Raw genomic sequence first — 115,343 nt, forward strand, 5'->3', positions numbered from 1 at the left:
CTTGCCCACAGAGTTATCCACAAAAATCATCGATAAATATCAGAAGTGGTAAGGAAGCCACGCGCTGAACGCACTTCGCCCTCCTACTTTGATGCTAAAAATGGCTTACTGGCATCAACGAGCCATTTCTTCTCTTCTATATAGATAGAAGAAGGAACAGATGTAAAACCGAAACAGACGAACATCGCCCCCTTCCTCACCGACGTCGTGTCGCAGACTTCAGATCACAACGGCGCGTAAAAGGGGAAGCCTGTTCTCATAGTGCTTCTTAGAGAGTCAATATTCGTAAGAAAAATAGCATTCCGGGATGAATCGTGAGAGATTAATGTCTTCCTGGATGGAAAATCAGTAAACAATGATATGAGGGAGATTATCATGCCGCACGCGGAGTCAGCCGACTTTACTCAAGACACAATTAAAAGAGAAACGACGCAGCAACCTGTCATTTCGATTATCATTCCTGTTTATAATCGAGAAAAGGCTATTCATCATTGTTTAAATAAACTGAAGCATTGCCACTACGACAAACGTAATATAGAACTCATCCTGATTGATGACTGCTCAACAGATAATAGTTATCATGTTCTTCAACGCTTCATCTCTGATTTCCCTAATATTATTATTCTAAGAAGAAGGGTAAATTCAGGGGGGGCGTCGCGGCCACGAAACAATGGGCTGCAGGTTGCAAGCGGGAAATGGGTACTATTTATTGACTCTGATGATTATATCACCCCACATGCACTTACCGATGCACTGGCCCTCGCCCAGTCAGATCCCCATATCGATATGGTATGCATGCCCTATTTTAGAGCAGAAGGAAGCAGCAGAGCGATTAGCCGTTCAGCCTTCCACTATCAGGACAATGTGAGCGGCCTCACCTTCACACAAACGAAACTCTACCGCTCGTTAACCGTTTTTGGCAAACTCCTCAGAACCGATTTAATCAGAAAACATAGCATTAACTTTCCTGATAATATCCCTGTTCGGGAAGATAACTGGTTTATGATGAAGATGTATTGCATCGTCAGCAACATCGCCATCCTCGGAAACCGAAAGCAATATTATTTTATTAACGAAGCGGATAATATCTCTCTGGCGGCAAAAGGTACCAGTCCTGCTAATGCAGTAGAAATCTATCTTTCTGCCTATGATTTCATACATTCACAACATCACCTGAGCCAAACAGAACAGCATGATATTCTGGCCCTCTATTTAAATCGTTTTACCAATATGATTCAGCGCGGTAAACATGCCCCTCGTCTTTTTTATAGTAAAACGAAAGACACGCTTCTGGATTTAATTGATAACCCATTTCTTTCCCAGGCCGCCAGAGACTTCATCTTTACCCTCTTTGCCGGGCAATATGATGCTGAAACACCTCATCACACGGCACTGGCGCATTTAATTACCCTGGCCCGCCCCGAGCTAAATCGACTTCATCTCTCTCCTCAGCCGACACCATTTCCGGAATACGTTTTGTTTTTCAGTATCTGTAATGGACTGGAGCGAGCCTCCACCCTTTGCGTTCAGGGTCAGACTCTGGATAAGGCCTGGCTTAAAGGCATTCTGGCGCTGCGGGAGTGGCAGGAAACACAAACTCGTGAGCCAATTTGGTTACGTGTGGATGCTGTCGACAAAATCGAAACGCTGAACTGGGAAACACTGCAAGAGAAGCTCAGTAGAACAAAGCGTAATTATTTCCGTTTTGGTTTAAGTTTCGATTATCGCTTCCAGTACGCAATTCTTGAACACGAACTCCTTGCAAACGCGATGTTGTACCAGCAGACAGAAGGTGTTGCGGCTCCCAATCCTATCAATCTTGCGAACTACTCACGTAAAAAATTCGCTCGGGAACTCGGGTGGCCCACGCGGCCAGAACAACTATTGTGGCGATTCACCACTCGTAGCCTGTTTACGGATGGAAAGCAGGTTTACCCTATCGAAGCCTCCGGTAAGCGTGCAGGCTACCGCCAGCTCTCCCGCTGGCAGGATGAGCTCGATCCCATGATTTTTTCAGCCGCGGATTATCTACGACGCCAGGCGCAAGAATCGGGCCGTTATCACTATGGCTGGTTTCCCTGCTTTGATAAGCCGATTAAAGGCTACAACACCGTTCGGCACGCGGGTTCAACCTATGCGCTACTCGAGGGATGGGAAGTAACGCAGGATCCGGGGCAATTCACCGTTATCGAACGTGCGCTGGCCTACTTATCAACAGCGTTGATTCAGACCCGGCGCCTCCCTGACGGCAGCGAAGCCGATTTCCTGATCGATACCGGAGAAGAAATTAAACTTGGCGGTAACGCTGTCAGTATCCTCGCTTTTGCTAAATACACCGAAATTTCAGGCGACCAACGTTATTTGCCGCAAATGCAACGGCTGGCGAATGGCATCAGTTTTATGCAAATCGAGGAGACGGGTGGATTTAATCATGTCTATCACGCAGGAGATCTTTCGCTAAAAGCGCAACACCGCACAATTTACTACGATGGAGAAGCAACTTTTGCGCTGATGCGTCTTTATGGGCTAACAAAAGAAGCACGCTGGTTAGATATTGTCGAGCGGGCAATAGAGCACTTTATTGCACATAAGCACTGGCGGGCACACGATCACTGGATGGGCTACGGCGTAAACGAGCTGACCCTTTATCGCCCACAAGAACGCTACTATAAATTTGGCCTGGACAACGTTCGCGATCATCTTGATTTCGTTATTAATCGGGTAACGACATACCCTACCCTGCTCGAACTCATGATGGCGGCTTCACGTATGATAACCAGGCTTGCCGACTCAGAGTTTCGGTATTTACTGGATGACTTCGACACAGCGAAATTTGAGGTTGCGCTGGAGGCTCGTGCGCGTTATCTGACAAATGGTTTTTTCTGGCCAGAACTGGCTATGTTTTTCAAAAAACCAGATCGCATTGAGGGCAGCTTTTTTATTCGTCACCATCGGGTACATGTCAGAATTGACGATATCGGCCACTATCTTTCAGGCTATGTTGCTTATCGCAAATACTGGCGGGAACAGCATGACTTCACGGCATAAACCTTTACGGTAAACCACGCAAAGATGAATGGGCTTGTAGCAAAAGTCGCGCAAATTACTTTCCGGTCACGGTGGTTATGCTGTGTTCTGGTGTTACTGCTCATCACCACACCAGGGTTAATAGCCGGTTGGGATTTCGACACCATTAACCTTCGAACCCAGCGCCTTTATGGGCCGGCTACGCCAGCGACACAACGAAATATTAATGACTGGGCAGGGTTGATAAAAAACCCTCCTCAGGGCGATATCAAAGATAAGTTGAATCGCGTAAATCAGTTTTTTAACAACCGGGTACGTTTTCGCGATGACATTGTCGTCTGGAAGCAACAGGATTACTGGGCAACGCCAATAGAACTTTTACGTAAAGGGGCGGGGGATTGTGAAGACTACGCGCTGGCGAAATATTTCACATTGCGTGAGATGGGCGTACCCGCCAGCCAGTTACGAATCACTTACGTCAAGGCATTACAGTTGAATCAAGCACATATGGTTGTAGCCTGGTATGCCACCCCCAATGCTGTTCCATTAATTCTGGATAATTTAAAGACCGCTATTCTTCCGGCAACTCAGCGTAACGACCTGCTTCCGGTTTACTCCTTTAACGGGCAAGGTCTATGGGTTCCACAAGCCGGAAAAAATAAGCGCGTTGGCGATAGTAAAAAACTTTCTCGTTGGCAGGATCTTCTCACCAAAATGCGTGCAGAAGGATTTGTAATTAATGAATAGGAAGTAGCCATGTCTCTTTATAAACAGCTACTCATTGGTATTTGTCTGTTCACGCTGATCATCTTCTGCGGCAGCTTTTATGTGACGCTTGAAAGCTCTCGTGAACAGTATCACAACCAGTTGAGTGCCCACGCGCAGGACAGCGCAACAGCACTGGGCCTGTCGCTGACGGCAAACATTGATGATCCGGTCATGACGGAGTTGATGGTTAACTCCATCTTCGACAGCGGTTATTTCTATCGTATCCGGGTTATTGACATTAATACTGGCAAGCCGCTGATAGAGCGACAAAATATGCCACAAGGCGCCAGTGTTCCCGCCTGGTTTGTGCGACTGGTCAGGCTCAATCCCGGTCAGGGCGAGGCCACAGTAATGAGAGGATGGACGCAAGCGGCGCGCGTTGAAGTCATAAGCCATCCCATGTTCGCGTTGAACCGTCTCTGGGATAGTCTGATCGCCAGCTTTATGCTACTCAGCGCCTGTAGCGTAATCTGCGTTTTTGGCGCGATGTTAATGCTGCGCCGAAGCCTGCGCCCACTAAACTATATCGTTGAGCAGGCCATGGCCATTAGCCGTCGGGAATTTCTTAACCTCCCTGCCCGCCCCAGAACACCGGAACTGCGTCGCGTGGTCGAAGCGACGAATATGATGGTAACCCAGCTTAAGGCTCTGTTTAGCGAACAAGCCTCGCGCACTGAAAAGCTTCGTCAGGAAGCTTACAACGATAGCCTGACAGGGCTACACAACCGTCGCGCCTTTGATATTCAACTGCAATCTCGCCTTAGCGATGAAGAACATCCCGCAGGTCATCTGATTCTGCTGCGTGTGCAGGATCTCATCGGGCTAAATCAGCGGCTTGGCGGAGCGAAAACCGATCGGCTATTAATCGCTGTCGCTGACATTCTTAACCAGCTTCAACGACGCTTTTTCCATAATGAAGGTTTTCTTGCGCGCGTTCGCGGCGGTGAATTTGCCATTATCGCCCCGACGATCCTTCCTCAGGAAATGGAAAACCTGGTTGCCACCCTCAGTACCCAACTGAAAGCCTTACACGAGACCGGCATGAGCGATGTAACGCCTGTCGCACACTTTTCTCAGTTAGCATTTAGCGTTGGGGATACCGCGTCAGCAGTACTGTTGCAGGCAGATCAGGCTTTAGCCATGGCGGAAACGGAAATGAGTTTCTTTGCCGATATACAGGCAACACAAGAGACAGAAAACGACGATGACCACCATCGCTGGCACACCCGACTTGAAACGGTGCTGCACAACAACGCGTTTGAACTCTTCTCTCAGCCCGTTTATCAATGCAACAATAAGAATATTATTCTCCATCAGAAGATCCTCGCTCGCATTAAAACAGAAGAGGGAGAGCTCATTCCGGCAGGTCGGTTTATGCCATGGATCCATCGCCTGGCATTAAGCCGTCGTATGGATATCGTCATGTTAAAACAGACGCTGAAAGCCATGGAAAATAGTACTCAGCCATTTGCGCTCAGCATCAGCGGAGAAAGTGTCGCTGATGAAACCAGTATGAATAACCTGCTTCAGCCGCTAAAAAATGCCCGCCATCTCTCTGGCCGACTCACGCTCGAGCTGGACGAAAATGAACTTCCCGACCCGGAACAGGTTAACCTGCTGGTACAGAAACTCAATGCGCTGGGATGTCGCCTGGGTATTCAGCACTTTGGCGGACGTTTTCATCTGATTGGCAACCTGCCTCAATGGGGGCTGGCGTGGATCAAAGTCGACGGCGGATATATTCGTCATATTGATCAAGAAGAAGATAAAAAGCTGTTTATCGAAGCCATTTACTGGGCGACCCGCCAGATCAATCTCCCTCTGATTGCAGAGCGTGTTGAAACAGAAGGAGAACTGGCCGTACTGGAACAAATTGGTTTGTATGGTGCGATGGGGCGTTATTTTAGCGACGCCAGCACACTCACTAAATAACTGTCAGGAGAGTTACCATGCATTTTATCGAGCGGGATAACGACGGACGAATTATTCGTGTTGAGTCCTCTTCATTCCCGGCGTCAACCGAGCAATATGAACACACAACCCCCGAAATTGCGGAATGGTTAAAGGTTAACACACTGCGGGCGGCTACCTTACAGCAGCTTCAGCAAAGCGATCTCGATATGGTTCGCGTACTGGAAGATCTTATTGAGGTTCTCATGAGCAAGGGGATTATCAGTATTACAGACCTCCCTCCAGCAGCACAAAGCAAACTGCTTAACCGCGCTCAGGCTCGCCAGAGATTAAGCGGGCTGGAAGGATTAATTCAGGACGAAGATGAAGGTCTGATTTGATGTAAACAAAAGAGGGCAGCCGCTCTCATGACGGAACCATATCAGGATTCATAATCCCTCATATCGGTATTTCATCCGATAATACCGATATGACGATTCACTATTAGCATTATTTATTATATAAAAAATCAATTTATTAAAGAAGATTGATATATTAAGCATGATGCATGGCACGACAGGAAAAAGAGTGAGGCATACGACATGGAAGTATAATGACTTAGCTACCTGCTATAACAATCATAATAAAAACTAATCATTATCATTAAATGATATATACTATCAATGAATACCCCCTTCCCTTTCTATATCAATCTTACGAGATATAAAACCCATACATTCAATCACATGCACATCTAACCCTGGACACCACCACTAATCCAATATTTAATTTCAAACCATCACGACCAGGCAATACATAACTCTTTATGCCAGATAAAACACAATAGATTTCTTTACAAATCAATTTTAAAAAAACAACATTTAAATCAAAGAAACGACATATTCAGCGTATTATTTTATTACTCTATACAGCATTCATTCACCAGATGTCTTCGTCATAGCATCTGGCACTATTAGAACTAATACATTCGAGTGAATGCACCATCTTTTCCGCTTATTTAACAGAATTTAATTATGTTGATATAGCGATTCAGGAAACTCACCGCCATGAACAAATGGAAACGTTCACGTAATATTAAGAGGAATGTATTATGAGCGATGTAGTCGGAACAATAAAGGCCATAATTGGACAAGCTTTCGCTATTTCACCTGACGGAAGCAGACGTTTACTGGTGGAAGGGGATAAGATCTTTGCCGGTGAACAAATCGAAACCAGCGCCACCGGAGCGGTATCCGTCACTCTGGCTGATGGCAAAACGCTCGATCTCGGTCGCGATAGCCACTGGAACAGTGCAGGCATAACGCCGACTACCTCCTCTGAAACAACCGCAACAGACATCGCCGCTATCCAGCAGGCGATTGCCGATGGTCAGGATCCGACTCAAATACTCGAAGCTACGGCTGCAGGCCCACAACCGGTCACCGAGACCGGAGCTCCAGGAACTGGGGGAGCCCATACGCATGTCGTTCTTGATCTTACCGGTGAAATGCTTGATCCCACTGCCGGCTACCCTACCGACGGACTGGTCTTTCCTGATACAGAAATTGAAGAAGAACTGACAATCCTGGATACGGACACCGATACCGACACGGATACAGATACCGACACCGATACAGATACAGATACCGATACGGATACCGACACGGATACAGATACCGACACGGATACTGATACCGATACCGATACAGATACAGATACAGATACAGATACAGATACAGATACAGATACAGATACAGATACCGATACCGATACCGACACGGATACTGATACGGATACGGATACGGATACGGATACGGATACGGATACGGATACCGACACCGACACCGACACCGACACCGACACCGACACCGACACCGACACCGACACCGACACAGACACAGACACAGACACAGATACAGATACAGATACCGATACCGATACAGATACAGATACAGATACAGATACAGATACAGATACCGACACGGATACTGATACGGATACCGACACCGATACAGATACCGACACGGATACCGACACGGATACCGACACGGATACTGATACGGATACCGATACGGACACCGATACGGATACGGATACGGATACTGATACTGATACTGATACGGATACCGACACCGATACGGATACCGACACCGATACGGATACCGACACCGATACCGATACCGATACCGACACCGATACCGACACGGACACCGATACGGACACAGACACGGACACCGATACGGATACCGACACCGACACCGATACCGATACGGATACCGACACCGATACCGATACCGATACGGACACCGATACCGATACCGATACCGATACCGATACCGACACGGACACGGACACGGACACGGATACCGACACCGATACGGACACCGATACCGATACGGATACCGACACCGATACGGACACAGACACGGACACCGATACCGATACGGACACGGACACGGACACCGATACGGATACCGACACCGACACCGATACGGATACGGATACGGATACCGATACTGATACTGATACCGATACGGACACAGACACGGACACCGATACGGACACGGACACCGATACCGATACCGATACCGATACCGATACCGATACCGATACCGATACTGACACCGATACGGATACCGATACGGACACGGATACCGATACGGACACGGATACCGACACGGATACTGATACTGACACCGACACGGATACCGACACCGACACCGACACCGATACGGATACGGATACGGATACGGATACCGATACTGATACTGATACGGATACGGATACCGATACGGACACAGACACGGACACCGATACGGATACCGACACAGACACGGACACCGATACCGATACGGATACCGATACGGATACCGACACAGATACGGACACGGATACCGATACGGATACCGACACGGACACCGATACCGATACGGACACGGATACGGACACCGACACGGATACCGACACGGATACCGACACGGATACCGACACGGATACGGATACGGATACGGATACCGACACAGATACGGATACGGATACCGACACAGATACGGACACGGATACCGATACGGATACCGACACGGATACCGATACCGACACAGACACAGACACAGACACAGACACAGACACCGATGAAGACGACTATCGCTTAACCGTAAACGTTAAACCAGGCACCCCGCAGGAGAATCCGGGCGAACCGACTGACGAGAAAGTGCTTGAAGTGAATGGCGGCAGTAAAGATCCGAGTGGATTGGGCTTCGACGTTGTTGATGGAAAAATCGTCGCCATTGGCGACAACGTGCGCGTCTGGATAGCCGAAGGCGATACTCCCCCCGCGTGCAAAGATCCCGGCAAACAAATCGTTATTTACGATAAAAGCAACGCCAGCTCTGATAAAGCAGGAGAAAACTACAGCGATATCTTTGTTCTGGACGTCAATAACAGCGGTAATGTGGCAAAAGTCCAGGGCAATAAGACTACCAGTGGAGAGGGCTATAAGGACTACATCTTCCTGGTCGGCGCCGGTGAAGATTACCGCATTGATGCGACCGACCCAAATAACGGGTACATAAACGAGCTCACGGCGATTTCCGTTTATGGCAAAGAGTCCGACAAGTTAATTCTGGGGAGCCCGGCATCGAACCATATTGAAGGCATCATTTATGGCGATGGCCTCTCTGAACATCCAGGCGAAACGACAGCCACATGGACGCTAAAATTCACGCTTGATATTCAGCTTGAGAGCACCGATGACGCTGAAACTCTCACGCAAGTGACCCTGGCCGGGCTTCCTGAAAATGCAACCTTCGATGGAGCAGGGCTGGCAAATGTAACCTATCAGGATGGTGTCTATACGCTGACTTTCGTCGAAGGCACAACAGGTTACACCGGAAAAATGACCGTCACCGTACCTGATGGGCAGCAGGATCTGGGCGACGTCACCATGAATGTTGAAACGACCGCCGATGGCGATCACCAAAGCGAATTTGTCTTCGACGGTGATGAGGGTATGGCTTACGACAGCGATGCTGATAGCGATACCCCCATGACGCAACTCGCTGATATCACCGATTCGCTGGATGTGGAAACAGAGTGGCAGGCAGAGGAAAACGACGATGACACGCTGGCAAATCAGCCAGATGCAGACTCGCAGCTTGATAACGAGGAAAACCTGCTCGTCGACACAGAACAACTGCCCCTTGAGTCAGTGGTTTACGAAACCGCGAAGGCTGTCGCTCAGGAAGACGATTCACTGAAAACGCTACTGGGTGACCAGGGCGAACCAGAAACGAGTGACACAGAATCTAATCCGATAGAGGCAAACCAGCAGTCATCTCCTGCTGAGCACACCGTGCTGAACCAGGAGGAACCTCTGGACTTTAACGACCTGATAAACAGCGACGGGAACAATAATCTCAGCGACCTCATCCAGACACCAGAACAGATGAACGTTGCAGAGAACAGTCAGGTTCAACATGTGCCGGCTGAAGGGGGAGGCTCAGAAGATAGCGATGTTTGGGCTGCCGCTGATGAATCACAAGTCGAGCATCTGATTGCGAAGCCTGAAGCTGAATCCTGATAATCATCTTAACCGCGCGCCCGTCAGGGCGCGCATTAAACGTCATTTGATTATCGACAGAGCAAATATAAAAAAAAGGTTATCCATCGACCAAACCGCGTTTGACAACGATTGATATCGAATTTGTTACACAGCACTACCTCTGGTGGCCGGTTTCACCAGCAAGGGAACAGAATTTAAGGAAAGGATCTCATCATGAATAAATCAATTCGCGTTTTAACAAGCCTCTCACTGCCGCTGCTGTTCGCGCAAAACATTAGCGCAGCGACACTGGAACAAGCGGTAAAAGACAGCTTATTGTGGCACCCACAAGTGAGCGCCTCGGTAAACAGCCGTTACTCCGCAGACCAGGATTTACGCGCGGCAAAAGGCGGCTATCTTCCTACCCTGGACGTCACTGCCGGGACGGGCTGGGAACAAACGGATAATGCGACGACTCGTGCAGCCAACGACCATCGCCGTAATCTGCATCGCAGTGAGTCCAGCATTAATTTGAGTCAAAACCTGTTTAACGGCTTCGCGACAACCAGTGAAGTCGCCAGGCAACAAGCAACAGTAAACTCACGCGCGCATGCGGTGATGAACACCAGCGAAGTCACCGCCCTGAATGCTATCCAGACCTACCTGGATGTTTTGATGCGCCAGAGAATGGTGCAGTTGGCAGAAGATAATCTCAGAAACCATGAACGCGTTTTTGATCAAATTCGCCTGCGAACAGAACAGGGTGTTGGCCGGACAGCGGACTTCGAACAGGCGCAGGCTCGTCTCGCTCAGGCGCAAAATAATCTGCTGACTGAACAGACTAACCTGCAGGATGCACAAGCGAATTACTACAGCGTCGTGGGGAAAGAGGCAACGGATCTTTCGCTACCCGTCGCAACGACAGTGCCGGCGACCCAGGCGGAAGCGCGCAAACAAATGCTGGAAAACAGCCCGCTGCTGAAACAAGCCGATGCAGATGTAGAAGCCACCCGTCAACAGTATGAAGCCGCAAAATCCCGTTTCTATCCGAGCGTGGACGTCGATGTGGGTCGTCGCATGGATAACAATGTCGACGGAACGCGCGGCCATGACCAGGAGTGGCAGGCCATGGTCAGAATGCGTTACAACTTATTCAATGGCGGCAGCGACAAAGCCCAACTCTCTTCCTATGCATACAAAATGCAGGAAGCACAGGATGTAAAACGTAATGCTCTTCGCCAACTGGATGAAGAACTGCGCCTTTCCTGGAATGCCAGAGAAAATGCCAAACAGCAGGTGCCTATCGCCAAAGATTACGCTGAACGCAGTGCCACCGTTCGCACCGCGTACCAGGAGCAGTTCAGCATCGGCGAACGTAGCTTGCTCGACATGCTGGATAGTGAAAATGAAGTCTTCACCGCCCAGCGCCGCTATGTCGAGATGCAGTTTGTGGAAATGTTCACGGCCTACCGTATCAATGCGCGAATTGGCGATTTGCTAAAACAACTCAAAATCCAGGCGCCCTCAGCGGCACAGCCGGAAGAAGAACAGCAAACCGCGCATGTTAATCTGCCTGAATTGAAATAATTAATACTGGGCTCACGGGCTATTTCATCGCTTCTGATGGATTAGCCCTTCGTTTCTTTGTGCCTGAGCGAATTTTCGCTGGAATTTGAGGGGTCTTATTATGGCCACATCTACATATTCGATTGATCCTGTGCTCCCCGCCGATGCTGAAAACGCACTCAGACAGGACCCACGTCAAAGCCATGACGATCCCCTTCTCGATTCGCTGATGATTGTATGTAAACTGCATAATGTCATCACCAGTCGTAATGTATTAACTGCGGGGCTTCCTCTACGGGCAAGCCAACTCACTCTGAGTGTATTCCCCCGTGCCGCGAAGCGTGCAGGGCTAAAAGCCCGCGTAATGCATCGCGATCTGGACAAAATTTCCACCCTTTCACTGCCCGCCATCCTGTTATTAAAAAATGAACAGGCTGCCGTATTGATTGGCTGGGATGAGAAGCAACGCGCCCGTCTGCTGCCTACGGAAACGGAAGGCGGTGAAATCGTACTGGAAGCCGATAAACTGGCAGAAAACTATAGCGGGAAGGTCATTTTCCTGCAGCCAGAACATGAGTTTGATAGTCAGCCAACCGCCGCAATACCCAAAACCCAAAACTGGTTTAAAGACACGCTTAAACTGTCGAAATATCTCTATCTCGACTCCATCGTTGCCAGTTTTATTATCAACATCATCGCGATCGCCACCCCGTTATTCGTCATGAACGTCTACGATCGCGTGGTGCCAAACCACGCCACCGCCACGCTGTGGGTGCTGGCCATCGGCATCTCAGTCGCTTTCATTTTTGATTTAATACTGAAGATATTACGAGGAATTTGTCTCGATCTTGCGGGGAAAAAAACGGATCTTATCGTATCCGCGGCTCTGTTTGAGCGTCTACTGGGAATGAAAATGAAGCAACGCCCCGCACGCGTGGGCGGCTTTACGCAGAACTTCCAGGAGTATCAATCGGTTCGCGATTTCCTTTCCTCACTGACGCTAACAGCCCTCATCGACCTTCCGTTCACCCTGCTCATTTTACTGGTTATTGCCATTATTGGCGGGCCGCTGGCGTTTGTTCCCTTACTTTGTTACCCCATCGCCTTACTGGTTAACATTCTGATTCAGAAACCTTTATTGTCTGAGGTACAAAAAACATACCGCCTGTCAACCGAGCGGCAGGCAATGCTGGTGGAGACCGTTACCGGGCTTGATGCCATCAAGGTGAACAATGCCCAAAGCGAACGCCAGTACCAGTGGGAGCAAGTTATCAGCCAGCTCAGCAAGCTGGAGCTCAGAGTCAAATCGCTCTCCTACATCGCCGTTAATTTTACCGTCTGGATACAGCAGTTCGGCGGCGTTGTGCTGATTGTCGCTGGCGTTTACAGCATTATCGCCGGCAATCTCAGTATGGGCGGGTTAATTGCCTGCTACCTGCTTAACCGCCGTGCGATGATGCCGATTGGCCAACTTTGTGGCCTGATCACGCGCTACCAGCGCGCACGGATGACCAAAGCCACCATCGACCGAATGATGGATCTTGAACAGGAAGTGGAAGACGGCGAAGTGCCGTTAAAACGCGAAACCCTCACTGGCTCTATTGAGTTCCGCGATGTGGTTTTTCGTTATCCTCAAAATCAGTATGTGTCTCTTAACGGCATCTCGCTAAAAATCGAGCCCGGTGAAAAAGTAGGCATCATTGGGCGGAGCGGCTCGGGGAAAAGTTCACTCGCAAAACTGCTTGTCGGCTTTTATCAACCAGAAGGCGGCACTATCCTGGTGGATGGTATCGACTCTCGCCAGCTCGATATCAACGATGTTCGTCATAACGTCGGCTATGCGCCTCAGGATATCCATCTGTTTAGCGGAACGCTGCGTGACAACCTGCTCAGCGGAGCTGGCTACGTTGATGAAGACACCATGATCCGTGCAGCCACCATTGCTGGCGTTCATGAGTTCGCCCGTCGCCACCCCTCTGGCTACAACATGCAGGTTGGTGAGCGAGGAATGAACCTGTCCGGAGGGCAGCGTCAGGCTGTCGCCCTGGCCCGATCGTTGTTGCTCGATCCCCCGATCCTGCTGATGGATGAGCCCACCAGCTCAATGGACAACACCAGCGAAGATTTGATTAAAAAAGCGCTCGCCCCGATCGTGAGCAACAAAACGCTGTTGCTGGTCACGCACCGGGCATCGCTGTTATCGCTGGTTGATCGCTTAATTATCCTCGATAACGGCAAAATCATTGCCGACGGGCCGAAAGAGAGCGTCATGAATGCACTAAGGAAGGGGCAAATCCATGCAAACCGCTAACCTGCTCAATCGCCTGACAAAATGGCTCTTTGGTGACAAAAACCACGCGACGCTCACCGCAAACGAAGTCAACAAAGCGCTGCTTGATGACTCACCGCGCGTGGTACGTATAACCCTGTGGGCAATTCTCGCCTTCTTTATTGTGATGATTGTCTGGGCATCCCTTGCCAATATTGACGAAGTCACGCGCGGCGACGGCCGGGCAATTCCGTCATCCCGCCTGCAAAAAGTACAGAACCTCGAAGGCGGCATCGTCTCCGAAGTGTTTGTGCATGAAGGTGAAGTCGTTAAGGCCGGTGCACCTCTGCTGCGACTGGATGACACCCGTTTCCGCTCTAATGCCGGTGAATCTGAAGCGGATCGCCTGGCGCTGGAGGCTCGCGTCCAGCGCCTCACCGCTCAGCTTGCCGACCAGGAAACGCTCTCGCTCTCTTCAGAAATCATCGAGAAATCGCCGGATATCGCCAGCGGCGAGATGGCGCTTTTTACCAGCGTCAAACAGCGTATTCAGAGTGAAATCGGTGGGATGAACGAACAACTGGTGCAGAAAAAGCAGGAGTTACTGGACTACCAGGCGAAAGCGGGACAGTACCGCCGAAGCCTGGGGCTGCTGCAACAGGAGATCAGCATGTCTGAACCGCTGGTGGCCAAAGGGGCAATTTCGCGCGTAGAAGTATTACGTTTGCGCCGCTCTGAAGTTGACACCCGTGGTCAACTGGAATCCGTCACGCTGGGCATCCCGCGGGCAGAGGCAGCCATTAAAGAGATAGAAAACAAGATCGGCGAAACACGAGACCGCTACCGAGGCGAAGCACTTTCTCAACTCAATGAAGCCCGCACCGAGCTCAGCAAAATCGCGGCCTCCGGCAAAGCCATTGAAGACCGGGTGAACCGCACGCTGGTGACTTCCCCGGTGCGCGGTATTGTGCAACAGTTGATGGTCAATACCATCGGCGGCGTCATTCAGCCGGGTAGCGATCTGGTGGAGATCGTCCCGCTGGATGACACCCTGCTGATTGAAACCAAAATTCGCCCGCAGGATATCGCCTTTCTTCATCCCGGCCAGGAAGCAATGGTGAAATTCACGGCTTATGATTACACCATCTACGGAGGGTTGAAGGCGAAACTGGAACAGATAAGTCCGGATACGGTGACGGATAAAGAGGGTAAAAGTTTCTATATCGTGCGCCTGCGTACCGACAAGAATCACCTGGGTAGTGACGAAAAACCGTTATTAATCATACCAGGCATGGTCGCATCGGTAGATATTATTACCGGCAGAAAAACAATTCTCGCCTACCTGCTAAAACCTATTCTGCGCGCCAAAGCGGAAGCCTTCCGCGAGCGTTAACGCGCCCAAACGCCGCCTGCAACCGCAGGTGGCGTTTTATCAGAGCGCTTTTTCATACAACCGATAACGTTTATAGGGCTTCGCGCCAATTTTTTCCAGAATCGTTCGCATCCCCGTATTTGATTCGAGGATCCAGGACATCTCCAGCGCATCGATGTGGCGTCTGGCAAATGGCTCGCGCAACGCCTCAATCAGCAGCAGGGCAATCACCGGGCCGATCCGACTGAACTGATGCTCTTTGCAAATCCCCATCAGCGGAACGCGCGCCGTGCGTACTCCACTAACTTTCAGGCGCCAGAGCAATTTCGCCCAGCCAAAGGGAACCAGACTTCCGTTTAAATCCGCAATCGCTTCGTTAATGTTTGGCATACCAACGATAAAACCGCAGGGCGCGGAATCAATCTCCGCAATGTAAATCAGGTCGTCCGGAACCAAATACTTCAGTTGCTCGCCCATAACGGCAAATTCACGCTCGGTGAAAGGCACGAATCCCCAGTTATGCTGCCAACCAGAGTTAAAAACTTCACGCAGAACCTGCATCTCTTCAGCGAAGCGTTTTCGATTAATACAACGAATGGTTACTTTCTTACGCGTCTGCTCCATCAGACGAGTCAGCGCCGGTGAGAAAGACAAGTCAGTGCGTTGCATCCAGTAAGCCAGCAGATCGATACCTTTCCCATAGCCCTGCTGTTCTACCTGTGCGGCATACCAGGGCTTCCCATGGGGCATCAGCGCGCAAGGCGGAGTTTCAAACCCCTCAATCAGCAACCCGCTCTCCTGGTTGATATTCAGGCTGAAGGGGCCAGTAATTTTTCGCGTCCCGCCAGCCGCCAGCCAGGACTCTGCTGCGGCAAACAGCGCGCTGAAAACCTCCTCATCATCAATGGCATCGAGCATGCCAATATGTCCGGTATCATCGCCATATCGTTCGCGATGAAGGCTGTCGATTTGCGCGGTTATCCGCCCGACGATCCGGCCATTTTTCTTCGCAACCCATGCCTGCCATTGAATGTGTTCGGTACCGGGGTTCTTCCCGGAAAGATGCTCTAAACGCTCCATCATCAAAGGGGGGATCCAGTTAGGATCGCCACGATATAATGACGAAGGAAAAGAAATGAAAGCTTTGCGTTCAGGCTTGCTCACCACTTTCTCAATGCTAACCATATACATCCTGTATTTTATATTTAAAAAAATAACTAACCGAAATATTTCCACCCGAACATTTCAGAAATACCGAATAACCTGAAAGATATATTCAAAACAAATACATCAGCAAGCATTTAAAAGAAACAAATATAATTACCAACTATATATACACACACAACAAAAAGCCCAACAAATATATCAATGATTAGTAAAAATAAACGCAAACCTGAACTTTACCTTTCATGACAATATAATTTATATTAGCCCCGCCGTATTGTCCTGTAACTTTTTAATTAAAATATTATCATGGTATATATGTCCAACAAAAACTTACCCCATGCACTGCCAATGCGCTATGCGGACTTCCCCACTCTGGCGGAAGCGTTGGACTATGCAGCCCAGGGTTGCAACGGTATGCACTTCTATGATCGGCGGCTCCAGCTTGAGCACACGCTGGAATATCGCCAGCTACAACAGCATGCAAAAGCAGGAGCACGGCGACTGCTGTCCCTCAATATTCGCAAAGGCGAGCGCGTCGCTCTTATTGCAGAAACCAGCATTGGCTTTGTCGAAGCCTTTTTTGCCTGCCAGTATGCCGGGCTGGTTGCCGTTCCGCTCGCCATTCCTATGGGGGTCGGGCAACGTGCCTCATACACCACCAAACTTCAGGGTTTATTAACCAGTTGTAAGCCAGCAGCAATTATCAGTAGTGATGAATGGCTATCACTTATTGATGTTGAGAATATCGACATCCCTCCGGTTCATATTCTCAGCCACAACGATTTTAACGCTCTTCCGGAAAAAGAGACGAACCTTCCGCTCCCATCGCCGGATGATATTGCTTACCTGCAATATACCTCTGGCAGCACGCGATTCCCGCGAGGAGTCATTATTACTCACCGGGAAGTGATGTCTAATTTGCGGGTCATTAGCCACGACGGCATAAAATTACGTGAAAATGATCGCTGCGTCTCCTGGCTGCCGTTCTATCACGATATGGGATTAGTGGGTTTCCTGCTCACACCGGTAGCAACCCAGCTTTCCGTCGATTACCTGCGCACACAAGATTTCGCTATGCGCCCGTTGCAGTGGCTAAAGCTCATTACTCAAAACCGCTGTACCGTCTCCGTGGCACCGCCGTTTGGCTACGATTTATGCCTGCGTCGCGTCAATGATAAAGATCTTGCTGAACTCGATCTCGCCTGCTGGCGCGTGGCAGGAATTGGCGCGGAGCCTATTCCTGCGCAGCAGTTAAAAGAGTTTGGCGAGCGATTCAGCCATGCGCAGTTTAACCCTCGCGCATTTATGCCCTGCTACGGTCTGGCCGAAAACGCTCTGGCGGTAAGTTTTTCTGCCGAAGATGCTGGCCTTCAGGTTAATGAAATTGACCGTGATATTCTCGAACGTCAGGGGAAAGCCCTACCGCCTACCCCGGAAACACGTGCGGTCTCTACCTTTGCTAACTGCGGCAAGGCGCTTCCTGGCCATTACATTGAAATTCGTAATGAACAAGGGAAATGCCTGCCAGAAAGAGAGATCGGCCATATCTGTATCTCAGGCCCAAGCCTGATGAGCGGTTATTTTCAGGATCCCGTCTCCCAAAAGGAAATTCAGTCTACCGGCTGGATGGACACGGGAGACCTGGGCTATCTGCTGGACGGCGATCTCTACGTCACAGGGCGAATCAAAGATCTGATTATTATTCATGGTCGAAATATCTGGCCGCAAGACATTGAATATGCAGTAGAAAAAGAACTGGGTATTCATTCCGGTAATGCAATCGCGTTTGTCACTGCTCAGGAGCGGATCGTCTTACAAATCCAGTGCCGAATCAGCTCTGAAGAGCACCGCCAGCAAATGCTGCATGCGCTGACGGCGCACATTCAAAGTGAATTTGGCGTCACGGTAGACATAGAATTTGTGCCGCCGCACAGCATTCCGCGTACCTCTTCCGGTAAGCCTGCGCGTGCAGAGGCAAAACGTCGATACCTTACGCCGTTTACCGACACTATCGCTCCCCAACAGACGCCGATAGTGGGTTACGTACAATGAACAATACGGTCGCGGTGACGGGCGGCACAGGTTTTATTGGCAAACATATTCTCGCCAACCTGCTTTCCCGCGGCTTTACGGTTCGGGCCTTAACTCGCACCCCACGTTCTGATTCGGATCAGCACATCACCTGGGTTCACGGTTCGCTGGAAGACAGGAACTCGCTGGCTGAACTGGTGAAAGGCGCGCGCTACATCGTTCATGGCGCAGGGCAGGTTCGCGGGCATACCGAAGAGGTGTTCACCCGTTGCAATGTGATGGGCAGCCTGCGTTTATTGCAGGCGGCAAAGGAAGGCGGCTGCTGCGAGCGTTTTCTGTTTATCTCTTCCCTGGCGGCTCGCCATCCAGAGCTCTCCTGGTATGCCAACTCAAAATATATTGCCGAACAGAAACTCGCAGCGATGTCCTCGGGAATTTCTCTGGGCATTTTCCGCCCCACTGCCGTGTATGGCCCAGGCGACCAGGAGCTAAAGCCCCTGTTTGACTGGATGCTAAGGGGCATCCTTCCCCAGCTTAGTACCGCAGAAACGAAACTCTCATTTATCCATGTGATCGATTTAGCACTGGCCGTCACGCAATGGTTATCCTGCGAAGCCCCCCAGGCGCGCATCTACGAATTATGTGACGGCACAGAGAGCTATAGCTGGAAACAGCTACAGGAAATAGCAACAGAGGCCCGTAATGGCCCAGTCCGCTTAGTCAGCGTACCGCTTTATTTGCTGCAATTGATTGCCGATATCAGCACCCGACTTAGCCAGTTAGCAGGAAAAGAACCGATGCTCACCCGTGAAAAAATCGGTGAACTCACGCATGCGGACTGGTCGGTAAACATTAACAACGCAGTCGACGATTTCAACTGGTCTCCAGGGATTAGCCTGACTCATGCATTTCACCACAGGCTATTTTGATTATTCACATTAAAGGCGTAGCAGCATTTCTATGGTAAATCGTGAAAGAGTGATGGAATACATTCTCTCCTGCTTACGGGAGATGATCGCAAAAGGACTGAACATCAAACCAGACAGTGACCTGGTCAACGATCTGGGGCTCGAGTCGATAAAAGTAATGGATCTGCTGATGGAACTGGAAGACGAATATGATATTTCCATTCCTATCAATATCTTACTTGATGTCAGAACCCCCGCGCAATTAGTGGAAGCCTTAATCCCCTATCTGGAGAACAACAATGGGCATTTATGAAAAATTTGCGCGTCTTGTTGGCGATCGCGAACAGTTCTGCACGTCAGGCATTACCCCCTTTGGCACGTGCATTGATGAGGTATATTCCGCAACGGAGGGGCGTATTGGCGCGCAGAAAGTCATTCTGGCGGGAACCAATAACTACCTCGGGCTGACCTTCAATGCCGACGCAATCGCTCAGGGCCAGTCCGCGCTGGCGGCCCAGGGAACCGGGACAACCGGCTCACGCATGGCGAATGGCAGTTATGGCCCGCACCTCGCGCTGGAACAAGAGCTGGCCCACTTCTTCGGTCGCCCGACGGCTATCGTATTTTCAACGGGCTATACCGCTAATCTTGGGGTTATCAGCACACTGGCAGACCACAACGCCGTCGTCCTGCTGGATGCCGACAGTCACGCCAGTATCTACGACGCCTGTGCTCTGGGCGGGGCGGAGATTATCCGTTTTCGTCACAACGACGCGCAGGATCTGGAGCGCCGCATGCTTCGCCTGGGCGATCGCGCCCGCGAAGCGATCATCATCGTCGAAGGCATCTACAGCATGCTCGGCGATGTCGCGCCGCTGGCTGAAATTGTCGATATCAAACGTCGTCTGGGTGGTTTTCTGATTGTTGATGAAGCCCACTCGTTCGGGGTGATGGGGGCTACGGGGCGCGGGTTGGCTGAAGCTGTCGGTGTGGAACAGGACGTTGATATCATTGTCGGCACCTTCAGCAAAAGTCTGGCCTCGATTGGCGGCTTCGCCATCGGCGGAAAAGAGATGGAGGTGTTGCGCTACAGCAGTCGCCCGTATATTTTCACCGCGTCGCCCTCCCCCTCAAGCATAGCTTCCGTGCGCTCATCACTAAAAACAATTGCCACCCACCCCGAACTACGTCAGAAACTATGGGATAACGCCCACCGTCTGTACGACGGGCTGGAGAAACTGGGCTATCAGTTAGGTTCACACATTAGCCCGGTCGTGCCGGTTATCATGGATTCTAAAGATGAGGGGCTGAGATTCTGGCGTGAGCTGATTACGCTGGGTGTTTATGTGAACCTCATCCTGCCGCCCGCCGCGCCGTCGGGTATCACCCTGCTGCGCTGTAGCGTGAATGCCGCGCACAGCGATGCGCAAATCGATGCCATTATTCAGGCATTCGCCGCGCTGAAAGCGTAAGCACCACAGCCATACGTCCTCAAAGCGTATGGCTGATTCACTCACCGCACCTTATCGTATCGCCAGATCAACATGAGTGCGACGATGACGCAGAGTGTCGGTAACGTGAGTGCGATAAACGGTGCGCTCAAAGCAAACAATAACCCCAGGTTGACGACAATTTGGTAGCTGATGTAAAGCAACAGCCCCACGATGCCACCGACTGCCAGACGACTACCCAGAGCTGACGAACGTGGCGCAACAAAGGCAAAAGGGACGGCCAGCAAAATCATCGCCAGCGTTAAAATGGGCCTTCCCAGTTTTTGCCAGAGCGCCAGGTGGTACTCAAGGCTGGGCTGGCGAGTCTGTTGCAAATACGCAATATAATGATTGAGTTGGCCGACGGAGAAAGTATTAGCAGGCAGCGAGAGCACATCCAGACTCATACGGGTAAAAAATGCATCCCAGGGTAAAACATCTTTAATTTCAGTGGATTCCTTGCCATTTAACCACTGTTTTTTATTCACTTCCTGAAGCAGCCACTTATCGCCTTCCACAATCGTCGCCTTACGGGCATAAATGTAGAACTCAAGAGAAAGGTCGTCGCGATAGTGAAAGATCTCCACACCTGTGGGCTGCCCCTGTTCATTCAGTGATTTCACCGTCATAAAAGTATTATCGCGCCGGGCCCACAATATATTCCCGCTGATATCAACGCCATTCTCTGTCGCCATTGCCACATTCCTGATTTGCAACGCGCGCTGTTGTAGAGGTGACGCCAGCCACTCGTCGATCGCCCCTAACGAGGCCGCCCAGACAATACCCGCCGTCAACGCCACCATTGCAATTCTGAATACGGAGAAACCGGTACTGCGAATGGCGGTAAGCTCGCTGTTTTTCGACAGCAGCCCCAACCCGACAATCCCACCAAGCAGGGCAATAAAGGGCCCGAGATCGATAAAGCAACGCGGCAACGTCATCAATACGACCAGCAGGGCCTGTGTCCAGTGATAGCCACCAGGGCTCACATCATCCAGTTCATTGATCAGGTTGAAGGTCGTGAAAAGCGGCAGCAACAAGCCCGCCGCCGCGGCAAACCCGGTGAAGAGATAACGAATCAAATAACGGCTGAATATATTCATCGGGAGAATTTTTGTCGCCAGGAAAAGTCACGCGCGGCCAACAACAGCAAACCGGCGAGCATAAGGACAGGAACCGACCATACGCCAGGAATAAGGGGTATGGCGCCATTCGCCACCAGTGTGCGACAGACATTACCACCATAAAAAATCGCGACAAACATCAGCGTTAGCGGAAGTAACGTCGCAAATCGCCCCTGACGGGGCTTCACCCGGCTTAATGGAATTGCCAGCAGCGCCATCAAAAGCGCCGTGATGCCACGGCTTTCTCGCCATTGAAGTTCGGCATGATCGGCCGGATCGCTGGATTGAGTCAGCATTTCGGCTGATTTGGCCTTGCGTCTGATTTCAATACGCGGTGTCAGCGGATTCAGATGTAACTGCAGGTTGCGATATATCTGTTCGTTATCATCTGTACCTTCATGACTCAGGGTGTATGACGTTCCGGTGTGTAACGCGACCGTTGGCGTAAGCGGAGAAGGGTCAATGATGTCGATGGAATGCGCCCGGAAAATACTGCTTTTTCCCCCGGCGGAGGTATAAATCAGCGCTTCAGTAAGATGGTTCGTGGTGGGGTTAATCCGCTCGGCCATAATCATGCGACCATTGTCATTCACATTGAATTTTTTCGCCTGCAGATGACGAACGTCCAGCTCAGATTGCGACTGCTGTTCCAGTGCATAAATTTGCGCATATGCCCAGGGCCTGCCATATACAGAGAGTAACATCACCAGAATACTCAACGGCACCGCCTGATACATGACGGCTTTATACAGACACAACGGACTGGCGCCGGCCGCAGATATTGCCGTTATCTCTGAGTCAGTGTAAAGCTGGCCCAGCGTAACGCCGACCGCGACATACAGCCCCACTGGCAGTAGCATTTCAAGCGCAATCAATACTTTATAAAAGACAACATCCAGTACAACGTCCAGCGCCAGCGTACCGTTGGCGGCTTCTGTCAGATAACGTTGCGCGCAATAGCAGGTAAAAATGAAGATGAGGAAGCCAACCATGGCGAACATCAGGCGGCATGCGCCTCCCACAACATAGCGTTCAATGACGTTCATTTTCAGTCGACTGTAGAACTTAATCACTGAACACCACGCTGTTTTCAATGCGATCCGGCTTGTCATACCCGGCAAGGAGTTTCCACACCAGCGCGATAACCGTATCCACCTCTTTTTCTGTCAGAGCGCCATCTTTGGCCCAGACAATTTGGCCATTCTGATTCAGTACAAAAATAGTGGAGCTCTCCTCCGGAAGCCGCCAGGTTTTTCGCCCCAATCCCTCGGCATCGATAATGAATTGCGCCCATGGGTAGCGCCGCTTATTTTTTTCAATTTTTCCACGCACGAAATAGCCGCTGCCAAAGATGGCATCATCCGTATTCACAATGGTGGTCGGCTGGAAACCGCTGACGGGGAAATCCGCCTTTTCTACCGCTTTAATCAGCAACGAATTTTTCTTTTTCGCCGATTTTCTTCCGGCGATGTACTGCACGATGCGCACCTTTCCCGCGAACTGAGCGCTATTCCAGCGATGATAAACAATGCTGCCATCCTCACTCAGCAACAATTCGCCACCGTCACTAACAGCAATGGGCGAAACGGCTTTGCCAACGACAAAGTTATGCGCAGTGGCCGAGCCAGAGAAAAACAGCAGCGTGGCCACTAGCGCCAGAATATGCGCATAACGCCATCGGTACCCCGTCATCATACCTCCCGTCCGCCTTACAAAGGAAAACGCTCAATAAGCAGCGCCAGGCGCTGACGGATATCATCATCCAGCGCAACGGGTGTGTCGTAGGACAGGCGATTGTGCATATCATCTGCGACCATCACATCATGCCTGTCCCCCATTAACCCATTGATTGCCGCCAGAAAACGCGAAATTTGCCGCGCCTCTTTATGTTCAGGAGCAATAGACCTCAGGGTATCGTAGTAAGAAACCTGCTGACTGATGATTTTTCGTACATCGTGGAACTCTCTGCCCGTTAGCGCCGGTTTGGTGACATAGGCTTTCAGGGTGCGTATTTGCCCCTGACGATAAGCAACAAAATCCTCTACGCTCGCCAGACGGCTATGGCTCAGGCTGTACCGCATCAGCCTCCATGCTGGCGCGCTCAAACATATACGCAACAACCGGGCATAAAACGTGATGATGTCCTTCTTTTGATTTCGGAACCCATCCTGGAAACGGCCGAGATAAACGGTGGTTTTGCCAAAAAGGAAACCAGCCCGATGCTGTCGCAGGTAAAGCCGCTGGGCAAAACGCAAATGCTTAAACCGTGCGCGCATATATTTGTATTGCATGCGTTCTACCGGAGAAAGTTCATCGCCGACGGCCTGCTTCAGTGTGAGACGCAACAACGCCTCCCGGTCTACACCGTCCTCCCAAAATTGCAGGCACAGCGCATAGTTGCTGTGGACGATTTCCGCCGAGCAGGACAAATCAATCACCGACGGCAGGCTTACCTGCGAGTCGACATAGTCATCTTCTTCCACCGCCATAAACAGGTGCTGAAGTACATCAGGTGCAAAACGTTTCTCTGTCATTGGTTACGCTCCGTCGATTCCTTAAACACCAATAAATGGCGCTGAAAATAAGCCCTAAGCGTGGGGCCCAGCGAAAACAACACATCGAGGCACTGGCCGAAAAAATAGGCAAAGGCAGCGCCCATAACGCCAAAAATATGCGAGAGCGCAATCAACAGGATGAGATAACCGGCAGAGGCGAACGTTTGGGCAACGAGGAAAGCGCGCTGTTTACCCGCCATTAAGAGCAGCGACTCTTGTGGAAACCCCAACATAGAAATGATGATGGCGGCTAACATCACCTGAATTAAGTCATACGCTTCAAGATATTTAGCCCCAAACACCAGTGAAATCAGCGGTTTTCCTACCACCACCACCAGCAGGGCAATCGCAATTCCGATGCCTCCGGCAAGCAATGCAGACCTCACACCCAGCAGCCACGGTCTTTTACTGCGGGGATCAAGTCGCATAATTTCCGGATAAAAACTTTTCCCTAACAAGCCTGCAGGCGTGCCAGCAGCATCGAAGAAGGTCATCGCAATTTTAAAGAGCCCGGCGGCGGCGGGGCCAAGGACAATACCGACTAACACCGTGCTACAGGAATTTCGAGCCGACCAGATAGAGTGGGCAATGTTCGTCGACCAGACAAAACCCCAGGCTCCAGGTATGCGACGCGCAGACGCAAACAGGCGAGGACGCAAAGCGCCCTGGATATTCCGGCGTCTCAACTCACGCGCGGCAAACCACCAGTACATGGTGCCGCCGACCAGGTTTGAGATATACCAGGCAATCACAAATCCGGCAAAACCATATTCGCCCCACCAGGCAATCACACTGCCTGCCGCGCGTAAAAATGGCCGGGTCGCCTGCTGAATCGCAATCAAATCAAAACGATCCACCGCCCGTAAAATACCGGTCGGCGTCGACGACGCCATCGAAGGGATCAGCGTGCAATAGAGCATGGCTAACCAAAAACTCTGCGCATCCAACCCCATAGAGTCAGAAAGAAACGGCAGCAGCGCCATGCCACCGACAATGGCGACAGCCCCGCTGGCAATATCAAGACCGAAGGAAAACGACACCACATCCCGAAACTGCTGCGGATTATTATTCGCCAGTGCGGGGGTGCCGTACTGCACAACTAATTGCCAGGTCTGGAATTTAATAAAGTCGCTGATTGATTTGGCGTATGACTGAATGACGACCAATACACCAAACAGTGCGGGAGTCATTCCCTGACCCGCACAGGATAGCGCCAGCAGCCCAAGTAGAGCACTCACCACATTACTGGAACCTAAATAGGCGCTATTGCGGATAATGGTGCGAAATGCCCCATCTGAAAACCAATTTTTCATCGTTATAAAATCAGCCAACTTAGCCAGACGAGGCTATTAATAATTCAGCAAAGAGTTAATTTTCTCTGCATATATAAATACAAAAAATAATAAGTTCACCCTTATGGCGTCTTTATTATGATGCGACGCGCTGGCGCTGCGAGGCTAATGCCACCATCGATGCCGCCGACAGGGCTTTCTCCAGCACGTCGCTATAGGGTGCTCTGGCATCCAGCTCAATAATATGGGAACCGTTATAGTGAATTTTCGACATCACGCCGATTTTATCCCGTAATTCTTCATAGTCATGATCGGGCTTACGGGAGAATGCGGTATCAACATCGATAACCAGACGAATAATTAGTTCAGGTCGATAGCGCGCCATCTGCTGATATAGCCGCTGCTCGCGTCTGGCCAGTCGCGTTTTGATTTTTCCGGTTGCGCGCTCAACGCCAATGCCGGGGCCATCATAATAAAACCCGGAAATCTCCGCCTGCGGAAAACGGTCGCTCACCACCAGTACGCCGCTTCGCGCCAATCGTCGCACCTTGCGTAAATTCACCCGCCGCCGAAGCGAAAAACCAAACATAATCAGCGCCGCCCACAGCGCAGGCGAGCGGCTCTTCATACTTTGTGTCTTCGATGATTTGGCGGCCAGACGCCGCTCAAGCCAGACGCCAATAATCGGTAATCGCTTGATTTTATCGCCATCTTCACCGGAGAGCAGCCCCAGGTAGCGGCGTTCAGTGACCCACTGCGCCTGTAGCCGTTTAACCAAATCGTTAGTCAGCGTTGATTTCCCCGTACCATCACAGCCCACGACGGCAATAAGCCCGGGAATACATTCGGTGAAGTTAGTTGTTTGCATGGCATTCACTCTTGAAAGTCATCACAGCCTGGCCGCCGCAATCAGGAAAGTTCGGCCTGAATCGATCGTAACGATTCAGAAAAAATAAAATCAGCGGGCTGCCGCCCATCCAGCTCAAGGATTGTCGCGCCATTAAAATTAAGAAGAGGGATCACGGTGGTTTTCTCATGCAGCGCCACCAGTGAGTGATCGGGTTTGCGGCTGAATGCAGTTTGTTCATCAATCCCCAGCCGAATCAATAACAAAGGGATATAAGAGGCCATCCAGCGATACAGACTGAGCTCCCACTTTCGCAGCAGGCATACCCAGCGGTTCCCGCCAACGGTTTTAGCTAACTGTGGGCCATCGAAGCGGAAACCGGGGACTTCAACCTGTGGATAGCGGTCAGTGACCAGCAAATAACCCTGCCGGCTCTTTTGCAACATTTTACGGAATTTCCAGGCTCGCCAGCAGGAGAGTAAAAAGATAACAAAGGCGCTAACGTTGCCTGGCGGTAAAGAGGGGGAGTCATGCACTTTAGCCGCTTTTCCACGCAGATAGCGCCCGAAAGGCGCGCCGATTATCGGCAATTTCGTTATCCATTCGCCAATACGCCCGGAAGATTGCCCGAGGTAAAGTAATTGCGTGGGGATTTTCTCCGCCAGATGATTAACCAGAGCCGTTGCCAGCGTTGATTTCCCTGAACCATCACACCCCACGATTGCAATCACTCTCACGAAAGGTGGATTAATCTTTCGCGTGTTATATTGACCCATGAAAAACCTGCTATTAAAGAAATTATTGTATACTCCGTGAATTGTGCCAAGAATATCTTTTCGGCCTGAATGTGACAATAATTAAATATCAATTCAGACTAAACACCCCATGGCCAGAAAATAAATTCATTAAAATAATATTTAACGCGAATATATTAAACAAGGGATATATCAATGCAGCCAATAATACCACCAATCATTGCCGTCATTGGCAGTGATGGCTCAGGGAAATCGACTATTTGCGAACATCTTATGGCGACCATAAAAAAATATGGCCCAGCCGAACAGGTACATTTAGGAAAACAGGCGGGAAACGTTGGGCGGGCGGTAGCCAAACTCCCTTTAATGGGGCGTTCTTTGCATAAAACGATTGAACGCAACCAGGTCAAGACGGCAAAAAAACTGCCTGGCCCAGTACCGGCATTAGTCGTTACCGCCTTCGTCATTCGTCGGTTGCTCCGTTTTCGGCATATGCTGGCCTGCCATCGTCGTGGGCTAATTGTCTTAACCGATCGCTATCCGCAGGAACAAATTCCCGGCGCTTATGATGGCGCCGTTTTTCCGCCCAATGTGACCGGAAGCCGTTTTGTCTGCTGGCTGGCGAAGCTTGAACGTTCTGCGTTTCACTGGATGGCGAGCCATAAGCCTGATTTAGTTATCAAGCTGAATGTTGATCTTGACGTGGCCTGCGCACGTAAACCTGACCACACGCGTGAATCCCTTGCACAAAAAATTGCCATTACGCCGCAATTGACGTTTGGCGGGGCGCCACTGGTCGATATAGATGCAAATAAACCGCTGGATGAAGTTCTGATAGATGCTGAAACGGCTGTGGTGCGTTTTATGGAGAGCCGGGGATACGCTTGCGTTAACGCGGCGTTGCCGCTCTCCGGGAGGTAATATTCTACACTGCCCGACCAGAGATCGGGCAGTGTCACAAACTCGCGGCTCAGATAAGCTGAAGTGAAATCCAGTAAAGCAGACCGGACAAACAGATAGCCGCAGGCAGCGTGAAGATCCAGGCCATCAGAATGCTGGTCACTGTTTTGCGCTGCAAACCTCCGCCATCGACGAGCATCGTTCCCGCAACAGCAGAAGAGAGCACATGCGTGGTCGAGACGGGCATCCCGACGTAGCTGGCAAGACCTATCGAAATCGCAGCGGTAATTTGTGCAGACATTCCCTGCGCGTAGGTCATACCCTTCTTACCAATCTTCTCACCGATAGTCATCGCTACGCGTTTCCAGCCAATCATGGTGCCGATCCCCAGCGCCAGCGCAACGGCCATAATGATCCAGACCGGGGCGTACTCAATGGTGCTGAGCATATCTGTTCTCAGCTTCTTCAGTAATTGCTGGTCATTACGGCTGATCCCCTCGCTCTTCGCCACTGCCGCGGCCGTATCGGAGATACAAAGCATAATGCGGCGAAGCTGGCTGCGTTGCGCAGTTTCTAACATGCCATAGCTTGTCACATTGTCGGAGAGCATCGATTTCACCCGCTCGAATGCGTCTATTGTATTCGCAGGGTGGCAGTGAAATGCGCCGGGTTGCACAGCGCCGGTCTGCGCCGTGGCGAGCGGTTGTTCCGATGTGGTGATTGATTTAAGCAGTGCCGGCCGCTGCTCCAGGAAGGTCTCAAAATTGCTGACCGCGTCGCGCGAGCGGGCGATGTCATAGCCGGAGGCATTCATGTTAACCACAAACCCAGCCGGCGCAATTCCCACCAGCACCAGCATAACCAGACCAATACCTTTTTGACCATCGTTAGCCCCGTGAGAGAAGGCCACCCCAGCCGCTGAAACAATCAGGGAAGTACGAGTCCAGAATGGCGGCTTCCTCACTCCCCCTTTCTTTTTACGCTCCTCTGGCGAGCGGTGGATGCGCGCGCGTTTTTTGGTTCCGCTCCAGAAGCGGCGCAGCAGAAAAATAAGCCCTCCCGCCAGCACCAGCCCAACAACAGGCGACACGATTAAAGAGGTGAAAATTTTCGTCACCTCCCGCAAATTCAGCGCATCGACCACCGACCCACCATTCATCATGGCATTGGTGAGCCCAATACCAATAATTGCACCGATAAGCGTATGTGAGCTGGATGCCGGGAGCCCGAAAAACCATGTTCCCAGATTCCAGATAATTGCCGCCAGCAGCATGGAAAAGACCATTGCCAGGCCGTGGGTGGAGCCCATATTCAGTAGCAGATCGGTTGGCAACATGTGCACGATGGCATATGCCACGCTGAGTCCGCCCAGCAACACACCAAAAAAGTTGAACAACGCCGCCATAACAACAGCCAATTGTGGACGCATTGCACGGGTGTATATCACCGTCGCCACCGCATTGGCCGTATCGTGAAAACCATTGATTGCTTCATAAAACAGCACAAAGGCCAGAGCGAGCAATAACAAAAGCCCGGTGTATATATCCAAGCCAATAAATAAATTTAACATATATAAGATGCGCCATATTAAAATAATGAACAGGCGCATTATCAGTGAGTTTTCTTATCCGGGCAAAGCGAAATGTTTAATTTTACAACCCGAAAGGGGGAATATTTACCTTCATCGTGAACATATAAATTAAACAAATAATTAATGGTAACTCACACATATAAATAATTATATTATGTAAGAAATAATAAAAATGTAATTATATAAATTATGCAAATAAAAAAGCCGGGTAAGACTGACGTCTACCCGGCTCGGTGAACCGCTAACGGTTAATCGTTAATTTTCGGATGCTGCTGCACCAAACGAGAACGTTGCTCCTGAAGCGTCGCGATTTCCGCGTCGATATCTTCGATCTTATGCTCGATGTTATCGTGATGCTCCTGCAGAATTTCACGCGCCTCTTCAATATCCGATGCCGCAGGCGTCGCACCTTTCAGCGGACGGTTGGCTGTCTCTTTCATAGTGAGACCGGTAATCAGACCAATAACCGCAATCACCATCAGATAGTAAGCCGGCATCATCAGGTCTTGAGATGTTTCCACCAACCAGGCGGCGATTGTCGGCGTCAGGCCGGCAATCAGTACGGAAATATTAAACGCCGCAGCCAGCGCGCTATAACGGATATGTGTCGGGAACATCGCCGGAAGCGACGAGGCCATCACGCCAGTGAAGCAGTTCAGGATCACCGCCAGCAATAGCAGGCCAGCGAAAATCAGGCCAATCACGTTACTGTTAATCAGGATAAAGGCCGGGATAGCAAACACCAACAGCGCCACACTGCCGATAACCACAAATGGACGACGACCAAAACGGTCACTCAGCAATCCCATGACCGGCTGCACAAACAGCATCCCAATCATGATGGCAATGATAATCAGCACACCGTGATCTTCAGAATAATGAAGGTTATGCGACAGATAGCTCGGCATATAGGTAAGAAGCATGTAGTAAGTCACGTTGGTGGCAATCACCAGACCGATACACGCCAGCAGACTACGCCAGTGCTTCGTGGCGATTTCCTTAAAGGAGACTTTTGGCCCGTCCTGTAACCCTTCACGATCGCCCTGCTCCAGCTTCTCTACGTGCTGCTGGAACGCTGGCGTCTCTTCCAGCGCATGGCGCAGGTAGAGGCCGATAATCCCTAACGGCAAGGCAATAAAGAACGGAATACGCCAGCCCCACTCAAGGAAGTTTTCCTCACCGACGACGGTCGAAATCAGAACCACGACGCCCGCGCCCAGCACGAAGCCCGCAATGGAGCCGAAATCAAGCCAGCTTCCCATAAAGCCACGCTTACGGTCTGGTGAATACTCCGCGACGAAGATAGAAGCACCGGTGTACTCACCGCCTACCGAGAAGCCCTGCGCCATTTTACATAACAGCAGAAGCACTGGCGCCCAGATACCTATAGAAGCATATGACGGAATCAGACCGATACAGAAGGTACTGATCGACATAATCACAATGGTGATCGCCAGAATCTTCTGACGGCCATATTTATCGCCAAGCCTGCCGAAGAACAATCCCCCCAGCGGACGAATCAAAAAGGGTACGGAGAACGTTGCCAGTGCGGCAATCATCTGTACGCTCGGGTCTGCTCCCGGGAAGAAGACTTTACCTAAGGCGTAGGCCACAAAGCCATAGACACCAAAGTCGAACCATTCCATAGCATTACCGAGCGAGGCCGCGGTGATGGCTTTACGGAGCTTGGCATCATCGATAATCGTGACATCACGGAGCGTGATCGGCTTTACTTTTTTCCTTCGAAGCATGTGTATTCCTCATTTACTGTCGCCTTAAACGCACACCCTGTGGGGTCGAACAGCGTGCTGTTCGGATGGTGTACGGAGGAGTCGGGAAAATGCAGACTCCTGTTATTCAAGCGTAGCAGGTTTGCTTGTACCGCCTCACACTTCGGCATGACTCTCGCATTCGCGATAGCCTCCGGTGCAATCAAACCTGTTGACGCCTGTATCGGCAAAATACAGGTGGTTAAAAAATCCCCGAATTGTCAGTTCCGGTTTGGACTCAGCTCTTTTACCCTACCAGCGTTTAAATTTGTGATCAACTTCGCAAATAAATACCCACTGTTGTTAAGTTGAGTAGAAATTCGTAAATAAGTTCAATCTTATTCGTTTTTTACGTCAAATCATCTCCCCGCATTGTTACCGAAAACACTCTAAAAAATGTCAAATAACCAGGGTAATAATTACCGATATTATTATTTACATAAGATAATTCTCACCAAACTAATTCACAAAAATTTCACAGCCAATTTGGCCTCGCCCTCGAAATCTACGATTTCATCAAAATATGTGATCTGTATAACTAAAACACTGTTTTATTTTCATTGAATCATAATTCCAGTAAATGCATCATAGTTTCAGGAGCAGCACTGTTGGGCTTTTCAGGGAGACATTCTCCCTCGTTGTACCCACCGCGCTCCGGCCGCATGGACAGAGACGCCCGCAGAAAACAAGCGGGTAACTGCTTGAAATTATTATTCTTAACCTCTTCCATCTTTCTGGAGATGAGAAGCGAGGATGCAATATGAAAATTAAAGCCACAATGGAAAGAATCCCAGGCGGGATGATGCTAATCCCCTTACTGCTGGGGGCAGTTTTAAATACCTTCGCGCCAAATACCGGGGAATATTTTGGTTCTTTCACTAAGGGAATGATTGGCGGCACGGTGCCCATTCTTGCCGTCTGGTTCTTCTGTATTGGTGCCTCTATTGATTTACGCGCAACCGGAACCGTATTACGTAAATCCGGTACGCTGGTGCTGACCAAAATTGGCGTAGCCTGGATTGTGGCGCTGATTGCAGCGATGTTTATTCCAGAAAACGGTATTCAAACCGGTTTCTTTGCAGGTCTCTCGGTGCTGGCGATTGTTTCCGCCATGGATATGACAAACGGCGGTCTGTATGCCAGCCTGATGAACCAATATGGTACAAAAGAAGAGTCCGGCGCATTCGTACTGATGTCTTTAGAATCAGGCCCGCTGATGACCATGGTAATCCTCGGCTCTGCCGGTCTGGCCTCTTTCGAACCACACCACTTTATCGGTGCCGTCCTGCCGTTCCTGATTGGTTTCACTCTCGGCAACCTTGACCACGACCTGCGTAGCTTCTTTAGCAAAGCCACACCGGTGCTGATTCCGTTCTTCGGTTTTGCTCTGGGCAACACCATCAATCTGAACGTAATTATGGATACCGGCCTGTTGGGTATCGCCCTGGGTGTTGCGGTTATCATCATCACCGGTATCCCACTGATTATTGCCGACCGCGTTATCGGCGGCGGTAACGGTACGGCGGGTGTGGCGGCCTCCTCAGCGGCAGGCGCAGCGGTCGCTAACCCGGTCATCATTGCCCAGATTAACCCATCGTTTGCCCCGGTTGCCGCTTCGGCAACGGCGCTGGTCGCCGCGAGCGTCATCGTCACCGCGATTCTGGTGCCTATCATCACCGCACTGTACGCCAGACGATTCGGAAAAGTGCCCGCCGTTGAGAACAACGCCAAAGCAAGCCTCTCTCAGGCTGCACACCACTAACGTCCCACCCCCTCTTCGGAGGGGGTTTCTGTTTCCTCTCCTGAATAACGCCGACAAAAGTGTGGTTTTGCGCTATCATTAGCGACTGTTTGCGGCATTATGCCGGTTTTTAGGGGCTTATTGCCCTTTCGCACTTTTGAGGAAATCCCCATGTCATTACCCCACTGCCCGAAATGCAATTCCGAATACACCTATGAAGATAACGGCATGTATATCTGCCCGGAATGCGCACACGAATGGAACGACGCCGAACCCGCACAAGATAACGACGAGCTGATTGTGAAAGATGCCAACGGCAACCTGCTGGCCGACGGCGACAGCGTCACCGTCGTGAAAGACCTGAAAGTAAAAGGCAGCTCTTCGATGCTGAAGATCGGCACCAAAGTGAAAAACATTCGCCTGGTTGAAGGTGACCACAACATCGATTGCAAAATCGACGGCTTCGGCCCGATGAAGCTGAAATCTGAGTTTGTGAAAAAGAACTGATTCAGATTGCCGGATGACGACGCTATGCGTCTTGTCCGGCAACCTTCCCCCACACCCGCCCCGCTTAGCCCCCTTCACAGACACGCACTACACTTAACAAGCTCTTCTTACCTGAGGTAACGATTATGCCGTTAAGTCCCTACATTGCTTTCGCCGGAAACTGCGCCGATGCCATCGCCTACTATCAACAGACGCTGGGTGCGGAGCTGCTCTACAAAATCACCTTTGGCGAAATGCCGAAAGATGCGCAGGAAAGCAGCGATGGCTGCCCCTCCGGCCAGACCTACCCTGAAAACGCTATTGCCCACGCTAACCTGAAAGTTGCGGGAAGCGACATCATGATGAGCGACGGCGCGCAAAGCGGAAATACTGGTTACAGCGGTTTTACGCTGGTGCTGGATACCCAGGACGTCAACGAAGGAAAACGCTGGTTCGATAGCCTGGCGGCAGAAGGCCAGATTGAGATGGCCTGGCAGGAGACCTTCTGGGCGCACGGTTTCGGCAAAGTCACCGACCGCTACGGCCTGCCCTGGATGATCAACGTCGTCAAACAGCCTGGCGGATAAACTCTGCGGGAGGCGCGTCCTCCCGTTGTCATCATTTTCGCCTTAACTCTTCATCTTCACGTCACTCACGCTTAACTCAACTGTCACAAAACTTCGCCACGATGGAGCCACTTTTTCAGAGAGGCTCCAGCATGCAAACGATTATCCGCGTCGAACAACTGAGCAAAACCTTCAATCAGCATCAGGCGCTGCATGCGGTTGATCTGAACATTCATCACGGTGAGATGGTGGCTCTGCTTGGGCCGTCCGGTTCCGGCAAATCCACCCTTTTACGTCACTTAAGCGGCCTGATTGTCGGCGATAAAGCGCCGGAATGTCGGGTTGAACTGCTGGGCCGAACTGTTCAGCAGGGTGGACGCCTGGCGCGTGATATCCGCAAAAGCCGCGCGCACACGGGTTACATCTTTCAACAATTCAACCTGGTGAATCGCCTGAGCGTACTGGAGAACGTGCTGATTGGCGCGCTCGGCAGCACGCCGTTCTGGCGCACCTGTTTTAGCTGGTTCACCCGCGAGCAGAAACAACGGGCGTTACAGGCGCTGACCCGCGTCGGCATGGCGCACTTTGCGTACCAGCGCGTTTCCACGCTTTCCGGCGGCCAGCAGCAGCGTGTGGCGATTGCCCGCGCATTGATGCAGCAGGCGAAGGTGATTCTGGCCGATGAGCCTATCGCCTCGCTGGATCCGGAATCGGCGCGCATCGTGATGGACACCCTGCGCGACATCAACCAGAAAGACGGCATCACCGTCGTGGTGACGCTACATCAGGTGGATTACGCCCTGCGCTACTGCGAACGCATCGTCGCTCTGCGCCAGGGACACGTCTTCTACGACGGCAGCAGCCAGCAGTTTGATAACGAACGTTTTGACCATCTCTACCGCAGCATTAACCGCGTCGAAGAGAGCGCGCAGGCTGCCTGACATCCCCATAAATGAGGAAAGGAAATGAACGCGAAGATAATTGCCTCGCTGGCTTTCACCAGCATGTTCAGCCTCAGCACCCTGTTAAGCCCGGCTTATGCCGAAGAGCAGGAAAAAGCGCTGAATTTCGGCATTATTTCAACGGAATCACAGCAGAACCTGAAACCGCAATGGACGCCGTTCTTGCAGGATATGGAGAAAAAGCTGGGCGTAAAAGTGAATGCTTTCTTCGCGCCTGACTACGCGGGCATTATCCAGGGTATGCGCTTCAACAAAGTGGATATCGCCTGGTACGGCAATCTTTCGGCGATGGAAGCGGTGGATCGCGCCAACGGCCAGGTCTTCGCCCAGACGGTGGCGGCGGATGGATCGCCAGGATACTGGAGCGTGCTGATCGTCAACAAAGACAGCCCGATCAACAACCTGAACGATCTGCTGGCGAAGCGTAAAGATCTCACCTTCGGTAACGGCGATCCTAACTCCACCTCTGGCTTCCTCGTTCCCGGCTACTACGTCTTCGCTAAAAACAATATCTCCGCCAGTGACTTCAAGCGCACGGTCAACGCCAGCCATGAAACCAACGCCCTGGCCGTCGCCAATAAGCAGGTCGATGTGGCGACTAACAACACCGAAAACCTCGACAAGCTGAAAACCTCCGCGCCGGAGAAGCTGAAAGAACTGAAAGTGATCTGGAAGTCGCCGCTGATCCCCGGCGATCCGATCGTCTGGCGCAAAAATCTGTCCGAAACCAGCAAAGACAAGATCTACGACTTCTTTATGAACTACGGCAAAACGCCGGAAGAGAAAGCGGTGCTGGAACGCCTGGGCTGGGCGCCGTTCCGCGCCTCCAGCGACCTGCAACTGGTGCCGATTCGTCAGCTCGCGCTGTTTAAAGAGATGCAGGGCGTGAAGGGTAACAACGGTCTGAACGCGCAGGACAAGCTGGCGAAAACCACCGCTATTCAGGCGCAACTGGATGATTTAGACCGCCTGAACAATGCGCTGAGCGCGATGAGTTCAGTGAGTAAAGCGGTGCAGTAATGTGCTCGATCGGTCCCCTCTCCCACAGGGAGAGGGAGAAAACACAAACACGGAGCCAAACATGCAAACCATCACCATTGCCCCACCCAGGCGTAACTGGTTTTCGCTATTTAGCTGGGCCATCGTCCTCGCCGTACTGGTCGTCTCGTGGCAGGGCGCTGAAATGGCCCCGCTCACGCTGATTAAAGACGGCGGCAACATGGCGACCTTCGCCGCCGACTTCTTCCCGCCGGATTTCAGCCAGTGGCAGGATTACCTCGCTGAAATGGCCATCACCCTGCAAATCGCCGTCTGGGGTACCGCGCTGGCAGTGGTTCTCTCCATCCCCTTTGGCCTGATGAGCGCCGAAAACCTGGTGCCCTGGTGGGTCTACCAGCCCGTGCGCCGTCTGATGGACGCCTGCCGCGCCATTAACGAAATGGTCTTTGCCATGCTGTTCGTGGTCGCCGTCGGTCTCGGCCCGTTCGCTGGCGTGCTGGCGCTGTTTATCCACACCACCGGCGTGCTCTCCAAGCTGCTTTCCGAAGCGGTGGAAGCGATTGAACCCGGCCCGGTGGAAGGCATCCGCGCTACCGGCGCTAACAAGCTGGAAGAGATCCTCTACGGCGTGCTGCCGCAGGTGATGCCGCTTTTAATCTCCTATTCGCTCTATCGCTTCGAATCCAACGTCCGCTCGGCCACCGTGGTCGGCATGGTCGGCGCAGGCGGTATCGGCGTCACCCTGTGGGAAGCGATTCGCGGTTTCCAGTTCCAGCAAACCTGCGCCCTGATGGTGCTGATTATCGTCACGGTCAGCCTGCTGGATTTCCTCTCCCAACGGTTGCGTAAGCACTTTATCTGATTAGCGAGGCATTGATTTCTATGCACTTGTCTACACATCCGACCAGCTATCCAACACGCTATCAGGAGATAGCCGCAAAGCTTGAACAGGAACTTCGTCAGCACTACCGCTGTGGCGATTACCTGCCCGCCGAGCATCAACTGGCGGCGCGCTTTGAAGTGAACCGCCACACCCTGCGCCGCGCCATTGACCAACTGGTGGAAAAAGGCTGGGTACAGCGCCGTCAGGGCATCGGCGTGCTGGTATTGATGCGCCCGTTCGATTACCCGCTCAACGCCCAGGCGCGTTTTAGCCAGAACCTGCTGGATCAGGGTAGCCATCCCACCAGCGAAAAACTGCTCTCAGTGCTACGCCCCGCCTCCGGCCACGTCGCGGATGCGCTGGGGATCACCGAAGGCGAGAACGTTATCCACCTGCGCACCCTGCGCCGGGTTAACGGCGTCGCGCTCTGTTTAATCGATCACTACTTCGCTGACCTCACCCTCTGGCCGACACTGCAACACTTCGACAGCGGCTCGCTGCACGATTTTCTGCGCGAGAAAACGGGGATCGCGCTACACCGCACTCAGACGCGGATCAGCGCCCGCCGCGCCCAGGCCAAAGAGTGTCAGCGCCTGGAAATACCTAATCTGTCGCCGCTGCTGTGCGTGCGCACCCTTAACCACCGTGACGGCGAAAGCAGCCCGGCGGAGTATTCCGTCAGCCTGACCCGCGCCGACATGATTGAATTTACTATGGAGCACTGAATGCACACAGATACCGCCATCCGCCAGCACTGGATGTCCGTGCTGGCGCACAGCCAACCGGCGGAGCTCGCTGCCCGCATAAGTTCACTGAACATCGCGGCGGAATATGACGTGATCCGCCCCCCGGAAACCGGCCTGGTGCAAATACAGGCTCGCATGGGCGGCACCGGCGAACGCTTTTTTACCGCAGACGCCACCCTTACCCGCGCCGCCGTGCGCCTGAACGACGGCACACTCGGCTATAGCTGGGTACTGGGACGGGATAAACAGCACGCCGAGCGTTGTGCATTAATCGACGCTCTGCTCCAGCAAACATCACATTTTCAAAACTTATCAGAAACCCTTATCGCCCCGCTGGACGCTGACCGCATGGCGCGCATCGCCGCACGTCAGTCTGAAGTGAACGCCAGCCGGGTCGACTTCTTTACGATGGTTCGCGGAGACAACGCATGACCCTGGAAACCGCTTTTGTTCTTCCCGTGCAGGATGCCCAGCACAGTTTTCGTCGCCTGTTAAAAGCCATGAGCGAGCCGGGGGTGATTGTCGCCCTGCATCAGCTCAGACGCGGCTGGCAGCCGCTGAATATCGCCACCACCAGCGTGCTGCTAACGCTTACGGATAACGACACCCCGGTGTGGCTTTCCGCCTCACTCTGCAATGATATCGTCAGCCAGAGCCTGCGTTTTCATACCAACGCGCCGCTGGTCAATCAACCGGAACAGGCGACCTTCGCGGTCTCTGATGAGTCGATTATCAGCGAACAGCTTAACGCCCTTTCCACCGGAACGGCCGTTGCGCCGGAAGCGGGCGCGACGCTGATTTTACAGGTCGCCAGCCTGAGCGGCGGGCGCATGTTGCGCCTCACCGGCGCGGGCATTGCCGAAGAGCGCATGATCGCCCCGCAGCTACCGGAGTGCGTTCTTCACGAACTCACCGAACGCCCACACCCGTTCCCGCTGGGGATTGACCTGATCCTGACCTGCGGCGAGCGCCTGCTGGCTATTCCGCGAACCACTCATGTGGAGGTGTGCTGATGTACGTAGCCGTGAAAGGGGGAGAAAAGGCGATCGACGCCGCCCACGCCCTGCAAGAGAACCGACGCCGGGGCAATACGGATTTGCCTGAACTGAGCGTCGCCCAGATTGAACAGCAGCTTAACCTCGCGGTGGATCGCGTGATGACCGAAGGCGGCATTGCCGACCGCGAACTGGCGGCGCTGGCGCTGAAGCAGGCCAGCGGCGATAACGTCGAAGCGATTTTCCTGCTGCGCGCCTACCGCACGACGCTGGCGAAACTGGCGGTCAGCGAGCCTATCGACACCACAGAGATGCGCCTCGAACGCCGAATTTCAGCCATCTATAAAGATATACCCGGCGGGCAACTGCTCGGCCCAACCTACGACTATACCCATCGTCTGCTCGATTTCACCCTGCTGGCCAATGGCGACGCGCCGACGCTGAACATCAGCGATAACGAGCAAGCGCCTGCGCCTCATGTCTTCAGCCTGCTGGCGCGCCAGGGACTGGCAAAATTTGAAGAGGACAACGGCACGCCGCCCGATGACATCACCCGCACGCCGCCAGTCTATCCCTGTTCACGTTCTTCCCGCTTGCAGCAGTTAATGCGCGGCGATGAAGGCTATTTGCTGGCGCTGGCCTACTCCACCCAACGCGGTTACGGGCGTAACCACCCGTTCGCAGGCGAAATCCGCAGCGGTTATGTCGACGTTGAAATTGTGCCAGAAGAGCTGGGATTTGCGGTGAACATCGGCGAATTGCTGATGACGGAATGCGAAATGGTCAACGGTTTTATCGACCCGCCGGATGAGCCGCCGCACTTCACGCGCGGCTACGGGCTGGTGTTCGGCATGAGCGAGCGCAAAGCGATGGCGATGGCGCTGATTGATCGCGCCTTACAGGCCCCGGAATACGGCGAGCACGCGACAGGCCCGGCGCAGGATGAAGAGTTCGTGCTGGCGCATGCGGATAACGTCGAAGCCGCCGGTTTTGTCTCGCACCTCAAACTCCCGCACTACGTCGATTTCCAGGCCGAACTGGAGCTACTCAAACGTCTGCAACAGGAGCAGAACCATGGCTAATCTGAGCGGCTACAACTTTGCTTACCTCGACGAGCAGACCAAACGCATGATCCGCCGCGCTATCTTAAAAGCAGTGGCGATCCCCGGTTATCAGGTACCGTTTGGCGGGCGCGAGATGCCAATGCCTTACGGCTGGGGAACCGGCGGCATTCAGCTTACCGCCAGCGTGATTGGCGAAAGCGACGTACTGAAGGTGATTGACCAGGGCGCGGACGACACCACCAACGCCGTGTCGATTCGCAACTTCTTTAAGCGCGTGACGGGGGTGAACACGACCGAGCGCACGGACGATGCGACACTTATCCAGACGCGTCACCGGATCCCCGAAACGCCGCTGACCGAAGATCAGATCATTATCTTCCAGGTGCCGATCCCGGAACCGCTGCGCTTCATTGAACCACGCGAAACGGAAACCCGCACCATGCACGCGCTGGAGGAGTACGGCGTGATGCAGGTGAAGCTGTATGAAGATATCGCCCGCTTCGGTCATATCGCCACCACCTACGCCTATCCGGTGAAGGTGAACGGGCGCTACGTAATGGATCCGTCGCCCATCCCGAAATTCGATAACCCGAAAATGGACATGATGCCTGCCCTGCAACTGTTCGGCGCGGGGCGCGAGAAGCGCATTTATGCGGTGCCGCCGTTTACCCGCGTGGAAAGCCTCGATTTCGACGATCACCCGTTCACCGTCCAGCAGTGGGATGAACCCTGCGCCATCTGCGGATCGACCCACAGCTACCTCGATGAAGTGGTGCTGGATGACGCCGGAAACCGCATGTTTGTCTGCTCCGATACCGATTACTGCCGCCAACAGAGCGAGGCGAAAAACCAATGAATCAGCCGTTACTTTCGGTCAATAACCTGACCCACCTTTACGCTCCGGGCAAAGGCTTCAGCGATGTCTCTTTTGATTTATGGCCGGGGGAAGTGCTGGGCATCGTCGGGGAATCCGGCTCCGGCAAAACCACGCTGCTGAAGTCCATTTCAGCGCGTCTGATACCGCAGCAGGGGGAGATCCAGTATGAAAATCGTTCTCTCTACGCCATGAGCGAGGCCGACCGGCGCCGCCTGCTGCGCACCGAATGGGGCGTGGTGCATCAGCATCCGCTCGACGGCCTGCGCCGTCAGGTGTCGGCAGGCGGCAATATCGGCGAGCGGCTGATGGCGACCGGGGCGCGTCACTACGGCGATATTCGCGCCACCGCGCAGCAGTGGCTGGAAGAGGTGGAAATTCCCGCCAACCGTATCGACGACCTGCCGACCACCTTTTCCGGCGGCATGCAGCAGCGTTTGCAGATTGCCCGCAACCTGGTGACGCATCCGAAGCTGGTGTTTATGGATGAACCCACAGGCGGGCTGGATGTGTCAGTGCAAGCGCGCCTGCTTGACCTGCTGCGCGGGCTGGTGGTGGAGCTGAACCTTGCGGTGGTGATTGTCACCCATGATTTGGGCGTCGCCCGCCTGCTGGCAGACCGTTTGCTGGTGATGAAGCAGGGGCAAGTGGTGGAGAGTGGATTAACCGACCGCGTGCTCGACGACCCGCACCACCCGTATACCCAGTTGCTGGTGTCATCGGTTTTGCAGAATTGAGTTGCAACATCGTGCGCGCTGATCCCCTCACCCCGGCCCTCTCCCCAAAGGGGAGAGGGAGAAAACGTGCCGTATTTAACACCGCGCACGATCAGTCCCCTCACCCCGGCCCTCTCCCCTTTGGGGAGAGGGCGAAAAACGTGCCGTATTTAACACCGCGCACGATCAGTCCTCTCACCCCGGCCCTCTCCCCAAGGGGAGAGGGAGAAAAACGTGCCGTATTTAACACCACGCACGATCAGTCCCCTCTCCCCTTCGGGGAGAGGGTTAGGGTGAGGGGGCAATGTGCACCGATCCCTAATATGCGAACCACGAGGCGAAAAATGATAAACGTACAAAACGTCAGTAAAACCTTCATCCTGCACCAGCAAAACGGTGTACATCTGCCCGTCTTACAGCGCGCCTCGCTCACGGTAAACGCAGGCGAATGCGTGGTGCTGCACGGTCACTCCGGCAGCGGGAAATCAACCCTGCTGCGCTCACTCTACGCCAACTATCTGCCCGACGAAGGGCAGATTGAGATTAAACACGGTGACGAGTGGGTCGATCTGGTGACAGCCCCGGCGCGTAAAGTGGTGGAGATCCGCAAAACCACCATCGGCTGGGTGAGCCAGTTCCTGCGCGTTATTCCGCGCATTTCGGCGCTGGAAGTAGTGATGCAACCACTGCTCGATACCGGCGTGCCGCGTGAAGTCTGCGCCGCCAAAGCTGCGCGTCTGCTCACGCGCCTGAACGTACCGGAACGTCTGTGGCATCTTGCGCCCTCCACGTTCTCCGGCGGCGAACAGCAGCGCGTCAACATCGCGCGCGGTTTTATCGTCGACTATCCCATTCTGCTGCTCGATGAACCTACCGCCTCGCTGGACGCTAAAAACAGCGCCGCTGTCGTTGAACTGATCGCTGAGGCGAAAGCTCGCGGCGCGGCCATCGTCGGCATCTTCCACGACGAAGCCGTGCGTAATGACGTCGCCGACCGCCTGCACCCAATGGGAGCCCTTCATGATTATCAATAACGTCAAACTGGTGCTGGAAAACGAAGTAGTACACGGCTCACTGGAAGTACAGGACGGTGAAATCCGCGCCTTTGCTGAAAGCCAGAGCCGACTGCCCGAGGCGATGGACGGCGAAGGCGGCTGGCTGCTGCCGGGGCTGATTGAGCTGCACACAGATAATCTGGATAAATTCTTCACCCCACGCCCGAAAGTGGACTGGCCCGCCCACTCGGCGATGAGCAGCCACGACGCGCTGATGGTGGCAAGCGGCATCACCACCGTGCTGGATGCGGTGGCGATTGGTGATGTGCGCGACGGCGGCGATCGGCTGGAGAATCTGGAAAAAATGATCAACGCCATCGAAGAGACGCAGAAACGCGGGGTCAACCGCGCCGAGCACCGTCTGCACCTGCGCTGCGAACTGCCGCACCACACCACGCTGCCGCTGTTTGAAAAACTGGTGCAGCGCGAGCCGGTGACGCTGGTCTCCCTGATGGATCACTCGCCGGGCCAGCGCCAGTTCGCTAACCGCGAGAAGTATCGCGAATATTATCAGGGCAAATACTCCCTTACCGATGTCCAGATGCAGCAGTATGAAGAGGAGCAACTGGCGCTTGCTGCGCGCTGGTCGCAGCCGAACCGCGAAACCATTGCCGCCATCTGCCGCGCCCGCCGTATTGCGCTCGCCAGCCACGATGATGCCACCCACGCACATGTTGCTGAATCCCACCAGCTTGGCAGCGTGATCGCTGAATTTCCCACCACGTTTGAAGCGGCGGAATCGTCGCGCAAGCACGGGATGAACGTGCTGATGGGCGCACCAAATATCGTGCGCGGCGGTTCGCACTCGGGCAACGTGGCGGCGAGCGAGCTGGCGCAGCTTGGCCTGCTGGATATCCTCTCTTCCGACTACTACCCCGCCAGCCTGCTGGATGCGGCGTTTCGCGTGGCTGACGACGACAGTAACCGTTTCACCCTGCCAGAAGCCATTAAGCTGGTCAGTAAAAACCCGGCGCAGGCGCTTAATCTTCAGGATCGCGGTGTCATTGCCGAGGGTAAACGCGCCGACCTGGTGCTGGCGCACCGTAAGGGCGAAAACATTCATATCGACCACGTCTGGCGTCAGGGAAAAAGGGTGTTCTGATGATGGGAAAACTGATTTGGCTGATGGGGCCATCCGGCTCCGGAAAGGATAGCCTGCTGGCGGCGCTACGCCAGCGAGAACATACGCAACTGCTGATCGCGCACCGTTACATCACCCGCGATGCCAGTGCGGGTTCTGAAAACCATATCGCCCTGAGCGAACAGGAGTTTTTTGCCCGCGCCGGGCAGCAGCTATTCGCCTTAAGCTGGCATGCCAACAACTACTATTATGGCGTCGGGCTGGAGATTGACCTCTGGCTACACGCCGGGTTTGACGTGGTAGTCAACGGCTCGCGCGCGCATTTGCCGCAGGCGCGGGCACGCTATGAATCCGCGTTGCTCCCCGTTTGTTTACAGGTTTCACCGGAGATCCTGCGCCAGCGGCTGGAAAGCCGTGGGCGAGAAAATGCCAGCGAAATTAACGCCCGCCTGGCGCGCGCCGCCCGCTATACTCCACAGGATTGCCATACGCTCAATAATGACGGCAGCCTGCATCAATCGGCTGAGATGCTGCTGGCGTTGATAAACCAGAAGGAGAAAAAGTATGCCTGCCTGTGAGCTTCGCCCTGCCACGCAGTACGATACCGACGCGGTTTATGCGCTGATTTGTGAGCTAAAACAGGCGGAGTTTGACCATCACGCGTTTCGCGTGGGCTTTAACGCCAACCTGCACGACCCGAACATGCGCTACCATCTGGCGCTGCTGGATGGTGAGGTTGTCGGCATGATCGGCCTGCATTTGCAGTTTCATCTGCATCATGTGAACTGGATAGGTGAAATTCAGGAACTGGTGGTGATGCCGCAGGCGCGTGGGCTGAACGTCGGCAGCAAATTACTGGCGTGGGCGGAAGAAGAAGCTCGTCAGGCCGGAGCCGAAATGACCGAGCTTTCCACCAACGTGAAGCGCCACGACGCACACCGTTTTTACCTGCGCGAAGGCTACGAGCAGAGCCATTTCCGCTTCACGAAGGCGCTATAACATGAGCCTGACCCTGACGCTCACCGGCACCGGCGGCGCGCAGGGCGTTCCGGCGTGGGGCTGCGACTGCGCCGCCTGCGCCAGAGCGCGGCGCTCGCCGCAGTATCGCCGCCAGCCATGCAGCGGCGTGGTGAAGTTTAACGAGGCTGTCACCCTGATCGACGCCGGGCTGCACGATCTCAGCGATCGCTGGTCGCCCGGATCTTTCCAGCAATTTTTACTGACGCACTACCATATGGATCACGTACAGGGGCTGTTCCCACTGCGCTGGGGAGTGGGCGACACGATCCCGGTCTACGGCCCGCCGGATGAACAGGGCTGTGACGATCTGTTTAAACATCCGGGGCTGCTCGATTTCAGCCACACGGTGGAGCCGTTTGTGGTGTTTGATTTGCAGGGGTTGCAGGTAACGCCGCTGCCGCTCAACCATTCGAAACTCACTTTCGGCTATTTGCTGGAAACGGCGCATAGCCGGGTGGCGTGGCTTTCTGACACCGCTGGCCTGCCGGAAAAAACGGTGAAGTTTTTGCTCAATAACCATCCGCAGGTGATGGTTATTGATTGCAGCCACCCACCGCGCACGGATGCGCCACGGAATCACTGTGATTTAAACACCGTGCTGGCGCTGAACGACGTCATCCGCTCGCCGCGGGTGATTCTGACGCATATCAGCCACCAGTTTGATGCGTGGCTGATGGAGAATGCGCTGCCGCAAGGGGTTGAGGCCGGGTTTGATGGGATGGCGATAGTGTTAGAGTGAAAGCGTCACCGTTCGTACTCATCCTCCAGCCTTTGCTGCTCATCCTCTAACTGTCGCCGCTCCTGATCAAGCTGGCGCTGGCGGTCATCCAGTTGTCTGCGACGATCCTCCAGTTGGCGGCGACGGTCGTCATACTGCCGACGGCTGTTATCATCCCGATAGCGCCCATCGTCGTAATCGCGATCGTCATCGTCACTGACGCGCTCGCTGGAAGGGTTGTAAGCATCGTTAATCGCCTGCTGAATATTGCCAATCGCATCATCAATCACATCGGCATGAGCAAGCGGGCTCATCAGCATAAACAGCAACACAGTAAGGTAACGTTTCATCAGGAAAGTCTCACGCAGCCAGAGTGAGAAGACGTTAATGAAACGTTAGAAAGTAAAACAGCGGAGTAATCTCAAATTTAAACCGCACGATAACCTAACAATAATAGTTAATTTGATCACAGGGAAAATATCCTGATGAAAAAGTTATTATTATAATGGTCTTCATTTTTACCTCTTTTGTTATTTAGATAACAAATAATTAAATGGAGATTAGATATTTTATGAATGGAAATTTTAAGTTAACCAGAATGTGTCTGGCATTGACCACCGTTTTAGGCCTGATGACAAATACAGTCGGTGCAGCAGAAACGGTAAAAGATGCAACGCCATACACCAAATCAGTCAACCAGCAGTATCAACAATCACTTCCCTTTAACGACCGTCAGGATTTCGAAGATGCCCAGCGCGGATTTATCGCACCACTGTTAAATGAAGGCATTTTAAAAACACCGGACGGGAAAACCTATTATCGGGCGCTGGATTATCAGTTTGATATCAATGCGCCAGCGCCGGACACCATCAACCCAAGTCTGTGGCGCCAGTCACAGATCAATGGCATTTCGGGTTTATTCAAAGTCACCAATCGCATGTATCAGGTGCGCAGCCAGGATATCTCGAATATTACCTTTATCGAAGGTGATACCGGTATTATCGTCGTCGACCCGCTGGTGACGCCCAATGCGGCAAAAAACAGTCTCGACCTCTACTACAAACACCGCCCGCAGAAACCGATTGTGGCGGTGATTTACACTCACAGTCATACCGACCACTATGGCGGCGTGAAAGGGCTTGTCTCTGAAGCTGATGTGAAATCAGGCAAAGTACAAATCATCGCCCCGGAAGGGTTCATGGAAGAGGCGATCAGCGAGAACGTGCTGGCGGGTAATATCATGAGCCGCCGCGCACTCTATTCCTACGGCCTGCTGCTGCCGCATAACGCCCAGGGAAACATCGGCAACGGGCTCGGCGTGACGCTGGCAACCGGCGACCCGAGCATCATTGCGCCTACCCGCATCATCACTAAAACCGGTCAGAAGCTGAATATCGACGGCCTTGATTTCGAATTTCTGATGGCGCCGGGCAGCGAAGCGCCGTCAGAAATGCATTTCTACATTCCGGCGTTGAAAGCGCTTTGCACCGCGGAAAACAGTACCCATACTCTGCATAATTTCTACACCCTTCGCGGCGCGAAAACGCGTGATGTGGCTAAGTGGACGACCTACCTCAACGAGACGCTGGATAAATGGGGTTCACAGGCAGAAGTCTTGTTTATGCCGCACACCTGGCCGGTTTGGGGTAATCAGCACATTAACGATTACATCGGCAAATATCGCGACACCATCAAGTACATTCATGACCAGACGCTACATTTAGCGAATCAGGGTTACACCATGGATGAGATTGGCAACATGATCCACCTGCCAGAAACGCTGGATCACAACTGGGCCAGCCGGGGTTACTACGGTTCCGTCAGTCATAACGCCCGCGCGGTCTATAACTTCTATCTCGGCTATTATGACGGTAATCCAGCAAACCTGAATCCGTATGGCCAGGTGGATATGGGTAAACGCTATGTCAAAGCGCTGGGTGGCTCCGCACACGCCATTAACCTCGCTCGCGACGCCTATAACCAGGGCGATTATCGCTGGGCATCAGAACTACTTAAGCAGGTCATTGCCGCCGACCCAGGCGATCAGGTAGCGAAAAACCTGCAAGCCGATACCTTCGAACAGTTGGGCTACCAGGCGGAATCCGCCACCTGGCGCGGTTTCTACCTGACTGGCGCAAAAGAGCTACGGGAAGGTGTGCATAAGTTTGCCCACTCCAGCACCGCCTCTTCAGACACCATCAAAGGCATGAGCGTAGAAATGCTGTTTGATTATCTGGCTGTCCGTCTGGATAGCGAAAAATCAGCAGGTAAAAACATCAGCCTGAACTTCAACCTCGACAACAACGATAACCTGAATCTGTCGCTTAACAATAGCGTATTGAACTATCGCAAAGCGTTACAGCCGAAAGTGGATGCCTCTTTCTACATCAGCCGTAGCGATCTGCATGATGTACTCGTCGGTCAGGTGAAAATGGCCGATCTGGTAAAAGCGAAAAAAGTAAAAGTTATCGGCAACGCCAATAAATTGGATGAAATTATTTCTTGCATGGATAATTTTGAACTGTGGACTAACGTTGTCACACCTAATTAACCTCTCAACGTCCGGGCGCATAATGTGCCCGGACGTAATTCCATTAATTAAAAACATATAAAAGGAAAATAAATAATCACAACAAATAAGTTATGAATGCGGTGAAGAAATAAAGCCATTTACTCTTCGACAAAAGCAGACATACTGTCGTTTTATTACAGCGAAAACGACATCACCCAGGGATATTGCTCGCGATAAAAGGATGTATTTTATTATGCCGACCGTAAAACCCAGTATTGTAATAACGCTAAGAAAAATATGTTGGCTCATGCCCGCTCTACTGCTTGCAGGGTGCTCATTATCCCCCTCCATCCCATTAATTGGCGCCTATTATCCAGGCTGGCTTTTTTGCATTATCGCGGGCGTCATTTTTACCCTCATCACTCGACGGGCAGTCTTACGTTTTTTTGATGCGCCAGCATTTTCCGGCGTCATTTACACCGCCCTCTTAGCCATCTACTCCATGCTGTTCTGGCTGGTATTTTTTAACTCACTTTGAGACGCGCTCATGGAAAGCTCCGCGAAGAAAGCTCCTCGTAATAAATTACCCGCGCTGGCGCTGGTACTGCTGGCAATTGTCGTTCTGATATACGTCATCTGGCGGGTCGACAGCTCGCCCGTCACGGATGATGCCTACGCCTCAGCGGATACCGTCGACGTCGTACCCGAAGTCAGCGGTCGCATCGTGGAACTGGCAGTTACCGATAATCAGCAGGTAAAACAAGGCGATCTGCTATTTCGTATCGACCCGCGCCCCTATGAAGCTAACCTGACCAGGGCTGAAGCCTCTCTTGTGGCGCTGGAGAAGCAAATTATGCTGACCCAACGCAGCGTGGATGCCCAGAAATTTAGCGCGGACTCCGTCCAGGCTGCGGTTGAAAAAGCTCGCGCTGCCGCAAAACAGACAACAGATACTCTGCGGCGTACTGAGCCGCTGCTGGCACAAGGCTTCGTCTCGGCGGAAGATGTCGACAGGGCTCGTACCGCGCAGCGCGCCGCCGAAGCCGATCTCAACGCCGTTCTGTTACAGGCGCAATCTGCCGCCAGCGCCGTGAGCGGCGTGGACGCGTTGGTTGCCCAGCGCAACGTGATTCAGGCCGAGATAGCACTCACCAAACTGCATCTCGACATGGCGACGGTGCGCGCGCCTTTTGATGGCCGCGTGGTGGCGCTGAAAACATCGGTTGGCCAGTTCGCCTCCGCGATGAAACCCATTTTCACCCTTATCGATACGCGTCACTGGTACGTTATCGCCAACTTCCGCGAAACGGATCTGAAAAATATTCACCCCGGCACACCCGCGACGATCCGTCTGATGAGCGATACGGGCAAAACCTTTGCAGGGAAAGTTGACTCAATCGGCTATGGCGTCCTGCCTGACGATGGCGGGGTTATACTCGGCGGCCTGCCGCGCGTCTCGCGCTCCATCAACTGGGTTCGCGTCGCCCAGCGCTTCCCGGTCAAAATCGTAGTAGATAAACCGGACGACGAGATGTTCCGCATCGGCGCGTCGGCCACCGCCAGTCTTGAGCCGCAATGATGAATGCGCTCAACGCTCTGCCGATGCCGCTGGCCAGGCTGCTGGCATTTTTTCATGAAGAACTGAGCGAGCAGCGTCCTGGCCGTATGGCCCAGACGCTGCAACTCTGGGCAGGCTGTCTGATTGTGGTGCTGATCTCCATGACCTTCGAGATCCCCTTCCTGGCTATCTCGTTGGCGGTACTGTTTTACGGCATTCAGTCCAATGCCTTTTATACCAAATTTGTGGCGATCCTCTTCGTCGGCGCCACTGTACTGGAGATGGGTAGCCTGTTTCTGATCTATAAATGGTCGTATGGCTATCCGTTGATCCGCATCGTGATTGCCAGCCTGATCCTCATTGGCTGCATGTTTCTGATGCGTACCCACAAACTGGGGCTGGTGTTCTTCGCAGTGGCCATTGTGGCGATTTACGGGCAAACCTTTCCCGGTATGCTTGATTATCCGGAAATCGTCCTGCGCCTGACGTTGTGGTGCATCGTGGTGGGTCTTTACCCGACGCTATTGATGGTGCTGATAGGGGTGCTGTGGTTCCCGTCGCGGGCGATTAGCCAGATGCACGACGCGCTGAGTGCGCATCTGGGCGATGCCGTCGATCGCTTAACGCAATCTGTCGCGCCAACAGGCGAAAAACAGCTTGAGCGCGACGCGCTGGCGCTGCAAAAACTGAATGTTTTCTGCCTGGCGGATGACGCAGAGTGGAAAAATCACAGCGCATGGTGGCTAGCCTGCGTCGCTACCGTAACTTACCTGCGTAACACACTTAACCGCTTCGACACGACTGCCTGGGCGGATGATTTGGCGGTACAGAGCATGTTGCCGAAACTGGCGACAGAAATGCGCGCGCTGTCCAACGCAATCAGCATCGGCGAGCCATGGCAAGGAAGCTGGCAGCCAACGGCTGAAGAGCTTACCGCCGCACAGCGCTGCGGCCTTGGCGGCGTTTGTCAGGCGTTAATTCAGCTTGGCCAAATGGATCCGCAAACGCCATCGGCGCCAGCGGTAAAACAGCCGTCGATGGCTGCGGACGCGTGGAGTAATCCCGACTATATCCGCTATGCGCTGAAAACGCTGCTGGCCTGCATGATTTGCTATATCTTTTACTCCGGCGTCGACTGGGAAGGCATCCACACCTGCATGCTCACCTGCGTTATCGTCGCGAACCCCAGCATCGGCTCCTCTTATCAGAAGATGGGCCTGCGTTTTGGCGGCGCATTCATCGGCGCCATTCTGGCGCTGTTGTTTACTCTGCTGATCATGCCATGGCTGGATAACATTGCTGAGTTGCTTTGTGTACTGGCACCGATTTTCCTTCTCGGATCATGGCTGGCGACCAGTTCCGAACGTTCCTCATACATCGGTACGCAAATGGTGGTCACTTTTGCGCTGGCAACGCTTGAGAACGTCTTCGGCCCCACCTATGACCTGGTCGAGATCCGCGACCGCGCCATCGGCATTCTGATTGGCACCGCGGTCTCTGCCGTAATCTACACTTTTATCTGGCCCGAAAGCGAAGCCCGGACGCTGCCGCAAAAACTGGCAGGGGCGCTGGGGCTGCTCGCCAAAGCCATCCGCCTGCCGCATACCCAGGGCGGCGCGGCGTTGAGTGGCTATGTGCAATTGCGTATCGGCTGCCACGCCGCATTCAACGCCAGCGAAGAGATGTGTGAACGCGTGGCGCTGGAGCGCCATCTTCCTGCCGACGAACGCGATAGGTTAGTCCGCCATAGCCAGGCGGTGATCCTTCAGGGGCGTGAAATACTTTACGCATGGGATAGCCAGCCCAACGCACCGCATGCCGCTGCGCTTGCTGACGCGCTGGATGCCTACGCCAGCAGTCTGCCGCAGGGCAACAGCCCCACCCCCATATTGAGCCCAACTGCGCGAGGAAACCCTGCCGCGCAGCACATCACTCTTTTACCCGACTGGAGCAACCCGCCGCCCCCAGAGGCCATGCGGGCGCAAGGAGCTATGCCACGATGACCCGACACTTTTCCCGCTTGCTGATTTGCAGCCTGCTCGGCACCACCACGCTGCTCTCTGGCTGCGCGTTGATCCGCAAAGACGGAACGCCGAGCCCGCAGATCGCCCCCGAGCAGATTAAGCTCGCCGACGACATTCATCTGGCAAGTCAGGGCTGGCCGCAGGCGCAATGGTGGAAACAGTTTAACGATCCGCAACTGGATGCATTGATTGTGAAAACCCTTGCGGGATCGCATACCCTGGCTGAGGCAAAACAACATGAAGAAAAGGCGCAGTCGCAGGCTGAACTGCTGGAGGCGGGGTCGCGTCTGCAGATGGCCGCGATTGGCATGCTTAACCGCCAACGCGTCTCGGCCAGCGGCTTTCTGAGCCCCTACGCCATGGACGCGCCGCGTTTAGGCATGGACGGGCCGTATTACACGGAAGCGACCGTTGGCGTGGTCGCCGGGTTTGATCTCGATTTGTGGGGCGTGCATCGTTCAGCCGTCGAGGCCGCGATAGGCGCAAAAAACGCGGCGCTGGCAGAAACAGCCGCCGTCGAACTGTCGTTGACCACGGGCGTCGCCCAGCTTTATTACAGCCAGCAGGCGAATTACCAGATGCTTGATTTACTGGAGCAGACGCGAGATGTCATTGATTACGCGGTTCAGGCGCATCAAAGCAAAGTAAACCGGGGTCTGGAAGCAAAAGTACCGTGGCACGGCGCGCGCGCGCAGTTGCTGGCGGTGGAAAAGCAAATAGCCGCCGTGAAGGGGCAAATCAAAGAGACGCGGGAATCGTTGCGCGCCATCGTCGGCACAGCGGATATGCCGGACATCAAACCGATGGCGCTGCCGCAGGTCGAGACCGGGTTACCGGGGTCGCTCTCTTATGAACTGCTGGCTCGTCGTCCGGATCTTCAGGCAATGCGCTGGTACGTACAGGCTTCGCTGAGCCAGGTTGATGCAGCGCGCGCCCTCTTCTATCCCAGCTTCGATATCAAAGCGTTCTTCGGCTTCGACGCCATTCATCTTGAGGACATGTTCAAAAGCCCAAGCAAGCAGATCAACTTCATCCCCGGCCTGCGCCTGCCACTGTTTGACGGCGGGCGTTTGAACGCCAATCTGGCGAGTACGCGCGCCAGCAGCAATATGCTGATTGAGCGCTACAACCAGTCGGTGCTCAACGCAGTACGCGATGTGGCGATTAACGGCTCGCGCCTGCAAACGCTTAACGACCAGCGCGTGATGCAGACCGAGCGCATCGACGCCGCGCAGTATACTCAGGCAGCCGCGCAGGCTGCCTATAAACAAGGACTCGGCAGCCGCCTGCAGGCAACCGAAGCCCGGCTCCCGGTGCTGGCGGAACAGATGTCGCTGGTAATGCTTGATACCCATCGCGTGGTTGAGAGTATTCAGCTCATCAAATCGCTGGGCGGCGGTTATCAGGCCATTAATCAGAAATAACCCTCGCGCCGTGTGTCCCGTCACACGGCGCGCTTTCGACACGTCAAAACTGACGACAGACTGTTTTTCGTCAGGGTTTTGACTAAAAAAGCCTCGTAATATCCGTGAATGCCCACAATAAAAACATGGCATAGAACCTGCATAATAAATGCCGTTAAGCGCGTTTACGCTGATTGATAACTGGAGCAAGACCGATGAAAAAAGTCGTCACGGTTTGCCCGTATTGCGCCTCAGGTTGCAAAATCAACCTGGTGGTCGATAACGGGAAAGTCGTTAAGGCTGAAGCGGCGATGGGGAAAACCAACCAGGGTACGCTGTGCCTGAAGGGTTATTACGGCTGGGATTTTATCAACGATACCCAGATCCTGACTCCGCGCCTGAAAAGCCCAATGATCCGTCGCCAGCGCGGCGGCAAGCTGGAAGCCGTCTCCTGGGACGAAGCCCTGAATTACGTTGCTGACCGCCTGAGCGCGATCAAAGCAAAATATGGCCCAGACGCCATTCAAACGACCGGCTCCTCTCGTGGCACCGGGAATGAAACCAACTATGTGATGCAAAAATTTGCGCGCGCCGTTATTGGTACCAATAACGTCGATTGCTGCGCACGTGTCTGACACGGCCCATCGGTTGCAGGTCTGCACCAGTCGGTCGGTAATGGCGCAATGAGTAATGCCATCACAGAAATTGATAACACGGATCTCGTGTTCATCTTCGGGTATAACCCGGCAGATTCACACCCGATTGTGGCGAATCACGTGATTAACGCCAAACGCAATGGGGCAAAAATTATCGTCTGCGATCCGCGCAAAATTGAAACCGCGCGCATTGCTGATATGCACATCGCATTGAAAAACGGCTCGAACATCGCGCTGCTCAATGCTATCGGGCATGTCATTATCGAAGAAAATCTGTATGACCAGGCGTTCGTCGCAGGCCGCACAGAGGGCTTCGAAGAGTACCGTAAAATTGTTGAAGGCTATACACCGGAGTCCGTCGAAGAGATTACCGGCGTGAGCGCGCAGGAAATTCGCCAGTGCGCCCGCATGTATGCTTCCGCCAAAAGCGCGGCGATCCTGTGGGGCATGGGTGTAACCCAGTTCTATCAGGGCGTGGAAACCGTGCGTTCACTGACCAGCCTGGCGATGCTCACCGGCAACCTTGGGAAACCGAGCGTCGGCGTCAACCCGGTTCGTGGTCAGAACAACGTACAGGGCGCGTGCGATATGGGCGCACTGCCGGATACCTATCCGGGTTATCAGTACGTCAAATTCCCGGAAAACCGCGAGAAGTTCGCCAAAGCCTGGGGCGTTGACAGCCTGCCGGAACACACCGGTTATCGCATCAGCGAACTGCCGCACCGCGTCGCGCATGGTGAAGTCCGTGCCGCCTATATTATGGGTGAAGATCCGCTCCAGACTGACGCTGAACTCTCTGCCGTGCGTAAAGCGTTCGACGAACTGGAACTGGTGATTGTGCAGGATATCTTTATGACCAAAACCGCCTCGGCGGCCGACGTCATTCTGCCGTCCACCTCCTGGGGCGAGCACGAAGGGGTTTACACCGCGGCTGACCGTGGCTTCCAGCGTTTCTTCAAGGCCGTTGAGCCGAAATGGGATCTGAAAACCGACTGGCAGATCATCAGTGAAATCGCCACCCGCATGGGCTATCCGATGCACTACAACAACACCCAGGAAATCTGGGATGAGTTGCGTCATCTCTGCCCGGACTTCCTCGGTGCGACCTATGAAAAAATGGGCGAGCTGGGCTATGTCATGTGGCCGTGCCGCGATGAATCTGACGCCGACCAGGGTACGTCGTATCTCTTCAAAGAGAAATTCGACACCCCGAACGGGCTGGCGCATTTCTTCACCTGCGACTGGGTTGCGCCGATTGACAAACTCACCGACGAGTATCCGATGGTGCTCTCCACGGTGCGTGAAGTGGGCCACTACTCCTGCCGTTCGATGACCGGTAACTGTGCGGCGCTGGCGGCGCTGGCGGATGAACCAGGCTATGCGCAAATCAACACGGCTGACGCGGCTCGCCTCGGCATTGAAGATGAAGCGCTGGTGTGGGTCAATTCACGCAAAGGGAAAATCATTACCCGCGCTCAGGTGAGCGATCGCCCGAACAAAGGCGCGGTGTACATGACCTACCAGTGGTGGATTGGCGCGTGTAACGAGCTGGTGAGCGAAAACTTAAGCCCGATTACCAAGACGCCGGAGTACAAGTACTGCGCGGTCAACGTTGAGCCGATTGCGGATCAACATGCGGCTGAGCAGTATGTGATTGACGAGTACAACAAGCTGAAATCCCGTCTGCGCGAAAGCGCGTTGGGTTGATGATGTTGAGCCCCTCACCCCGGCCCTCTCCCAAAGGGAGAGGGTGAAAACCGGCGCTGTATTTAAGTACGCGCACCATCGGTTCCCTCTCCCTTTGGGAGAGGGTTAGGGTGAGGGGCAAACCAAAAAAAACGGGGATGAAAATCATCCCCGTTTTTTTATTGGCGAATGTTACAAATCCGCTTTCTTATCAAATTTACCCAGCACATCGCGCTCATACGCCAGCGCTTTTTTACGGTCAAATTTGTGTTCCCACTTGGCGATAACCAGCACCGCCAGCGCATTGCCCACCACATTCAGCGCAGTACGCGCCATGTCGAGGATACGGTCAACACCGGCGATAAACGCCAGGCCTTCCAGTGGAATACCGACGCTGCCTAACGTTGCCAGCAGTACCACGAACGATACGCCCGGTACACCGGCAATCCCTTTCGACGTTACCATCAGGGTCAGCACCAGAATGATTTCCTGCCAGATAGAGAGATCAATCCCGTAAAGCTGCGCGATAAAGATAGCTGCAATACTCTGATACAGGGTGGAGCCATCGAGGTTGAAGGAGTAACCGGTCGGAACCACGAAGCTGGTGATCGCCGGCGGCGCACCGTAGGCTTCCATCTTCTCGATAATACGCGGCAGCACGCTCTCGGAGCTGGCGGTGGAATACGCGAGAATCAGTTCATCTTTGAGGATGAGGATCAGCGTCCAGATGCTCAGTTTGCACATCTTCGCCACCGCACCCAGCACCACCAGCGCGAAGAACAGAATCGCGGCGTATACCAGGATAACCAGCTTCGCCAGCGGCCACAGGGAGGCAAAACCAAAGTTTGCCACCGTCACTGAGATCAGCGCGAAAACCCCCACCGGCGCATATCGCATCACCATATGGGTGACTTTAAACATGGTTTCGGAGATGGAACGGAACACCGTCACCAGCGGTTCACGATGGGTCGCTGGCAGTGAAGAGAGCCCCAGACCAAACAGCACCGAGAAGAAGATGATCGGCAGCATATCGCCCTTCGCCATCGACGCAATGATATTGGTCGGCACCAGCGAAAGAATGGTTCCCATCAGGCCGTGGGCGTGGCTCTGCACATCCGCAGTGGTGCTCTGGTATTTCGAAATATCCACCGTCGCCAGTTGCGACATATCAATGCCCGCACCCGGCTGGAAGACGTTGGCCAGCGTAATCCCGAGGATAATCGCCACCGTGGTGATCACTTCGAAATAGATAATGGTTTTCGCGCCGATACGGCCAAGCTGTTTGGCATCGCCCACACCTGCGATCCCCACGATGAGCGTGGAGATAACAATCGGTACGACGATCATTTTAATCAGATGGATAAAGATATCACCCGCCGGTGATAAAAGGTTAGCAATCAACCACTCACGGCTATCACTTTGATAATGCAGGTAACTGCCCAGCAGAATACCCAGCACAAGGGCAATCAAAATCTGCCAGGCGAGGCTGATTCTCGTTTTTTTCATAACAACAGACTTCCTCAATGAAAGCTACCATTCCAAAAGGGAATGACATCTACTTGAAAGGGATGATTTGTGTTGCGTTTGTTTATGGGGTTTTTTAACGCGCAGTATCAGTATCATCTGGATGGCATCGCGCGCAACCCTTTAAGAACAGGGCTTTTCACTGCAAACACGCATATTCTCATTAATTTCTACCAATAAACTATTATAAGTTTTTGTTATAAATAATATTTTTTAGTGCCAATTTTCATAAATAACGATCCGCAATTATATTCCTTCAAAGAATTGAATGCGCATTATTTGAACAATACAAGTAATGCGTGATCTGCCGCCCAAATAGTAAACAAAGCTTGTAAAGACCCTACAATTAACTTTTTTGCGACATATTATTAACATCTTACAAGGAGAAAAAAAGCATGAGCCAAATACACAAACACTCGATTCCTGCGAACATTGCAGACCGTTGCCTGATTAACCCAGAGCAATACCAGCAGAGATATCAGCTCTCCATCTCCGACCCGGATGCGTTCTGGGGGGAAGAGGGCAAAATTCTCGACTGGATCAAGCCTTACACCAGGGTCAAAAATACCTCGTTTGCGCCAGGCAATATCTCTATCAAATGGTATGAGGATGGCACCCTGAACCTGGCGGCAAACTGCCTGGATCGTCATCTTAAAGAGCGTGGCGACCAGACCGCTATTATCTGGGAAGGCGACGACGCCAGCCAGAACAAAAATATTACCTATAAAGAGCTGCATCGCGACGTCTGCCGCTTCGCCAACGTCCTGCTGTCACTGGGCATTAAAAAAGGTGATGTGGTCGCTATCTATATGCCGATGGTGCCGGAAGCCGCTGTCGCCATGCTGGCCTGCGCCCGCATTGGCGCAGTGCATTCCGTCATCTTTGGTGGTTTCTCACCGGAAGCGGTCGCCGGGCGTATTATTGACTCCAGCTCGCGCTTAGTGATCACCGCCGACGAAGGTGTGCGTGCCGGACGCGGTATTCCACTGAAAAAGAACGTCGATGACGCGCTGAAAAACCCGAATGTTAAAACCATCGAAAACGTGGTCGTGCTGAAGCGCACCGGCGGCAAAGTTGACTGGCATGAAGGCCGTGACCTGTGGTGGAGCGACCTGATTGAAAACGCCAACGACCAACATCAGCCGGAAGAGATGAACGCAGAAGACCCGCTGTTTATCCTCTACACTTCAGGCTCGACCGGTAAACCGAAAGGCGTACTGCACACCACTGGCGGCTACCTGGTCTACGCAGCCACCACGTTCAAATATACCTTCGATTACCATCCGGGTGATATCTACTGGTGTACCGCGGATGTGGGTTGGGTAACTGGCCACAGCTATCTGCTCTACGGGCCGCTGGCCTGCGGCGCGACGACGCTGATGTTCGAGGGCGTACCCAACTCTCCGACGCCAGCGCGTATGTGCCAGGTTGTCGATAAACACAAAGTAAACATCCTCTACACAGCTCCGACGGCGATTCGTGCCCTGATGGCGGAAGGCGATAAGGCGATTGAAGGCACTGACCGTTCCTCCCTGCGCATTCTCGGTTCCGTCGGCGAGCCGATTAACCCGGAAGCCTGGGAGTGGTACTGGAAAAAGATCGGCAAAGAGAAATGCCCGGTGATCGACACCTGGTGGCAGACCGAAACCGGGGGATTCATGATCACCCCGCTGCCAGGGGCAACCGAACTGAAAGCCGGTTCTGCCAGCCGTCCGTTCTTCGGCGTACAGCCAGCGCTGGTGGATAACGAAGGGAATCCGCAAGAAGGCGCAACCGAGGGTAACCTGGTGATCACCGACTCCTGGCCGGGACAGGCGCGGACATTATTTGGCGATCACGAGCGCTTTGAGCAGACCTACTTCTCCACCTTCAAAAACATGTATTTCAGCGGTGATGGCGCGCGTCGCGACGAAGATGGCTATTACTGGATAACAGGGCGTGTGGATGACGTACTGAACGTCTCCGGTCACCGCCTGGGAACAGCGGAAATCGAGTCGGCGCTGGTGTCACATCCAAAAGTGGCGGAAGCCGCCGTGGTCGGTATTCCTCACAATATCAAAGGCCAGGCGATTTACGCCTACGTCACGCTCAATCATGGTGAAGAGCCGACGCCTGCGCTGTATACCGAAGTGCGCAACTGGGTGCGTAAAGAGATTGGCCCGCTGGCAACGCCGGACGTGCTGCACTGGACGGACTCATTGCCAAAAACCCGCTCGGGTAAAATCATGCGCCGTATTCTGCGCAAGATTGCCGCGGGCGATACCAGCAACCTTGGCGATACTTCAACGCTCGCCGATCCGGGTGTAGTAGATAAACTGCTCGAAGAGAAGCAGGCGATTACCATGCCTTCATAACCGCGTTCCTCCCTCTCCCTTAAGGGAGAGGGAATTAAAACATCCCCCTTACCTCTGGAGACTCTGTGATGAATGACACCATTTATCAGCGGATAGAAGACAGTGCGCGTTTCAGGGAGTTAGTCGAAAAACGGCAACGGTTTGCCACCATTCTGTCGATTATCATGCTGGTGGTTTATATCAGCTTTATCCTTCTGATTGCTTTCGCGCCTGGCTGGCTCGGTACCCCGCTGCATGCGGGCACCAGCGTCACCCGTGGGATCCCAATAGGTGTTGGGGTGATTCTTATCTCCTTCGTCCTGACCGGTATCTACATCTGGCGCGCGAACGGTGAGTTCGATCGTCTTAACAAAGCCGTACTGCACGAGGTAAAAGCATCATGAAGAGAGTCCTGACGGCGCTTGCCGCCACACTACCCTTCGCCGCGAACGCAGCCGATGCAATCAGCGGCGCCGTACAGCGCCAGCCGACCAACTGGCAGGCGATTATTATGTTTTTAATTTTCGTCGTGTTTACGCTCGGCATTACTTACTGGGCCTCTAAACGTGTGCGTTCGCGTAATGACTACTACACCGCAGGCGGCAATATCACCGGTTTCCAGAACGGTCTGGCGATTGCAGGCGATTATATGTCCGCCGCTTCATTTCTTGGGATCTCCGCGCTGGTGTTCACCTCTGGCTACGACGGTCTGATTTATTCGCTGGGCTTCCTGGTGGGCTGGCCAATCATTCTGTTTCTGATTGCCGAGCGCCTGCGTAACCTGGGCCGCTACACTTTTGCCGACGTGGCATCTTATCGCCTGAAACAGGGGCCGATTCGTATCCTTTCCGCCTGTGGGTCACTGGTGGTAGTTGCGCTCTACCTCATCGCCCAGATGGTGGGCGCAGGTAAACTGATAGAACTGTTATTCGGCCTGAACTACCACATCGCGGTGGTGCTGGTGGGCGTGCTGATGATGATGTACGTGCTGTTTGGCGGCATGCTTGCCACCACATGGGTACAGATTATCAAAGCCGTGCTGCTGCTGTTCGGCGCGAGTTTTATGGCCTTTATGGTGATGAAACACGTGGGCTTCAGCTTCAATAACCTGTTCACTGAAGCGATGGCGGTTCACCCGAAAGGTGAAGCCATTATGAGCCCTGGCGGGCTGGTGAAAGACCCCATTTCCGCGCTGTCACTGGGCCTTGGCCTGATGTTCGGTACAGCAGGGCTACCGCATATTCTGATGCGCTTCTTCACGGTCAGCGATGCCCGCGAAGCGCGTAAAAGCGTGTTCTACGCCACCGGCTTTATGGGTTACTTCTACATCCTGACCTTTATCATCGGCTTTGGCGCCATCATGCTGGTGGGGGCGAATCCGGTCTATAAAGATGCGGCGGGCGCGCTGATTGGCGGCAACAACATGGCGGCGGTTCACCTGGCAAACGCGGTGGGCGGCAACCTGTTCCTCGGCTTTATCTCCGCTGTGGCCTTTGCCACCATCCTTGCGGTTGTTGCAGGGCTGACGCTTGCGGGCGCTTCCGCGGTCTCACACGACCTGTACGCGAACGTCTTCCGCAAAGGCGCGACCGAGCGTGAAGAGCTGCGCGTATCGAAAATCACCGTCCTGATCCTGGGGGTGATTGCCATCGTGCTGGGCGTGCTGTTTGAAAACCAGAACATCGCCTTCATGGTGGGCCTGGCGTTTGCGATTGCCGCAAGCTGCAACTTCCCGATCATTCTGCTCTCCATGTACTGGTCACGACTGACCACGCGTGGCGCAATGATGGGCGGCTGGTTAGGCCTGCTGACAGCGGTGGTGCTGATGGTTCTCGGCCCGACGATTTGGGTACAAATCCTCGGTCACGAAAAAGCCATTTTCCCGTATGAATACCCGGCACTGTTCTCCATTACCGTGGCATTCCTGGGGATCTGGTTCTTCTCGGCAACCGATAACTCCGAAGAGGGTAATCGCGAGCGTGAGCAGTTCCGTGCTCAGTTTATCCGTTCACAAACCGGCCTCGGCGTTGAGCAGGGGCGCGCGCACTAATGTTACGTATCCCCGGTCGAAAGGCCGGGGAGCATCCGCGAACAGATCACACTTTCAGACGCTGCAGGTGACGAATCTCACTGTTTAGAAGATACAGAAATTGATCCCTATCACATTGATTTTTTGAACCCTGCCGCATCTGTCACACTTTTCGCGACGTCCTCACGACTCCCCCTCTCCTCGCGTTCTCTGCAGACGACTTTTTAGCGCATCCTCCCTATTCTTAACGCATCGACAAGCTGCGGGCGAATCGACTCAGGCGCTCCGGATTTAGCAGCATAGAAAGAAACAGCGGGCTACCGGGTGGCGGTGTCTCCAGCCAGCGATCGAGGGTATCGGCATAGCGCAGCAGGGCATTCTGCTGTTCTGCAAGCGCGCTGGCGGAAAGCGCATGACCGTAGCGATCGTGCCAGATCAGTAACGTTACGCTTGTGGCGACGCGGGAAAACATCTGGCTGTAGACCTCGGCGCTACGCCAGGCCGCAAGCAACTGTTCCAGCGTGTCGTTCGGGCAGGTGATGCGTGGCATCAGTTCCCGCAGGCTCTGTACGGTATTGGCGGCAAGGAAACAGGCGGTCTCTTTTTCAAGCGTAATGAGTTCGCGCTGTTCATTGCCAAGCGCCGGGTCGTCAGTTGGCATCAGCGGCTGATAAGCCTGCATCCAGTTGGCGCTACGGGTATCCATGTGCAGCAGTTGCTGCGCCTGAGCAATACTTTCGGGGATCTGGCTCTGATAATGCATCCGCCGCCCCAGCAGATTGGGCGTTTTGCACAACCAGTCATAGCTGGTGTGCAGCAGAGCGGCCAGGCGCTGTTTGTCCTGTATTGAACGAAAGCGAAGCTGTTGTTGCCCGGCCCAGCGTTCGAAAGTGGAGGGCTCGTTATCCTGAAGCTGATTGGCGGTCGACAGGCCAAACAGGTTAATCGCGTTGGCCGAATCCATGACCCGGCTGTCAGGCAACCACTGCCAGCTTACGCGTGAGGTGATGGCTTCGATTTCATCTTCCGCCACGCTTAATGCCCAGCTCAGACGGCCGCTAATTTCGTCGGCGAGATAGCATGGCAGCGCCGTCCAGCCATAGCCGGTGCCGAAGAGATCGAACTCGATCCACTTATTGTGACCGGGCAGCGTGGCGATGTTGGGATGGTTAGCAAAGCCTGGATGGTAATCCAGCTCAGTGGCTTTGATGGAGGCGCGCACGTCGCCCGGTAGCGTGGCGAGAATGCCGGAAAGCTGCTGGCGCGGCCAACTGTCATCAATGAAATCGCGCAGCACCAGCTTTTTGCCCTGTCCGCGCAACAGGCTCCAGACCGAATGCAGGCTACGCTGCCAGCCGGATGTCTGAAACGCTGGCGTGGTCAGGCTGAGAATGACGCCGCTCAGGTGCGGCAGAGACTGTAATAACGGATGCATGATCGCCGCATAAAACTGCGGCCAGAAATCGGGCGCGCTTTTTTCTTCAAACGCCAGTTCGGGAAATTTGCGCTTAATAATGTCGTCCGTCGGCGCCGCTTCACCCTGAAGCCAGAACGATAAGTTATTTTCGGCCAGGTAACGGTCAACGCGCTTTAAATAAAGCAGCGCGTAATTTTGCTGATGAATAAGGTTCTCGACATTCAGTTTCTGACTCAATGGCGAGGGCGTAGCCAGAATAGAAAGCAATTCCTGTTGGTGCAGGATAATCCCGGTGAAACCATGCTGTTTCGCACTCTGCACGCCCTGAATAAACCAGGGCCAGTGCCAGATAAAGGTGCTATTCAGTTCCATCAACTGGTGGGGAATACGTTTCATCGCGACATCCTGACGTTATTTTGTCATTTATCATAATCGAGGAAACAATGAAAAAATATGCGCTGGTCGGCACGGGAGGACGTGCAGGTTTATATATTTCAGCAATTGGCGGTCAATGGCGTGAAAATGCCAAACTGGTTGCCTTCTGCGACACCAATCAGACGCGCATGAATTACGCCAATACGCTGCTGAAAAAAGAGGGAGCAGAACCTGTTTCCACCTGGAAAGCGGCGCAGTTTGAAGAGATGATCCGCGAAACCCGCCCGGACATTATTATCGTCACCACCATGGATCGCACCCACGATGATTATATTGTGCGGGCGCTACATGCAGGCTGCGATGTAATCACCGAAAAACCAATGACCATCGATGAACAGCGCGCCCTGCGCATTCTTGATGCCATTGAAGAGACGGGCCACACGGTACGCGTGGCCTTTAACTATCGCTATGCCCCGCACCACAGCAAAGTGCGCGAACTGCTGATGCAGGGGGTCATAGGCCAGGTGACGTCAGTACATTTTGAATGGCTACTCAACACCGAACACGGCGCAGACTATTTCCGTCGCTGGCATCGCGAAAAACGCAACAGCGGCGGCCTGCTGGTGCATAAATCCACCCATCACTTCGACCTGATGAACTTCTGGCTGGCAAGCTACCCGGAACGCGTTTACGCCGAAGGCAGCCTGCAATTTTACGGCAAAGAGAACGCCGAAAAGCGCGGCGTAACGCAGTTCTACCCACGAACGCACGGTTACTCACAAGCGAAGAATGACCCGTTCGCGCTGAACATGGCGGAGAACGCACAGCTTAAAGCGCTCTATCTGGACGCTGAACATGAAGATAACTACTTCCGCGATCAGAGCGTCTTTAGCGACGGGATCACAATCGAAGACACGATGTCGGTGCTGGTGAAATATCGGAACCAGGTACAGCTTACCTACTCTCTCAACGCCTATCTGCCATGGGAAGGGCTGAATGTGGTGTTTAACGGCACCGAAGGGCGTCTGGAGATGAAAATCATCGAGAAATCCTACGTTAACGCTGGCGGTAAACGCGAGAATGAAGGCAGCCTGGAGCAGTGCGACATCACTGTTTTCCCGATGTTCGCCGAACCGTGGAAAGCGGATTTCAGTCTGGGTGAAGGCGGCCACGGCGGCGGCGACAACGCCATGCTGGCGGATCTGTTTGGCGAGCCGGGCAACGACCCGCTACAGCGAGCCGCCGACCACCGCGCGGGTGCCATGTCGATCCTGACCGGTATTGCCGGGAATATCTCGATGCAGCAGCGGCGCCCGGTCAATTTCAAAGAGTTTGAACTGGTTTCCCGTCTCATCAGACATTAAGACGAAACCAGTAACGGTCAGAACATCACCCATCCCACCAGCGGCGCCACCAGCACCATCACGACGCCGGAGAGCATCATTACCAGACTGGCGACAACCCCCTCCTGCGGGCCAAGCTCGTAGGAGCGCGCCGTCCCGGCGCCGTGTGACGCGGCGCCAAACCCTGCGCCTTTCGCCATCCCTTCGCGGATGGAGAGCCGCAAAAACAGCACATCGCCAATCGCCATACCAAAAACACCCGTCACCACCACGAACAGCGCGACCAGATCCGGCTGCCCGCCGAGCGGTTTCGCCGCCGCCAGCGCAAATGGCGTCGTGACAGAGCGTACCGGCAGGGTAAACAAGCGCGCCAGCCAGACTGAACTGGTGACGGCAACCACCGTCGCCGTGATCACCCCGGCAGAAAGGGACATCCAGTGGCGCTTGATGATCGCCAGGTTGTCATACACCGGCACTGCAAAAGCGATAGTCGCCGGCCCCAACAACCACAGCAACCAGTGTGCTTCGCCCATATAGTTTTGATAGGAGATATGGCCAAACACCAGCATCAGCACCAACAGCACCGGGGTTAACACCAGCGGCATCAGCGGCAGTTTACGGAAGCGGCGATAGAGACGTTTGTTGGCGAAATAGAGCACCAGCGTAATGGCGAGACACAGCACGCTAAGCTGGAAGTTATTCATGGCGCATCCGGCTCACTTCATAGCGATATACTTTATCCACCACCCAGGCCGTCGCGCCAAGCACCATCATAGTACTGAGCCCAATAACCAGAAAAATACGCCAGCCATCAACCATCAGCAATTGCGCATAATTCACCACCGCAACCACGGCGGGCACAAAGAACAGCAGCATTTCCGCCAGCAGCCAGCGCGACCCGGCGCGAACCCACTTCAGCGGCACGATATGGCAGACAATCAGCGCCAGCATCAGCACCATCCCCACCAGGTTGGCAGGCAGTGGCAGGTTTAGCCAGTTCACCAGATATTCAGCAAAAACAAATAGCCCGGCGTACAAAACGACCTGCACCGGCACCTGAAGACGTTGCAAAACGGAGGGCAATACGCGCCCTAAGGCCTCAGCCATGAAAAGAGTGTCCAGAAATAATCAGAGAGGCACAGTATAGTGAGCGCACAGCGATGGCAGAAATGAATTAAACTCATCGCAGGTATAGTTTCGAGGCATAATCATGGACATAAGAACGCTGCGCTATTTCGTTGAAGTGGTTCGTCAGCAGAGCTTTACCCGCGCGGCGGAGAAACTCTTCGTAACGCAGCCGACTATCAGCAAGATGCTGAAAAACCTGGAAGATGAGCTTAACAGCACCCTTCTCATCCGCGACGGGCGTAAATTGCTGCTGACCGATACCGGGCAAGTGGTATTTGAGCGCGGGCTGGTGATCCTCGACGAATTTCGCCAGCTTGAAGCAGAACTGACCGATATCAACCATCTCAACAAAGGCCAGTTGCGGCTCGGCATTCCACCGATGGTGGGTATGATGATGGCCGGGCCAATCAGCCTGTTCCGCCAGCGTTACCCCGGTGTAGAACTCAAAGTGTCCGAGTTCGGCGGCCTGACAGTACAGCAGGCAGTGATGAACGGCGAACTTGATTTAGCCATGACCGCACTGCCGGTGGAAGAAGATAGCGGACTGGCGACGTTACCCTTGTTCAGCCACCCGCTCTGTGTGCTGGTTCCCCGTTCCGGCAAATGGCTGGAGCAAAATTCGGTTTCCCCCGAACAGCTTGCGGCGCATCCTTTGCTTATCTACAACGAAGATTTCGCCTTAAGCCGCCAGTTGATGCATCTTTTTAATCAGCACAACGTGAAGCCGCGCATCGCGGTGCGCAGCGGCCAATGGGATTTTCTGGCGGCAATGGTGCAGGCGGGGGTCGGTGTGGCGATTTTACCGGAGCCGATTTGCGAAAGGCTGGATGCGAAAACGCTCCGCTGGCTGCCGCTGGAGAGTGAATTGCACTGGCAACTGGGGATGATTTGGCGCGAAGGGGTTTATTTATCCCACAGCGCCCAGGCGTGGCTGAAGTGCTGTGAAGGGTTTTGGTTACCGAGGTAGGCAACCCTCTCCCACAGAGAGAGGGAACCGTTCGCAGATAAATGACAAAACTGCGCTGGTTTTCTCCCTCTCCCTGCGGGAGAGGGCCGGGGTGAGGGGCATCACTCCCCTTCAATCAACAGCGCTTCCAGCAAATCAAGGTCATGCAGTAACTTCTGCAACGTCTCGTTGCTGATTTGCCGCGTCGCACGCAGGTGATACAGCTCCCCGCGCTCTGAACGCAGCGCCGCGAGGCGGAAGCGACGTTCAAGCTTCTCTTCCAGCATCGACGTTTCAACATCGTTGCGCCCATCGGCCCGACGGCGCAGATTACCAATCACCCGCGAACTCACTTCGGTGAGCAACTGGTTATCAATGTTTTCCTGCGTATCGGCCGCCAGACGCTCTTCCATCTTTTGAATCGCGACAATCGCGACTTCTGCCGTGGCCGACCGTGCCAGACGCTCCTCTTTTTGCTGTTGCGGCAGGTCACGAACTTCAACGTGACGCAGCAGAATCGGCAGCATAATCACACCGACGAACAGAGAGAAGAGGATCACGCCCGCCGACAGGAACACCAGTTCATAACGCGCCGGGAAGACGTTGCCATCGGGCAGCAGTAACGGAATAGAGAGCACACCCGCAAGGGTAATCGCCCCGCGCACCCCGGCGAAGGAAGCGATCGCCAGTTCACGCGTCGACCAGCTACCAAACTCCATTGGTTTCTTCTTCAGGAAGCGTTGACTGAAGCGCTGCATCGTCCACAGCCAGCCAAAGCGCACCAGCATCAGCGCCGCGTAAATCAGGAGGATATCGGTAAACAGCATCCAGACTTCCACGTTCGGATCGGCTTCCGCCGCCACCAGCGACGTCTCCATAATGCCAGGTAGCTGCAGGCCTAACAGCAGGAAGACCATGCCGTTAAACACAAATTCCAGCATCGCCCAGGTGCTGTTAGCACGCAGACGCATCGCCAGCGGCGCAGTGCGCATCACGCCGGAACGAGTGATAGTCATCCCCGCGGCCACGGCGGCCAGGATGCCGGATACGCCGACGTGTTCGGCAATCAGATAAGAAGCGAACGGCAGCAGGAACAGCAGAACAATTTGCGTGGCTGGCTCATCGCCGCCCCAGCGGCTCAGGAAGCGCAGCGAACGGCCATACAGCCAGCTAACGACAAAGCCCGCCAGGATACCGCCAATGGCCACTTTCAGGAACTCAAGCGTCGCGCCGCCAACGGTAAAGACCATGGTGCCCATGGCGACCGCCACGGCAAACTTCAGCGACACCAGGCCGGAGGCGTCGTTCATCAACGCTTCGCCCTGCAAAATGCCCATGATTTTTTTCGGAATACGCCCTTCGCCAACAATCCCTGAGAGCGCCACCGCATCGGTTGGCGACAGCACCGCCGCCAGCGCAAACGCCGGTATCAGGGGAATACCCGGCACAACCCAGTAGATCAGAAAACCAATCCCAATGACCGTGACCAGCACCAGCGCCAGCGCCAGGCCGAAGATTTCACGCCCGTGTTCAAGGAACTCGCGGGTCGGCGTTTTCCAGCCATCAGCAAACAGCAGCGGCGGAATAAACAGAACGAGGAACAACTCCGGATCGAACTCGACGTGAAGGCCAAAGGTCGGCCACGCCAGCATCGCGCCAATGGCGATTTGCATCAGCGGCAGTGGCACCTGAAAAGGCAAAACGCGGGTAACAACCCCGGAGAGCGAGACCACGAGGGTCATGATAAGTATGGTGAAGAATATTTCCATGCGATCCCTGTTTGCTGCGTTGTCTTATTATGTAAAACGTAAAATATGAGGCGTCATGCCTCCGTATCTTACGCCTACCAGAGTAACGCAAAAGGAAACGAGACGATCCTTAAAATGAAAAATCAATGGGTAAAAAAATGCGAAAAATCATTAACAGCTATCCCGCTGGTAAAGCCGTGGGGCAATCGTCGCCTTAGGAAGCCAATCGTTATCATGCAACCGCGCCAGTAGCGCCTTTCCGGCATCCACACCGATTTTACGATGCGGTACCAGCATGGTTGTTAGTGGCGGCTGACACACCCGGCTCACATCGCTGCCGCCAAACCCCACCACCGCTAAATCATCCGGCACTTTGATGCGTCGACGCTGACACTCATACAACACGCCGCAGGCCAGTTCATCTGATTCACACACCAGTGCGTCCATCTCCGGCCAGGCCAGTAAAAATTCGGGTAACTGCGCCGCGCCGGTGGAAAAGGTGGGCGGCGAGGCCGCGTTGATCACCCGATCCGGCGAGCGGTGATGGCGCAACATCGCCTTATACCATCCCTGCAGATGCTGCTGAAATACCCACTTTTCTTGATTAGCGCACAGCAAACCAATATGCTGATAGCCCCGCGTAATAAGCATCTCGGTCAGTTCGAACATGGCGGCGGCATGATCGATACCAATATTCATGTCGATAGGATCGGCCCGCACCGCACCAATCTCCATCACCGGAATGGATGCATTCTGCAACCCGTTGCGCACGTTTTCGCTGTGCTCCACGCTCAGTAACACCGCCGCCGCGATATTGGAAGCCAGCAGGGTTTCCAGCAGTTTTTCTTCCTGTTCGGGCTGATGCTGCGATTCGGCCAGCATAATTTGATAGCCCGCAGGCTGGAGCACCTGCTGCAACCCGGCAAACATCTCTGAGCAGCCAAATTCGCCCAAATGCGGCACCACCATCGCAACTGTCCAGGACGAGGCTGATGCCAGCGCGCTGGCAGCCAGATTCGGCACATAGCCCAGTTCCTGCACGGCGGCTTCAATTTTCTCGCGTAACTTGTCCGATACCGCCTCTGGTGTGCGCAGGGCTCTGGACACGGTCATCGTTCCCACCCCGGCCAGTTGGGCAACCTCGGCAAGGGTAACTTTTCCCGTACTGCGTCGTTTTCGGGTTATCGACATTTAAATTCCTGAGTAAACGCTATGTTATTAGAGAGTTAGCGATCATTTTTTCTTCACATGTTGGGCAGTATACGCCGGAAATCCACAATTTTGCTGTGAATTGATGCGCCTTGATTTGATAGCGCTATCACAATTTCCAATGATACATTTTGATAGCGCTATCTTTGTGACAACCATCACGGTTAGCACCCTCGCTGTTGAATAAAGTTTGCTCATTCATACACCTCGTTGCAGGAGCATCCATGTGCTGAACCAATGGCTGAATGACACCACCATTGCACTAAGAAATGAGGTCGAAAACTGGCCTCAGGCGCTGGAGATTTGCGCTCAGCCGCTGCTTGCGTCTGGAGTAATCGAACCCGGTTACATAACGGCGATAATCCAGCAGCATCAAAAATTAGGCCCCTATTACGTCCTGGCGCCCGGCCTTGCAATGCCGCACGCCCGCCCGGAAGAAGGTGCCCGGGGAATGGGATTATCATTGCTGAAATTACAGCGCGGTGTGGCGTTCGGAGCCGACGAATTTGATCCGGTCGATGTGATTATCATGCTCGCGGCTCCCGATAAGCACAGCCACATTGAAATGATTTCTGCGCTTGCCGAGCTTTTTTCCAGTGAAAAGGATCTCACCCTGCTCCATCAGGCGACAACATTAGAGGAGATTAAAACGATTATTTCCCGCTTCTGACTTTACTGTTTCTCCGTTGTATATGTTCACGATCTCAAATGACATCGTGCGCCCGTACTCTACTCAAAATAAGGTAATAACCATGAAAATAATGGCAATTTGTGGCTCCGGTTTAGGCAGTAGTTTTATGGTGGAAATGAATATCAAAAAAGTGCTGAAGAAATTAAATATTGAGGCTGAAGTCGAGCACTCAGATTTATCTTCGGCAACGCCCGGCGCTGCCGATCTTTTTGTGATGGCGAAAGATATTGCCAGTAGCGCCAGCGTTCCGGAAAGTCAGCTCGTCGTCATTAACAATATTATCGATATTAATGAATTAGAAACTAAGCTCAGCGCTTATTTCTCGGCACAATAATCCTGATTAAAGCGAGGCGGATATGTTTATCCTTGAAACGCTAAATTTTGTTGTCGATATTCTTAAAGTCCCTTCGGTTCTGGTCGGGTTAATTGCCTTAATTGGCCTCGTGGCACAGAAAAAATCATTTTCCGATGTGGTTAAAGGCACCATCAAAACCATTCTTGGCTTCATTGTGCTGGGCGGCGGCGCATCCGTTCTGGTGGGTTCACTGAATCCACTTGGCGGGATGTTCGAGCACGCGTTCAACATTCAGGGCATCATTCCTAACAACGAAGCGATCGTTTCTATCGCGCTGGAAAAATATGGCGCATCGACGGCGCTGATCATGGCCTTCGGCATGGTGGCGAACATCGTCGTCGCCCGCTTCACGCGCCTGAAGTACATCTTCCTGACCGGGCACCATACGTTTTATATGGCGTGCATGATCGGCGTGATTTTGACGGTGGCGGGCTTCGACGGCATTGGTCTGGTGTTTACTGGGTCACTGATTCTCGGGTTGGTAATGGCCTTCTTCCCGGCGCTGGCGCAGCGTTACATGAAGCGTATTACCGGCACTGACGATATCGCGTTTGGTCACTTCGGCACGCTGGGTTATGTGCTTTCTGGCTGGATTGGCAGCGTGTGCGGGAAAGGTTCACGCTCTACCGAAGAGATGAATCTGCCCAAAAATCTGAGCTTCCTGCGCGACAGTTCGATCTCTATCTCACTCACCATGATCATTATTTACATGATTCTGGCCGTCAGCGCCGGGCGTGAATATGTCGAAGCCCAACTCAGCGGCGGGCAAAACTACCTGGTTTACTCCATCATTCAGGCCATCACCTTTGCGGCGGGCGTGTTCATCATTCTGCAAGGGGTTCGTCTGATTCTCGCAGAGATCGTCCCGGCCTTTACCGGCTTCTCGGAAAAACTGGTGCCTAACGCCCGCCCGGCGCTGGATTGCCCGGTAGTGTATCCGTATGCGCCTAACGCGGTTTTGATTGGTTTCCTGTTCAGCTTCCTCGGCGGGCTGGTCGGCTTGTTCCTGCTCGGTCAGTTCAAGCTGGTACTGATTCTGCCCGGCGTCGTGCCGCACTTCTTCACTGGCGCAACCGCCGGCGTATTTGGTAACGCGACAGGAGGCCGCCGCGGCGCGATGATCGGCGCATTTGCCAATGGCCTGCTGATCACCTTCCTCCCGGTATTGCTGTTGCCAGTGCTTGGCGCGATTGGCTTCGCGAATACCACCTTCTCCGACGCGGATTTCGGCGTCGTCGGCATCATCATGGGTAATCTGGCGCGCTACCTCTCTCCAATGGCGATTACCGGCCTGGTGGTGGCGCTGTTCGCACTACTGGTGGTCTACAACATCGTGAAGGGTAAACCCAACGCGCAGCAGCAGGACACAGGAGCAAAATCATAATGTGTGATGAACTGAAAAGGCTGGCGCGCGATATTCGCGTCGCGACGCTGAAATCATTAACCCAGCTAGGTTTTGGTCACTACGGCGGCAGTATGTCGGTGGTGGAGACGCTGGCAGTACTGTATGGCGATGTGATGCGCATCGACCCCGCCGACCCGGACTGGCCGCAGCGCGACTATTTTGTCCTCTCTAAAGGTCATGCCGGGCCCGCGCTTTACAGCACGCTGGCGATTAAAGGCTACTTCCCGATTGAGGAACTCAGCACGCTGAACCAAAACGGTACACGCTTGCCGAGCCATCCTGACCGGCTCAAAACACGCGGGGTGGACGCCACGACCGGCTCGCTCGGCCAGGGGATATCCATCGCGGCGGGCATGGCGCTGTCGCATAAGCTCGCCAGCCGCCCGAACCGCGTTTTCTGCATCGTCGGTGACGGCGAGCTGAACGAGGGTCAGTGCTGGGAAGCGTTCCAGTTTATTGCCCACCACAAGCTGAACAACCTGCTGGTGTATATCGACTGGAACAAGCAGCAACTGGACGGCGAACTGGACGACATTATCGCCCCCTTCGATCTTGCGGAAAAATTCCATGCTTTCGGTTTCGATGTGCAAACGGTGAAAGGCGACGATATTGCTGCCATTCAGGCCGTCACCCGCCCGGTACGCAGCGGGGATGAACGTCCCCGCATCGTGATCCTCGATAGTGTAAAAGGGCAAGGCGTGCCTTATCTGGAAAGTCTGAGCAACACCCACCATCTGCGCCTGAATGATGAGATGCGAGCGGCGCTGAATGAATCTATTCGCCAACTGGAGGCCGCGTATGATTAAGGTTGCACCTGCGGGAGAGAAAGACACCGTTGAAATGCGTAAAGTCTACGCGGGTTTTATCGCAGAGCAGGTCAACGCGGGCAGCGACATTATCGCGCTGGAAGCGGATCTGATGAGTTCGATGGCGATGGATAGCGTACAGCGCGAATTTCCCCGGCATGTCATCAACTGCGGGATCATGGAGGCCAACGTGATAGGCACCGCGGCAGGCCTGGCGCTGACCGGGCGGAAACCCTTCGTCCACACATTTACCGCGTTCGCCAGCCGCCGCTGTTTCGACCAGTTGTTTATGTCGCTGGATTATCAGCGCAACAACGTCAAGGTGATCGCCTCTGATGCAGGCGTCACCGCCTGCCACAACGGCGGCACACATATGTCATTTGAGGATATGGGCATTGTGCGCGGGCTGGCGCACTCCGTGGTGCTGGAAGTCACCGACGCAGTGATGTTTAAAGATATTCTGCGCCAGCTCCATACGCTGGAAGGCTTCTACTGGGTGCGCACCATCCGTAAGCAGGCGCCAAAAGTTTACCTGGAGGGCTCAACCTTCACGATTGGCAAAGGCAACGTGCTGCGCGATGGTAATGACATCACATTAATCGCCAACGGCATTATGGTGGCAAAAGCGCTGGAAGCCGCGGAGCAACTGGCGGTAGAGGGAGTGAGCGCCGCCGTTATCGATATGTTTACGCTCAAGCCGATAGACCGGATGCTGGTGAAGAACTATGCCGAGAAAACCGGGCGCATTGTCACCTGCGAAAACCACAGCATTCATAACGGGCTGGGTTCGGCGGTGGCGGAAGTTCTGGTGGAAACCTGTCCGGTGCCGATGCGTCGCGTGGGCGTGAAAGAGCGCTATGGTCAGGTAGGAACGCAGGATTTTCTCGAACAGGAGTATGGGCTGACGCGTGATGATATCGTCGCGGCGGCAAGGGAACTGCTGTAGTTCAGGTATGAAAAAGCGGCCGTAAGGCCGCTTAATATGGAGACGGAGCGCAATACGTATTAAATCGCCCAACCGCCCGCATAAAACGCCACCAGCGCCACCGCAATCACGACAGTGCCGATGTTCAGCTTACGCCATTCGCCTGATACCACGCGGCCAATCACCAGCGTCGCAAAACCAATCATGATGCCGGTAACAATGTTACAGGTGAGCACGATGAATACCGCGGTGATCAGGCCGGACATCGCATCAACAAAGTCGTTGAAATCGATGCGCGCCACGTTGCTCAGCATCAGCAGGCCAACGTACATCAGCGCCGGAGCGGTGGCATAGGCCGGAACCAGATAAGAGAGCGGAGAAAGGAACAGGATCAGCAGGAACAGGATACCGACGGTGATCGCCGTTAGACCCGTTTTACCCCCCGCCGCCGTCCCGGCCGCAGATTCGATATATACCGCCGCAGGCGCTGCGCCGACAACTGCCGAGAATACGCTGCTCAGGGAATCGGTGGTCAGCGCTTTACCGCCGTTGATGATCTGCCCGTCTTTATCCAGCAGGTTAGCCTGACCGGCGACGGCACGGATCGTCCCGGTGGCATCAAATACCGCCGTCATGACCAACGCCAGTACGCTTGGCAGAACAATAGGGTTCAGCGCGCCCATGATATCCAGGCTACCAATCAGCGAGTGACCGTTCTCATCGCTGAGGGAAGGCATCGCGAAAATACCGGAGAAGTGTACATTCGGGTCGAAAATCAGGCCGACAATCGAGACGCCAATAATAGTCAGCAGAATGCCGCCCGGCACTTTCAGTTTTTCGAGGCCGATAATCATCGCCAGGCCCACCAGCGACATGATCACCGGGAAGCTGGCGAAGTGACCGAGCGCAACCGGCAAACCATCCAGCGGGTTCTTGATCACCAGACCGACGCCGTTGGCCGCAATCAGCAGCAGGAACAGACCGATACCAATCCCCGTGCCGTGCGCGATGCCTTGCGGTAAATTGCGTAAAATCCAGCTACGGATGCCCGTCGCAGAGATAATGGTAAACAGCACCCCCATCAGGAAGACCGCGCCCAGCGCAACCGGTATGCTGATCTGCTGCCCCAACACCAGGCTAAACGCGGTGAAGGCGGTCAGTGAAATCGCACAACCGATTGCCAGCGGCAGGTTCGCCCACAGGCCCATCACGAGAGAACCCACGCCCGCCACCAGGCAGGTGGCAACGAAGACCGCGGCAGGCGGGAAACCCGCTTTGCCGAGCATACCCGGCACGACGATAACGGAATAAACCATCGCCAGGAAGGTGGTGAGACCGGCGACTATCTCCTGACGAACGGAGCTACCACGAGCAGAAATTTTAAACCAGGCGTCGAGTGAACCGCCGGTACGCGCTGAAGGCGTAGACATAGAAAACATCCCCTGAAAATTTTTATCATTCGTTCGTAAGCGTGGTGGACCATCCCCTGTTTGTTAATCGTCATCTCCATGTGCTTTATCTTTGCGGCAAAGGGGAGCCGAAAAAAAGCAAACGATTAACTCCGCGCCGACAAAACGGTTGAGCAGAAAGCGTCAAAAATCCCGTCTGAGCACGACGGAAATTAAAGGCAAACGATTATCTGGTTTTTATGACACCATTTTCAACTGATGTTTACGCCATTTCGCTAAAATTCGCTTATGACGATGAATAAATCGCCAACACATGCGCAAACGTTATCGTTAGTGCGCAATCCGGCAACAATTGCGTTGCAAATATGGCCTCATTCACCGGGAAGCGAAAATGGCCCGCCTTTCTCAATCGCCTGCTGCCAGGCTGGACGCGCTTCAACACGCGCCTTCCAGGCGGTGATATTCGGCAGGGAAGAGAGCCCACCACGGGAAAGTAGCGCAAACAGGGGAAAACTCATCTGGATATCCGCCATGCTGAGTTCGTCGCCCGCGAACCACGGCGTTTTCGCAAGATGCGATTCAATAAAACTGGCGTGGGTCGCAATCTGATTATTCAGCCAGGCTTTCTGTACGCCCGTTCCCAGCACTTTCCCTACCGTGCGCAACCCCAGCGGCACGGGTGATTTACCGAGCATCTGCAACACCAGCTTGATCATCATAATCGACATCAACGAGCCTTCGGCATAATGCAGCCAGAAGCGATACTGCAATTTGCCGTCGGGATCCTGCGGTTTAAAGCGATTATCGGGATCGCCAATATCCTGCAAATATTCGAGAATCGCCCCCGATTCAGCGATAACGTGTCCGTTATCTTCGACAATCGGTGATTTGCCGAGTGGGTGGATTTTTTTCAGGGTATCCGGCGCCAGCATATCCGCGCCACGCTGATAGCGGACGATCTGATAGGGCAGGTTCAACTCTTCCAGCGCCCAGAGCACACGCTGTGAGCGGGATTGATTGAGGTGATGGACGGTTAACATGGTTTTCTCCGCAGGTTTGTTCAAATTAACTATAGGAACAGACGGCACTCCGCGTAAAAATTGCGGCGAAAAAAACGCCAATTCGGCTGGAAAACAGGGGGAGGAGAAGTAGACTTAAAGTGTCAGCACAAACCGGAACCTCCAACCCCATGCTCGACCGAGGGATGCTGATGTCGGGGGAAACCCTCCCATGAACCAGTGGGATAGAGCGAAAGACAAAGACCGGAACATACGAAAGCGCCCAGTTGTGGCGCTTTCGTTTTTTATTCCTCTTCTAACAGACGTGCGCCCGTCCCCTCTTCTCCCAGCTTGTCGCCAGGGTTACGCAACGGGCAGTCGCGCAGAGACATACAGCCGCAACCGATGCAGCCATCGAGCTGGTCGCGCAGCGCTTCCATTGAGTGAATACGCTTATCCAGCTCCTGACGCCACTGGGTGGTCAGGCGTTTCCAGTCTTTTTGCCCCAGCGTGTGCCCTTCCGGCACCACCCCCAGCGATTCACCGATGGTCGCAAGCGGGATCCCCAACCGCTGGGCGATTTTAATAATTGCCACATAACGCAGTACATCACGTTTGTAGCGGCGTTGATTACCCGCGTTGCGCTGGCTGCGGATCAGCCCCTTACTTTCATAGAAGTGCAAAGCGGAGACAGCGACTCCGGTACGCTTCGCGACTTCGCCCGGTGTAAGCAGCGTTTTAATGCGCGTTGGTTTTTTTTCCATTTTCTGCTTTACCTCAAGTTAACTTGAGGAATTATACTCGCCAGCAACACAAAAGTTGAAGCAAAAATAGACAACGGGGAGAGCCTTATGTCCCATCGGGAAATTATTCAAACGCTTATCGAATGGATAGATGAACATATCGATCAACCACTTAACATTGATGTTGTTGCGAAGAAATCCGGTTACTCAAAGTGGTATCTGCAACGGATGTTCCGTACCGAGATGCGCCAGACGCTGGGTGACTATATTCGTCAACGCCGTCTGCTGCTGGCCGCGCAGGAGCTACGTAACACACAGCGCCCAATCTTCGATATCGCGATGGATCTGGGTTATGTTTCCCAGCAAACTTTCTCGCGCGTGTTCCGCCGTGAATTTGACCGCACGCCGAGCGACTATCGCCACCGCCTCTCTGCATAATGCGCTGCACCGGAAACCTGCCGGATGGCGCTTGCGCCTGTCCGGCCTACCTTTTTTAAAAACAGTGAGTTAGATTTAGCGCCTTCCAGGCCGCACGAAAGGTGCTGCCTTATGTAACTATTTTCAGGGGAAAATGGTGCAATTTGCTGCGTTTACTTCTGGTGAATAAAACAGCAATTGTGATATAGTTCACGTTATCGAGTGAAACAAAAAACAGCGTTTCATATCATTTGTGAATGCCTGTCGATAGCCAGAATGGACTGCACCTTTGTGAGAACGCCGCGCTGTCAGGGCATATACACAAAATCATTCAAGTTGCATCAAGGCGACAAGGGAGTGAATCCCCAGTCACGTACTTAAGTACGTGACTGGGGTGAGCGAGTGCAGTCAACGCAGAGGCAGCTTGAAGGATGACGTGTATACCGTTTATCTCTGAGGATAAGGTCTCATGGTTTCTATCTCTACAGGTGTCGTGCTGTTACGCTGGCCGCTGTTCAGCGCCATTCTGATGTTTCTTGCCAGTACTCTGAAAATTCGCTTACGCAAAGCCGATTACGCCGGGCTGGCGGTGATTTGTAGCGCGCTGGGCGTGGCATCCGCCTGTTGGTTCGCAACAGGGTTGCTGGGGATCACGATGGTGGATATTGCAACTATCTGCAATAACATCAAAGAGGTGATGGTGGAAGTGATGAGCCAGACCCCGCCAGAATGGCCGATGGTGTTGACCTGATAAAAGTCATAGGCATAAAAAAACCTGCTTTCGCAGGTTTTTTTATAGCTGAAAATCAGAACGGGATGTCGTCGTCGAAATCCATCGGCGGTTCATTAGACGGTGCCGGAGCAGCCTGCTGCTGCGGGCGAGACTGCGCGCCGCCGCTGAACTGGTTGCCGCCCTGCGGCTGCTGAGGCTGGCCCCAACCGCCCTGCTGCTGACCCTGACCACCAGCCGGTGCGCCGCCGCCCTGACGGCCGCCCAGCATCTGCATGGTGCCGCCAACGTTTACCACAACTTCAGTGGTGTATTTCTCAACGCCGGACTGATCTGTCCATTTGCGGGTGCGCAACTGACCTTCGATATAAACCTGAGAGCCTTTACGCAGGTATTCACCTGCCACTTCCGCGAGCTTGCCAAACAGCACAACGCGGTGCCATTCAGTCTGCTCTTTCATTTCACCTGTCGCTTTATCACGCCAGGATTCGGAAGTAGCCAGCGTAATGTTGGCAACTGCGCCACCATTCGGCATGTAGCGTACTTCCGGGTCCTGGCCCAGATTACCGACGAGAATCACCTTGTTTACGCCTCTGCTGGCCATGATTGTCTCTCCTGAATGTGTTTCTTAATAGTGTAAACGCGCGATTGTAGCATTTCAAAGAGGCGTTTTGATAGCATGCGACTGCGATTCCACTAAACTCGTTAGCGTTGAATATCTTACACTCAATACTGGAATCCACATTCCACTACTGTATATTCATTCAGGGTAAGTTGTGTCATAATTAGCCGCTTCTGCCGTTTGTCCTTCAAGCAAATCTGGCAAGCCGAGTCTCCACCGGGAAAGGTAAATGGATAAGATCGAAGTTCGGGGCGCCCGCACCCACAATCTCAAAAATATCAACCTCATCATCCCGCGCGACAAACTGATTGTCGTCACCGGGCTGTCGGGGTCTGGCAAATCCTCACTGGCTTTCGATACCCTCTACGCCGAGGGGCAACGCCGCTACGTTGAATCGCTTTCTGCGTATGCGCGTCAGTTCCTGTCGTTAATGGAGAAGCCGGATGTCGATCATATCGAAGGGCTGTCGCCAGCTATCTCTATCGAGCAGAAGTCGACCTCCCATAACCCGCGTTCCACGGTCGGAACCATTACCGAAATTCACGACTACCTGCGTCTGCTGTATGCCCGCGTAGGCGAGCCGCGCTGCCCGGATCACGACGTGCCGCTGGCGGCACAAACCGTCAGTCAGATGGTGGATAACGTGCTGACGCAGCCGGAAGGCAAACGCCTGATGCTGCTGGCCCCCATCATTAAAGAGCGTAAGGGCGAGCACACCAAAACGCTGGAAAACCTGGCAAGTCAGGGTTATATCCGCGCGCGCATCGACGGCGAAGTGTGCGACCTTTCCGACCCGCCAACGCTGGAGCTGCAAAAGAAACACACTATTGAAGTGGTTATCGACCGTTTCAAGGTGCGCGATGATCTGACGCAGCGTCTGGCCGAGTCGTTCGAAACGGCGCTTGAGCTTTCTGGCGGCACGGCAATCGTCTCCGATATGGACGATCCAAAAGCGGACGAACTGCTCTTCTCCGCCAACTTCGCCTGCCCTATTTGCGGCTACAGCATGAGCGAACTGGAACCGCGTCTGTTCTCGTTCAACAACCCGGCCGGGGCGTGTCCAACCTGTGACGGTCTCGGCGTACAGCAATATTTCGACCCGGATCGCATCATTCAGAACCCGGAGCTGTCGCTTGCAGGCGGCGCCATTCGCGGTTGGGATCGCCGTAACTTCTATTACTTCCAGATGCTACGCTCGCTGGCGGAGCATTATGATTTCGACGTTGAAGCCCCATGGGGCAGCCTGAACGCGTCAGTACAGAAAGTCGTACTGTACGGCTCCGGTAAAGAGTCGATTGAATTTAAATATATGAACGATCGCGGCGACACCTCGGTGCGTCGTCATCCGTTCGAAGGCGTGCTGCATAATATGGAACGCCGCTACAAAGAGACGGAATCCAGCGCGGTGCGCGAAGAGCTGGCGAAATTCATCAGCAATCGCCCGTGCGCAAGCTGTGAAGGCACCCGTCTGCGCCGCGAGGCGCGTCACGTCTATGTTGAGAACACACCGCTGCCAACCATCTCCGATATGAGCATCGGCCATGCGATGGACTTCTTCAACAACCTGAAACTTTCCGGACAGCGCGCGAAAATCGCCGAAAAAGTACTGAAAGAGATTGGCGATCGCCTGAAGTTCCTGGTCAACGTCGGCCTGAACTACCTGACGCTCTCCCGTTCGGCAGAAACACTCTCCGGCGGTGAAGCGCAGCGTATTCGTCTGGCGAGCCAGATTGGCGCCGGGCTGGTTGGCGTGATGTATGTGCTGGATGAGCCCTCCATCGGCCTGCACCAGCGCGATAACGAACGCCTGCTCGGTACGCTGATCCACCTGCGTAACCTCGGTAACACGGTGATTGTGGTCGAACACGATGAAGACGCCATCCGCGCAGCCGATCACGTGATCGACATCGGCCCAGGCGCAGGCGTACACGGCGGCCAGGTGGTGGCTGAAGGCACGCTGGATGACATCATGGCGGTGCCGGAATCATTAACCGGGCAGTTCATGAGCGGTAAACGCAAAATTGAAGTGCCGAAAAGTCGTGTACCTGCCGACCCGGCAAAAGTACTCAAGCTGAGCGGCGCGCGTGGCAACAACCTGAAAGATGTCACCCTGACGCTGCCGGTGGGTCTGTTTACCTGTATCACCGGGGTTTCCGGTTCCGGTAAATCGACGCTGATTAACGATACGCTATTCCCGATTGCCCAGCGCCAGCTTAACGGGGCAACCATTGCCGAACCTGCGCCGTATCGTGATGTGCAGGGTCTGGAGCACTTCGACAAAGTCATCGACATCGACCAAAGCCCAATTGGCCGTACCCCGCGCTCTAACCCGGCGACCTACACCGGCGTCTTTACGCCTGTGCGTGAGCTGTTCGCGGGCGTGCCGGAATCACGCGCGCGCGGCTATACGCCGGGGCGCTTTAGCTTTAACGTGCGCGGCGGTCGCTGCGAAGCCTGCCAGGGCGATGGCGTGATCAAAGTCGAAATGCACTTCCTGCCGGACATTTACGTGCCGTGCGACCAGTGCAAAGGCAAACGCTATAACCGCGAAACGCTGGAGATTAAGTACAAAGGCAAAACCATCCATGAAGTGCTGGATATGACCATCGAAGAAGCGCGTGAGTTCTTTGATGCCGTACCGGCGCTGGCGCGTAAACTGCAAACCCTGATGGATGTGGGCCTGACCTATATTCGACTCGGGCAGGCGGCAACCACGCTCTCCGGCGGTGAAGCTCAGCGCGTGAAGCTGGCGCGTGAACTGTCTAAACGCGGTACCGGGCAGACACTCTATATTCTGGATGAACCGACCACCGGCCTGCACTTTGCGGATATTCAGCAACTGCTGGAAGTACTGCACCAGTTGCGCGACCAGGGCAACACCATCGTGGTGATTGAGCACAACCTTGATGTGATCAAAACCGCCGACTGGATTGTCGATCTGGGGCCGGAAGGCGGCAGCGGCGGCGGGGAGATCCTCGTCTCCGGCACCCCGGAAACCGTCGCCGAATGCGAAGCCTCGCACACGGCTCGTTTCCTTAAACCCATGCTGAAGTAAACTTTTCGCCGCTTCCCCCCGCGGGAAGCGGCATCATTTTTCCTCATTTCCCCGCCGATGTTGTTTTGTGATTTGCCACGCCGACCCGGCTGGCGTCAGATTACCCCTATTCTCCCATCAGCGAAAAAACAGCATGAACCTGAACCGATGCCTTTTCTGGGGCAGATACCTTTGCCTGGCGGCCTGCCTTAGCGGCTGCGCGTTTAGCCACGGTTACAGCACTGAGGCTCACCGTCAGTTACAGAAGCTGGAAGCATTACAGATGCAGTTTCTGCGCGACGGCACCGAAATGCCGCTCGATCCGCAGGCATTGCAGCATGACCATCAGCGTATCCTCCGCCAGTTCGACCAGGCGATCGCCCTCGCCCACTCGCTGGACGACGCCCCGCGAACGGATACATTCCTGACGCTGCAAACGGAATATCAGCGGCTTCATGCCCGATTTTCTCAACAGCAGCGCGCCTTTACCCCGGCACAGTTCACTATTTTTGGCCAACAGATACACCTTATGTATCAACTGGCGGCCGACGGCGAGTGCGCGCGTAGCGGCGCAGACTGTGCATCGGGAGGCGTCTGATGAAACTGCTAACTGAATTAACCAGCATATTGATTGCGGCTAACGTTAATCAGAAGATACGGGATGAATTTGTTTCGCTCGTCCATCAATCGTTGCTGGATGAGGATGACGGTATTCGCGATAGCGGGCGGCTGATTGCAATGGCAATCAGGGAAAAAGCCAATGGCTGGCTTGAGCAGGAGGATATGATCCTGCTGCTGGAGGCACAGCGTGATATTGCCCACATCCGCGCCAATAATGCGCAAATAGCCCTCAACCAACGCATTCAGACGCTGGTGATACGCTTGATTGATATCACACTGATGTCATTGACAGGCGTACTGTAGCGGGTGGCGGTTGCTACCACACCCGTTTACGTATCAGCGGCTCAGTTGTTTTCTCGCGTCTTCTGACACATTCCCCAACGCCTGTTGGTAGGAAGCATCAACCAGATAGTAAATCTGCGAATCCGGCAATGTGCCATCGAGATAAACCGTGCTCCAGTGCGCTTTGTTTAAATGGCGGCTTGGGCGAACATCGCTGTGCTGCTGGCGGAGAAGATCGGCCAGCTCCGGGCTGGTTTTCAGCGACACGGCCGGGCGATCTTCCACCTCTTTGACCATCGCGAAAAGCACATCCGCAACCTTGATCTGTGTCGCCTTCCAGTCGCTGTGGACGCTTTGTTCTGCGCCTCGTTTAGCCATGCAGTACAGCAAAAGATCCGAACTGGTCATCTTATACCTCTTAGTCTCACGAGCCACGGTGTGCAAAAAGCCATCGTCTCAGTGTGCAACAAGTTGCCGAAAGGTTAAACCTTCCGGCAACTAATTCCGACTAAAAAAGCATCATTTTTACGCGCGAGCGTTTAATACTCAGAGTTAACGATCACCTCTTCATTAAACTTCCCGGCCTGCGGCAATGGGCGGTAGGTCGAGTTTGACGCGCGCAGAACGCGAATACCGCGGGCTCCCGCTTCACGCGCCGCCGAGATATCGTTATCCGAATCGCCGTAGAAAACTTTCACGCCCTTCTCTTTCAACCATTGGGTTTTAGTATTCTGCCCAGGCTTATCACCGGCAAAAATAACCGGGTTCATGCTGGTTGCCGGGATGAGGAAGTCATCCTGGAGGGTTTTTGAGACTGTTTCAGTTTTGGTTTCACTGCGCCCGGTGATGAAGTAAATGCTGTCCCCACGCTTTACGTGCATCGCAATCAGCGAGCGCGCCACTTCTTTAGGAATGCTGAACTCATCCCAACCGTTATTCATTTTTTCCCAGAATGCCGGATTCTTCAGATACGCTTCGCTGCCCGGAGACCAGGTTTTCTGCCCACGCCAGAAACCCGGGCTGGAAAACAGCACCGTATCGTCAATATCGAAACCTACGGCCATTGGCGGATGGCTCATCAGGCTGCTTTCAATCTGTGCCACCGATACCCAGTGAATGGGGGCTTGTTCAGCGAGTCTGGCGACATCCGTACCCGGATAGAGCGGAGAAGGAGATGAAGCGTGAGCGGTGACTGTGTTATTTAACGCGAACAACAAACAAACGGCGCTCAGCGCCTGTGTGATCTTGCGCATAGTTTTCCCTAAATCGTCGTCTTGTTTTTGTTTTGATATGAGTGATGCATCAAAAAATTAGAAAGACCTTAACGGTTAGAGGGAGTGAAGGGAAGGATTTTCCAGGATTTATCCGAGAAAAAGGATAGGAGATCACATTTTTACTTATCACACTCTCCGCACGGCAGCGATACCATACAGAGAGTGAGTACTCGCTTACATTACCGCCGCAAATGCCTGCGCCACACGATGCACGTTGCGGGAATTTAGCCCGGCGACGCACATACGACCGCTGGCAATCAGGTAAACGCCGAACTCATCACGCAGGCGATCGACCTGCGCGGCGCTCAGGCCGGTGTAGCTGAACATACCGCGCTGCTTAAGAAGGTAATCGAAATTTCCTTCCGGCATGGCGTCTTTCAGCACGTTCACCAGCGCCTGACGCATGTCCAGAATGCGCGTGCGCATCGCTTCCACTTCCGCCAGCCACGACGCTTTCAGTGCCTCATCGTTCAGCACGGTAGACACAATCTGCGCCCCGGTGGTCGGCGGGCTGGAGTAGTTACGACGTACCGTCGCTTTTAACTGGCCCAGCACGCGCCCTGCGGCGTCGGCATCTTCGCAGACCACGGACAAGCCGCCGATACGCTCACCATACAACGAGAAAATTTTCGAAAAGGAGTTGCTCACCAGAGCCGGTAATCCTGCCGCCGCAATCGTGCGGATAGCATATGCATCCTGTTCCATGCCGCCGCCAAAGCCCTGATACGCGATATCGAGGAACGGGATCAGGTTGCGCGCTTTCAGCACTTCCGTTACTGCATCCCACTGGCTGTTAGTCAGGTCTGCCCCTGTCGGGTTATGGCAGCACGGGTGCAGCAGGACGATACTTTGCGCAGGCAGCGTGTTGAGCGTTTCCAGCAGCGCATCGAAACGTACACCGTTTGTTTCTGCGTCGAACCACGGATAGGTTTTCACCGTAAAGCCCGCGCCTTCAAAGATGGCAACGTGGTTTTCCCAGGTGGGGTCGCTGACCCAGACGCCGGAATCCGGGAAGTAGCGTTTGAGGAAGTCTGCCCCTACTTTTAGCGCCCCGGAACCGCCCAGCGTCTGAATACTGGCGATACGCTGCTTCTGAAGCGCGGGGTGATCGGCGCCAAACAACAGCGGCGCAATGGCCTGGCGGTAGCTGTTTAGCCCTTCCATCGGCAGATAAAGCGAGGCGCTATGCGGTTCAGCCGCGAGGCGCTTTTCAGCATCAGCAACCGCCTGAAGCTGGGGGATGATGCCCTCTTCGTTGTAGTACAGCCCGATGCTGAGATTCACTTTATCGCTACGCGGATCTTCTTTAAAACGCTCCATCAGCGAAAGGATGGGGTCGCCAGCGTAGGCGTCAACTTTTTGAAACACGTTGTGGTTCTCCAGGTTTACAGAAGGCAGGTAATAACACAATAAACCGGAAGCGTGAGAAGGTCGAGAGGATGTTTGAAGAAGAGAGCGGTTACAGGATGGCCGTAAGCCGGGCAGGCACAGCCGCCGCCCGGCAACACGACGCGTATTCAATCAAGGTACTGCATCGCCACGCGCGAGGTCAGGCGCGTGATAAGTTCATAAGCGCTTACTTTCGTGATCTCCGCAATGCGTTCAACGGGTAACCCTTCGCCCCACATCACCACCGGATCGCCCGCTTTATCCTGCGCTTCCGGCCCCAGGTCAACGCAGATCATGTCCATCGCCACGCGCCCGACAATCGGCACTTCGCGGCCATTGACCAGCACCGGCGTACCCGAAGGCGCAGCGCGCGGATAGCCGTCGCCGTACCCCATTGCCACCACGCCAAGGCGTGTGTCGCGTTCGCTAATCCAGGTACCACCGTAGCCCACCGCTTCGCCCGCTTTATGTTCGCGCACGGCAATCAGGCTGGAGGTGAGCGACATCACCGGCTGAAAGCCGAAATCCGGCCCCCAGGGCTTTTGCTCCAGCGGTGAGACGCCGTAAAGGATAATGCCTGGACGCGCCCAGTCGAAATGCGATTGCGGCCACAGCAAGATGCCGCCAGATGCCGCAATAGAGCGCTTCCCCGGTTTGCCTTCGCAGAACGTGTTAAAGATATCGAGCTGTTTTTCCGTCGCACCGCATTCTGGTTCGTCGGCGCGGGCAAAGTGGCTCACGATGTTGACCGGCTGGCTGACGTTTTTGCACTCGCTCAGACGCTGGTAAAACGCCTCCGCCTCTTCCGGGCGCACGCCAAGGCGATGCATCCCCGTATCGAGTTTCATCCATACTGTTACCGGGCGGCTGAGCTGCGCGGTTTCCAGCGCTTCCAGTTGCTCCATGTTATGTATGGCGGTGTGTAACTGTTTATCGGCGATAACCGGGAGATCAGAGGCGTTAAAAAAGCCTTCAAGCAGTAAGATGGGCTGCGTAATGCCGCCTTCACGTAGCCGAAGAGCCTCTTCCAGACGGGCAACGCCAAAAGCGTCGGCGTCGGGAAGCGTTCGCGCAGTCTCAAGAAGACCGTGTCCATAGGCGTTCGCTTTCACCACCGCAACCAGTTTGCTGGCGGGCGCCAGTTCACGCAGACGTTGCAGATTGTGTCGCAGAGCGCGGCGGTTAATCACTACAGTAGCCGCTTGCATTTGTATTCCTTGAAAATTGTTTGCTTTCGTTACCTGATTTATTAGAGATAAAACACATTGATGACATTACTCATCGTCGTACTGCGGCCCCGCATAGTTATCAAAGCGCGACCACTGACCATTAAAGGTAAGACGCACGGTGCCGATCGGGCCGTTACGCTGTTTACCGATAATAATTTCTGCAATGCCTTTTAAGTCGCTGTTTTCGTGATAAACCTCATCACGGTAGATAAACATGATTAAGTCGGCATCCTGTTCGATTGAGCCGGATTCACGCAGGTCGGAGTTGACCGGGCGTTTATCGGCGCGCTGTTCCAGTGAGCGGTTAAGCTGCGACAGCGCCACCACCGGCACATGTAATTCTTTGGCTAACGCCTTGAGCGAGCGTGAGATTTCGGCAATTTCCAGGGTACGGTTGTCGGAGAGCGAAGGCACGCGCATCAACTGCAGGTAGTCGATCATGATAAGCCCAATGCCGTCGTGCTCACGGGCAATACGGCGCGCGCGCGATCGCACTTCCGTCGGTGTCAGACCGGAGGAGTCATCGATGTAAATATTGCGCTTTTCCAGCAGAATGCCCATCGTTCCGGAGATCCTCGCCCAGTCTTCGTCGTCCAGTTGCCCGGTACGAATTTTGGTCTGATCGACGCGCGACAGCGAGGCCAGGGAACGCATCATGATCTGTTCCGATGGCATCTCCAGTGAGAAGATTAGCACCGGTTTATCCTGCAACATCGCCGCGTTTTCAACGAGGTTCATTGCAAATGTCGTTTTACCCATCGACGGACGCGCCGCAACAATAATCAGATCCGACGGCTGCAGGCCCGCGGTTTTTTTATTGAGATCGTCATAGCCGGTATTCACCCCGGTAACACCGTCGTGCGGCTGCTGGAACAGTTGCTCGATACGCGCGACGGTGGCGTCCAGCACATCGGCGATATTTTTCGGGCCTTCGTCTTTATTGGCGCGGCTTTCGGCGATTTTAAAGACCCGGGATTCCGCGAGATCGAGCAGATCTTCACTGGTACGGCCCTGGGGGTCGAAACCGGCCTCGGCAATCTCATTGGCGACCGAAATCATCTCACGGACAACAGCACGTTCACGAACGATATCGGCATAAGCGCTGATGTTCGCCGCACTTGGCGTGTTTTTTGACAGTTCCGCCAGATAGGCAAAACCGCCAACGCTATCAAGCTGTCCCTGACGCTCCAGCGATTCCGCCAGCGTGATCAGGTCAATCGGGCTGCCGGTTTCCTGTAAACGCCCCATTTCAGTAAAGATGTGGCGATGCGGACGGGTATAAAAGTCGTCAGACACTACACGCTCGGCGACGTCGTCCCAGCGTTCGTTATCCAGCATCAAACCGCCCAACACCGACTGTTCCGCTTCAATCGAGTGCGGCGGCACTTTCAGCCCCGCGACCTGGGGGTCACGCTCACGAGCTTCAGTCTGTTGTTTGTTGAAGGGTTTATTTGCTGCCATAGTGAATGGAGTTACCGAGATAAAGATTGGGTCGAAAGATTACCACATTGTTCAGGAGGAAGCATGGCAACGCGCATTGAATTTGACAAGCATGGCGGCCCCGATGTTCTCAAAGCCGTGGAGTTCACTCCCGCCGATCCCGCCCACCATGAAGTGCAGGTCGAAAACAAGGCTATCGGCATAAATTATATTGATACCTATGTCCGCAGCGGCCTCTATCCGCCGCCGTCGCTGCCGAGCGGCCTCGGAACGGAAGCGGCTGGGGTGGTCACTAAAATTGGTAAAGATGTCAGGCACGTCAACGTGGGTGATCGCGTGGTTTACGCCCAGTCCTCATCTGGCGCATACAGCACTGTACATAATGTGGCTGAAGACAAAGTGGCGATATTACCGGACGCTATCTCTTTTGAGCAGGCTGCAGCCTCCTTCCTGAAAGGGCTGACGGTGTTCTATCTGCTGCGCAAAACCTATGAAATTCAGCCTGATGAGCCGTTTCTTTTCCATGCGGCGGCGGGTGGCGTAGGGCTGATTGCCTGCCAGTGGGCGAAAGCGCTGGGCGCGAAGTTGATAGGTACCGTCGGTAGCGCGGAGAAAGGCGAACGCGCGCTGAAAGCGGGCGCATGGCAGGTGATTAACTATCGCGATGAAAATATCGTTGAGCGCGTAAAAGAGATTACCGGCGGTAAGAAAGTGCGCGTGGTGTATGACTCGGTCGGTAAAGATACCTGGGAGGCGTCGCTGGACTGCCTGCAACGCCGCGGATTAATGGTGAGTTTCGGTAATTCATCCGGGCCCGTGACGGGTGTGAATCTGGGTATCCTCAACCAGAAAGGCTCGCTGTATGTTACCCGCCCTTCCCTTTATGGCTACGTGAGCACGCGAGAAGAGCTACAGGAAGCAAGTAATGAGCTGTTCTCATTGATTGCCAGCGGCGTGATTAAAGTGGATGTGGCGGAAAAACAGAAGTTCAGGCTGACGGATGCAAAGCATGCGCATGAAGTGCTGGAGAGCCGGGCTACGCAGGGGTCAAGTTTGTTGATCCCTTAGAAAAGCTTAGGGCTTCCACATGGGAAGCCCTTACTTTTTTTAGTTCGGCTGTATGTAGGGTACAGCTCGATGAATTTGTCAGCGGCGTAATAGTGACAGATTTACTACGCGAAACCTATGCCGTTTTATGCAAAATGTCTATTGTGTGACGAACCCCTCAATACCTTAGTAACGCCAACGGTTATTACTCCGGTATGCCCGGCGATACTCGGGAATTTTCGGCGATTTAATCGCCCGAATTACCCACACAACCGCTATCGCCAGCAGCAGCCAGGGCAGCAATTTAATCATCAAAGCAAACAGACCGCCGACAAACATCAGCGCCGTGGCGACAAAAAGCGCAGCAATAATGCCCAGTAGTGAAATGCCCGTCACCAGCAGCATCACGAAAAATCCAATCACAAATAGCAGTTCGAGCATGGCTCTCTCCCAAAGATATATTCATTCTCTGTTTGCTATTACAAGATTCATGCCAAACTTAAACTATTGATTTTAAAAAGACACGCCCGGCAACAGTGTGCCGGGCGTGGTGAATTTGACCAGGTTTTAGTGAAATTTTAACGCTTGTCAGCAACCAGCTTGAGAGCATGCTCCAGCACGTTAATATCCGCCCCGGCTTTGTGGGCGTTTTCACTCAGATAACGACGCCACTGGCGCGCGCCCGGAATGCCCTGGAACAGCCCCAGCATATGGCGGGTGACGTGGCCCAGATAGGTGCCATTGCTCAGCTCACGCTCAATGTAGGGATACATTGAGCGCACGACCGCAACCGGGTCTACATCCGCACCATCAACACCGAAGATTTCACGGTCAACCGTCGCGAGAATGCCGGGGTTCTGATATGCCTCACGCCCCACCATGACGCCGTCCATATACTCCAGATGGCTTTTCGCCTCTTCCAGCGATTTGATGCCACCATTAATCGACATTGTCAGATGCGGGAAGTCGCGCTTCAGTTGATACACTCGCGGGTAATCCAGCGGGGGGATTTCACGGTTTTCTTTCGGGCTAAGGCCAGAGAGCCAGGCTTTTCGCGCGTGGATGATAAACATCTCGCACTCGCCGCGCTCGGCGACGGTGTTGATAAAGTCGCAAAGAAATTCGTAGCTATCCTGATCGTCAATGCCAATCCGGGTTTTCACCGTGACGGGAATCGACACCACATCGCGCATCGCTTTTACGCAGTCGGCCACCAGTTGAGCGTTCCCCATCAGACAGGCGCCAAACATACCGTTCTGCACACGATCGGACGGACAGCCGACGTTGAGGTTGATTTCGTCATAGCCGCGCGCTTCCGCCAGCTTCGCACACTGCGCAAGCTGGGCCGGGTCGCTACCGCCAAGCTGCAACGCAACCGGATGCTCTTCCTCGCTATAAGCCAGGTAATCGCCCTTGCCATGAATAATCGCCCCGGTAGTGACCATTTCCGTGTACAGCAACGTATGTCGTGACAGTTGACGCAGGAAGTAGCGGCAATGTCTGTCAGTCCAGTCGAGCATCGGCGCGATAGAGAAACGGTGTGCAGGGAAAACGGCGGACGAAGATTCTGACATGGCGATTATTTAAGCATTCTGAAAAAGGGGCGCTACTATAGCACAAAGCAAAAGCGGAGATCATGTCGCTCACCCGGTGGCGCTGCGCTTGCCGGGCCAACAGGATCAGCACCATTTGCTACGCAGCGCCATCCGGTAAAAAACATCAGAACGTCACGCTTAACTGCGCCCCTGCCCCCCAGGTTTCATCCTCACCAACCAGCCCCATCAGATCGACATGCACACGGTTAAACGGTGCGAACCCCACACCTCCGGTGAACACATTACTGTCGTTGTTCTTCACATCCGCACGATAACCGGCGCGCACGGCGAGCCAGTCGAGGGGGCGCACTTCGGCCCCCACACCAACATATTGCGAATTTTCTTCGCTTTTGAAGCCCTTTGTTTCAGTCAGGTCACCGTCGGCGCTCACCGTTATCAGATCGTTATGCCACGCCACTCCGGCAGTCACCAGCGGGCGGATCTGATAAGTATCTTTATAGTTGGTGGTAACACCCGTTTCCCCATTGGTGATAAAGACATCTTTCGTGTCGATATCCCGGGAGATCAGGTTTTGCCCGCTCACGCCCACCGTCCAGTTTTCGCCAAAGTCCGCCGCAATACCGGCATCGACGTTAAAGCCGGTGTCATCATTGCGATAGCGGCTGCTGTTCCAGTCGCTGCTGTCGTAGTTATAGACAGAAGTGGTGTAGTTATAGAGCCAGGTTTTTTGCAGTTTTGGCGTGATGCCGACGGAAACCGGCACTTCGCCCAACTGGAATTGCCGTGCAACCGCCACGCCATAATCAGAGACAATCGCCACGCGCCCGGACGCGGTAGAATTAAGATGTTTGGTAATTTCATCAGAACCCCCGACCACAGCCTTCCCGGCTTCGATAATCGCGGTTGTCTGGCTACCTTCGATACCGCGCAGATAATCAATATCGCCCTGGTCGATTGAGGAACTGACTCGCCCGTGCGCATAGGCTTTGGTGACAAACGCCACCGAGAGCACATCGTTTGGAATGCTGACTGCAATCCCCGCCCCGCCGCTGGCCCGCGCGGTTTTCCCCTTCAGATAGTCCAGCTCATTCGCCAAATCGCCAGCGGCTCCCTGAAACTGCCCTAACGTACCCTGCGGGTCGAGTAAAATATCCTCCAGTGTCAAATCATTAAGTACGCCGCGATAGTGATTAACTTTGTCGTTAATCTCGTCGATTTCATCCTGGAGGTTATCTTTGTCAGAAATTTGTGCCCCAACGGCGGGAAGAATAACCGTAATGTCATCGTCCGGTTTGGCCTTCGCCAGCAGCGCCGGGTTAATCAGCACGCCACTTCCGTAGTTTGCCGATGCGACGCCGGTTCCCCCCATCGCATCATTACGCGCTTCTGACCAGGTATTGGCGGCAAACGCCTGATTTGCCATAAACAAAGATGCCGTAAGCGGGAGAATCGTGTTTCTCATGTTTTTTTTCACAGTTATTCCGTTCATTTGCAGGTGAATACGCCCCATACCCATGAAGCATAAGGGAGAACTTTTGCTGTGAATGCGTTGAATTGAGAGGAAAAAATACAGGATATATCAGGATTATTGGCAATTTATAATTATGATTAACGTCCGCTTTATTTATAGATGAGGTCAAAAGCGCTTCCCAGCTTTTCTCGCGTTGTCGGCAAGAAATAGTGATGTTTAGGATTTACCTCAGATTGGCGATTATTCAGGCACTCGGTGTTTTTGCCATAACATGGTAAAGTAGAGGTCTATTTCCCCCGTATCACGAGGACGCAAAATGGATAAGACCACTTCGCAAGAGATGTTGGCGCAGGCTGAAAAGCTCTGTGCGCAGCGCGGTGTGCGCCTGACTCCACAACGTCTGGAAGTGCTGCGTCTGCTGAGCCTGCAGCAGGGGGCAATCAGCGCCTACGATTTGCTCGATTTGCTACGCGTCAAAGAGCCGCAAGCCAAGCCGCCTACCGTTTATCGGGCGCTGGAGTTTTTACTCGAGCAGGGGTTTGTACATAAGGTCGAGTCCACCAACAGCTACGTGCTCTGTCATCTCTTTGACCAGCCAACGCATACCTCAGCGATGTTTATCTGCGATCGCTGCGGTGTGGTGAAAGAAGAGTGTGCGGAGGGCGTGGAAGATATCATGCACATGGTTGCCGCCCGAATGGGCTTTGCGCTGCGTCATAATGTGATTGAGGCGCATGGCCTGTGTGCAGAATGCGTGGAAGTAGAGGCCTGCCGTTCACACGAACATTGCCACCACGACCACACCATTCAGATTAAGAAAAAGGCACGTTAATTCGAGGGTTGGCACATCCTTGTACCTGCGGGCAGGTTACGCTCATTGAGGGGAGTTGAGCGTGGTGCCGTCAGCGTGACTACCAATGATAGTCGTTACGGGTTTCCCAGTCTTTGACCTCTTTTTCGGCCTGATCTTTCGCGTATCCATACCGCTCCTGGATTTTCCCGACAAGCTGATCGCGTTTACCTTCGACGACGGTCATATCATCGTCGGTCAGTTTGCCCCATTGTTCTTTCGCTTTACCTTTGAACTGTTTCCAGTTACCGCTGAGTTCGTCTTTATTCATCATCGGCTCCTTATCGTTCGATCATGGTTGCGTTATCGCATCGTCCTTCGACGTTCATTTCTGCTGAACGTGATAATAAGTGTAGATGAGGATATCGCCGATGATTCACTATTCAGAATCTTTAACCATCGGGTGAGATGAGGGGGCGGCAAACCACGTCCCATTCTGCCAATGGCGACGCCAGATAACTGCCAGAGACAGCCCACGCAGAGCAAGGAAGACCGCCAGCGCCAGCCACAGGCCATGATTGCCCAACATCGGTACTGTCAGGAGCGTCAGGGCAAAACCCGCGGCAGCAACCGCCATACTGTTACGCATCTCCGCGCCGCGCGTCGCACCAATAAACATGCCATCCAGCAGATAACACCAGACACCAATCACCGGAAGCACCGCCTGCCAGAATACGTAGCGATCGGCAAGCTGCTGCAGGGAGGGTAATGACGTCAACATTGCGACGATGTGCCCGCCAGCCAGCGCGTAAACCAGCGCAAAAGCCAGTGCGACGATCCCCGCCTGGCGGCAGGCCGCGCGCCAGACGCTGAGTAACTGACTGTCATCACGCGCACCGTAAGCCTGCCCGGAGTGCGCCTCAACGGCATAAGCGAAGCCATCCAGCGCATAGGCGGTGAAGGTGAGCATCGTCATCAACACCGCGTTAACCGCGACGACATCGCTACCCAGCCGCGCACCAAACACAGTCAACGCGCCAAAGCAAAGCTGAAGTAATAACGAGCGCAGCATGATGTCGCGATTGAGCGCCAGCAGGCTACGGATGTTGCCGCGCCAGGCCATTTTCAGCATTGCAACCGAAATGCCCCGCAGAACCAGCACCTTGCGCGCCATCAGCAGGCCGATTGCCATGGTGGCATATTCGGCGATGACCGTTGCCAGCGCGGCACCCTGCACATTCATGTGCAGGCCCATCACCAGCCAGAGGTCGAGGACGATATTCAGAATATTACCGACAATCAGCAGGATAACCGGAGCCCGGGCGTACTGAACACCCAGCAACCGGCCCAACAGCACCAGGTTCGCCAGCGATGCCGGCGCACTCAGCCAGCGGATTTCAAGAAAACGCCGCGCCTGCTCCAGCACCGCATCGCTGCCACCGACAATAGCAAGCGCCAGATTAATCAGCGGCTCTTTGAACAGTACGATAAGTAGCCCCGCCCCCAGCGCCAGCAGCAGCGGCTGCACCAGCGCGCGAGCCAGACGAACAGGGTCTTTCGCGCCAAAAGCCTGCGCGGTCAAACCGGTCGTGCTCATACGTAAAAAAAGCAGCAGCATAAACAGGAAGCTGGTTGCCGTTGCGCCAATCGCCACGCCGCCGAGGTACACCGCACTATCGAGATGGCCAATCACCGCGGTATCCACCAGGCCCAGCAGGGGAACCGTGATATTGGAGAAAATCATGGGAAGGGCGAGACGCCATAATGCCTTGTCGGCAGCCGTGAAGAGCGACATGGTTAGGAACCTGAACAGAAAAGAGAACGAACAACGGCGCATGATGCGCCGTTGTTATCGGGAGAGGATTACAGCCATTCGCCGTTGCGGATCACGCCAACGGCCAGCCCTTCAATGGAGAAGTTCTGACGGCGAAGATCGACGACAATCGGGGAAAACTCGCTGTTTTCCGGCAACAGTTCAACGACGTTGCCCTGTTTTTTCAGGCGTTTCACGGTCACTTCTTCGTCGATGCGAGCCACGACGACCTGGCCATTTCGAACATCCTGCGTTTTATGCACCGCGAGCAGGTCGCCATCCATAATGCCGATGTCTTTCATCGACATACCGCTAACCCGCAGCAGGAAGTCGGCATTCGGTTTGAACAGCGACGGGTCAACCTGGTAGTGACCTTCAATATGCTGCTGCGCCAGCAGCGGCTCACCGGCGGCGACCCGGCCAATCAGCGGCAGGCCGGTTTCTTCTTCCACCAGCAAGCGAATGCCGCGCGATGCGCCCGAAACAATTTCAATGACGCCTTTGCGCGCCAGCGCTTTCAGATGCTCTTCCGCCGCATTCGGGGACCGGAACCCCAGGCGCTGAGCAATTTCCGCACGTGTTGGCGGCATGCCCGTTTGGCCGATATGATCTCGAATGAGATCAAACACCTCTTGCTGCCTGGTCGTTAACGCTTTCATTCCGCCCCCTGGGTGTATATACAGTTATGCTGTGAGTATATACAGTTGATGGCTATTTTGGAACCGCAAAACACACAAAATACAGGAGTTTTCGCAGATTATGCGAGACTCAGCGGAAAAGCGGCCACAGCAACATAGCCCAGGTCATCAGCGCAACGAAAATCGCCAGCAGCACCGCCGCCGACCCCATATCTTTCGCCCGTCCGGAGAGTTCGTGATACTCAGAACCAATACGGTCAACCACCGCTTCCAGCGCACTATTGAGAATTTCCACTATCATCACCAAAAGAACAGAGCCAATCAGTAATACGCGCGTAATGGCGTCTACATCCAGCCAGCAGGCGATGATAATGGCCACAACCGAGGCGACCCCTTCCTGGCGAAACGCGGCTTCATTGACCCACGCCGCACGAAAACCTTTCCAGGAATAACCAGCCGCTTTGATAATTCGGGTGAGTCCAGTGGTATTATTGGCCATCAAATAGAACCTTTTAGCGTTATACGCATCAATGACAGTAGTTGTTATCGGCGGTAGAACAGAAATCCTGCTGACTTTCTGATATTCTTGCCGCGCATTTGCATGATTAACCAGAGGCTTTACATCGTTTATGTCCGGCTGGCCACGAATTTACTACAAATTACTGAATTTACCATTAAGTGTACTGGTAAAAAGCAAGTCTATTCCGGCAGAACCTGCCCAGGAATTGGGGCTCGATACGTCGCGCCCTATCATGTACGTCCTGCCTTATAACTCAAAGGCCGACCTACTGACCTTGCGCGCCCAGTGCCTGGCGCACGATCTCCCCGACCCGCTAGAACCGCTGGAGATCGACGGCACCCTGCTGCCCCGCTACGTGTTTATTCACGGCGGCCCGCGGGTGTTCACCTATTACACGCCGAAAGAAGAGTCTATCAAGCTGTTCCACGACTATCTCGATCTGCATCGCAGCAATCCGAATCTGGATGTGCAGATGGTGCCGGTATCGGTGATGTTTGGTCGTCGTCCGGGGCGTGAAAAAGGCGAAGTGAATCCGCCGCTGCGCATGCTGAACGGCATTCAGAAATTCTTTGCCGTTTCCTGGCTCGGCCGCGACAGCTTCGTGCGCTTCTCGCCGTCCGTCTCGCTGCGCCGTATGGCCGATGAGCATGGCACCGATAAAATAATCGCGCAGAAACTGGCGCGCGTGGCGCGCATGCACTTTGCCCGCCAGCGCCTGGCTGCTGTAGGGCCGCGCCTGCCTGCGCGTCAGGATCTCTTTAACAAGCTACTCGCCTCCCGGGCGATTGCGAAAGCGGTTGAAGATGAAGCGCGTAGCAAAAAAATCTCCCATGAAAAAGCGCAGCAGAACGCCATTGCACTCATGGAAGAGATTGCAGCCAACTTCTCTTATGAAATGATTCGCCTGACTGACCGTATTCTGGGCTTCACCTGGAACCGTTTGTATCAGGGGATCAACGTCAACAACGCCGAACGCGTTCGCCAACTGGCGCACGATGGTCACGAGATTGTGTATGTGCCGTGCCACCGTAGCCATATGGACTACCTGCTGCTCTCCTATGTGCTGTATCACCAGGGCCTGGTGCCGCCGCATATTGCTGCCGGTATCAACCTGAACTTCTGGCCAGCCGGCCCGATTTTCCGCCGCCTGGGCGCATTCTTTATTCGCCGCACCTTTAAGGGCAACAAACTCTATTCCACCGTGTTCCGTGAGTATCTCGGCGAGCTGTTCAGCCGTGGCTACTCTGTTGAATACTTTGTGGAAGGCGGGCGTTCCCGTACTGGCCGTCTGCTGGACCCGAAAACCGGCACCCTGTCGATGACCATTCAGGCAATGCTTCGCGGCGGGACTCGACCTATCACCCTGGTGCCGATTTACATCGGTTACGAGCATGTGATGGAAGTGGGCACTTACGCTAAAGAACTGCGCGGTGCGACCAAAGAGAAAGAGAGCTTGCCGCAAATGCTGAAAGGCCTGAGCAAGCTGCGTAATCTGGGCCAGGGCTATGTGAACTTCGGCGAGCCGATTCCGCTGATGAACTACCTGAACCATCACGTACCGGAGTGGCGCGAATCTATCGACCCTATCGAAGCCATTCGTCCGGCATGGTTGACGCCGACGGTGAACGGTATCGCCGCCGAACTGATGGTGCGCATTAACAACGCAGGCGCGGCGAACGCCATGAACCTGTGCTGTACTGCGCTGCTGGCGTCTCGTCAGCGTTCTCTGACCCGCGAACAACTGACTCAGCAACTGGATTGCTACCTGTCGCTGCTGCGTAACGCGCCGTATTCCCCGGATGCCACCACGCCGAATGCGACGGCCAGCGAGCTTATCGACCATGCATTGCAGATGAACAAGTTCGAAGTCGAGAAAGACACCATTGGCGACATCATTATTCTGCCACGCGAGCAGGCAGTACTGATGACCTACTACCGCAACAACATCGCCCATATGCTGATCATGCCGTCACTGCTGGCCACCATCATGACTCAGCATCGACATGTTTCTCGCGCGGACGTGCAGAACATGGTTGAAGTGCTCTACCCGATGCTGAAAGCGGAACTGTTCCTGCGCTGGGAGAAAGCAGAGCTGGCGTCGGTGATTGATACGCTGGTTGATGAGATGGAACGTCAGTCGTTAATTACCCGTCAGGGCGATGAGCTACATATCAACCCGTCTCACTCGCGTACTCTGCAATTGCTGGCGGCTGGCGCGCGTGAAACGCTGCAACGCTATGCCATCACCTTCTGGCTGCTGAGCGCCAACCCATCAATGAACCGCAGTTCGCTGGAGAAAGAGAGCCGCACCGTGGCGCAACGTCTCTCCGTCCTGCACGGTATTAACTCGCCGGAATTTTTTGATAAAGCGGTGTTCTCATCACTGGTGCTGACGCTGCGTGATGAAGGTTATATTAGCGACAGCGGCGACGCCGAGCCGGAAGAGACGATGAAGGTTTACCAGATGATGGCGAACCTGATTACGTCTGATGTCCGTTTGACGATTGAGAGTGTGACGCAGGACGAGGCGTAATTAGCACCGTTTGTTCCCCCTCACCCTAACCCTCTCCCACAGGGAGAGGGAACCGATTGTGCCGTGTTCTCCCTCTCCCTGTGGGAGAGGGCCGGGGTGGGGGCATCAGCCCGCACAGTGCGTTTTAAAGGTGCCAGTAACTCATCGCCAGACCGATAAACAACACCAGCCCAACGTAGTTATTATTCATAAACGCCTGGAAACAGGCCGCACGTTCACGATGGCGGATCAGCTTTTGCTGATACACAAACAGTGTGCCCGCAATAAAGATTGACCAGTAGAATACCCAGTTAAGCCCGTTCAGGTAGCCAATTGCTGCCATCAGCACCAGCACGCCAGCCTGTAAGATACCGATAATTAAGCGGTCATACTGGCCAAACAGGATAGCCGTCGACTTCACGCCGATTTTAACGTCGTCATCGCGATCAACCATCGCATACTGCGTATCGTAAGCCACCGCCCACAGGATATTCGCCAGCAGCATCAGCCAGCAGCTTAGCGGCAGCGATTCGCTGACGGCGGCAAACGCCATAGGAATTGACCAGCCGAAAGCCGCGCCCAGCACCACCTGCGGCAGATGGGTGTAGCGCTTCATAAACGGGTAGACCCACGCCAGCGCCAACCCGGCAACGGAAAGCAGAATGGTCATGGTGTTGAGCGTCAGCACCAGCAGGAACGACAGCAGCACCAGCACAGCAAACAGCGTTCGCGCTTCTTTCTCCGTCACCGCGCCACTCGGCAACGGGCGATTGGCAGTGCGCTTTACGTGGCCGTCAAATTTACGGTCGGCGTAGTCATTCACCACGCAGCCGGCTGCGCGCATCAGCCAGACACCTGCGACAAATACCGCCAGGATCCACAGCGGCGGAACGCCCGGCGCGGCAACCCATAGCGCCCACAGTGTCGGCCACAGCAGCAACAAGGCGCCAATCGGCTTGTCAGTACGCATCAGACGATGAAACGCCAGCAGCTTATTCTGCGTCAGGCTCCTCTCCATTTTTTCTTCCTCTTAGTACAACGGCGATGCCGGCAGAAACAGCTCGGTCAGGAGCAACGGTTTCCCGCTTAGCCGGAGGCGGGAACGGCGCCCCCAAAGGCTGGCATCACAACCTATCTCAATAAAATCACGCGTTAACATGGAAGACGTAAACAGGTAACGACCCAGCGGCGTCTTCCCAAGCTGTTGCAGCGCCAGTTCCGGCCCGCTCAGTGTCGACTCCGGCACCACGGTGCGCCCGGCAAGCCAGGGGGTGCCATCCACACACAGTAATATTTCACGTAACCAGTAACGTTGTTCATCCGGCAACAGCGGTAACTCTTGTGCTATAGCATCGCGGCTGACAAACCCTTCGTCAATCAATGTGACGCTCACCACACCATATTGTTCGAAACGTTTGGTCATGGAGTCTTCCAGCAACAGCCAGTCGAGCTTCTCCGCGTCGAGTGAAGGGATGGTGTCAAAGTAGTTCAGCGCACGCAGTTGCGTCAGTGCGGGGTGCGACATGACTGTCTCTCCAGTACATAAAGTGGGGCTATTGTATCGCAGAAAATCATTGTCGGGAGTGCAGTAATGGCTAAATACGATCATTAACGCAACAGTTATGCAACAGTATGAATCGCATCCAAAAAAAAGTGCGCCCCAAGGGGCGCACCGAAAGGCATAGCCTAAACATCAGCGCTGTGGGGATATCATTACCCCTTGCCTTTTACAGAGCTGATAAAGGTGGATCTCGCAGAGGTGGAACCCAGGCGTTCAGCTTCATCCAGCAGTTTCAATGCTTTATCGACATCCCCTTTCGCAACAGCCTCTTTGATGGCCTTGTTGAAGTAGGATTCCGTATCATTCAGCATCGGCTCACTTTTCTTCGCTGTAGTTGGCGCAGGTGCGGCGGCTACAGCGGCAGGTGCAGCGTAAGTCGGTGCAGCGGTGTTACCGACGGTAACCGGTGCCGGGCCGGAAGAGCCAAACAGCGGGCCAACCAGTACGCTGGAGGTGCTATTGGTTTTCACTTTCAGCTTCAGCGTGCCATCGGTGATATGACGGGCAATCGGATCCGGGATATCCGGAATCGCGTTACCTACGCCTTTAGCGTAGGACTTAGCCGGGTCAAGTAATTGGGTAGTTTTCTGCAGATCCTGTTCGGTGGTAAACACCAGCACATACAGTTTCTGCTGACCCAGCGCAGGCGTCAGACGCATTTCGCCTTCAAGACGGTCAGCGCTCATGACCCCCGGTTCCTGATAGGTGAAGTAGCTTGACGGGAAGTACGCCGATGGCGTCATGTTCTGGTCAAGAATCAGGACGTTCGGGGCAAATACGCTGGTTTGTTTATTCACTTCGCTGGTCAGTGTTAACGTCAACTCACCAATATTAGCCGGGACACTATAAGCGGCAACCGGGCCAGTGATGCCAGGCACATTCAGGCTCTGGCCAGCCGTGGAGAGCGTTGTGGTCTGGACTTTAGATTGATCCACCGGCGTCCAGGTCAGTTGCTGTAACGCGGCAGTCGGAATGGTTGGCGCAGCAGAGGTGTTCTGCGGCACATAGTTAACATCAGCAAAGCTGACTGCCGGTACGCTTGCCAGCAGGCCAGCGGAGAGGCAGAGGGCGACGAGACTTTTCTTCATTTTCATTGTTATCACCTCAGATACAGAGCTCAGCGTTGGCCAGGCAATAGCGCGCTGCGCGTAAAGAGAGAGGGGCTTACGCCCCTCTTTTCAGGCATTACATCGGGTTAAACGACGATTACCACCAGATTTCCATCTGTGCGCCGAAGGTGATTTCATCATCATCGCCGCGGCTGAAGGTACGTGCAGACGTGTCATTGTAAGCAACGCCAGGGGTATAGCCTGCAATTGAGCTTTTACCTGCTGGTGCATAACCCCATTTTTCATCCCACTTGGCATAAGTTGCGAATACGCGGATTGCTGGACGAGACCAGATGCTGTCACCTGCCTGCCACTGTTGCGCAAGGGTGATTTTGTATTGGTTGTTACGATCGCCCGTCTGTTGAGATTTCACGTTGTCGTAACCTACTTCCAGTAAGGTGCTCATGATTGGCGTCCATTTGAACATTGGACGAACACCAACAGTCCACCATTTAGTACCGTTATTGTTGTCCCAGTCGATATCCTGATACATACCGACATACATGAGATCCCAACGCTCGCCCAAAGAAATAGCACCATGGTCAAGCACACGCCACATCGTACCGTTATTATTCACTTCATAAGGAATATCATCAGCGACATTTACTCCAGCCCCCTGAGACAGACCTTTCCCATGAGAAGTCATTGAGTCTGTTGCATATTGCAGTACAAATTTGTTGTAGCCTTTCAGCATGCTCTGAGTATGTTCTGCCGTGAACATCCAGCCATCTTTAGACGCGCCATCAACCAGTCGATAATCATCGCGAGGGTTGGCACGACCGTAATCCATACCTAATTCAAGCGTGCCGCCTGGGTTAATTTCCATACCAGCTAAGCGTAAATCAAAAACGTCATTGGCCGTTTTCGTGTAATAGTCACGAATATCGTTGCTGGAGAAGTTGGAAGAACCGCCTGCTTCAGAAGAACGGGTCGCTGCCAGAGACAGTTTACCGAAGCCCAGGTCGATATTTTCGATACCTGCACCAGGGCCAGAAATATCCCAGTAGTAGAAGTCGATCATGTGTACGTCATGACGCTGATAGAAGCGCTTACCGGCCCAGATGGTGGAACCTGGCAGCCATTCAATCAGGTTTTTACCCTGCACGTTGGCTTCACGGAACGCCGGGTCAGTACCTTCCCAGTCATTCTGCTGTGCAACGGAATACGCCACGTTGGTATCAAAGTAGAAACTCTTATCACCTTCTTTCCAGACTTCCTGGCCCAGCTTCAGTTCCGCATAGGTTTCACATTCGTTACCAAGACGGTACTTACTTTGTGCACCCGTTGCCTGGAAACACTGTTGTTCACCGCCGCTGCCAGTCCAGCCGATACCGGAACGAGCATAGCCGTGGAAATCAACTGCCAGCGCCTGAGCAGACATAACGCCTGCCGCGACGGCAACTGCCAGTGGAAGTTTGCGCAGAGTAATCATCATTCTATCTCCTGAGATCATTGCTTTTCTTTGAAACACGAACCCTTGTAACCGGGTTTTGTGCCTTTGTTATGGGAATCAAACGCCGGGCTCTTTGTGCAACCGACGACATGCAGTGCCATCTTCACGGAACAGATGGCAGCGCTCTGGTGGCAAGCCAATAGCGAATGTGGCTCCCTCTTCTACTAACACCACATCATTCTGGCGATAGACCAGGTTCTGATGGATGGCGGGGATCTGGATATGAATTTGCGTTTCGTGACCAAGCTGTTCCACAACGTGGACTTCACCTTCCAGGGTGACATCAGCGATGTCGCTGGGCAGCAGATGTTCAGGGCGGATACCAAGCGACATATTGGCGCCGACCTGCACGTTGTTACTTTCGACGGGCAGCCAGACCTGCTGGCGGTTTGGCAGCTCAACCTGCACTTGGTCGATGGCCGTTGCCGTCACTTTTACCGGCAGGAAGTTCATCTTCGGCGAGCCGATAAAGCCCGCGACGAAACGGTCGGCCGGGTAGTGATAGAGTTCAAGCGGTTTACCGACCTGCGCCACGCGGCCAGCGTCGAGCACCACGATTTTGTCGGCCAGCGTCATCGCTTCGACCTGATCGTGGGTGACGTAAATCATCGTGCGACCCAGACGTTTGTGCAGACGGGAAATTTCGATACGCATCTGTACGCGAAGCGCGGCGTCCAGGTTGGAAAGGGGTTCATCAAGCAGGAACACATTCGGTTCAGCGACCAATGTGCGGCCAATCGCCACGCGCTGACGCTGACCACCGGAAAGCGCTTTTGGTTTACGCTCTAACAGATGCGCCAGTTGCAGAACTTCAGCCACCTGATTAACGCGCTGGTTGATGACATCTTTCTTTGCACCCGCCAGCTTCAGACCGAAGGACATATTCTCGGCAACGGAGAGATGCGGATACAACGCGTAAGACTGGAACACCATCCCCACACCGCGTTCAGCAGGCGGGATTTCGTTCATCCGGGTTTCCCCGATATAAAGGTCGCCGCTGGTAATCGTCTCAAGACCGGCAATCATACGCAGCAGCGTGGATTTACCGCAGCCCGACGGCCCAACAAACACCACGAACTCCCCTTCCTGGATATCCAGGTTGATATCTTTCGATACCACCACGTTACCCCAGGCTTTCGTTACATTTCGTAGTTGTACGTTTGCCATCGCCTTCTCCCTTGTTACAACCCGTCACTAACAGAAACATTCAAGATGGATTGAACTATGGGGTATCCATTGTTGTCGCGAATCCTCCACCCCCCTTGTTTTTTATGGGGGAGGAGGCGGGAGGATGAGAAAATGTCTTCTGCCACCGTCAGTTAGCGGCTGGGGTAAAAATCGTGACGCGCCTTGCAAAAACGGGGCATTTTTTATGTGCGCCAGGACTCATAACTTTAATTTATGTAACAGAGATCACACAAACACCCCCCAGGGCGTAGAGGAAGGGAGGATGGAAAGAGGTTGCTAAAAAAGGAGACTCATCAACGTAAAAACCACCTCTGTGTATCCACGAGTACATCACCAAAAAGGACGGGATATATGAAAATTAAAACTGGCGCTCGCATCCTCGCGCTGTCTGCTCTGACCACGATGATGTTTTCCGCCTCAGCCCTCGCGAAAATCGAAGAAGGAAAACTGGTTATCTGGATCAACGGCGATAAAGGCTATAACGGCCTCGCCGAGGTAGGTAAGAAATTCGAGAAAGACACCGGCATTAAAGTCACCATTGAACACCCGGACAAGCTGGAAGAGAAATTCCCGCAGGTTGCGGCAACCGGCGACGGCCCGGACATCATCTTCTGGGCGCATGACCGTTTCGGCGGCTACGCGCAGTCTGGCCTGCTGACTGAAATCAGCCCGGACAAAGCCTTCCAGGACAAACTCTATCCGTTTACCTGGGACGCCGTTCGCTATAACGGCAAACTGATCGCTTACCCAATTGCGGTTGAAGCCCTCTCCCTGATTTACAACAAAGACCTCGTTCCTAACCCGCCGAAAACCTGGGAAGAAATTCCTGCGCTGGATAAAGAGCTGAAGGCGAAAGGTAAGAGCGCGCTGATGTTCAACCTGCAAGAACCGTACTTCACCTGGCCGCTGATTGCTGCGGACGGCGGTTATGCGTTCAAGTTTGAAAACGGCAAATATGACGTGAAAGACGTGGGCGTGGACAGCGCTGGCGCCAAAGCGGGTCTGACCTTCCTGGTTGACCTGATTAAAAACAAACACATGAACGCGGATACCGATTACTCCATCGCTGAAGCGGCCTTTAACAAAGGCGATACGGCGATGACCATCAACGGCCCGTGGGCATGGTCTAACATCGATAAGAGCAAGGTGAACTACGGCGTAACGCTGCTGCCAACTTTCAAAGGCAAGCCGTCTAAACCGTTCGTCGGTGTGCTGAGCGCCGGTATCAACGCCGCCAGCCCGAACAAAGAACTGGCGAAAGAGTTCCTCGAAAACTACCTGCTGACCGATCAGGGTCTGGAAGAAGTGAACAAGGACAAACCGCTGGGTGCCGTTGCGCTGAAATCTTACCAGGATCAACTGGCGAAAGATCCGCGTATCGCGGCCACCATGGATAACGCCCAGAAAGGCGAAATCATGCCGAACATCCCGCAGATGTCCGCCTTCTGGTATGCCGTTCGTACTGCCGTGATCAACGCAGCAAGCGGTCGTCAGACTGTTGATGCAGCACTGAAAGACGCACAGGGCCGTATCACCAAGTAATGCTTTTATCCCCTCTCCCTCAGGGAGAGGGTTAGGATGAGGGTTGTGTTAAAAGTTCGCCCTCACCCCGGCCCTCTCCCCCAGGAGAGGGAGAAAAGATCAATCGCTGTAGAGGAAGATCCCCATGGATGTCATTAAAAAGAAACATTGGTGGCAAAGCGACACGCTGAAGTGGTCAGTGGTAGGTCTGCTGGGCCTGCTGGTGGGTTACCTTGTAGTTTTAATGTACGCACAAGGGGAGTACCTGTTCGCCATCATGACGCTGATTTTAAGCTCTGTTGGCCTGTATATTTTTGCCAATCGCAAAGCCTACGCATGGCGTTATGTCTATCCGGGCATGGCCGGGATGGGTCTGTTCGTTCTGTTCCCGCTGATTTGCACCATTGCTATCGCCTTCACCAACTACAGCAGTACCAACCAGCTCACCTTTGAACGTGCACAGCAAGTACTGATGGACCGCTCTTATCAGGCCGGTAAATCCTACAACTTCACGCTGTTCCCGGCGGAAGATGAGTGGCAACTGGCGCTGACCGACGGTGAAAGCGGCAAGAATTACCTCTCCGATGCCTTTAAATTGGGCGGTGAGCAGAAAATTACGCTGAAAGAAACCGACGCCCTGCCGGAAGGCGAGCGGGCGATGCTGCGCGTGATCACCCAGAATCGTCAGGCACTGAATCAGTTAACAGCGGTGCTGCCGGATGAAAGCAAAGTTGTAATGAGTTCTCTGCGCCAGTTCTCTGGTACCCGTGCGCTATACACGCTGGGCGCCAATGACGAACTGACCAATAACCAGACCGGCGTGAAGTATCTGCCAAACAACGCTGAAGGTTACTATCAGGCGGTCGATGCCGCAGGCCAGTTGACCGGTGAGAAACTGAGCCCTGGCTATACCGTCACTATCGGCTGGGATAACTTCAGCCGCGTCTTCACCGACGAAGGGATCCAGAAACCGTTCTTCGCCATCTTCATCTGGACGATTGTCTTCTCCGTCCTGACCGTCATTCTGACCGTTGCCGTCGGTATGGTGCTGGCGTGTCTGGTACAGTGGGAAGCCCTGAAAGGCAAAGCGGTTTACCGTGTGCTGCTGATCCTGCCTTACGCCGTACCGTCGTTTATCTCGATTCTGATTTTCAAAGGCTTGTTCAACCAGAGCTTTGGTGAAATCAACATGATGCTGAGCGCGCTGTTTGGTATCAAACCAGCCTGGTTCAGCGACCCAACCACCGCGCGCTCGATGATTATTATCGTCAACACCTGGCTCGGTTATCCGTACATGATGATCCTGTGCATGGGCCTGCTGAAAGCGATTCCGGACGACCTGTATGAAGCCTCGGCAATGGATGGCGCAGGCCCGTTCCAGAACTTCTTCAAGATTACGCTGCCGCTGCTGATTAAGCCGCTGACGCCGCTGATGATCGCCAGCTTCGCCTTTAACTTTAACAACTTCGTGCTGATTCAACTGTTGACCAACGGCGGCCCGGATCGACTCGGCACCACGACCCCTGCCGGTTATACCGACCTGCTGGTGAGCTACACCTACCGTATCGCCTTCGAAGGCGGCGGCGGGCAGGACTTCGGCCTCGCCGCGGCGATTGCCACGCTTATCTTCCTGTTGGTGGGTGCGCTGGCGATAGTGAATCTGAAAGCCACGCGCATGAAGTTTGATTAAGGGAGATAACGACAATGGCTATGGTACAACCGAAATCTCAGAAACTGCGCTTGTTTACAACGCACCTGTTACTCCTGATCTTCATCGCGGCAATCATGTTCCCGCTGCTGATGGTTATCGCCATTTCACTGCGCGAAGGTAACTTCGCCACCGGGAGCCTGATCCCGGAAAAAATCTCCTGGGAGCACTGGCGGCTGGCGCTGGGTTTCAGCGTAGAACACGCTGATGGCCGCGTCACGCCGCCCCCCTTCCCGGTTCTGCTGTGGTTGTGGAACTCGGTGAAAATTGCGGGCATCACTGCGATTGGCATCGTCACCCTCTCCACGACCTGTGCTTACGCCTTTGCGCGTATGCGTTTCCCGGGCAAAGCGACGCTGCTGAAAGGGATGCTGATTTTCCAGATGTTCCCGGCGGTGCTGTCTCTGGTGGCGTTGTATGCGTTGTTTGACCGCCTCGGCCAGTACATTCCGTTTATCGGGCTGAACACCCACGGCGGCGTGATCTTCGCTTACTTAGGCGGTATCGCCCTGCACGTCTGGACGATTAAAGGCTACTTCGAAACCATCGATAACTCGCTGGAAGAAGCGGCGGCACTGGATGGCGCGACTCCGTGGCAGGCCTTCCGCCTGGTGCTGCTGCCGCTCTCCGTACCGATTCTGGCGGTGGTGTTTATTCTGTCGTTTATCGCCGCGATTACCGAAGTGCCGGTTGCATCGCTGCTGCTGCGCGACGTGAACAGCTACACCCTGGCGGTTGGTATGCAGCAATATCTCAACCCGCAAAACTACCTGTGGGGCGACTTTGCCGCAGCAGCCGTACTTTCCGCCATCCCGATTACCGTCGTGTTCCTGCTGGCGCAGCGCTGGCTGGTTAATGGCCTGACGGCGGGCGGTGTGAAAGGTTAAGACCCTCGTTTTACCCTCCCGGAAACGGGAAAAGCCACTGCAATCCTCGATTTAACTTGTGACTGTTGTTTGGCGCTCCTCGGAGCGCCATTTTTTTGAGCCTAATGGGATAGGTTTATTCGCGTTTCAGGCGTTTGGAGTTACACAGCCAGAGCGTGATCACCAGTAACAGGATCGCCCCGGAGTAGATCAACACGTCGAGCGGCGAGGTGTGATCGACAATGATCAGACGCACAATCGCGGTGATCCCGATATAGATAAAGTAGCGCAGCGGAAAGTGAAACCCGGACTGAAAGTACTTCACAATCAAGGCAATAAATTCGAAATAAAGAAAGTAAACAACCAGTCCTTCCACCAGCTCATATTTACTGGTGCGCTCAGGCGCAAAGAGCACATCGGCTAAATGCAGCGTCTCTTTACCCAGAAAAATAACCAGAATCATACCAAGGCAGAGTAGCCCAAGGTTGAGGACAGTCTGTAAGACGGTCGAGATAAACTCGACTCGGGGACGTGGGAGTGATGTCATGGCGGCATCTCCTGTGCAGGCTGAGCCTCTTGTATAACGCAAAAATGTGATCCAGATCTACATTTTTTACATCAGCAGTGCCGGATGGCGGCTACGCCTTATCCGGCACACAGACAGCACAGTTACCGGAAATTCATGCTTTTATCGCTGGTGATCCCATACAAATCAAACTTGCGGCCCAGTTTCTGACCGCCGTCACGGGTCAACGGTACCCAGTTCACCGCCGCACGGCTGCGCGTCGCGCCGGATGAGAAGAGATCCAGCGGCACCGAAACGTACACGCCTTTGGTGAACTCCCCTTCCCCGTACTCATCGCCGGAAACGTTGGTGATGGTGGCATACCCTCCCACCACAACACCGCTGTCAAAGTGTTTGGAGATATCGAGCGTACCGCCCTTATCGCCCGCCAGATATTGCCCCACGCTGGCTTTGACCAGCACGTCCTGAGCAAACGGCGGCGTCCAGTAAGCGGTGAGATGCCCGGTTTTCACGCTGTAGTCGGTGAATTTCATCATGTCCTGCGCGCTGCGCCAGTCACGCTGCTTCACGTAGTTAGCGTCAATACCCACCGCCCAGTTACTGTCTACCGGGCGATACAGCGCCTCGACGCCCGCCCCGCCGAACATGGTTTCCAGATAGCCGCCGTACACCTGGCCGTAGAAATTATTCCCCAGATACTGGAAATAGTTGGCCTGCAGGTTGTTTACATAGACATCGTTTTCAACGTATTCACGCACGTGAGTACGCACGCGCGGCAGTTTCGAGTCGCTCGGCGGGTTAGTGTAGTTAAACTTGTCATAGTTGTTGGCGATGTTGGCAAACAGGCTACCGCTGGTCAGCAGGTGGTCAGTGACCCACCAGTCCGCCGTGCCCATCACGCCCAACTGGTACATGTAGAAACTTTCCGGGCCGCCGACGGACTGGCTGAGTACCGGGTCGATATGGAAATCGAAGCTCGATTTGTCGATGTACCAGCCCTGTTCGGTGCTTTCCGGCACAATCGGCGTGACGCGCTTCTGCTCCAGCGGCGTTTCGTGGCCGAGCGGCTCACCTTCCAGATGACGTTGCAGGCTGGCGACATTGGTTTCTGTCGTCACCTGCGGCATGTTAAGGCGATTTTCAGTGATGCGAATGGTGCGAATGCCCTCTGGCAAATCATTCATGATGATGCGATTCGCCCGCTCGATACCCTCACGCGAGTCACGGTATTTCACCTGTTCCCCGGTAACGTAAAGCGTATCGCCTTTGGTCTGGATATTCGGATCAGCAAAACCGGCGTTGTATTTCAGTAATGTAAGCTGATTCGCCACCACCGAATGTTGCAGAATCTCGTCCTGCGGCTGTGGGCGGTATTTTGGCCGCGCGTTGTCGTTATAAGACGGGCGCAGATCGTTAAAGTTAGTGCGCAGGGTGAAGCCGAACATAACGGTATTACCGCGCTCATAGCTCAGGTTAACGTCGGCCCAATCCGCGACGCGATAAATAGCGCCGACGTTAAACTTGCTCTTCTGATCCAGTTTTCCGGCAAAATCTTCCTGATAGTTATTGCCTTCATACTCCAGTTTCAGACGCAGCGGCTGCCAGGGCGTTTGATACTCCACCCCGCCAAAGAATGCCGCCGGGCCCCGGAACATCTGACTGCTGTCCATCGAACCCGCCTGGCGATAGCTATTATCGCGATGACAGTATTTGTCACTGTAAGAACAAAACGGGTTAGTGGCGTTACCGCTGGTGCCAAGATAGCCCCAGCCCAGGCCGAGGGAGAAATCGAACGGCCCCCAGGCTTTGTTGGCGACAATATATTCGGAATCGAACAGACCCGTCCCGCCGATATCGCGCGCGCCAACAGACACCTGCGGCATCCAGTAGCTCTCTTCCCACAGGCGCAGCTTCAGATCGAAGGCTTTATCTTTATAGGTCTGATCGCCGGAGAAAGAGTCCACGCTGCTGTACTGTTTAGTACGTACATCCGTATAACGCAGCGTCGTTTCCAGCCACGGGAACAACTGTACGGAGGCGGAGTAGTAGCGATACTGATCGTTATCCCGATAGTTGAGGCTGATCTCCCCTTCACGCGCCATACGTGCCGTGGGCGTTTGCAGCAGGCCGACGCCACCAAAATCAGACTGTGAAGGGCCAACAGGCGCCGGATACGTTTCGGCGTGGCACGCGGCGCTTACGCCCAGCGCCAGCAGGCTATAAAGGTATTTTTTTTTCATTAATCAGGTATCCGCTGCGACAGGGAGCGAAGAATGGCGACATTCAGTTCATCGTATTTCTTCGTCCACAGTGAATCGGCAAAGCCAACAAACACGATGCTGCCGGGCATCGGCTCAATGTGACGTCGGTTCCAGTAGGCGATGGGCGCTTTCAGCGTGCGTCCATCCGGGTAGATAACCCACGCGTAGCTGCGTTCGCCGCCGCTTAACCGGTCGATATCTTTGAGGTAGCCTGCGACGTCACGTCCCGGTGTGAAAGCCACTTTTCCAGGACGATTGATCAGACCAAAGAGCGTGATAGTGGAGGGTTCATGACCCACCCACAGGCTATATTTTCCCTGTAGCGGCGGTTTTTTCCCTTCCCCGATACGGACTTCATCCGGATCCAGCGAGACAAATTGCCGACCCGTCACCTTGATGCCCTGAAGTTGCTGGCGAAGGGCATTGATTGCGGCAGCGTCCGCCCCGCTCGCCTCCATCGCCGCGCGGCTTAGCGCTGCGAGTAATGCCATGTGCTGTTGCTCAGCGACCGTGCTGGCCTGTTGTTCGGCAATCACCGCGCCACGCCACCAGCTTCCGGCTAATCTCGGCTGAGCGACGAGATCGGCCAGGTGAGCGGCATTGGTCAGGGTTATTGTTTTAGCGTCCCCCGCACGATGAACATCTACGGTACCTGCTGCTAAAGCGCCACCAGAAATGGCGCATAAAAGTCCTGCGATCAGGGTGATTTTTTTCATTGTTTTGCTGCCTTGATCAGGGTCGTTTTCACCGGGAAATAGCCCGCCCCAAGGTATTGTTCTGATTGACGGATCTGGCCTTCGCTGTCTACCCAGAAGCGGTTGCGCCAGCTTGTCTGGTCGGTGACGACCTCTTCTTCCAGCACACGAACTGGCGTGTCGCTTCCGGCTAAGGTGAGCGTTTCACTTTCCCCCCAGCGGAAGGTGGATCGCGCAGTGGCGTAGCGCACCTGTCGGTGTTCAGTCCAGCCCATGGTGCGCGTCCAGACTGCGCCATCAACCACCTGGTTAGGTTTGGCTAATGGGTCACTGGCGAGATTATTGACCTCCAGCAGGTTGTCGCCCGCCAGTTGCGTCTTCACGATGCGCCCATGCTGAGTCACCAGCGTGGCCTGATCCTGCGTTACCCACTTATGCTGACCGTTTTCCGAGTAAGCCAGCGCGACAAATATCTGCGGGCCGTTATTAAGCTGAACGTACTGGCTGGCGTAGGGCATGTTCTGGATATCGTCGGCGGTGAGCTGCACGCCAGGCGTACCGAACAGACTGTCCCATAACGATTTTCCCAGCCCTTTAGTGCTGGCTGAACACGCCTGAAGCAGCAGGCAAAGAGTGATAATGGCAAGTCGCTTCACGACGCTTCTCCGAAGGGGCAAAATAACCACACCGAAGTGTGGTTATGGGTAAACGCACCCGTTATTACTGGGTACTGGTTGTTGTGGTGGTCGTGGTTCCGGTATTGGAGCCATCACCGCCACCTGTCGCTGCCAGCGCAACCCCCACCGCGGAACTCACGGTGCTGGCGCTGGTCGCGGTAGAACTCCCCGCGGAGACAGACGTCGCTGCAGAACCTGCCGCATCGCCGGTTTCAACCGGTGCTGCTGACGCGGAAGCCGCCGCAAACGCAGATATGGCAAAAATGCCATAAAGGATTTTTTTCATAACAATTTCCCTTCATTGAATGAATGGAGGTACATACCCTGAAAATTTCGGGCTGCAGAGTGAAAGTCAGCATGAAATAGATGCGTGGCTAACGCACATACAACCTGAAAATAAGCGGGCATACCTGAAATATTCAGGCGTCATCGAGTATACACAACTCAAACAATGGAATTAGCGTTGCGAAGATGTGGCGGAGGATTTTAAGAAAATGAGAAAAAAGAAAAAGATAAATATATTTTATTAATTATAAATTATTTTAAATCAGCTAGTTATGTGATCAATAAAATTTCACGACCTGCGTATTATCTTAAAATAAGACCTTATTTAATTAAAGGAATTACATGTTTTAGGATTATACTCATCATTAATTTCCGGCGAAGATCACGGACAAGAGGATTTATCCGATAAAAAAATGCCGGCTATTAAGCCGGCATTTTCAGATTAAGATGACTTATGCGCGCCAGGATTTATAACGGTTAATCAGGCCGTTAGTCGAGCTATCGTGGCTGCTAATTTCGCTACCATCTTTCAGTTCCGGCAGAATACGGTTTGCCAGTTGTTTACCCAACTCGACGCCCCACTGATCGAACGTGAAGATGTTGAGGATTGCGCCCTGAGTAAAGATTTTGTGCTCATACAGCGCAATTAACGCACCCAGGCTAAACGGCGTGATTTCGCGCAGCAGGATGGAGTTCGTTGGGCGGTTGCCTTCGAACACTTTGAATGGCACCACGTGATCAAGCTGAGACGGGTCTTTACCCTGATCGCGATACTCCTGCTCAACCACCTCGCGGGATTTACCAAACGCCAGCGCTTCCGTCTGTGCGAAGAAGTTAGACAGCAGCTTCTGATGGTGATCGGAAAGCGGGTTGTGAGTAATCGCCGGTGCGATAAAGTCGCAAGGCACCATCTTCGTGCCCTGGTGAATCAACTGGTAGAACGCATGCTGGCCGTTGGTGCCCGGTTCGCCCCAGATGATTGGGCCGGTCTGGTGCGCCACTTTGTTGCCGTTGCGATCAACATACTTACCGTTGGACTCCATGTTGCCCTGCTGGAAGTACGCGGCAAAACGGTGCATATACTGGTCGTAAGGCAGAATCGCTTCTGTTTCCGCACCGAAGAAGTTGTTGTACCAGATGCCAATCAGCGCCAGCAGAACCGGCAGGTTTTTCTCGGCAGGCGTGGTGGAGAAATGTTTGTCCATCGCATGCGCGCCGGAGAGCAGCTCAACGAAGTTGTCGAAGCCCACGGACAGGATAATAGACAGACCGATAGCAGACCACAGCGAGTAACGACCGCCGACCCAGTCCCAGAACTCAAACATGTTGGCGGTATCGATACCAAACTCACCGACGGCTTTGGCGTTGGTCGAAAGCGCGGCGAAGTGTTTCGCAACGTGTTTCTGATCGCCCGCGGTCGCCAGGAACCAGTCGCGCGCGCTGTGGGCGTTGGTCATGGTTTCCTGGGTAGTGAAGGTTTTCGATGCCACCAGGAACAGGGTGGTTTCCGGGTTAACGGTTTTCAGCACTTCCGCGATGTGGGTGCCATCGACGTTAGAGACAAAGTGCATGTTGAGATGGTTTTTGTACGGGCGCAGTGCTTCAGTCACCATGAACGGGCCGAGGTCAGAACCACCGATACCGATGTTCACCACGTCGGTAATTGCCTTACCGGTATAGCCTTTCCAGTTACCGGAGATAATCGCTTCGGAGAAAGCTTTCATCTTATCCAGCACGGCGTTCACTTCCGGCATCACATCTTTGCCGTCAACGATAATCGGGGTATTGCTGCGGTTACGCAGGGCAACGTGCAGCACAGCACGATCTTCAGTACGGTTGATCTTCTCACCGGAGAACATGGATTTAATGGCGCTGCTCAGATCGGTCTCTTTCGCCAGATCCTGCAACTTGCTCAGCGTCTCTTCCGTAATACGGTTTTTAGAGAAGTCCACCAGCATCAGATCGTCAAACGTCGCGGAAAATTTGCTGAAACGGTCACTATCTTTAGCAAACAGTTCAGCAATCGTGACATCTTTCATTTCATCGAAGTGTTTCTGTAGTGCCTGCCACGCAGCAGTCTGCGTTGGGTTGATGTTTTTCATTAGCAATACCCTTCTGATTTGAGAATCGTTACTGCCCTCGATTGTAGCGCCAGTTACAAAAATTTGTGATCGTTTTAGTGTTTCAGGGCTCAAAGAGGGAAAGAAGACGCAAAAAGTATAGCTGTCATAAGTGATTTTTCTGACACCCCTTTTTGCATGAAAAATCCGCATAACCCCGGCGTTGACAGGGGTGGCATAAGCCTTTATTTATAAAGGCACTAGAAGAGGCGCGTTGCCCAGGTAAGGTACATGAGACACCGGTTCGATGACGGTATCCGAGGGGGAGCAACGCCGAGGTGGTGAAGAGTTCGGTAGCATTCACTATCGGCCGCAGGGGCTGAATCCCCTGGGTTGTCACCAGAAACGTTGGCAGTCCGGCGTTTCGCAAGGTGGAGCACTTCTGGGGAATCCGTAGTTTCTGCGCCCCTGTATATCGCTCTTCCCTTGTGCCAAGGCTGAAAAATGGAACCCCTGACACGAGGCAGTACACAATGACAGATTTTGTCGTCGCCAAATTTGGCGGCACCAGCGTAGCCGATTTTGATGCCATGAACCGCAGCGCGGACGTGGTTCTCTCCGATTCCCGCGTCCGTTTAGTGGTGCTCTCCGCCTCCGCAGGCGTCACCAACCTGCTGGTTGCGCTGGCCGAAGGCCTGGAAGCAACCGAGCGCTTCGCTAAACTTGATGCCATCCGTAATATTCAGTTCTCGATTCTGGAACGTCTGGCAAACCCGAACGTCATTCGCGAAGAAGTGGAACGCCTGCTGGAAAATATCACCACGCTTGCGGAAGCGGCTTCTCTGGCCACCTCAACTGCGCTGACCGATGAACTGGTCAGCCACGGCGAGCTGATGTCCACCCTGTTGTTCGTAGAAGTGCTGCGTCAGCGCGATGTGCAGGCACAGTGGTTTGATGTGCGCAAAGTGATGCGCACCAGCGATCGCTTTGGCCGTGCCGAGCCCGACGTCGCCGCGCTGGCGGAACTGGCGACGCAGCAGCTTGCGCCGCGTCTTGCA

At 53.8% G+C, this 115,343-nt stretch carries 102 protein-coding genes and 1 riboswitch (1 of these 103 running past the window's edge); of the genes, 58 read left to right on the forward strand and 44 right to left on the reverse strand.

The genetic code is table 11. The features are described from left to right. Window positions 1-375 precede the first annotated feature (375 nt). From VSR74_RS19850 to VSR74_RS19885, 8 genes are all read left to right on the forward strand, one after another. A complete protein-coding gene (locus VSR74_RS19850; protein ID WP_347796288.1) occupies window positions 376-3,048 on the forward strand; it encodes a glycosyltransferase family 2 protein in 2,673 nt (890 codons plus the stop codon). 24 nt (window positions 3,049-3,072) lie between these two features. After that, on the forward strand, window positions 3,073-3,774 hold the full coding sequence (gene lapG, locus VSR74_RS19855; protein ID WP_347796289.1) for a cysteine protease LapG: 702 nt from the start codon (window positions 3,073-3,075) through the stop codon (window positions 3,772-3,774). A gap of 9 nt (window positions 3,775-3,783) precedes the next feature. Continuing rightward, window positions 3,784-5,727: a cyclic di-GMP receptor LapD gene (lapD, locus tag VSR74_RS19860; RefSeq protein ID WP_347796290.1), complete on the forward strand. Its 1,944-nt coding sequence runs from the start codon at window positions 3,784-3,786 to the stop codon at window positions 5,725-5,727. A 17-nt stretch (window positions 5,728-5,744) separates the two neighbouring features. Beyond that, entirely contained in the window at window positions 5,745-6,086 is a 342-nt protein-coding gene (locus tag VSR74_RS19865; protein WP_347796291.1) for a tryptophan synthase subunit beta, read from the forward strand. Between the two features lie 710 nt (window positions 6,087-6,796). Further along, on the forward strand, window positions 6,797-10,264 hold the full coding sequence (locus VSR74_RS19870) for a retention module-containing protein (protein WP_347796292.1): 3,468 nt from the start codon (window positions 6,797-6,799) through the stop codon (window positions 10,262-10,264). A gap of 195 nt (window positions 10,265-10,459) precedes the next feature. After that, a complete protein-coding gene (locus tag VSR74_RS19875) occupies window positions 10,460-11,812 on the forward strand; it encodes a TolC family outer membrane protein (protein WP_347796293.1) in 1,353 nt (450 codons plus the stop codon). Between the two features lie 100 nt (window positions 11,813-11,912). Then, a complete protein-coding gene (locus tag VSR74_RS19880) occupies window positions 11,913-14,102 on the forward strand; it encodes a type I secretion system permease/ATPase (RefSeq protein WP_347796294.1) in 2,190 nt (729 codons plus the stop codon). After that, on the forward strand, window positions 14,089-15,453 hold the full coding sequence (locus tag VSR74_RS19885; RefSeq protein ID WP_347796295.1) for an HlyD family type I secretion periplasmic adaptor subunit: 1,365 nt from the start codon (window positions 14,089-14,091) through the stop codon (window positions 15,451-15,453). The genes VSR74_RS19880 and VSR74_RS19885 overlap by 14 nt, the downstream gene beginning before the upstream one ends. 39 nt (window positions 15,454-15,492) lie before the next feature. Here the strand turns inward: VSR74_RS19885 and VSR74_RS19890 are convergent, their stop codons facing one another. Continuing rightward, entirely contained in the window at window positions 15,493-16,617 is a 1,125-nt protein-coding gene (locus VSR74_RS19890; protein ID WP_411914271.1) for a GNAT family N-acetyltransferase, read from the reverse strand. A gap of 288 nt (window positions 16,618-16,905) precedes the next feature. Between VSR74_RS19890 and VSR74_RS19895 the strand changes: the two genes are divergently transcribed. The 4 genes from VSR74_RS19895 to spt are packed head-to-tail and all read left to right on the forward strand — an operon-like array spanning window position 16,906 to window position 21,010. After that, window positions 16,906-18,651 carry a fatty acyl-AMP ligase gene (locus VSR74_RS19895; RefSeq protein ID WP_347796296.1) on the forward strand — a complete coding sequence of 582 codons (1,746 nt, stop codon included), beginning with the start codon at window positions 16,906-16,908 and terminating at the stop codon, window positions 18,649-18,651. Next, window positions 18,648-19,559 carry an NAD-dependent epimerase/dehydratase family protein gene (locus VSR74_RS19900; protein ID WP_347796297.1) on the forward strand — a complete coding sequence of 304 codons (912 nt, stop codon included), beginning with the start codon at window positions 18,648-18,650 and terminating at the stop codon, window positions 19,557-19,559. The genes VSR74_RS19895 and VSR74_RS19900 overlap by 4 nt, the downstream gene beginning before the upstream one ends. Before the next feature lie 31 nt (window positions 19,560-19,590). Continuing rightward, window positions 19,591-19,851 (forward strand): acyl carrier protein, encoded by a 261-nt coding sequence (locus tag VSR74_RS19905; protein WP_347796298.1) that lies wholly within the window; start codon window positions 19,591-19,593, stop codon window positions 19,849-19,851. Then, the gene (spt, locus tag VSR74_RS19910) at window positions 19,838-21,010 is read left to right on the forward strand and encodes a serine palmitoyltransferase (RefSeq protein ID WP_347796299.1); all 1,173 of its coding nucleotides are present in this window, start codon (window positions 19,838-19,840) and stop codon (window positions 21,008-21,010) included. Before VSR74_RS19905 ends, spt begins: the two co-directional genes overlap by 14 nt. A 41-nt stretch (window positions 21,011-21,051) precedes the next feature. On the opposite strand, the gene lptG is transcribed toward spt, so the two are convergent. From lptG to VSR74_RS19945, 7 genes are all read right to left on the reverse strand, one after another. After that, entirely contained in the window at window positions 21,052-22,131 is a 1,080-nt protein-coding gene (lptG, locus tag VSR74_RS19915) for an LPS export ABC transporter permease LptG (protein ID WP_347796300.1), read from the reverse strand. Then, window positions 22,128-23,198, reverse strand: coding sequence for an LPS export ABC transporter permease LptF (gene lptF / locus VSR74_RS19920; RefSeq protein ID WP_347796403.1), 1,071 nt, complete (start codon window positions 23,196-23,198; stop codon window positions 22,128-22,130). The genes lptG and lptF overlap by 4 nt, the downstream gene beginning before the upstream one ends. A gap of 19 nt (window positions 23,199-23,217) precedes the next feature. Then, window positions 23,218-23,844 carry a YtfJ family protein gene (locus VSR74_RS19925; protein WP_347796301.1) on the reverse strand — a complete coding sequence of 209 codons (627 nt, stop codon included), beginning with the start codon at window positions 23,842-23,844 and terminating at the stop codon, window positions 23,218-23,220. A 17-nt stretch (window positions 23,845-23,861) separates the two neighbouring features. Further along, a complete protein-coding gene (locus VSR74_RS19930; protein ID WP_347796302.1) occupies window positions 23,862-24,686 on the reverse strand; it encodes a hypothetical protein in 825 nt (274 codons plus the stop codon). After that, the gene (locus VSR74_RS19935) at window positions 24,683-26,020 is read right to left on the reverse strand and encodes a lipopolysaccharide biosynthesis protein (protein WP_411914272.1); all 1,338 of its coding nucleotides are present in this window, start codon (window positions 26,018-26,020) and stop codon (window positions 24,683-24,685) included. Before VSR74_RS19935 ends, VSR74_RS19930 begins: the two co-directional genes overlap by 4 nt. Before the next feature lie 115 nt (window positions 26,021-26,135). Next, window positions 26,136-26,867 (reverse strand): nucleoside/nucleotide kinase family protein, encoded by a 732-nt coding sequence (locus VSR74_RS19940; protein ID WP_347796304.1) that lies wholly within the window; start codon window positions 26,865-26,867, stop codon window positions 26,136-26,138. 41 nt (window positions 26,868-26,908) lie between these two features. Beyond that, window positions 26,909-27,622: a nucleoside/nucleotide kinase family protein gene (locus VSR74_RS19945; RefSeq protein ID WP_347796305.1), complete on the reverse strand. Its 714-nt coding sequence runs from the start codon at window positions 27,620-27,622 to the stop codon at window positions 26,909-26,911. Between the two features lie 174 nt (window positions 27,623-27,796). Between VSR74_RS19945 and VSR74_RS19950 the strand changes: the two genes are divergently transcribed. Continuing rightward, the gene (locus VSR74_RS19950) at window positions 27,797-28,522 is read left to right on the forward strand and encodes a dTMP kinase (protein WP_347796306.1); all 726 of its coding nucleotides are present in this window, start codon (window positions 27,797-27,799) and stop codon (window positions 28,520-28,522) included. A 49-nt stretch (window positions 28,523-28,571) separates the two neighbouring features. On the opposite strand, the gene pitA is transcribed toward VSR74_RS19950, so the two are convergent. Both pitA and proP read right to left on the reverse strand, forming a co-directional pair. Continuing rightward, complete coding sequence (gene pitA, locus VSR74_RS19955) at window positions 28,572-30,071, reverse strand: inorganic phosphate transporter PitA (RefSeq protein WP_347796307.1); 1,500 nt, start codon at window positions 30,069-30,071, stop codon at window positions 28,572-28,574. Window positions 30,072-30,340: 269 nt separating this feature from the next. Further along, window positions 30,341-31,843 (reverse strand): glycine betaine/L-proline transporter ProP, encoded by a 1,503-nt coding sequence (gene proP, locus VSR74_RS19960; RefSeq protein ID WP_347796308.1) that lies wholly within the window; start codon window positions 31,841-31,843, stop codon window positions 30,341-30,343. A gap of 778 nt (window positions 31,844-32,621) precedes the next feature. Here proP and kdgT point away from each other — a divergent pair. The 17 genes from kdgT to phnP all read left to right on the forward strand — a co-directional run bounded on the left by kdgT (window position 32,622) and on the right by phnP (window position 45,788). Next, window positions 32,622-33,623: a 2-keto-3-deoxygluconate transporter gene (gene kdgT / locus VSR74_RS19965; RefSeq protein ID WP_347796309.1), complete on the forward strand. Its 1,002-nt coding sequence runs from the start codon at window positions 32,622-32,624 to the stop codon at window positions 33,621-33,623. A 150-nt stretch (window positions 33,624-33,773) separates the two neighbouring features. Next, window positions 33,774-34,109: a zinc ribbon domain-containing protein YjdM gene (locus VSR74_RS19970; RefSeq protein WP_347796310.1), complete on the forward strand. Its 336-nt coding sequence runs from the start codon at window positions 33,774-33,776 to the stop codon at window positions 34,107-34,109. Window positions 34,110-34,234: 125 nt separating this feature from the next. Continuing rightward, a complete protein-coding gene (gene yjdN / locus VSR74_RS19975; protein ID WP_276222062.1) occupies window positions 34,235-34,675 on the forward strand; it encodes a VOC family metalloprotein YjdN in 441 nt (146 codons plus the stop codon). 131 nt (window positions 34,676-34,806) lie between these two features. Then, window positions 34,807-35,595, forward strand: a complete 789-nt coding sequence (gene phnC / locus VSR74_RS19980; protein ID WP_347796311.1) for a phosphonate ABC transporter ATP-binding protein — start codon at window positions 34,807-34,809, stop codon at window positions 35,593-35,595. A 24-nt stretch (window positions 35,596-35,619) separates the two neighbouring features. Continuing rightward, on the forward strand, window positions 35,620-36,636 hold the full coding sequence (phnD, locus tag VSR74_RS19985) for a phosphonate ABC transporter substrate-binding protein (protein ID WP_347796312.1): 1,017 nt from the start codon (window positions 35,620-35,622) through the stop codon (window positions 36,634-36,636). 61 nt (window positions 36,637-36,697) lie between these two features. Beyond that, window positions 36,698-37,477, forward strand: a complete 780-nt coding sequence (gene phnE, locus VSR74_RS19990) for a phosphonate ABC transporter, permease protein PhnE (RefSeq protein WP_347796313.1) — start codon at window positions 36,698-36,700, stop codon at window positions 37,475-37,477. Between the two features lie 20 nt (window positions 37,478-37,497). After that, complete coding sequence (phnF, locus tag VSR74_RS19995) at window positions 37,498-38,223, forward strand: phosphonate metabolism transcriptional regulator PhnF (RefSeq protein WP_347796314.1); 726 nt, start codon at window positions 37,498-37,500, stop codon at window positions 38,221-38,223. Continuing rightward, a complete protein-coding gene (phnG, locus tag VSR74_RS20000; RefSeq protein ID WP_347796315.1) occupies window positions 38,224-38,676 on the forward strand; it encodes a phosphonate C-P lyase system protein PhnG in 453 nt (150 codons plus the stop codon). After that, entirely contained in the window at window positions 38,673-39,257 is a 585-nt protein-coding gene (phnH, locus tag VSR74_RS20005; protein ID WP_347796316.1) for a phosphonate C-P lyase system protein PhnH, read from the forward strand. The genes phnG and phnH overlap by 4 nt, the downstream gene beginning before the upstream one ends. Then, window positions 39,257-40,321, forward strand: a complete 1,065-nt coding sequence (gene phnI / locus VSR74_RS20010) for an alpha-D-ribose 1-methylphosphonate 5-triphosphate synthase subunit PhnI (RefSeq protein ID WP_347796317.1) — start codon at window positions 39,257-39,259, stop codon at window positions 40,319-40,321. Before phnH ends, phnI begins: the two co-directional genes overlap by 1 nt. After that, complete coding sequence (phnJ, locus tag VSR74_RS20015) at window positions 40,314-41,159, forward strand: alpha-D-ribose 1-methylphosphonate 5-phosphate C-P-lyase PhnJ (protein WP_000002283.1); 846 nt, start codon at window positions 40,314-40,316, stop codon at window positions 41,157-41,159. Before phnI ends, phnJ begins: the two co-directional genes overlap by 8 nt. Beyond that, on the forward strand, window positions 41,156-41,914 hold the full coding sequence (gene phnK / locus VSR74_RS20020; RefSeq protein ID WP_347796318.1) for a phosphonate C-P lyase system protein PhnK: 759 nt from the start codon (window positions 41,156-41,158) through the stop codon (window positions 41,912-41,914). The genes phnJ and phnK overlap by 4 nt, the downstream gene beginning before the upstream one ends. A gap of 323 nt (window positions 41,915-42,237) precedes the next feature. Next, window positions 42,238-42,927 carry a phosphonate C-P lyase system protein PhnL gene (gene phnL, locus VSR74_RS20025; protein WP_347796319.1) on the forward strand — a complete coding sequence of 230 codons (690 nt, stop codon included), beginning with the start codon at window positions 42,238-42,240 and terminating at the stop codon, window positions 42,925-42,927. Beyond that, complete coding sequence (phnM, locus tag VSR74_RS20030) at window positions 42,914-44,050, forward strand: alpha-D-ribose 1-methylphosphonate 5-triphosphate diphosphatase (protein WP_347796320.1); 1,137 nt, start codon at window positions 42,914-42,916, stop codon at window positions 44,048-44,050. The genes phnL and phnM overlap by 14 nt, the downstream gene beginning before the upstream one ends. Next, window positions 44,050-44,607 carry a ribose 1,5-bisphosphokinase gene (gene phnN / locus VSR74_RS20035; RefSeq protein WP_347796321.1) on the forward strand — a complete coding sequence of 186 codons (558 nt, stop codon included), beginning with the start codon at window positions 44,050-44,052 and terminating at the stop codon, window positions 44,605-44,607. Before phnM ends, phnN begins: the two co-directional genes overlap by 1 nt. Then, window positions 44,594-45,028 carry an aminoalkylphosphonate N-acetyltransferase gene (phnO, locus tag VSR74_RS20040; protein WP_001612198.1) on the forward strand — a complete coding sequence of 145 codons (435 nt, stop codon included), beginning with the start codon at window positions 44,594-44,596 and terminating at the stop codon, window positions 45,026-45,028. The genes phnN and phnO overlap by 14 nt, the downstream gene beginning before the upstream one ends. 1 nt (window position 45,029) lies before the next feature. After that, on the forward strand, window positions 45,030-45,788 hold the full coding sequence (phnP, locus tag VSR74_RS20045) for a phosphonate metabolism protein PhnP (protein WP_347796322.1): 759 nt from the start codon (window positions 45,030-45,032) through the stop codon (window positions 45,786-45,788). Window positions 45,789-45,793: 5 nt separating this feature from the next. Here phnP and yjdP read toward each other — a convergent pair whose 3' ends face one another. Further along, a complete protein-coding gene (gene yjdP, locus VSR74_RS20050; RefSeq protein WP_347796323.1) occupies window positions 45,794-46,117 on the reverse strand; it encodes a DDRRRQL repeat protein YjdP in 324 nt (107 codons plus the stop codon). Window positions 46,118-46,338: 221 nt separating this feature from the next. Here yjdP and VSR74_RS20055 point away from each other — a divergent pair, with 221 nt between their 5' ends. The 6 genes from VSR74_RS20055 (at window position 46,339) to fdhF (ending at window position 55,627) form a co-directional block, all read left to right on the forward strand. Continuing rightward, on the forward strand, window positions 46,339-48,318 hold the full coding sequence (locus VSR74_RS20055) for an alkyl/aryl-sulfatase (protein ID WP_347796324.1): 1,980 nt from the start codon (window positions 46,339-46,341) through the stop codon (window positions 48,316-48,318). Window positions 48,319-48,532: 214 nt separating this feature from the next. Next, window positions 48,533-48,817 (forward strand): YtcA family lipoprotein, encoded by a 285-nt coding sequence (locus tag VSR74_RS20060; RefSeq protein WP_347796325.1) that lies wholly within the window; start codon window positions 48,533-48,535, stop codon window positions 48,815-48,817. Between the two features lie 9 nt (window positions 48,818-48,826). Then, complete coding sequence (mdtN, locus tag VSR74_RS20065; RefSeq protein WP_347796326.1) at window positions 48,827-49,858, forward strand: multidrug transporter subunit MdtN; 1,032 nt, start codon at window positions 48,827-48,829, stop codon at window positions 49,856-49,858. Then, a complete protein-coding gene (gene mdtO / locus VSR74_RS20070; RefSeq protein WP_347796404.1) occupies window positions 49,858-51,840 on the forward strand; it encodes a multidrug efflux transporter permease subunit MdtO in 1,983 nt (660 codons plus the stop codon). The genes mdtN and mdtO overlap by 1 nt, the downstream gene beginning before the upstream one ends. Next, a complete protein-coding gene (locus VSR74_RS20075; RefSeq protein WP_347796327.1) occupies window positions 51,837-53,285 on the forward strand; it encodes an MdtP family multidrug efflux transporter outer membrane subunit in 1,449 nt (482 codons plus the stop codon). Before mdtO ends, VSR74_RS20075 begins: the two co-directional genes overlap by 4 nt. Window positions 53,286-53,479: 194 nt before the next feature. Then, on the forward strand, window positions 53,480-55,627 hold the full coding sequence (gene fdhF / locus VSR74_RS20080) for a formate dehydrogenase subunit alpha (protein WP_347796328.1): 2,148 nt from the start codon (window positions 53,480-53,482) through the stop codon (window positions 55,625-55,627). Between the two features lie 171 nt (window positions 55,628-55,798). Here fdhF and gltP read toward each other — a convergent pair whose 3' ends face one another. Further along, complete coding sequence (gene gltP, locus VSR74_RS20085; protein WP_347796329.1) at window positions 55,799-57,112, reverse strand: glutamate/aspartate:proton symporter GltP; 1,314 nt, start codon at window positions 57,110-57,112, stop codon at window positions 55,799-55,801. Between the two features lie 413 nt (window positions 57,113-57,525). On the opposite strand from gltP, the gene acs reads away from it, so the two are divergent. From acs to actP, 3 genes are all read left to right on the forward strand, one after another. Then, the gene (acs, locus tag VSR74_RS20090; RefSeq protein ID WP_347796330.1) at window positions 57,526-59,484 is read left to right on the forward strand and encodes an acetate--CoA ligase; all 1,959 of its coding nucleotides are present in this window, start codon (window positions 57,526-57,528) and stop codon (window positions 59,482-59,484) included. 68 nt (window positions 59,485-59,552) lie between these two features. Then, on the forward strand, window positions 59,553-59,867 hold the full coding sequence (locus tag VSR74_RS20095) for a DUF485 domain-containing protein (RefSeq protein ID WP_347796331.1): 315 nt from the start codon (window positions 59,553-59,555) through the stop codon (window positions 59,865-59,867). Then, complete coding sequence (gene actP, locus VSR74_RS20100) at window positions 59,864-61,513, forward strand: cation/acetate symporter ActP (RefSeq protein ID WP_347796332.1); 1,650 nt, start codon at window positions 59,864-59,866, stop codon at window positions 61,511-61,513. Before VSR74_RS20095 ends, actP begins: the two co-directional genes overlap by 4 nt. A 223-nt stretch (window positions 61,514-61,736) precedes the next feature. On the opposite strand, the gene VSR74_RS20105 is transcribed toward actP, so the two are convergent. Then, window positions 61,737-63,305 carry a hypothetical protein gene (locus tag VSR74_RS20105; RefSeq protein ID WP_347796333.1) on the reverse strand — a complete coding sequence of 523 codons (1,569 nt, stop codon included), beginning with the start codon at window positions 63,303-63,305 and terminating at the stop codon, window positions 61,737-61,739. Between the two features lie 47 nt (window positions 63,306-63,352). Here VSR74_RS20105 and VSR74_RS20110 point away from each other — a divergent pair, with 47 nt between their 5' ends. Next, window positions 63,353-64,648, forward strand: coding sequence for a Gfo/Idh/MocA family protein (locus VSR74_RS20110; protein WP_347796334.1), 1,296 nt, complete (start codon window positions 63,353-63,355; stop codon window positions 64,646-64,648). A gap of 17 nt (window positions 64,649-64,665) precedes the next feature. Here VSR74_RS20110 and VSR74_RS20115 read toward each other — a convergent pair whose 3' ends face one another. Further along, the gene (locus VSR74_RS20115; protein WP_347796335.1) at window positions 64,666-65,331 is read right to left on the reverse strand and encodes an LrgB family protein; all 666 of its coding nucleotides are present in this window, start codon (window positions 65,329-65,331) and stop codon (window positions 64,666-64,668) included. Beyond that, window positions 65,324-65,734, reverse strand: coding sequence for a CidA/LrgA family protein (locus tag VSR74_RS20120; protein WP_347796336.1), 411 nt, complete (start codon window positions 65,732-65,734; stop codon window positions 65,324-65,326). The genes VSR74_RS20115 and VSR74_RS20120 overlap by 8 nt, the downstream gene beginning before the upstream one ends. Window positions 65,735-65,837: 103 nt before the next feature. Here VSR74_RS20120 and VSR74_RS20125 point away from each other — a divergent pair, with 103 nt between their 5' ends. Further along, window positions 65,838-66,722 carry a LysR family transcriptional regulator gene (locus VSR74_RS20125; protein WP_347796337.1) on the forward strand — a complete coding sequence of 295 codons (885 nt, stop codon included), beginning with the start codon at window positions 65,838-65,840 and terminating at the stop codon, window positions 66,720-66,722. A 101-nt stretch (window positions 66,723-66,823) separates the two neighbouring features. Here VSR74_RS20125 and VSR74_RS20130 read toward each other — a convergent pair whose 3' ends face one another. Further along, a complete protein-coding gene (locus VSR74_RS20130) occupies window positions 66,824-68,470 on the reverse strand; it encodes a Na+/H+ antiporter (protein WP_347796338.1) in 1,647 nt (548 codons plus the stop codon). 150 nt (window positions 68,471-68,620) lie between these two features. Next, window positions 68,621-69,640: a LacI family DNA-binding transcriptional regulator gene (locus VSR74_RS20135; protein ID WP_347796339.1), complete on the reverse strand. Its 1,020-nt coding sequence runs from the start codon at window positions 69,638-69,640 to the stop codon at window positions 68,621-68,623. 244 nt (window positions 69,641-69,884) lie between these two features. On the opposite strand from VSR74_RS20135, the gene VSR74_RS20140 reads away from it, so the two are divergent. From VSR74_RS20140 to VSR74_RS20160, 5 genes are all read left to right on the forward strand, one after another. Beyond that, window positions 69,885-70,328 (forward strand): PTS sugar transporter subunit IIA, encoded by a 444-nt coding sequence (locus VSR74_RS20140; protein WP_347796340.1) that lies wholly within the window; start codon window positions 69,885-69,887, stop codon window positions 70,326-70,328. Window positions 70,329-70,410: 82 nt separating this feature from the next. After that, entirely contained in the window at window positions 70,411-70,683 is a 273-nt protein-coding gene (locus VSR74_RS20145; RefSeq protein WP_015966306.1) for a PTS sugar transporter subunit IIB, read from the forward strand. 22 nt (window positions 70,684-70,705) lie between these two features. Next, window positions 70,706-72,088 carry a PTS ascorbate transporter subunit IIC gene (locus VSR74_RS20150; protein WP_347796341.1) on the forward strand — a complete coding sequence of 461 codons (1,383 nt, stop codon included), beginning with the start codon at window positions 70,706-70,708 and terminating at the stop codon, window positions 72,086-72,088. Continuing rightward, entirely contained in the window at window positions 72,088-72,915 is an 828-nt protein-coding gene (locus VSR74_RS20155; RefSeq protein WP_411914273.1) for a transketolase, read from the forward strand. Before VSR74_RS20150 ends, VSR74_RS20155 begins: the two co-directional genes overlap by 1 nt. Continuing rightward, window positions 72,908-73,861, forward strand: coding sequence for a transketolase family protein (locus VSR74_RS20160; protein WP_347796342.1), 954 nt, complete (start codon window positions 72,908-72,910; stop codon window positions 73,859-73,861). The genes VSR74_RS20155 and VSR74_RS20160 overlap by 8 nt, the downstream gene beginning before the upstream one ends. 59 nt (window positions 73,862-73,920) lie before the next feature. Here VSR74_RS20160 and VSR74_RS20165 read toward each other — a convergent pair whose 3' ends face one another. From VSR74_RS20165 to soxR, 3 genes are all read right to left on the reverse strand, one after another. Next, window positions 73,921-75,270 carry an NCS2 family permease gene (locus VSR74_RS20165; RefSeq protein ID WP_347796343.1) on the reverse strand — a complete coding sequence of 450 codons (1,350 nt, stop codon included), beginning with the start codon at window positions 75,268-75,270 and terminating at the stop codon, window positions 73,921-73,923. Between the two features lie 350 nt (window positions 75,271-75,620). Further along, window positions 75,621-76,289 carry a glutathione S-transferase family protein gene (locus VSR74_RS20170; protein WP_347796344.1) on the reverse strand — a complete coding sequence of 223 codons (669 nt, stop codon included), beginning with the start codon at window positions 76,287-76,289 and terminating at the stop codon, window positions 75,621-75,623. Between the two features lie 263 nt (window positions 76,290-76,552). Then, window positions 76,553-77,011, reverse strand: coding sequence for a redox-sensitive transcriptional activator SoxR (gene soxR / locus VSR74_RS20175; protein WP_347796345.1), 459 nt, complete (start codon window positions 77,009-77,011; stop codon window positions 76,553-76,555). Window positions 77,012-77,098: 87 nt separating this feature from the next. Here soxR and soxS point away from each other — a divergent pair, with 87 nt between their 5' ends. Together soxS and VSR74_RS20185 are read left to right on the forward strand one after the other, a co-directional pair. Then, complete coding sequence (gene soxS, locus VSR74_RS20180) at window positions 77,099-77,428, forward strand: superoxide response transcriptional regulator SoxS (protein ID WP_347796346.1); 330 nt, start codon at window positions 77,099-77,101, stop codon at window positions 77,426-77,428. A 448-nt stretch (window positions 77,429-77,876) separates the two neighbouring features. Next, on the forward strand, window positions 77,877-78,158 hold the full coding sequence (locus VSR74_RS20185; protein WP_015966314.1) for a YjcB family protein: 282 nt from the start codon (window positions 77,877-77,879) through the stop codon (window positions 78,156-78,158). 55 nt (window positions 78,159-78,213) lie between these two features. Here VSR74_RS20185 and ssb1 read toward each other — a convergent pair whose 3' ends face one another. After that, on the reverse strand, window positions 78,214-78,741 hold the full coding sequence (gene ssb1, locus VSR74_RS20190; protein ID WP_149461788.1) for a single-stranded DNA-binding protein SSB1: 528 nt from the start codon (window positions 78,739-78,741) through the stop codon (window positions 78,214-78,216). A 247-nt stretch (window positions 78,742-78,988) separates the two neighbouring features. On the opposite strand from ssb1, the gene uvrA reads away from it, so the two are divergent. From uvrA to VSR74_RS20205, 3 genes are all read left to right on the forward strand, one after another. Next, entirely contained in the window at window positions 78,989-81,814 is a 2,826-nt protein-coding gene (gene uvrA / locus VSR74_RS20195; RefSeq protein WP_347796347.1) for an excinuclease ABC subunit UvrA, read from the forward strand. A 133-nt stretch (window positions 81,815-81,947) separates the two neighbouring features. Further along, window positions 81,948-82,391, forward strand: coding sequence for a hypothetical protein (locus VSR74_RS20200; protein WP_347796348.1), 444 nt, complete (start codon window positions 81,948-81,950; stop codon window positions 82,389-82,391). Next, window positions 82,391-82,717, forward strand: coding sequence for a hypothetical protein (locus tag VSR74_RS20205; protein ID WP_347796349.1), 327 nt, complete (start codon window positions 82,391-82,393; stop codon window positions 82,715-82,717). Before VSR74_RS20200 ends, VSR74_RS20205 begins: the two co-directional genes overlap by 1 nt. Before the next feature lie 33 nt (window positions 82,718-82,750). Here VSR74_RS20205 and VSR74_RS20210 read toward each other — a convergent pair whose 3' ends face one another. The 5 genes from VSR74_RS20210 to dnaB form a co-directional block, all read right to left on the reverse strand. Next, entirely contained in the window at window positions 82,751-83,104 is a 354-nt protein-coding gene (locus VSR74_RS20210; RefSeq protein ID WP_347796350.1) for an MmcQ/YjbR family DNA-binding protein, read from the reverse strand. Between the two features lie 131 nt (window positions 83,105-83,235). After that, window positions 83,236-83,949 carry an acid phosphatase AphA gene (gene aphA / locus VSR74_RS20215; protein ID WP_347796351.1) on the reverse strand — a complete coding sequence of 238 codons (714 nt, stop codon included), beginning with the start codon at window positions 83,947-83,949 and terminating at the stop codon, window positions 83,236-83,238. Between the two features lie 195 nt (window positions 83,950-84,144). Further along, entirely contained in the window at window positions 84,145-85,338 is a 1,194-nt protein-coding gene (gene tyrB, locus VSR74_RS20220; protein ID WP_347796352.1) for an aromatic amino acid transaminase, read from the reverse strand. 149 nt (window positions 85,339-85,487) lie between these two features. After that, window positions 85,488-86,567: an alanine racemase gene (gene alr, locus VSR74_RS20225; RefSeq protein ID WP_347796353.1), complete on the reverse strand. Its 1,080-nt coding sequence runs from the start codon at window positions 86,565-86,567 to the stop codon at window positions 85,488-85,490. A 66-nt stretch (window positions 86,568-86,633) separates the two neighbouring features. Beyond that, window positions 86,634-88,049, reverse strand: coding sequence for a replicative DNA helicase (gene dnaB, locus VSR74_RS20230; RefSeq protein WP_041686336.1), 1,416 nt, complete (start codon window positions 88,047-88,049; stop codon window positions 86,634-86,636). Between the two features lie 63 nt (window positions 88,050-88,112). Here dnaB and VSR74_RS20235 point away from each other — a divergent pair, with 63 nt between their 5' ends. Next, window positions 88,113-89,096 (forward strand): quinone oxidoreductase, encoded by a 984-nt coding sequence (locus VSR74_RS20235; protein WP_347796354.1) that lies wholly within the window; start codon window positions 88,113-88,115, stop codon window positions 89,094-89,096. 165 nt (window positions 89,097-89,261) lie between these two features. Here VSR74_RS20235 and pspG read toward each other — a convergent pair whose 3' ends face one another. The 3 genes from pspG to VSR74_RS20250 all read right to left on the reverse strand — a co-directional run bounded on the left by pspG (window position 89,262) and on the right by VSR74_RS20250 (window position 92,093). Next, window positions 89,262-89,516, reverse strand: coding sequence for an envelope stress response protein PspG (gene pspG, locus VSR74_RS20240; RefSeq protein ID WP_347796355.1), 255 nt, complete (start codon window positions 89,514-89,516; stop codon window positions 89,262-89,264). A gap of 137 nt (window positions 89,517-89,653) precedes the next feature. Further along, entirely contained in the window at window positions 89,654-90,649 is a 996-nt protein-coding gene (dusA, locus tag VSR74_RS20245; protein WP_347796356.1) for a tRNA dihydrouridine(20/20a) synthase DusA, read from the reverse strand. Between the two features lie 145 nt (window positions 90,650-90,794). Then, a complete protein-coding gene (locus tag VSR74_RS20250; protein ID WP_411914274.1) occupies window positions 90,795-92,093 on the reverse strand; it encodes a conjugal transfer protein TraF in 1,299 nt (432 codons plus the stop codon). A gap of 325 nt (window positions 92,094-92,418) precedes the next feature. Here VSR74_RS20250 and zur point away from each other — a divergent pair, with 325 nt between their 5' ends. Next, complete coding sequence (gene zur / locus VSR74_RS20255) at window positions 92,419-92,934, forward strand: zinc uptake transcriptional repressor Zur (protein ID WP_347796358.1); 516 nt, start codon at window positions 92,419-92,421, stop codon at window positions 92,932-92,934. A 79-nt stretch (window positions 92,935-93,013) separates the two neighbouring features. Here the strand turns inward: zur and VSR74_RS20260 are convergent, their stop codons facing one another. The 4 genes from VSR74_RS20260 to VSR74_RS20275 all read right to left on the reverse strand — a co-directional run bounded on the left by VSR74_RS20260 (window position 93,014) and on the right by VSR74_RS20275 (window position 95,842). Continuing rightward, window positions 93,014-93,223, reverse strand: coding sequence for a CsbD family protein (locus VSR74_RS20260; RefSeq protein ID WP_347796406.1), 210 nt, complete (start codon window positions 93,221-93,223; stop codon window positions 93,014-93,016). 108 nt (window positions 93,224-93,331) lie between these two features. Beyond that, window positions 93,332-94,687 carry an MATE family efflux transporter DinF gene (dinF, locus tag VSR74_RS20265; protein ID WP_347796359.1) on the reverse strand — a complete coding sequence of 452 codons (1,356 nt, stop codon included), beginning with the start codon at window positions 94,685-94,687 and terminating at the stop codon, window positions 93,332-93,334. Window positions 94,688-94,755: 68 nt separating this feature from the next. After that, complete coding sequence (gene lexA / locus VSR74_RS20270; protein WP_108476009.1) at window positions 94,756-95,364, reverse strand: transcriptional repressor LexA; 609 nt, start codon at window positions 95,362-95,364, stop codon at window positions 94,756-94,758. Window positions 95,365-95,473: 109 nt separating this feature from the next. Beyond that, window positions 95,474-95,842, reverse strand: coding sequence for a diacylglycerol kinase (locus VSR74_RS20275; protein ID WP_347796360.1), 369 nt, complete (start codon window positions 95,840-95,842; stop codon window positions 95,474-95,476). Window positions 95,843-95,972: 130 nt separating this feature from the next. Here VSR74_RS20275 and plsB point away from each other — a divergent pair, with 130 nt between their 5' ends. After that, a complete protein-coding gene (gene plsB, locus VSR74_RS20280) occupies window positions 95,973-98,396 on the forward strand; it encodes a glycerol-3-phosphate 1-O-acyltransferase PlsB (RefSeq protein WP_347796361.1) in 2,424 nt (807 codons plus the stop codon). A gap of 124 nt (window positions 98,397-98,520) precedes the next feature. Here the strand turns inward: plsB and ubiA are convergent, their stop codons facing one another. The 5 genes from ubiA to malK all read right to left on the reverse strand — a co-directional run bounded on the left by ubiA (window position 98,521) and on the right by malK (window position 103,665). Continuing rightward, window positions 98,521-99,393 carry a 4-hydroxybenzoate octaprenyltransferase gene (gene ubiA, locus VSR74_RS20285; RefSeq protein ID WP_347796362.1) on the reverse strand — a complete coding sequence of 291 codons (873 nt, stop codon included), beginning with the start codon at window positions 99,391-99,393 and terminating at the stop codon, window positions 98,521-98,523. 12 nt (window positions 99,394-99,405) lie between these two features. After that, window positions 99,406-99,900 carry a chorismate lyase gene (ubiC, locus tag VSR74_RS20290; protein ID WP_347796363.1) on the reverse strand — a complete coding sequence of 165 codons (495 nt, stop codon included), beginning with the start codon at window positions 99,898-99,900 and terminating at the stop codon, window positions 99,406-99,408. 188 nt (window positions 99,901-100,088) lie between these two features. Further along, complete coding sequence (malM, locus tag VSR74_RS20295) at window positions 100,089-101,030, reverse strand: maltose operon protein MalM (RefSeq protein WP_347796364.1); 942 nt, start codon at window positions 101,028-101,030, stop codon at window positions 100,089-100,091. 112 nt (window positions 101,031-101,142) lie between these two features. After that, window positions 101,143-102,480 carry a maltoporin gene (locus VSR74_RS20300; RefSeq protein ID WP_347796365.1) on the reverse strand — a complete coding sequence of 446 codons (1,338 nt, stop codon included), beginning with the start codon at window positions 102,478-102,480 and terminating at the stop codon, window positions 101,143-101,145. Window positions 102,481-102,555: 75 nt separating this feature from the next. Then, window positions 102,556-103,665, reverse strand: coding sequence for a maltose/maltodextrin ABC transporter ATP-binding protein MalK (gene malK, locus VSR74_RS20305; protein WP_347796366.1), 1,110 nt, complete (start codon window positions 103,663-103,665; stop codon window positions 102,556-102,558). Window positions 103,666-104,037: 372 nt separating this feature from the next. On the opposite strand from malK, the gene malE reads away from it, so the two are divergent. The 3 genes from malE (at window position 104,038) to malG (ending at window position 107,802) form a co-directional block, all read left to right on the forward strand. Next, on the forward strand, window positions 104,038-105,228 hold the full coding sequence (malE, locus tag VSR74_RS20310; protein WP_347796367.1) for a maltose/maltodextrin ABC transporter substrate-binding protein MalE: 1,191 nt from the start codon (window positions 104,038-104,040) through the stop codon (window positions 105,226-105,228). 124 nt (window positions 105,229-105,352) lie between these two features. Next, complete coding sequence (gene malF, locus VSR74_RS20315) at window positions 105,353-106,897, forward strand: maltose ABC transporter permease MalF (protein ID WP_347796368.1); 1,545 nt, start codon at window positions 105,353-105,355, stop codon at window positions 106,895-106,897. A gap of 14 nt (window positions 106,898-106,911) precedes the next feature. Beyond that, the gene (gene malG, locus VSR74_RS20320) at window positions 106,912-107,802 is read left to right on the forward strand and encodes a maltose ABC transporter permease MalG (protein WP_347796369.1); all 891 of its coding nucleotides are present in this window, start codon (window positions 106,912-106,914) and stop codon (window positions 107,800-107,802) included. 115 nt (window positions 107,803-107,917) lie between these two features. Here malG and psiE read toward each other — a convergent pair whose 3' ends face one another. The 6 genes from psiE to pgi all read right to left on the reverse strand — a co-directional run bounded on the left by psiE (window position 107,918) and on the right by pgi (window position 114,327). Then, window positions 107,918-108,328, reverse strand: coding sequence for a phosphate-starvation-inducible protein PsiE (gene psiE, locus VSR74_RS20325; protein WP_347796370.1), 411 nt, complete (start codon window positions 108,326-108,328; stop codon window positions 107,918-107,920). Window positions 108,329-108,450: 122 nt separating this feature from the next. Next, window positions 108,451-110,547: a YjbH domain-containing protein gene (locus VSR74_RS20330; protein WP_347796371.1), complete on the reverse strand. Its 2,097-nt coding sequence runs from the start codon at window positions 110,545-110,547 to the stop codon at window positions 108,451-108,453. After that, the gene (locus VSR74_RS20335) at window positions 110,547-111,284 is read right to left on the reverse strand and encodes a capsule biosynthesis GfcC family protein (RefSeq protein ID WP_347796372.1); all 738 of its coding nucleotides are present in this window, start codon (window positions 111,282-111,284) and stop codon (window positions 110,547-110,549) included. The genes VSR74_RS20330 and VSR74_RS20335 overlap by 1 nt, the downstream gene beginning before the upstream one ends. Next, window positions 111,281-111,919 (reverse strand): YjbF family lipoprotein, encoded by a 639-nt coding sequence (locus tag VSR74_RS20340; RefSeq protein ID WP_347796373.1) that lies wholly within the window; start codon window positions 111,917-111,919, stop codon window positions 111,281-111,283. Before VSR74_RS20340 ends, VSR74_RS20335 begins: the two co-directional genes overlap by 4 nt. A 64-nt stretch (window positions 111,920-111,983) precedes the next feature. Further along, window positions 111,984-112,226, reverse strand: coding sequence for an exopolysaccharide production protein YjbE (gene yjbE, locus VSR74_RS20345; protein WP_015966345.1), 243 nt, complete (start codon window positions 112,224-112,226; stop codon window positions 111,984-111,986). Window positions 112,227-112,677: 451 nt separating this feature from the next. Then, on the reverse strand, window positions 112,678-114,327 hold the full coding sequence (gene pgi, locus VSR74_RS20350) for a glucose-6-phosphate isomerase (protein WP_347796374.1): 1,650 nt from the start codon (window positions 114,325-114,327) through the stop codon (window positions 112,678-112,680). Window positions 114,328-114,541: 214 nt separating this feature from the next. After that, window positions 114,542-114,735, forward strand: a riboswitch (Lysine riboswitch). Between the two features lie 83 nt (window positions 114,736-114,818). Here pgi and lysC point away from each other — a divergent pair. Further along, window positions 114,819-115,343: the 5' portion of a lysine-sensitive aspartokinase 3 gene (lysC, locus tag VSR74_RS20355; protein WP_347796375.1), read on the forward strand. 825 nt of this gene lie beyond the right edge of the window; the window shows 525 of its 1,350 coding nt (coding positions 1-525); it begins with the start codon at window positions 114,819-114,821; its stop codon lies beyond the right edge, outside the window.

Source organism: Pseudocitrobacter cyperus, assembly GCF_039889165.1.
Lineage (GTDB): Bacteria > Pseudomonadota > Gammaproteobacteria > Enterobacterales > Enterobacteriaceae > Pseudocitrobacter > Pseudocitrobacter cyperus.

Coding starts and splice junctions, on each gene's coding strand:
- VSR74_RS19850 (WP_347796288.1), top strand. CDS start 376: ATGCCGCACGCGGAGTCAGCCGACTTTACTCAAGACACAATTAAAAGA.
- lapG (WP_347796289.1), top strand. CDS start 3,073: ATGAATGGGCTTGTAGCAAAAGTCGCGCAAATTACTTTCCGGTCACGG.
- lapD (WP_347796290.1), top strand. CDS start 3,784: ATGTCTCTTTATAAACAGCTACTCATTGGTATTTGTCTGTTCACGCTG.
- VSR74_RS19865 (WP_347796291.1), top strand. CDS start 5,745: ATGCATTTTATCGAGCGGGATAACGACGGACGAATTATTCGTGTTGAG.
- VSR74_RS19870 (WP_347796292.1), top strand. CDS start 6,797: ATGAGCGATGTAGTCGGAACAATAAAGGCCATAATTGGACAAGCTTTC.
- VSR74_RS19875 (WP_347796293.1), top strand. CDS start 10,460: ATGAATAAATCAATTCGCGTTTTAACAAGCCTCTCACTGCCGCTGCTG.
- VSR74_RS19880 (WP_347796294.1), top strand. CDS start 11,913: ATGGCCACATCTACATATTCGATTGATCCTGTGCTCCCCGCCGATGCT.
- VSR74_RS19885 (WP_347796295.1), top strand. CDS start 14,089: ATGCAAACCGCTAACCTGCTCAATCGCCTGACAAAATGGCTCTTTGGT.
- VSR74_RS19890 (WP_411914271.1), bottom strand. CDS start 16,617: ATGGTTAGCATTGAGAAAGTGGTGAGCAAGCCTGAACGCAAAGCTTTC.
- VSR74_RS19895 (WP_347796296.1), top strand. CDS start 16,906: ATGGTATATATGTCCAACAAAAACTTACCCCATGCACTGCCAATGCGC.
- VSR74_RS19900 (WP_347796297.1), top strand. CDS start 18,648: ATGAACAATACGGTCGCGGTGACGGGCGGCACAGGTTTTATTGGCAAA.
- VSR74_RS19905 (WP_347796298.1), top strand. CDS start 19,591: ATGGTAAATCGTGAAAGAGTGATGGAATACATTCTCTCCTGCTTACGG.
- spt (WP_347796299.1), top strand. CDS start 19,838: ATGGGCATTTATGAAAAATTTGCGCGTCTTGTTGGCGATCGCGAACAG.
- lptG (WP_347796300.1), bottom strand. CDS start 22,131: ATGAATATATTCAGCCGTTATTTGATTCGTTATCTCTTCACCGGGTTT.
- lptF (WP_347796403.1), bottom strand. CDS start 23,198: ATGAACGTCATTGAACGCTATGTTGTGGGAGGCGCATGCCGCCTGATG.
- VSR74_RS19925 (WP_347796301.1), bottom strand. CDS start 23,844: ATGACGGGGTACCGATGGCGTTATGCGCATATTCTGGCGCTAGTGGCC.
- VSR74_RS19930 (WP_347796302.1), bottom strand. CDS start 24,686: ATGACAGAGAAACGTTTTGCACCTGATGTACTTCAGCACCTGTTTATG.
- VSR74_RS19935 (WP_411914272.1), bottom strand. CDS start 26,020: ATGAAAAATTGGTTTTCAGATGGGGCATTTCGCACCATTATCCGCAAT.
- VSR74_RS19940 (WP_347796304.1), bottom strand. CDS start 26,867: ATGCAAACAACTAACTTCACCGAATGTATTCCCGGGCTTATTGCCGTC.
- VSR74_RS19945 (WP_347796305.1), bottom strand. CDS start 27,622: ATGGGTCAATATAACACGCGAAAGATTAATCCACCTTTCGTGAGAGTG.
- VSR74_RS19950 (WP_347796306.1), top strand. CDS start 27,797: ATGCAGCCAATAATACCACCAATCATTGCCGTCATTGGCAGTGATGGC.
- pitA (WP_347796307.1), bottom strand. CDS start 30,071: ATGTTAAATTTATTTATTGGCTTGGATATATACACCGGGCTTTTGTTA.
- proP (WP_347796308.1), bottom strand. CDS start 31,843: ATGCTTCGAAGGAAAAAAGTAAAGCCGATCACGCTCCGTGATGTCACG.
- kdgT (WP_347796309.1), top strand. CDS start 32,622: ATGAAAATTAAAGCCACAATGGAAAGAATCCCAGGCGGGATGATGCTA.
- VSR74_RS19970 (WP_347796310.1), top strand. CDS start 33,774: ATGTCATTACCCCACTGCCCGAAATGCAATTCCGAATACACCTATGAA.
- yjdN (WP_276222062.1), top strand. CDS start 34,235: ATGCCGTTAAGTCCCTACATTGCTTTCGCCGGAAACTGCGCCGATGCC.
- phnC (WP_347796311.1), top strand. CDS start 34,807: ATGCAAACGATTATCCGCGTCGAACAACTGAGCAAAACCTTCAATCAG.
- phnD (WP_347796312.1), top strand. CDS start 35,620: ATGAACGCGAAGATAATTGCCTCGCTGGCTTTCACCAGCATGTTCAGC.
- phnE (WP_347796313.1), top strand. CDS start 36,698: ATGCAAACCATCACCATTGCCCCACCCAGGCGTAACTGGTTTTCGCTA.
- phnF (WP_347796314.1), top strand. CDS start 37,498: ATGCACTTGTCTACACATCCGACCAGCTATCCAACACGCTATCAGGAG.
- phnG (WP_347796315.1), top strand. CDS start 38,224: ATGCACACAGATACCGCCATCCGCCAGCACTGGATGTCCGTGCTGGCG.
- phnH (WP_347796316.1), top strand. CDS start 38,673: ATGACCCTGGAAACCGCTTTTGTTCTTCCCGTGCAGGATGCCCAGCAC.
- phnI (WP_347796317.1), top strand. CDS start 39,257: ATGTACGTAGCCGTGAAAGGGGGAGAAAAGGCGATCGACGCCGCCCAC.
- phnJ (WP_000002283.1), top strand. CDS start 40,314: ATGGCTAATCTGAGCGGCTACAACTTTGCTTACCTCGACGAGCAGACC.
- phnK (WP_347796318.1), top strand. CDS start 41,156: ATGAATCAGCCGTTACTTTCGGTCAATAACCTGACCCACCTTTACGCT.
- phnL (WP_347796319.1), top strand. CDS start 42,238: ATGATAAACGTACAAAACGTCAGTAAAACCTTCATCCTGCACCAGCAA.
- phnM (WP_347796320.1), top strand. CDS start 42,914: ATGATTATCAATAACGTCAAACTGGTGCTGGAAAACGAAGTAGTACAC.
- phnN (WP_347796321.1), top strand. CDS start 44,050: ATGATGGGAAAACTGATTTGGCTGATGGGGCCATCCGGCTCCGGAAAG.
- phnO (WP_001612198.1), top strand. CDS start 44,594: ATGCCTGCCTGTGAGCTTCGCCCTGCCACGCAGTACGATACCGACGCG.
- phnP (WP_347796322.1), top strand. CDS start 45,030: ATGAGCCTGACCCTGACGCTCACCGGCACCGGCGGCGCGCAGGGCGTT.
- yjdP (WP_347796323.1), bottom strand. CDS start 46,117: ATGAAACGTTACCTTACTGTGTTGCTGTTTATGCTGATGAGCCCGCTT.
- VSR74_RS20055 (WP_347796324.1), top strand. CDS start 46,339: ATGAATGGAAATTTTAAGTTAACCAGAATGTGTCTGGCATTGACCACC.
- VSR74_RS20060 (WP_347796325.1), top strand. CDS start 48,533: ATGCCGACCGTAAAACCCAGTATTGTAATAACGCTAAGAAAAATATGT.
- mdtN (WP_347796326.1), top strand. CDS start 48,827: ATGGAAAGCTCCGCGAAGAAAGCTCCTCGTAATAAATTACCCGCGCTG.
- mdtO (WP_347796404.1), top strand. CDS start 49,858: ATGAATGCGCTCAACGCTCTGCCGATGCCGCTGGCCAGGCTGCTGGCA.
- VSR74_RS20075 (WP_347796327.1), top strand. CDS start 51,837: ATGACCCGACACTTTTCCCGCTTGCTGATTTGCAGCCTGCTCGGCACC.
- gltP (WP_347796329.1), bottom strand. CDS start 57,112: ATGAAAAAAACGAGAATCAGCCTCGCCTGGCAGATTTTGATTGCCCTT.
- acs (WP_347796330.1), top strand. CDS start 57,526: ATGAGCCAAATACACAAACACTCGATTCCTGCGAACATTGCAGACCGT.
- VSR74_RS20095 (WP_347796331.1), top strand. CDS start 59,553: ATGAATGACACCATTTATCAGCGGATAGAAGACAGTGCGCGTTTCAGG.
- actP (WP_347796332.1), top strand. CDS start 59,864: ATGAAGAGAGTCCTGACGGCGCTTGCCGCCACACTACCCTTCGCCGCG.
- VSR74_RS20105 (WP_347796333.1), bottom strand. CDS start 63,305: ATGAAACGTATTCCCCACCAGTTGATGGAACTGAATAGCACCTTTATC.
- VSR74_RS20110 (WP_347796334.1), top strand. CDS start 63,353: ATGAAAAAATATGCGCTGGTCGGCACGGGAGGACGTGCAGGTTTATAT.
- VSR74_RS20115 (WP_347796335.1), bottom strand. CDS start 65,331: ATGAATAACTTCCAGCTTAGCGTGCTGTGTCTCGCCATTACGCTGGTG.
- VSR74_RS20120 (WP_347796336.1), bottom strand. CDS start 65,734: ATGGCTGAGGCCTTAGGGCGCGTATTGCCCTCCGTTTTGCAACGTCTT.
- VSR74_RS20125 (WP_347796337.1), top strand. CDS start 65,838: ATGGACATAAGAACGCTGCGCTATTTCGTTGAAGTGGTTCGTCAGCAG.
- VSR74_RS20130 (WP_347796338.1), bottom strand. CDS start 68,470: ATGGAAATATTCTTCACCATACTTATCATGACCCTCGTGGTCTCGCTC.
- VSR74_RS20135 (WP_347796339.1), bottom strand. CDS start 69,640: ATGTCGATAACCCGAAAACGACGCAGTACGGGAAAAGTTACCCTTGCC.
- VSR74_RS20145 (WP_015966306.1), top strand. CDS start 70,411: ATGAAAATAATGGCAATTTGTGGCTCCGGTTTAGGCAGTAGTTTTATG.
- VSR74_RS20150 (WP_347796341.1), top strand. CDS start 70,706: ATGTTTATCCTTGAAACGCTAAATTTTGTTGTCGATATTCTTAAAGTC.
- VSR74_RS20155 (WP_411914273.1), top strand. CDS start 72,088: ATGTGTGATGAACTGAAAAGGCTGGCGCGCGATATTCGCGTCGCGACG.
- VSR74_RS20160 (WP_347796342.1), top strand. CDS start 72,908: ATGATTAAGGTTGCACCTGCGGGAGAGAAAGACACCGTTGAAATGCGT.
- VSR74_RS20165 (WP_347796343.1), bottom strand. CDS start 75,270: ATGTCTACGCCTTCAGCGCGTACCGGCGGTTCACTCGACGCCTGGTTT.
- VSR74_RS20170 (WP_347796344.1), bottom strand. CDS start 76,289: ATGTTAACCGTCCATCACCTCAATCAATCCCGCTCACAGCGTGTGCTC.
- soxR (WP_347796345.1), bottom strand. CDS start 77,011: ATGGAAAAAAAACCAACGCGCATTAAAACGCTGCTTACACCGGGCGAA.
- soxS (WP_347796346.1), top strand. CDS start 77,099: ATGTCCCATCGGGAAATTATTCAAACGCTTATCGAATGGATAGATGAA.
- VSR74_RS20185 (WP_015966314.1), top strand. CDS start 77,877: ATGGTTTCTATCTCTACAGGTGTCGTGCTGTTACGCTGGCCGCTGTTC.
- ssb1 (WP_149461788.1), bottom strand. CDS start 78,741: ATGGCCAGCAGAGGCGTAAACAAGGTGATTCTCGTCGGTAATCTGGGC.
- uvrA (WP_347796347.1), top strand. CDS start 78,989: ATGGATAAGATCGAAGTTCGGGGCGCCCGCACCCACAATCTCAAAAAT.
- VSR74_RS20200 (WP_347796348.1), top strand. CDS start 81,948: ATGAACCTGAACCGATGCCTTTTCTGGGGCAGATACCTTTGCCTGGCG.
- VSR74_RS20205 (WP_347796349.1), top strand. CDS start 82,391: ATGAAACTGCTAACTGAATTAACCAGCATATTGATTGCGGCTAACGTT.
- VSR74_RS20210 (WP_347796350.1), bottom strand. CDS start 83,104: ATGACCAGTTCGGATCTTTTGCTGTACTGCATGGCTAAACGAGGCGCA.
- aphA (WP_347796351.1), bottom strand. CDS start 83,949: ATGCGCAAGATCACACAGGCGCTGAGCGCCGTTTGTTTGTTGTTCGCG.
- alr (WP_347796353.1), bottom strand. CDS start 86,567: ATGCAAGCGGCTACTGTAGTGATTAACCGCCGCGCTCTGCGACACAAT.
- dnaB (WP_041686336.1), bottom strand. CDS start 88,049: ATGGCAGCAAATAAACCCTTCAACAAACAACAGACTGAAGCTCGTGAG.
- VSR74_RS20235 (WP_347796354.1), top strand. CDS start 88,113: ATGGCAACGCGCATTGAATTTGACAAGCATGGCGGCCCCGATGTTCTC.
- pspG (WP_347796355.1), bottom strand. CDS start 89,516: ATGCTCGAACTGCTATTTGTGATTGGATTTTTCGTGATGCTGCTGGTG.
- dusA (WP_347796356.1), bottom strand. CDS start 90,649: ATGTCAGAATCTTCGTCCGCCGTTTTCCCTGCACACCGTTTCTCTATC.
- VSR74_RS20250 (WP_411914274.1), bottom strand. CDS start 92,093: ATGAGAAACACGATTCTCCCGCTTACGGCATCTTTGTTTATGGCAAAT.
- zur (WP_347796358.1), top strand. CDS start 92,419: ATGGATAAGACCACTTCGCAAGAGATGTTGGCGCAGGCTGAAAAGCTC.
- VSR74_RS20260 (WP_347796406.1), bottom strand. CDS start 93,223: ATGAATAAAGACGAACTCAGCGGTAACTGGAAACAGTTCAAAGGTAAA.
- dinF (WP_347796359.1), bottom strand. CDS start 94,687: ATGTCGCTCTTCACGGCTGCCGACAAGGCATTATGGCGTCTCGCCCTT.
- lexA (WP_108476009.1), bottom strand. CDS start 95,364: ATGAAAGCGTTAACGACCAGGCAGCAAGAGGTGTTTGATCTCATTCGA.
- VSR74_RS20275 (WP_347796360.1), bottom strand. CDS start 95,842: ATGGCCAATAATACCACTGGACTCACCCGAATTATCAAAGCGGCTGGT.
- plsB (WP_347796361.1), top strand. CDS start 95,973: ATGTCCGGCTGGCCACGAATTTACTACAAATTACTGAATTTACCATTA.
- ubiA (WP_347796362.1), bottom strand. CDS start 99,393: ATGGAGAGGAGCCTGACGCAGAATAAGCTGCTGGCGTTTCATCGTCTG.
- ubiC (WP_347796363.1), bottom strand. CDS start 99,900: ATGTCGCACCCCGCACTGACGCAACTGCGTGCGCTGAACTACTTTGAC.
- malM (WP_347796364.1), bottom strand. CDS start 101,030: ATGAAAATGAAGAAAAGTCTCGTCGCCCTCTGCCTCTCCGCTGGCCTG.
- VSR74_RS20300 (WP_347796365.1), bottom strand. CDS start 102,480: ATGATGATTACTCTGCGCAAACTTCCACTGGCAGTTGCCGTCGCGGCA.
- malK (WP_347796366.1), bottom strand. CDS start 103,665: ATGGCAAACGTACAACTACGAAATGTAACGAAAGCCTGGGGTAACGTG.
- malE (WP_347796367.1), top strand. CDS start 104,038: ATGAAAATTAAAACTGGCGCTCGCATCCTCGCGCTGTCTGCTCTGACC.
- malF (WP_347796368.1), top strand. CDS start 105,353: ATGGATGTCATTAAAAAGAAACATTGGTGGCAAAGCGACACGCTGAAG.
- malG (WP_347796369.1), top strand. CDS start 106,912: ATGGCTATGGTACAACCGAAATCTCAGAAACTGCGCTTGTTTACAACG.
- psiE (WP_347796370.1), bottom strand. CDS start 108,328: ATGACATCACTCCCACGTCCCCGAGTCGAGTTTATCTCGACCGTCTTA.
- VSR74_RS20330 (WP_347796371.1), bottom strand. CDS start 110,547: ATGAAAAAAAAATACCTTTATAGCCTGCTGGCGCTGGGCGTAAGCGCC.
- VSR74_RS20335 (WP_347796372.1), bottom strand. CDS start 111,284: ATGAAAAAAATCACCCTGATCGCAGGACTTTTATGCGCCATTTCTGGT.
- yjbE (WP_015966345.1), bottom strand. CDS start 112,226: ATGAAAAAAATCCTTTATGGCATTTTTGCCATATCTGCGTTTGCGGCG.
- pgi (WP_347796374.1), bottom strand. CDS start 114,327: ATGAAAAACATCAACCCAACGCAGACTGCTGCGTGGCAGGCACTACAG.